General features: G+C 74.0%; 106 protein-coding genes, 1 tRNA gene and 1 riboswitch (2 of these 108 only partly in view). Of the genes, 49 read left to right on the plus strand and 58 right to left on the minus strand.

Translation table 11 applies throughout. The annotated features are described in order from the left end of the window. Nucleotides 1-745 carry the end of a glycogen debranching protein gene (locus ACLQ22_RS25630; protein ID WP_425694566.1) on the plus strand. Its footprint begins 1,625 nt before the window's first position, so the window shows 745 of its 2,370 coding nt (coding positions 1,626-2,370); its start codon lies beyond the left edge, outside the window; the stop codon is at nucleotides 743-745. Between the two features lie 180 nt (nucleotides 746-925). Next, on the plus strand, nucleotides 926-4,282 hold the full coding sequence (locus ACLQ22_RS25635; RefSeq protein ID WP_425694567.1) for an NACHT domain-containing protein: 3,357 nt from the start codon (nucleotides 926-928) through the stop codon (nucleotides 4,280-4,282). Nucleotides 4,283-4,443: 161 nt separating this feature from the next. Here ACLQ22_RS25635 and ACLQ22_RS25640 read toward each other — a convergent pair whose 3' ends face one another. Then, nucleotides 4,444-5,220 carry a DJ-1/PfpI family protein gene (locus ACLQ22_RS25640; RefSeq protein ID WP_425694568.1) on the minus strand — a complete coding sequence of 259 codons (777 nt, stop codon included), beginning with the start codon at nucleotides 5,218-5,220 and terminating at the stop codon, nucleotides 4,444-4,446. Nucleotides 5,221-5,425: 205 nt separating this feature from the next. Here ACLQ22_RS25640 and ACLQ22_RS25645 point away from each other — a divergent pair, with 205 nt between their 5' ends. Continuing rightward, a complete protein-coding gene (locus ACLQ22_RS25645; RefSeq protein WP_425694569.1) occupies nucleotides 5,426-6,076 on the plus strand; it encodes a GlxA family transcriptional regulator in 651 nt (216 codons plus the stop codon). A 64-nt stretch (nucleotides 6,077-6,140) separates the two neighbouring features. On the opposite strand, the gene ACLQ22_RS25650 is transcribed toward ACLQ22_RS25645, so the two are convergent. From ACLQ22_RS25650 to ACLQ22_RS25660, 3 genes are read right to left on the minus strand one after another with little or no spacing between them, the layout of a single operon-like run. Beyond that, entirely contained in the window at nucleotides 6,141-7,133 is a 993-nt protein-coding gene (locus ACLQ22_RS25650; RefSeq protein WP_425694570.1) for a hypothetical protein, read from the minus strand. After that, a complete protein-coding gene (locus tag ACLQ22_RS25655; protein ID WP_425694571.1) occupies nucleotides 7,130-8,515 on the minus strand; it encodes a hypothetical protein in 1,386 nt (461 codons plus the stop codon). The genes ACLQ22_RS25650 and ACLQ22_RS25655 overlap by 4 nt, the downstream gene beginning before the upstream one ends. Further along, nucleotides 8,497-8,802 (minus strand): DUF6403 family protein, encoded by a 306-nt coding sequence (locus tag ACLQ22_RS25660; protein ID WP_425694572.1) that lies wholly within the window; start codon nucleotides 8,800-8,802, stop codon nucleotides 8,497-8,499. The genes ACLQ22_RS25655 and ACLQ22_RS25660 overlap by 19 nt, the downstream gene beginning before the upstream one ends. Nucleotides 8,803-8,966: 164 nt before the next feature. On the opposite strand from ACLQ22_RS25660, the gene ACLQ22_RS25665 reads away from it, so the two are divergent. After that, nucleotides 8,967-9,761, plus strand: coding sequence for a class I SAM-dependent methyltransferase (locus ACLQ22_RS25665; protein ID WP_425694573.1), 795 nt, complete (start codon nucleotides 8,967-8,969; stop codon nucleotides 9,759-9,761). A gap of 42 nt (nucleotides 9,762-9,803) precedes the next feature. Continuing rightward, nucleotides 9,804-10,358: a Uma2 family endonuclease gene (locus tag ACLQ22_RS25670; protein ID WP_425694574.1), complete on the plus strand. Its 555-nt coding sequence runs from the start codon at nucleotides 9,804-9,806 to the stop codon at nucleotides 10,356-10,358. 42 nt (nucleotides 10,359-10,400) lie between these two features. Here the strand turns inward: ACLQ22_RS25670 and ACLQ22_RS25675 are convergent, their stop codons facing one another. Next, nucleotides 10,401-12,647, minus strand: coding sequence for a DUF4153 domain-containing protein (locus ACLQ22_RS25675; RefSeq protein ID WP_425694575.1), 2,247 nt, complete (start codon nucleotides 12,645-12,647; stop codon nucleotides 10,401-10,403). 205 nt (nucleotides 12,648-12,852) lie between these two features. Here ACLQ22_RS25675 and ACLQ22_RS25680 point away from each other — a divergent pair, with 205 nt between their 5' ends. The 6 genes from ACLQ22_RS25680 (at nucleotide 12,853) to ACLQ22_RS25705 (ending at nucleotide 20,498) form a co-directional block, all read left to right on the plus strand. Then, entirely contained in the window at nucleotides 12,853-13,938 is a 1,086-nt protein-coding gene (locus ACLQ22_RS25680; protein ID WP_425694576.1) for an endonuclease domain-containing protein, read from the plus strand. Next, nucleotides 13,935-14,630, plus strand: coding sequence for a hypothetical protein (locus ACLQ22_RS25685; protein WP_425694577.1), 696 nt, complete (start codon nucleotides 13,935-13,937; stop codon nucleotides 14,628-14,630). The genes ACLQ22_RS25680 and ACLQ22_RS25685 overlap by 4 nt, the downstream gene beginning before the upstream one ends. Then, the gene (locus ACLQ22_RS25690) at nucleotides 14,627-17,881 is read left to right on the plus strand and encodes an ATP-binding protein (protein WP_425694578.1); all 3,255 of its coding nucleotides are present in this window, start codon (nucleotides 14,627-14,629) and stop codon (nucleotides 17,879-17,881) included. Before ACLQ22_RS25685 ends, ACLQ22_RS25690 begins: the two co-directional genes overlap by 4 nt. Nucleotides 17,882-18,336: 455 nt before the next feature. Then, complete coding sequence (locus tag ACLQ22_RS25695) at nucleotides 18,337-18,606, plus strand: hypothetical protein (protein ID WP_366641807.1); 270 nt, start codon at nucleotides 18,337-18,339, stop codon at nucleotides 18,604-18,606. Further along, nucleotides 18,606-19,643: a hypothetical protein gene (locus tag ACLQ22_RS25700; RefSeq protein ID WP_425694579.1), complete on the plus strand. Its 1,038-nt coding sequence runs from the start codon at nucleotides 18,606-18,608 to the stop codon at nucleotides 19,641-19,643. The genes ACLQ22_RS25695 and ACLQ22_RS25700 overlap by 1 nt, the downstream gene beginning before the upstream one ends. Before the next feature lie 177 nt (nucleotides 19,644-19,820). Further along, on the plus strand, nucleotides 19,821-20,498 hold the full coding sequence (locus tag ACLQ22_RS25705; RefSeq protein WP_425694580.1) for a hypothetical protein: 678 nt from the start codon (nucleotides 19,821-19,823) through the stop codon (nucleotides 20,496-20,498). A gap of 76 nt (nucleotides 20,499-20,574) precedes the next feature. Here ACLQ22_RS25705 and ACLQ22_RS25710 read toward each other — a convergent pair whose 3' ends face one another. Next, nucleotides 20,575-21,744, minus strand: a complete 1,170-nt coding sequence (locus ACLQ22_RS25710; protein ID WP_425694581.1) for an acyl-CoA dehydrogenase family protein — start codon at nucleotides 21,742-21,744, stop codon at nucleotides 20,575-20,577. 174 nt (nucleotides 21,745-21,918) lie between these two features. Here ACLQ22_RS25710 and ACLQ22_RS25715 point away from each other — a divergent pair, with 174 nt between their 5' ends. Further along, nucleotides 21,919-22,848, plus strand: coding sequence for an LLM class F420-dependent oxidoreductase (locus ACLQ22_RS25715; RefSeq protein ID WP_425694582.1), 930 nt, complete (start codon nucleotides 21,919-21,921; stop codon nucleotides 22,846-22,848). 52 nt (nucleotides 22,849-22,900) lie between these two features. On the opposite strand, the gene ACLQ22_RS25720 is transcribed toward ACLQ22_RS25715, so the two are convergent. Beyond that, nucleotides 22,901-23,128 carry a hypothetical protein gene (locus ACLQ22_RS25720; protein WP_425694583.1) on the minus strand — a complete coding sequence of 76 codons (228 nt, stop codon included), beginning with the start codon at nucleotides 23,126-23,128 and terminating at the stop codon, nucleotides 22,901-22,903. A 75-nt stretch (nucleotides 23,129-23,203) separates the two neighbouring features. Between ACLQ22_RS25720 and ACLQ22_RS25725 the strand changes: the two genes are divergently transcribed. Together ACLQ22_RS25725 and ACLQ22_RS25730 are read left to right on the plus strand one after the other, a co-directional pair. Then, nucleotides 23,204-23,770, plus strand: coding sequence for a hypothetical protein (locus tag ACLQ22_RS25725; RefSeq protein WP_425694584.1), 567 nt, complete (start codon nucleotides 23,204-23,206; stop codon nucleotides 23,768-23,770). After that, nucleotides 23,767-25,026 (plus strand): FAD-binding protein, encoded by a 1,260-nt coding sequence (locus ACLQ22_RS25730; protein WP_425694585.1) that lies wholly within the window; start codon nucleotides 23,767-23,769, stop codon nucleotides 25,024-25,026. Before ACLQ22_RS25725 ends, ACLQ22_RS25730 begins: the two co-directional genes overlap by 4 nt. Before the next feature lie 103 nt (nucleotides 25,027-25,129). Here ACLQ22_RS25730 and ACLQ22_RS25735 read toward each other — a convergent pair whose 3' ends face one another. Then, nucleotides 25,130-26,272 (minus strand): site-2 protease family protein, encoded by a 1,143-nt coding sequence (locus ACLQ22_RS25735; RefSeq protein ID WP_425694586.1) that lies wholly within the window; start codon nucleotides 26,270-26,272, stop codon nucleotides 25,130-25,132. Between the two features lie 277 nt (nucleotides 26,273-26,549). Between ACLQ22_RS25735 and ACLQ22_RS25740 the strand changes: the two genes are divergently transcribed. Beyond that, entirely contained in the window at nucleotides 26,550-27,677 is a 1,128-nt protein-coding gene (locus tag ACLQ22_RS25740) for a DUF3103 family protein (RefSeq protein ID WP_425694587.1), read from the plus strand. Nucleotides 27,678-27,938: 261 nt separating this feature from the next. Continuing rightward, nucleotides 27,939-28,577, plus strand: coding sequence for an N-acetylmuramoyl-L-alanine amidase family protein (locus ACLQ22_RS25745; protein WP_425694588.1), 639 nt, complete (start codon nucleotides 27,939-27,941; stop codon nucleotides 28,575-28,577). Nucleotides 28,578-28,710: 133 nt separating this feature from the next. Here the strand turns inward: ACLQ22_RS25745 and ACLQ22_RS25750 are convergent, their stop codons facing one another. Further along, nucleotides 28,711-29,007 (minus strand): GYD domain-containing protein, encoded by a 297-nt coding sequence (locus ACLQ22_RS25750; RefSeq protein ID WP_425694589.1) that lies wholly within the window; start codon nucleotides 29,005-29,007, stop codon nucleotides 28,711-28,713. A gap of 161 nt (nucleotides 29,008-29,168) precedes the next feature. Between ACLQ22_RS25750 and ACLQ22_RS25755 the strand changes: the two genes are divergently transcribed. Beyond that, on the plus strand, nucleotides 29,169-29,450 hold the full coding sequence (locus ACLQ22_RS25755; RefSeq protein ID WP_425694590.1) for a hypothetical protein: 282 nt from the start codon (nucleotides 29,169-29,171) through the stop codon (nucleotides 29,448-29,450). Then, complete coding sequence (locus ACLQ22_RS25760; protein WP_425694591.1) at nucleotides 29,447-29,857, plus strand: type II toxin-antitoxin system VapC family toxin; 411 nt, start codon at nucleotides 29,447-29,449, stop codon at nucleotides 29,855-29,857. Before ACLQ22_RS25755 ends, ACLQ22_RS25760 begins: the two co-directional genes overlap by 4 nt. Before the next feature lie 61 nt (nucleotides 29,858-29,918). On the opposite strand, the gene ACLQ22_RS25765 is transcribed toward ACLQ22_RS25760, so the two are convergent. From ACLQ22_RS25765 to ACLQ22_RS25775, 3 genes are read right to left on the minus strand one after another with little or no spacing between them, the layout of a single operon-like run. Beyond that, the gene (locus ACLQ22_RS25765; RefSeq protein WP_425694592.1) at nucleotides 29,919-30,209 is read right to left on the minus strand and encodes a PIN domain-containing protein; all 291 of its coding nucleotides are present in this window, start codon (nucleotides 30,207-30,209) and stop codon (nucleotides 29,919-29,921) included. Then, complete coding sequence (locus ACLQ22_RS25770) at nucleotides 30,206-30,337, minus strand: hypothetical protein (RefSeq protein WP_425694593.1); 132 nt, start codon at nucleotides 30,335-30,337, stop codon at nucleotides 30,206-30,208. Before ACLQ22_RS25770 ends, ACLQ22_RS25765 begins: the two co-directional genes overlap by 4 nt. Next, a complete protein-coding gene (locus ACLQ22_RS25775) occupies nucleotides 30,334-30,543 on the minus strand; it encodes a type II toxin-antitoxin system VapB family antitoxin (protein ID WP_425694594.1) in 210 nt (69 codons plus the stop codon). The genes ACLQ22_RS25770 and ACLQ22_RS25775 overlap by 4 nt, the downstream gene beginning before the upstream one ends. Nucleotides 30,544-30,629: 86 nt before the next feature. On the opposite strand from ACLQ22_RS25775, the gene ACLQ22_RS25780 reads away from it, so the two are divergent. Further along, nucleotides 30,630-32,726, plus strand: coding sequence for a prolyl oligopeptidase family serine peptidase (locus ACLQ22_RS25780; RefSeq protein WP_425694595.1), 2,097 nt, complete (start codon nucleotides 30,630-30,632; stop codon nucleotides 32,724-32,726). Nucleotides 32,727-32,788: 62 nt separating this feature from the next. Here the strand turns inward: ACLQ22_RS25780 and ACLQ22_RS25785 are convergent, their stop codons facing one another. From ACLQ22_RS25785 to ACLQ22_RS25800, 4 genes are all read right to left on the minus strand, one after another. Next, on the minus strand, nucleotides 32,789-33,697 hold the full coding sequence (locus ACLQ22_RS25785; protein WP_425694596.1) for a L,D-transpeptidase: 909 nt from the start codon (nucleotides 33,695-33,697) through the stop codon (nucleotides 32,789-32,791). An 83-nt stretch (nucleotides 33,698-33,780) separates the two neighbouring features. Further along, nucleotides 33,781-35,229 carry an alpha-amylase gene (locus tag ACLQ22_RS25790; RefSeq protein WP_425694597.1) on the minus strand — a complete coding sequence of 483 codons (1,449 nt, stop codon included), beginning with the start codon at nucleotides 35,227-35,229 and terminating at the stop codon, nucleotides 33,781-33,783. Between the two features lie 238 nt (nucleotides 35,230-35,467). Beyond that, complete coding sequence (locus ACLQ22_RS25795) at nucleotides 35,468-36,163, minus strand: hypothetical protein (protein ID WP_425694598.1); 696 nt, start codon at nucleotides 36,161-36,163, stop codon at nucleotides 35,468-35,470. Nucleotides 36,164-36,244: 81 nt separating this feature from the next. Continuing rightward, entirely contained in the window at nucleotides 36,245-36,745 is a 501-nt protein-coding gene (locus tag ACLQ22_RS25800; protein ID WP_425694599.1) for a YcxB family protein, read from the minus strand. A gap of 120 nt (nucleotides 36,746-36,865) precedes the next feature. On the opposite strand from ACLQ22_RS25800, the gene ACLQ22_RS25805 reads away from it, so the two are divergent. The 3 genes from ACLQ22_RS25805 to ACLQ22_RS25815 all read left to right on the plus strand — a co-directional run bounded on the left by ACLQ22_RS25805 (nucleotide 36,866) and on the right by ACLQ22_RS25815 (nucleotide 40,576). Next, nucleotides 36,866-37,291 (plus strand): NUDIX domain-containing protein, encoded by a 426-nt coding sequence (locus ACLQ22_RS25805; RefSeq protein WP_425694600.1) that lies wholly within the window; start codon nucleotides 36,866-36,868, stop codon nucleotides 37,289-37,291. A 202-nt stretch (nucleotides 37,292-37,493) separates the two neighbouring features. Then, entirely contained in the window at nucleotides 37,494-39,113 is a 1,620-nt protein-coding gene (locus tag ACLQ22_RS25810; RefSeq protein WP_425694601.1) for a hypothetical protein, read from the plus strand. Next, nucleotides 39,110-40,576, plus strand: a complete 1,467-nt coding sequence (locus ACLQ22_RS25815; protein WP_425694602.1) for an NADH-ubiquinone oxidoreductase-F iron-sulfur binding region domain-containing protein — start codon at nucleotides 39,110-39,112, stop codon at nucleotides 40,574-40,576. Before ACLQ22_RS25810 ends, ACLQ22_RS25815 begins: the two co-directional genes overlap by 4 nt. A gap of 27 nt (nucleotides 40,577-40,603) precedes the next feature. Here ACLQ22_RS25815 and serS read toward each other — a convergent pair whose 3' ends face one another. The 5 genes from serS to ACLQ22_RS25840 all read right to left on the minus strand — a co-directional run bounded on the left by serS (nucleotide 40,604) and on the right by ACLQ22_RS25840 (nucleotide 46,038). Beyond that, the gene (gene serS, locus ACLQ22_RS25820) at nucleotides 40,604-41,887 is read right to left on the minus strand and encodes a serine--tRNA ligase (protein ID WP_425694603.1); all 1,284 of its coding nucleotides are present in this window, start codon (nucleotides 41,885-41,887) and stop codon (nucleotides 40,604-40,606) included. A gap of 134 nt (nucleotides 41,888-42,021) precedes the next feature. After that, complete coding sequence (locus tag ACLQ22_RS25825; protein ID WP_425694665.1) at nucleotides 42,022-43,098, minus strand: MerR family transcriptional regulator; 1,077 nt, start codon at nucleotides 43,096-43,098, stop codon at nucleotides 42,022-42,024. An 89-nt stretch (nucleotides 43,099-43,187) separates the two neighbouring features. Further along, nucleotides 43,188-44,369 (minus strand): saccharopine dehydrogenase family protein, encoded by a 1,182-nt coding sequence (locus tag ACLQ22_RS25830; protein ID WP_425694604.1) that lies wholly within the window; start codon nucleotides 44,367-44,369, stop codon nucleotides 43,188-43,190. Nucleotides 44,370-44,413: 44 nt separating this feature from the next. Then, nucleotides 44,414-45,592 carry a zinc-dependent alcohol dehydrogenase gene (locus tag ACLQ22_RS25835; RefSeq protein WP_425694605.1) on the minus strand — a complete coding sequence of 393 codons (1,179 nt, stop codon included), beginning with the start codon at nucleotides 45,590-45,592 and terminating at the stop codon, nucleotides 44,414-44,416. Beyond that, nucleotides 45,589-46,038 carry a hypothetical protein gene (locus ACLQ22_RS25840; RefSeq protein ID WP_425694606.1) on the minus strand — a complete coding sequence of 150 codons (450 nt, stop codon included), beginning with the start codon at nucleotides 46,036-46,038 and terminating at the stop codon, nucleotides 45,589-45,591. The genes ACLQ22_RS25835 and ACLQ22_RS25840 overlap by 4 nt, the downstream gene beginning before the upstream one ends. A gap of 191 nt (nucleotides 46,039-46,229) precedes the next feature. On the opposite strand from ACLQ22_RS25840, the gene ACLQ22_RS25845 reads away from it, so the two are divergent. Beyond that, nucleotides 46,230-49,415, plus strand: coding sequence for a LuxR C-terminal-related transcriptional regulator (locus ACLQ22_RS25845; protein ID WP_425694607.1), 3,186 nt, complete (start codon nucleotides 46,230-46,232; stop codon nucleotides 49,413-49,415). Between the two features lie 243 nt (nucleotides 49,416-49,658). Here the strand turns inward: ACLQ22_RS25845 and ACLQ22_RS25850 are convergent, their stop codons facing one another. Then, on the minus strand, nucleotides 49,659-50,204 hold the full coding sequence (locus ACLQ22_RS25850) for a DsbA family protein (protein WP_121400318.1): 546 nt from the start codon (nucleotides 50,202-50,204) through the stop codon (nucleotides 49,659-49,661). A gap of 85 nt (nucleotides 50,205-50,289) precedes the next feature. Next, nucleotides 50,290-50,976, minus strand: coding sequence for a BON domain-containing protein (locus ACLQ22_RS25855; protein ID WP_425694608.1), 687 nt, complete (start codon nucleotides 50,974-50,976; stop codon nucleotides 50,290-50,292). A 280-nt stretch (nucleotides 50,977-51,256) separates the two neighbouring features. On the opposite strand from ACLQ22_RS25855, the gene ACLQ22_RS25860 reads away from it, so the two are divergent. Continuing rightward, nucleotides 51,257-53,986 carry a cellulose binding domain-containing protein gene (locus ACLQ22_RS25860; RefSeq protein ID WP_425694609.1) on the plus strand — a complete coding sequence of 910 codons (2,730 nt, stop codon included), beginning with the start codon at nucleotides 51,257-51,259 and terminating at the stop codon, nucleotides 53,984-53,986. A gap of 188 nt (nucleotides 53,987-54,174) precedes the next feature. Further along, complete coding sequence (locus ACLQ22_RS25865; protein ID WP_425694610.1) at nucleotides 54,175-54,813, plus strand: maleylpyruvate isomerase N-terminal domain-containing protein; 639 nt, start codon at nucleotides 54,175-54,177, stop codon at nucleotides 54,811-54,813. Nucleotides 54,814-54,964: 151 nt separating this feature from the next. Here ACLQ22_RS25865 and ACLQ22_RS25870 read toward each other — a convergent pair whose 3' ends face one another. Together ACLQ22_RS25870 and ACLQ22_RS25875 are read right to left on the minus strand one after the other, a co-directional pair. Next, nucleotides 54,965-55,372 carry a hypothetical protein gene (locus tag ACLQ22_RS25870; RefSeq protein ID WP_425694611.1) on the minus strand — a complete coding sequence of 136 codons (408 nt, stop codon included), beginning with the start codon at nucleotides 55,370-55,372 and terminating at the stop codon, nucleotides 54,965-54,967. A gap of 163 nt (nucleotides 55,373-55,535) precedes the next feature. Beyond that, nucleotides 55,536-55,685 (minus strand): hypothetical protein, encoded by a 150-nt coding sequence (locus ACLQ22_RS25875; RefSeq protein WP_158619081.1) that lies wholly within the window; start codon nucleotides 55,683-55,685, stop codon nucleotides 55,536-55,538. A 331-nt stretch (nucleotides 55,686-56,016) separates the two neighbouring features. On the opposite strand from ACLQ22_RS25875, the gene ACLQ22_RS25880 reads away from it, so the two are divergent. Continuing rightward, nucleotides 56,017-56,379 carry an STAS domain-containing protein gene (locus tag ACLQ22_RS25880; protein WP_088998998.1) on the plus strand — a complete coding sequence of 121 codons (363 nt, stop codon included), beginning with the start codon at nucleotides 56,017-56,019 and terminating at the stop codon, nucleotides 56,377-56,379. Between the two features lie 90 nt (nucleotides 56,380-56,469). Here the strand turns inward: ACLQ22_RS25880 and surE are convergent, their stop codons facing one another. Next, nucleotides 56,470-57,294 carry a 5'/3'-nucleotidase SurE gene (gene surE / locus ACLQ22_RS25885; protein ID WP_425694612.1) on the minus strand — a complete coding sequence of 275 codons (825 nt, stop codon included), beginning with the start codon at nucleotides 57,292-57,294 and terminating at the stop codon, nucleotides 56,470-56,472. Then, a complete protein-coding gene (locus ACLQ22_RS25890; RefSeq protein ID WP_425694613.1) occupies nucleotides 57,291-58,268 on the minus strand; it encodes a 1-phosphofructokinase family hexose kinase in 978 nt (325 codons plus the stop codon). The genes surE and ACLQ22_RS25890 overlap by 4 nt, the downstream gene beginning before the upstream one ends. A gap of 177 nt (nucleotides 58,269-58,445) precedes the next feature. Here ACLQ22_RS25890 and ACLQ22_RS25895 point away from each other — a divergent pair, with 177 nt between their 5' ends. Continuing rightward, nucleotides 58,446-58,913: an SRPBCC family protein gene (locus tag ACLQ22_RS25895; protein ID WP_425694614.1), complete on the plus strand. Its 468-nt coding sequence runs from the start codon at nucleotides 58,446-58,448 to the stop codon at nucleotides 58,911-58,913. An 88-nt stretch (nucleotides 58,914-59,001) separates the two neighbouring features. Here ACLQ22_RS25895 and ACLQ22_RS25900 read toward each other — a convergent pair whose 3' ends face one another. From ACLQ22_RS25900 to ACLQ22_RS25915, 4 genes are all read right to left on the minus strand, one after another. Further along, nucleotides 59,002-60,087 carry a coiled-coil domain-containing protein gene (locus ACLQ22_RS25900; RefSeq protein ID WP_425694666.1) on the minus strand — a complete coding sequence of 362 codons (1,086 nt, stop codon included), beginning with the start codon at nucleotides 60,085-60,087 and terminating at the stop codon, nucleotides 59,002-59,004. 13 nt (nucleotides 60,088-60,100) lie between these two features. Further along, nucleotides 60,101-60,232: riboswitch (cyclic di-AMP (ydaO/yuaA leader) on the minus strand. Between the two features lie 153 nt (nucleotides 60,233-60,385). Next, nucleotides 60,386-61,303: a cation diffusion facilitator family transporter gene (locus ACLQ22_RS25905; protein WP_425694615.1), complete on the minus strand. Its 918-nt coding sequence runs from the start codon at nucleotides 61,301-61,303 to the stop codon at nucleotides 60,386-60,388. Between the two features lie 77 nt (nucleotides 61,304-61,380). Next, nucleotides 61,381-63,498 carry a HelD family protein gene (locus tag ACLQ22_RS25910; protein WP_425694616.1) on the minus strand — a complete coding sequence of 706 codons (2,118 nt, stop codon included), beginning with the start codon at nucleotides 63,496-63,498 and terminating at the stop codon, nucleotides 61,381-61,383. A 164-nt stretch (nucleotides 63,499-63,662) separates the two neighbouring features. Continuing rightward, the gene (locus tag ACLQ22_RS25915; RefSeq protein WP_425694617.1) at nucleotides 63,663-64,598 is read right to left on the minus strand and encodes an alpha/beta fold hydrolase; all 936 of its coding nucleotides are present in this window, start codon (nucleotides 64,596-64,598) and stop codon (nucleotides 63,663-63,665) included. A gap of 147 nt (nucleotides 64,599-64,745) precedes the next feature. On the opposite strand from ACLQ22_RS25915, the gene ACLQ22_RS25920 reads away from it, so the two are divergent. Further along, nucleotides 64,746-65,336: a carbonic anhydrase gene (locus ACLQ22_RS25920; RefSeq protein ID WP_425694618.1), complete on the plus strand. Its 591-nt coding sequence runs from the start codon at nucleotides 64,746-64,748 to the stop codon at nucleotides 65,334-65,336. 85 nt (nucleotides 65,337-65,421) lie between these two features. Here the strand turns inward: ACLQ22_RS25920 and ACLQ22_RS25925 are convergent, their stop codons facing one another. Beyond that, complete coding sequence (locus tag ACLQ22_RS25925) at nucleotides 65,422-65,751, minus strand: hypothetical protein (RefSeq protein WP_074313395.1); 330 nt, start codon at nucleotides 65,749-65,751, stop codon at nucleotides 65,422-65,424. A 307-nt stretch (nucleotides 65,752-66,058) separates the two neighbouring features. On the opposite strand from ACLQ22_RS25925, the gene ACLQ22_RS25930 reads away from it, so the two are divergent. Together ACLQ22_RS25930 and ACLQ22_RS25935 are read left to right on the plus strand one after the other, a co-directional pair. Further along, nucleotides 66,059-66,550, plus strand: coding sequence for a DUF3145 domain-containing protein (locus tag ACLQ22_RS25930; protein WP_121400330.1), 492 nt, complete (start codon nucleotides 66,059-66,061; stop codon nucleotides 66,548-66,550). A gap of 77 nt (nucleotides 66,551-66,627) precedes the next feature. Further along, nucleotides 66,628-68,367: a glycoside hydrolase family 3 protein gene (locus ACLQ22_RS25935; protein ID WP_425694619.1), complete on the plus strand. Its 1,740-nt coding sequence runs from the start codon at nucleotides 66,628-66,630 to the stop codon at nucleotides 68,365-68,367. 6 nt (nucleotides 68,368-68,373) lie between these two features. Here the strand turns inward: ACLQ22_RS25935 and ACLQ22_RS25940 are convergent, their stop codons facing one another. Together ACLQ22_RS25940 and ACLQ22_RS25945 are read right to left on the minus strand one after the other, a co-directional pair. Beyond that, nucleotides 68,374-69,024, minus strand: a complete 651-nt coding sequence (locus ACLQ22_RS25940) for a lipoprotein (protein WP_425694620.1) — start codon at nucleotides 69,022-69,024, stop codon at nucleotides 68,374-68,376. Nucleotides 69,025-69,098: 74 nt separating this feature from the next. Further along, the gene (locus tag ACLQ22_RS25945; RefSeq protein WP_425694621.1) at nucleotides 69,099-69,998 is read right to left on the minus strand and encodes a MerR family transcriptional regulator; all 900 of its coding nucleotides are present in this window, start codon (nucleotides 69,996-69,998) and stop codon (nucleotides 69,099-69,101) included. An 88-nt stretch (nucleotides 69,999-70,086) separates the two neighbouring features. Here ACLQ22_RS25945 and ACLQ22_RS25950 point away from each other — a divergent pair, with 88 nt between their 5' ends. Beyond that, nucleotides 70,087-70,305 carry a hypothetical protein gene (locus ACLQ22_RS25950; protein ID WP_425694622.1) on the plus strand — a complete coding sequence of 73 codons (219 nt, stop codon included), beginning with the start codon at nucleotides 70,087-70,089 and terminating at the stop codon, nucleotides 70,303-70,305. A 97-nt stretch (nucleotides 70,306-70,402) separates the two neighbouring features. On the opposite strand, the gene ACLQ22_RS25955 is transcribed toward ACLQ22_RS25950, so the two are convergent. From ACLQ22_RS25955 to ACLQ22_RS25990, 8 genes are all read right to left on the minus strand, one after another. After that, on the minus strand, nucleotides 70,403-71,842 hold the full coding sequence (locus tag ACLQ22_RS25955) for an acyl-CoA carboxylase subunit beta (RefSeq protein ID WP_425694623.1): 1,440 nt from the start codon (nucleotides 71,840-71,842) through the stop codon (nucleotides 70,403-70,405). A 10-nt stretch (nucleotides 71,843-71,852) separates the two neighbouring features. Beyond that, on the minus strand, nucleotides 71,853-73,079 hold the full coding sequence (gene fabF, locus ACLQ22_RS25960) for a beta-ketoacyl-ACP synthase II (RefSeq protein WP_121400336.1): 1,227 nt from the start codon (nucleotides 73,077-73,079) through the stop codon (nucleotides 71,853-71,855). Nucleotides 73,080-73,081: 2 nt separating this feature from the next. Beyond that, nucleotides 73,082-73,321, minus strand: a complete 240-nt coding sequence (locus tag ACLQ22_RS25965) for an acyl carrier protein (protein WP_007072348.1) — start codon at nucleotides 73,319-73,321, stop codon at nucleotides 73,082-73,084. 84 nt (nucleotides 73,322-73,405) lie between these two features. Then, nucleotides 73,406-74,350, minus strand: coding sequence for a beta-ketoacyl-ACP synthase III (locus ACLQ22_RS25970; protein WP_121400337.1), 945 nt, complete (start codon nucleotides 74,348-74,350; stop codon nucleotides 73,406-73,408). Next, a complete protein-coding gene (locus tag ACLQ22_RS25975; RefSeq protein ID WP_425694624.1) occupies nucleotides 74,347-75,516 on the minus strand; it encodes an acyltransferase domain-containing protein in 1,170 nt (389 codons plus the stop codon). Before ACLQ22_RS25975 ends, ACLQ22_RS25970 begins: the two co-directional genes overlap by 4 nt. Nucleotides 75,517-75,594: 78 nt before the next feature. Then, nucleotides 75,595-76,908 carry a PucR family transcriptional regulator gene (locus ACLQ22_RS25980; RefSeq protein ID WP_425694667.1) on the minus strand — a complete coding sequence of 438 codons (1,314 nt, stop codon included), beginning with the start codon at nucleotides 76,906-76,908 and terminating at the stop codon, nucleotides 75,595-75,597. Continuing rightward, a complete protein-coding gene (locus ACLQ22_RS25985) occupies nucleotides 76,905-77,573 on the minus strand; it encodes a response regulator (protein WP_425694625.1) in 669 nt (222 codons plus the stop codon). Before ACLQ22_RS25985 ends, ACLQ22_RS25980 begins: the two co-directional genes overlap by 4 nt. A gap of 16 nt (nucleotides 77,574-77,589) precedes the next feature. Further along, nucleotides 77,590-78,780 carry a sensor histidine kinase gene (locus ACLQ22_RS25990; protein ID WP_425694626.1) on the minus strand — a complete coding sequence of 397 codons (1,191 nt, stop codon included), beginning with the start codon at nucleotides 78,778-78,780 and terminating at the stop codon, nucleotides 77,590-77,592. A gap of 235 nt (nucleotides 78,781-79,015) precedes the next feature. Here ACLQ22_RS25990 and ACLQ22_RS25995 point away from each other — a divergent pair, with 235 nt between their 5' ends. Together ACLQ22_RS25995 and ACLQ22_RS26000 are read left to right on the plus strand one after the other, a co-directional pair. After that, a complete protein-coding gene (locus tag ACLQ22_RS25995; RefSeq protein WP_425694627.1) occupies nucleotides 79,016-79,354 on the plus strand; it encodes a hypothetical protein in 339 nt (112 codons plus the stop codon). Nucleotides 79,355-79,390: 36 nt separating this feature from the next. Then, nucleotides 79,391-80,317, plus strand: coding sequence for an NADP-dependent oxidoreductase (locus ACLQ22_RS26000; protein ID WP_425694628.1), 927 nt, complete (start codon nucleotides 79,391-79,393; stop codon nucleotides 80,315-80,317). Nucleotides 80,318-80,453: 136 nt separating this feature from the next. On the opposite strand, the gene ACLQ22_RS26005 is transcribed toward ACLQ22_RS26000, so the two are convergent. Continuing rightward, nucleotides 80,454-81,104: a hypothetical protein gene (locus ACLQ22_RS26005; RefSeq protein ID WP_425694629.1), complete on the minus strand. Its 651-nt coding sequence runs from the start codon at nucleotides 81,102-81,104 to the stop codon at nucleotides 80,454-80,456. A 243-nt stretch (nucleotides 81,105-81,347) separates the two neighbouring features. Between ACLQ22_RS26005 and ACLQ22_RS26010 the strand changes: the two genes are divergently transcribed. Then, on the plus strand, nucleotides 81,348-81,995 hold the full coding sequence (locus ACLQ22_RS26010) for a copper resistance CopC family protein (protein ID WP_425694630.1): 648 nt from the start codon (nucleotides 81,348-81,350) through the stop codon (nucleotides 81,993-81,995). Between the two features lie 220 nt (nucleotides 81,996-82,215). On the opposite strand, the gene gltX is transcribed toward ACLQ22_RS26010, so the two are convergent. From gltX to ACLQ22_RS26025, 3 genes are read right to left on the minus strand one after another with little or no spacing between them, the layout of a single operon-like run. Next, nucleotides 82,216-83,625 (minus strand): glutamate--tRNA ligase, encoded by a 1,410-nt coding sequence (gene gltX / locus ACLQ22_RS26015; protein WP_425694631.1) that lies wholly within the window; start codon nucleotides 83,623-83,625, stop codon nucleotides 82,216-82,218. A gap of 48 nt (nucleotides 83,626-83,673) precedes the next feature. Continuing rightward, complete coding sequence (locus ACLQ22_RS26020; RefSeq protein WP_425694632.1) at nucleotides 83,674-84,951, minus strand: MFS transporter; 1,278 nt, start codon at nucleotides 84,949-84,951, stop codon at nucleotides 83,674-83,676. After that, entirely contained in the window at nucleotides 84,948-86,279 is a 1,332-nt protein-coding gene (locus ACLQ22_RS26025) for a GH1 family beta-glucosidase (RefSeq protein ID WP_425694633.1), read from the minus strand. Before ACLQ22_RS26025 ends, ACLQ22_RS26020 begins: the two co-directional genes overlap by 4 nt. Nucleotides 86,280-86,465: 186 nt before the next feature. Here ACLQ22_RS26025 and ACLQ22_RS26030 point away from each other — a divergent pair, with 186 nt between their 5' ends. Then, complete coding sequence (locus ACLQ22_RS26030; RefSeq protein ID WP_121400347.1) at nucleotides 86,466-86,912, plus strand: SRPBCC family protein; 447 nt, start codon at nucleotides 86,466-86,468, stop codon at nucleotides 86,910-86,912. A 136-nt stretch (nucleotides 86,913-87,048) separates the two neighbouring features. Here the strand turns inward: ACLQ22_RS26030 and aceE are convergent, their stop codons facing one another. Continuing rightward, the gene (gene aceE, locus ACLQ22_RS26035) at nucleotides 87,049-89,793 is read right to left on the minus strand and encodes a pyruvate dehydrogenase (acetyl-transferring), homodimeric type (RefSeq protein ID WP_425694634.1); all 2,745 of its coding nucleotides are present in this window, start codon (nucleotides 89,791-89,793) and stop codon (nucleotides 87,049-87,051) included. A 270-nt stretch (nucleotides 89,794-90,063) separates the two neighbouring features. On the opposite strand from aceE, the gene ACLQ22_RS26040 reads away from it, so the two are divergent. Then, nucleotides 90,064-90,468 carry a YjbQ family protein gene (locus ACLQ22_RS26040; protein ID WP_425694635.1) on the plus strand — a complete coding sequence of 135 codons (405 nt, stop codon included), beginning with the start codon at nucleotides 90,064-90,066 and terminating at the stop codon, nucleotides 90,466-90,468. Nucleotides 90,469-90,508: 40 nt separating this feature from the next. Here ACLQ22_RS26040 and ACLQ22_RS26045 read toward each other — a convergent pair whose 3' ends face one another. From ACLQ22_RS26045 to ACLQ22_RS26055, 3 genes are read right to left on the minus strand one after another with little or no spacing between them, the layout of a single operon-like run. Continuing rightward, on the minus strand, nucleotides 90,509-91,306 hold the full coding sequence (locus ACLQ22_RS26045) for an ABC transporter permease subunit (RefSeq protein WP_425694636.1): 798 nt from the start codon (nucleotides 91,304-91,306) through the stop codon (nucleotides 90,509-90,511). After that, entirely contained in the window at nucleotides 91,293-92,204 is a 912-nt protein-coding gene (locus tag ACLQ22_RS26050; protein ID WP_425694637.1) for an ABC transporter ATP-binding protein, read from the minus strand. The genes ACLQ22_RS26045 and ACLQ22_RS26050 overlap by 14 nt, the downstream gene beginning before the upstream one ends. Then, nucleotides 92,197-92,676: a GbsR/MarR family transcriptional regulator gene (locus ACLQ22_RS26055; protein ID WP_425694638.1), complete on the minus strand. Its 480-nt coding sequence runs from the start codon at nucleotides 92,674-92,676 to the stop codon at nucleotides 92,197-92,199. Before ACLQ22_RS26055 ends, ACLQ22_RS26050 begins: the two co-directional genes overlap by 8 nt. 174 nt (nucleotides 92,677-92,850) lie before the next feature. Between ACLQ22_RS26055 and ACLQ22_RS26060 the strand changes: the two genes are divergently transcribed. Further along, a complete protein-coding gene (locus ACLQ22_RS26060) occupies nucleotides 92,851-94,275 on the plus strand; it encodes a sugar porter family MFS transporter (protein WP_425694639.1) in 1,425 nt (474 codons plus the stop codon). Nucleotides 94,276-94,396: 121 nt separating this feature from the next. Here ACLQ22_RS26060 and ACLQ22_RS26065 read toward each other — a convergent pair whose 3' ends face one another. Next, a complete protein-coding gene (locus tag ACLQ22_RS26065; RefSeq protein ID WP_425694640.1) occupies nucleotides 94,397-94,984 on the minus strand; it encodes an NADPH-dependent FMN reductase in 588 nt (195 codons plus the stop codon). A 93-nt stretch (nucleotides 94,985-95,077) separates the two neighbouring features. Here ACLQ22_RS26065 and ACLQ22_RS26070 point away from each other — a divergent pair, with 93 nt between their 5' ends. The 5 genes from ACLQ22_RS26070 (at nucleotide 95,078) to ACLQ22_RS26090 (ending at nucleotide 99,366) form a co-directional block, all read left to right on the plus strand. Beyond that, nucleotides 95,078-95,560, plus strand: a complete 483-nt coding sequence (locus ACLQ22_RS26070) for a MarR family winged helix-turn-helix transcriptional regulator (RefSeq protein ID WP_366641864.1) — start codon at nucleotides 95,078-95,080, stop codon at nucleotides 95,558-95,560. Between the two features lie 51 nt (nucleotides 95,561-95,611). Further along, nucleotides 95,612-98,110: a transketolase C-terminal domain-containing protein gene (locus ACLQ22_RS26075; protein ID WP_425694641.1), complete on the plus strand. Its 2,499-nt coding sequence runs from the start codon at nucleotides 95,612-95,614 to the stop codon at nucleotides 98,108-98,110. Between the two features lie 112 nt (nucleotides 98,111-98,222). Further along, entirely contained in the window at nucleotides 98,223-98,660 is a 438-nt protein-coding gene (locus tag ACLQ22_RS26080) for a DUF3052 domain-containing protein (RefSeq protein ID WP_007072328.1), read from the plus strand. A gap of 83 nt (nucleotides 98,661-98,743) precedes the next feature. After that, nucleotides 98,744-99,211 (plus strand): peroxiredoxin, encoded by a 468-nt coding sequence (locus ACLQ22_RS26085; RefSeq protein WP_393001823.1) that lies wholly within the window; start codon nucleotides 98,744-98,746, stop codon nucleotides 99,209-99,211. A gap of 80 nt (nucleotides 99,212-99,291) precedes the next feature. After that, nucleotides 99,292-99,366 (plus strand) — tRNA-Val (locus ACLQ22_RS26090). A 132-nt stretch (nucleotides 99,367-99,498) separates the two neighbouring features. Here the strand turns inward: ACLQ22_RS26090 and ACLQ22_RS26095 are convergent. The 5 genes from ACLQ22_RS26095 to ACLQ22_RS26115 all read right to left on the minus strand — a co-directional run bounded on the left by ACLQ22_RS26095 (nucleotide 99,499) and on the right by ACLQ22_RS26115 (nucleotide 103,849). Beyond that, complete coding sequence (locus ACLQ22_RS26095; RefSeq protein ID WP_425694642.1) at nucleotides 99,499-99,741, minus strand: hypothetical protein; 243 nt, start codon at nucleotides 99,739-99,741, stop codon at nucleotides 99,499-99,501. Nucleotides 99,742-99,835: 94 nt separating this feature from the next. Beyond that, a complete protein-coding gene (locus ACLQ22_RS26100) occupies nucleotides 99,836-100,630 on the minus strand; it encodes an ATP-grasp domain-containing protein (RefSeq protein ID WP_425694643.1) in 795 nt (264 codons plus the stop codon). A gap of 101 nt (nucleotides 100,631-100,731) precedes the next feature. Continuing rightward, entirely contained in the window at nucleotides 100,732-101,634 is a 903-nt protein-coding gene (locus ACLQ22_RS26105) for an aminoglycoside phosphotransferase family protein (protein WP_425694644.1), read from the minus strand. A gap of 431 nt (nucleotides 101,635-102,065) precedes the next feature. Beyond that, the gene (locus ACLQ22_RS26110; RefSeq protein WP_425694645.1) at nucleotides 102,066-102,728 is read right to left on the minus strand and encodes a response regulator; all 663 of its coding nucleotides are present in this window, start codon (nucleotides 102,726-102,728) and stop codon (nucleotides 102,066-102,068) included. Further along, the gene (locus tag ACLQ22_RS26115) at nucleotides 102,725-103,849 is read right to left on the minus strand and encodes a sensor histidine kinase (protein ID WP_425694646.1); all 1,125 of its coding nucleotides are present in this window, start codon (nucleotides 103,847-103,849) and stop codon (nucleotides 102,725-102,727) included. Before ACLQ22_RS26115 ends, ACLQ22_RS26110 begins: the two co-directional genes overlap by 4 nt. Nucleotides 103,850-104,077: 228 nt before the next feature. Between ACLQ22_RS26115 and ACLQ22_RS26120 the strand changes: the two genes are divergently transcribed. After that, complete coding sequence (locus ACLQ22_RS26120; protein WP_425694647.1) at nucleotides 104,078-104,530, plus strand: DUF6223 family protein; 453 nt, start codon at nucleotides 104,078-104,080, stop codon at nucleotides 104,528-104,530. Between the two features lie 188 nt (nucleotides 104,531-104,718). On the opposite strand, the gene ACLQ22_RS26125 is transcribed toward ACLQ22_RS26120, so the two are convergent. Further along, complete coding sequence (locus ACLQ22_RS26125; protein ID WP_425694648.1) at nucleotides 104,719-105,591, minus strand: hypothetical protein; 873 nt, start codon at nucleotides 105,589-105,591, stop codon at nucleotides 104,719-104,721. 139 nt (nucleotides 105,592-105,730) lie between these two features. On the opposite strand from ACLQ22_RS26125, the gene ACLQ22_RS26130 reads away from it, so the two are divergent. From ACLQ22_RS26130 to ACLQ22_RS26140, 3 genes are all read left to right on the plus strand, one after another. After that, nucleotides 105,731-107,500, plus strand: a complete 1,770-nt coding sequence (locus ACLQ22_RS26130; RefSeq protein ID WP_425694649.1) for a sigma-70 family RNA polymerase sigma factor — start codon at nucleotides 105,731-105,733, stop codon at nucleotides 107,498-107,500. Between the two features lie 157 nt (nucleotides 107,501-107,657). Further along, nucleotides 107,658-108,125 (plus strand): GNAT family N-acetyltransferase, encoded by a 468-nt coding sequence (locus ACLQ22_RS26135; protein ID WP_425694650.1) that lies wholly within the window; start codon nucleotides 107,658-107,660, stop codon nucleotides 108,123-108,125. Nucleotides 108,126-108,203: 78 nt separating this feature from the next. Continuing rightward, nucleotides 108,204-109,001 carry an alpha/beta fold hydrolase gene (locus tag ACLQ22_RS26140; protein ID WP_425694651.1) on the plus strand — a complete coding sequence of 266 codons (798 nt, stop codon included), beginning with the start codon at nucleotides 108,204-108,206 and terminating at the stop codon, nucleotides 108,999-109,001. A 17-nt stretch (nucleotides 109,002-109,018) separates the two neighbouring features. On the opposite strand, the gene ACLQ22_RS26145 is transcribed toward ACLQ22_RS26140, so the two are convergent. After that, complete coding sequence (locus ACLQ22_RS26145; RefSeq protein WP_425694652.1) at nucleotides 109,019-109,600, minus strand: dihydrofolate reductase family protein; 582 nt, start codon at nucleotides 109,598-109,600, stop codon at nucleotides 109,019-109,021. 74 nt (nucleotides 109,601-109,674) lie between these two features. Between ACLQ22_RS26145 and ACLQ22_RS26150 the strand changes: the two genes are divergently transcribed. The 3 genes from ACLQ22_RS26150 to ACLQ22_RS26160 form a co-directional block, all read left to right on the plus strand. Further along, a complete protein-coding gene (locus ACLQ22_RS26150; RefSeq protein WP_121400890.1) occupies nucleotides 109,675-110,253 on the plus strand; it encodes a TetR/AcrR family transcriptional regulator in 579 nt (192 codons plus the stop codon). Between the two features lie 20 nt (nucleotides 110,254-110,273). Next, nucleotides 110,274-110,750, plus strand: coding sequence for a GNAT family N-acetyltransferase (locus ACLQ22_RS26155; RefSeq protein WP_425694653.1), 477 nt, complete (start codon nucleotides 110,274-110,276; stop codon nucleotides 110,748-110,750). Between the two features lie 68 nt (nucleotides 110,751-110,818). Then, on the plus strand, nucleotides 110,819-111,799 hold the 5' portion of the coding sequence (locus ACLQ22_RS26160; RefSeq protein ID WP_425694654.1) for a polysaccharide pyruvyl transferase family protein. 165 nt of this gene lie beyond the right edge of the window; 981 of the gene's 1,146 nt are visible here — the first part of the coding sequence; its start codon is at nucleotides 110,819-110,821; its stop codon lies off the right edge, out of view.

Consider the following 111,799-nt stretch of genomic DNA (forward strand, 5'->3'; position numbering starts at 1 on the left):
CGTGGTCGCCCACGACGGGTTCACCCTGCGGGACCTCTACGCCTGCAACAGCAAGAACAACAACCAACCATGGCCGTACGGTCCGTCCGACGGCGGCTCCGACGACAACATCTCCTGGGACCAGGGCGGCGTGGCCGCCGACCAACGCAGGGCGGCCCGCAACGGCCACGCGTTCCTCATGCTGTCGGCGGGCACCCCGATGATGACCGGCGGCGACGAGTACCTGCGCACCATCAACTGCAACAACAACCCCTACAACCTGGACTCCAGCGCGAACTGGCTGGACTGGACCCCGGACGCCGACCAGACGACCTTTGCCGCCTTCACCAGCCGGCTGCTCGCCTTCCGCAAGGCACATCCCGCCCTGCGACCGGCGAACTTCTACACCGCCGCCGACACCAACGGCAACGGACTGGGCCAGCTCGAGTGGTTCACCCCGGCAGGCACGTCACCGGACGGCGCGTACTGGGGCAACGCGAACAACCACGCGCTGGCCTGGCGCATCGACGGCAGCGAGTTCGGCGACTCAGGTCTCTACGCCGCCTACAACGGCTGGTCCGGCAACGTGACATTCACCCTGCCCGCCCCGCCCCCGGGCAAGCAGTGGTACCGGGTCACCGACACCTCCACCTGGGCCGAAGGACCCGACCAGGTGGCCAGCCCCGGCAGCGAGGCCCTGATTGGTGGCGCCTCCACCACGTACGTGCTGGGTGGGCGGGCACTGCTGCTGCTCATCGCCCGGTAGTAGCCCGGACAGGTTGGCGATCACGCTCCAGGAGACGTAACGGAACTGGCGGATAGCCGACTTTCCGATCCTTCTTCTGCCACGAGACGGCCGACTACGGTGGGCTCTGCTTCACCCCCGGCAGGGCCCACCAACCTCGGCGCGTACGCGGCGGAAGGGATCTCGATGAGCAGTTCGTCAATGTCCTTCGACACCGCGCGTAGCATCCTCGGTGAGCCTGACTCCGAGTGGAGCAGCAAGTTGAGTGCCCTGCTCGGGTTGGCGGCCCTGGGCAGCGGGGCTGTCGGTTTCGCTGTGCCGGCGATCAGGGCCGGGTGGGGTTGGATCGACCAGAAGAACGAACTGGTCAGCCAGATCACCTCGGCCGTCGACCGCGTACGCGAAAAATGCCTGGGTGCGAGGGGCCGCGAGCGACACGAACTCATCGCGGCGGCACACACCGCCGTGGTCACCGGCGCGTTCTTCGCCGCCCTCAACGAGGTGGTGGGTAAGAAGTACGCACGGCTCGGCCTGACCGAGGCCGAGAAGCAGCAACTGGTTTCCGGCAGCGTCGACGGCGACCACGAGAGCGTGGTTTCCTACCTGCTGAACGTGCCGGTGCCGATGCCGTGGGCCGCCTGCGGATTCGAGGCGAACCTCGCGGCTTCGGTGGCTCCCTTCTACGACAACCTGACGGGGCGCTGCCTGCGCTTCTTCCGGGGGCTTGCCGCCTGGGAGCGGATCGAGGCCGGGATCAAGGACTCCGACGACGGCAGAACGCTGGCGTCGGTCGTCGTGGACAGGGCCATCATGCGCTACCGGAACGACTACCGGCGGCTGGCGGCCGAGGTGCCGGAGTTCGGCATGTGGGCACTACTGGACCAGTTCGAACACGCGACGGCGGCCCGGAAGTCGGCTCGTCGGCGGTCCGAGGAGTTCCAGCGGCGTTCCCTCTCGCTGATGGAGCAACTCCTCGCCGGCCTCACCCGGATGCGGGACCTTCCGACCGAACGTAGCCGGACGATCATGGCGCAGCGCAATCGTCAGCTCCTGTCCGAGCCGCTCGCGCAGGTAACGAAGACCGACCTGGAGTCCGGCCTCAGCATGCCGGACACCGAGACCGGCTACGTCAACCCACGCTTCCAGTGGGCGGTGATGAGCGGCAGTTCCCGCGCCTGGGACGAGGAGTGGTGGGGGCAGCAGCGGCGCGGGCACCGCCTGGACCACTTCCTGGCTGCGTACTTCACCTCCGCGCGCAGCGCCGAGCTTCCGCTGGTCATCCTGGGCCACCCGGGCGCGGGGAAGTCCCTCCTGACCAAGATCATGGCGGCTCGGTTGCCGCCCGAGCACTTCACCACGGTTCGCGTGCCGTTGCGCCAGGTGCGGAACCCCGCAGCCAAGATCTACGAACAGATCCAGGACTTCCTCGATGACGACACGCACCTCGGCGTGCGATGGCGGGACCTGTCCGAGGCCAGTCGGGAGGCCACGAGGGTGGTGATCCTCGACGGCCTGGACGAGCTGATGCAGGCCACCCGGACGACCGAATCGGGATTCCTGCACGAGGTCCGGGAATTCCAGGAGAAGGAGGCCGGCTTCGGTTCGCCGGTTTCGGTGGTGGTGACGTCGCGTACCGTCGTGGCCGACATCGCGAACATCCCGGCGGGTTCCCTGGTCGTCAAGCTCGAAGATTTCGACCGGAACCAGGTCGATCACTGGGTCGACATGTGGAACAAGGTCAACCAGGAGCCGATCGCGAACGGAACCGTGAAGCCGCTCGCGGTGGACAGCGTCTGGGCGATGGGCGAGCTCGCACGGCAGCCGCTCCTGCTCCTCATGCTGGCCGTATTCGGCGCCACGGAGGATCCGCCGACCGGCGGCGACGGTCAGGTCACGCAGGCCCAGGTGTATCAGTGGTTGCTCAACGGCTACATCGCGCGCGAGGTCGCGAAGACGCCCGGGACGGCCACGAACCTCCTTTCCGAGGACGAGGAGATCGCGGCGCGCGCGGACCACGAACTCTGGCAGCTCGCGATCGCGGCCTTCGCGATGTTCAATCGCGGCCAGCAATCCGTCACCGGCCAGGACCTCAACAGTGACCTGGCTCCGATGTTGCGTGCGGGCGCGGCGCAGGGGAGTCACCGGAAGCGGCTGGCCCAACCGCTGGATCCCGCCATCCGTACCATCGCCCGGTTCTTCTTCATCCACGCGGCCGACGTCAGCGGTGTGGTCTCCGGGAGCAGTTACGAGTTCCTGCACGCCACGTTCGGCGAATACCTGATCGCCTATCACGTGCTGGAGCAGCTGAAAGGTCTCGCCGACGCGCGTCGTCGGCTGCCGGTGGGCCAGGAGTGGACCGACGACCAGTTCTTCGCGCTGCTGTCTCACCAGCAACTGTCGGTCGGCGGCGCCATCATGCCGTTCCTGCGGGAACTCTTCGAGGCCGCACCGACGGCTCAACGACGGGCGATCGTCGCGGAGCTGAAAGCCCTCATCCGGGTCAGCCAGGAACGGGAGGGAGTGGGTCGCTTCGAGGGCTACAACCCGTCGAGCCGTTTCCTGCTCGGCCGGGTCGCCGCGTACCTCGGCAACCTGCTCACGCTGTTGACCGAGCTCTGCGACGGGCCTGTCCCGCTCGTCGAACTCGCGCCCGAGGGGGACGGCCAGCTGACCTGGTGGCGGTCCACCGTGCGCTTCCTGCACGCCGGACTCGACGACAACGGGTGGTCGATGCTGCTTTCCAGCATCGATCTGTCCGTCGCCGACGAGGCGCCGTCCATCCGCAAACGGCGGGCTCCGATAGACAGGTTGCTCATCCACCCGTACGAGGCGCGACTTGCCGGAGACTCACAGAGGGAGTTGCAGCTCCTGCTCGGCGCCACGGCCCTGCACGGGCGTCGCCTCGCCCACTGGGGTGACGAGTTCGGCGACGTGTGCATGAAGATCCTGTCGTCCCTGGTGCACAGGGATGAGCGGTCCGGCGACCACGAGGCCATCATGGAGGCGGCAGCCTCGTCAGCCTCGCCGGCGACGGGGAACCTCTTCGTGGAGTACCTGGTCCGCCACGCCGGTCGCCTCGACTACGAGGACGTACGGAGGTTGGCCCAGACCGCACTCTGGATGAACAGCACCGAGGCGGCGGTGCGCATCGCCCCGGTGGTGGCGCAACACCCGAAGCTGTTCCTCGAGTTCCCGCGGCTCTTCACCATCTACGAACGACACCTCACGGACGCCCGCGAGATCGCCGAGGTCTTCGCCGCGATGCGCGTCGGACTTGCCGTGTGGCAGGGCGATGACGCCGAGGCGTTCAAGGACATCGTCGGTCAACTCGTCGCCCGGCAACGGGGCCGCTGGAGGGAGGTCGCCATCCAGCCGATCAAGGGCCTGTCGAATCTGGCCGTCGAGGTCATGCGGCCTGCCATTCCGCCTCTCGTCGCGATCCTGGCGGACGACTACCAGCGACGTCCCCCTGTCCCGGCCTACTACTCGTCGCTGTCGAGCGGGCGGCATCGGGAGGACGGTCCGGTCCAGGATCGCCGGCCGGACCGAAGCAACTGACGGGACGTCGCGAACCGGCGCGGCGGCCACCGGCGTGCAGCGCCGTCGCCCGGCGACGACGGTGACGACCGCCGCGGATGCGAGCGGGAGGCGGTGCGTCGACCCGGGGCGGCGAGATCGACGCCCCGGGCCGACGGGTACGGGCCACGCTCGGGCTGCCGTCAGCGGGGAGTGGGCTGCCCCAGCAACTCCAGCGCCAGGCGCATCAGTTCCGGGCCGGCCTTCTCGGGGCTGCCCGTGTCGAACGGCGGATCGGGGTCGTACTCGACGACCAGTTGGAGCGCCTGCGCGATCCGTTCGCCGGCGATCCTCGCGGCGAGGTGCAGGGACATGTCGATCCCGGCGGACATGCCGGCGGCGGTCATGATCCGGCCCGCCTCGACGTAGCGGCCCGGGACGAACGTCGCGCCGTACTGGGCGAGCTGGTCCCGCAGGCTCCAGTACGTCGTCGCCCGCAGCCCGCGCAGCAGGCCGGCCGTGCCCAGGACCAGGGAGCCGGTGCAGACCGAGACGGTCCACGTCGTGTGCCGGTGGATGCGTTGGATCCAGCGGATCGTGTCGGGATCGGTCTGGACGCCATGGATGTTGCCTCCGGGCACCAGCAGCACGTCGGCGCGGCGCACCTGGCTGAGCGTGCGGTCCACCCCGAGGGTGAGCACGCCGTTGTCCGTCCGGACCGGGCCGGTCCGCTTGCCGACGGTCACCATGGAGGCGCCCGGGATCCGGGACAGCACCTCGTACGGGCCGATGGCGTCGATCGGGGCGATCCCGTCGAAGAGCAGGATCGCGATGCGGGGGCCCCGGGCGGGCCCGTCCGGGTCGGTGGGCCGCTCCGCCCGGGCCGGGTCGCCCAGGCCGGTGGCGGCCAGGCCGACGCCGGCCCCGCCGGCCACCGCCGCCCGCAACACCGTCCGCCGGTTCACGTCCGTGCTGAACATCGATCGCCTCCTGTCGGTCGAGCTGAGCTTCCGCATGTCCCGGTGGTCGGTCACGCCGCCGCCCTGGTTCCGCGGGCCGCGAGGCAGGTCCGGATGCGAGGGACCCCGGTCCGTATCGGCGGGTCCGGTGCCGCATCCCGCTCCGTACGTGCCGAAGGGGGCCGCCCGCGGGAACCAGCCGGCCGGTACGGCGGACCTACAGAGTGTGACGGCAGAGAACGGGCACGAGATCGTCCTCGTGGTGTGGGACGGCGCGGTCCTCCTGGACGTGGCGGGACCGGTCCAGGTCCTGAACGGCTCCGCCATCTGTGTCCGGGACGGCCCGGTCGCCACCTCGGCCGGGGTGACCGCGGGCATCGACCTCGCGCTCGCCCTCGTGGCTGAGGACCTCGGCGTCGACCGGGCGCGGACCGTCGCCAAGCATCTGGTCGTGTTCCTCCAGCGGCCCGGTGGCCAGGCACAGTTCGACGCCCCGGGCGCCGGGCCCGCGCCGCGTGAACCGGTCCTGCGCCGGGTGCTCGACGCGGTCGTGGCGGAACCGTCAGCCGATCACAGCCTCGCCGCGATGGCGGCCCGCGCCGCCGTCAGCGAGCGCCACCTGACCCGGCTGTTCCGTCGCGGCATCGGCACCACGCCGGCCCGGTACGTCGAACGGATGCGGGTGCACGCGGCACGCGCGCTGCTGGAGACGGGGAACGCCGGCGTCGCGTCCATCGCCCGCGCCTGCGGCTTCGGCTCGGCCGAGACGATGCGCCGCGCCTTCCTGCGGGTCGCCGGCGTCACCCCGGCCGAGCACCGCCGTCGCTTCCGCGGCCAGGAGAGACCCGGTGCCGCCGTACGGTCGGCGCCGCAGTGAACGCCCACGGTGTCAGCCGACCAGGCCGGCGGCGGTCGTCGTCGACGCGGTTCGTCGCCCCTCGTCAGTCGCCGGAGCGCGACGTGCCGGCGCCCCGGGCGGCCTTCGGATCTGCCCCGTGTCCGGCCGCCGACCCGGCGAGCGCCGACGCGCGCCCGCCCAGCGCGTCGACGCGCTCGACGAGTCGGCGTACGGCGTCCTCGTCGTCCGCGTCCACGGCCGCGACGCGCTCGATCAGCGCGGCGTAGTCCGACGTCAGCGCCAGGTACTTCCTGCCGAACGCCTCCTCGGCGCCGCTGACGTATGCCTGGCGCTGCGCTCGGGCGTACCGCTGGTCGAGGTCGATGATCTGCTGGGCCAGCACGGCCGCGGCGGCGCCGAGCGCGCCGCGGGCGTCGGCGTTCTCGTCGCGGCGGCGGCGACGGGCGTCCGCGAGCCGGCCCGCGCGGCGGCCACCCACGTAGAGCACCGTCGCCCCGGCTACGACGGCCACGACCGCGGCGCCGGCGAGCAGGAAGCGGGGCAGTGACGGGCTGATCGTCCGCGCGCCGTCGGGGACGGTGCCGGCCTTCACCAGCAGGTCGTAGTTGACGGTGACGACCTTCAGCGCCTCCAGGGGGCGGTCGGCGAAGGTGTCGACGCCCCGGCTGATGGTCATCTCCGCCACGAAGGCCCGGCCGAAGTTCCCGTCGTCGCGCCCGGGCAGCAGCGCGCAGCCGTAGGTGTCGTACTCGTCGGAGTCGCGGCTCATCACCAGCACGACGGTCCCGTCGGCGGCGCGCTCGACCTGGCGGCAGCCCTGCCTGAGGTCGGCGCCCGGCTCCAGCATCAGCACGACCAGCCGGCGGTTGCCGATGACCCGTTCGGCCGCCGCGCGGTCCAGCTCGACGCCAGGTGCGACGTACACGGACGAGGCGCGCACCTGCCGGGCGACCGGACCGTCCAGCGCCCCGCCGGTCCACAACGCCCAGCCGGCCAGCACCAGGCAGGCCAGGACGGCGATGCCGAAGGGCGTGCCGAACAGGTCACCGAGCCGACGGCGTACGGACGGGTTCACGACAGCCTGCCCCGGAGGTAGAGGGCGGGGCGGTAGCTGGCGATCCCCAGCGTCCGGGCGGCGTCGTCCAGCTCCTCGGACGCCTCGTTGAGCAACGTACGCGCGTGGCGGTCCGGCAGCTCCTCGTCCAGCGCGGCGCGGGCCGCCTGGAGCTTGACGACGCCCCGGGTCAGCGCCGGGTTGCTGCGCGCGTCGGTGAGCAGGGACATCTCGACGGCGAGCGCGGTGAGACCCGCCAACCGCGCGGGCGTGCCGCCCCGCCCCGGGTCGCCCCGCCGGACCCCGAACCCGTCCGGCCGGCGCATCGACCGGACCGAGAGGATCAGGAAGGTCCCCACGCAGCCCGCGAAGATCCACGGCAGGGCCGGCAGCGCCACCCGCAGCGGATCGATCGGCCGGTACGGCAGCGGACGGTCGAACAGCCCCGAGTAGCGCAGGTCGGTGACCCGGTTCAGGTATGCCGTCAGCACGTTGCCCTGCGGGTAGTCGTAGCGGCTCAGCCGGTCGGCGAACTGGCCGTAGAAACTCGCCCCGGCCAGCTCCGCGAAGTCGTCCGCCGCCGGGCCGTGGTACTCGATCCAGAGCCCGTACATCACGACGATCGGCGTGCCCGGGAACAGCTCGGCCAGCGCCGGCCCGTACCGGGGCACCGGCTCGCCGAACGGCTGCGCGGGCAGCGCCACGTACCGGGCGCCGTCCGGGAAGGCGTTGCGCGCGGCTCTGTCGGGGACGCCGGTCAGCGTGGCCCCGGCCCCGAGGTGCAGGCCGGTGGCCCGCAGGTCGGCGGCGACGGCGGCCAGCTCCCGGTCGGTCGGCGCGCGCCACCGCAGCTCGTCGTGCTCGGGCGGGTCGGGCGCGTCCCGCAGCGCGGCGATCAGCCCCACCAGCAGGTTCGTCACGTCGGCGGTGGCGAACTGCGCCCGCCAGTCGGGCAGCGTGTCGGCCACGGCCTGGTAGATGCCGCCGCTGACCTCGGTGCCGATCACCCGGATGGTCGCGTTCTCCACGTCCCGCACCCGGTCGCGCTCGTCCTTGTCGAGCCCGGGCGGCGCGACCAGGATCCGGACGGGGCGGTCGCCGGCGGCCTCGCGGACCCGCTGCTCGTTCCAGCGCGCCGTCGAGCCGGGGAGCCGCACCACCGGCTCGGCGGCCACCAGCGCGGTCATCTCGGCCACGGAGGGCACGCTCGCGTCGCTCAGCTCACCGGCCGAGCCCTCGTCGATCTTCGCCGTGGCGGCCGGCGACCGGCCGTAGCTGACGTCGACGCTCTGCCGCTGGGCGAGCAGGAAGACCACCAGGACCACCACGGCGACGGCGAGCAGCGACCACCGCAGCAGCTCGTACCGGTGGTGCCTGCGGGGTGTCACTGGTGCGTGCGCCACAGCCGGTCGGCCTCCCTCGCGTGTTGCGCCGCCGCGTGCGCGGCGGAAGCCCCGCCGCGCCCGGCGGCGATCGCCTCGGCGCGGGCCAGCAACCGCTCGGCCTCCGGCACCCGGGTCGTCGCCGCGTCGCGGCTGACGGCCGCGCTGTCGATGGCCGCCCGCGCGGCGGACCAGGCGGTCCGCTGCTCCCGCCCCCGCGCCCGCGACCGGGGCAGCAGGGCCGTCGCGAAGCCCGCGCCCACCAGCATGACGCCGCCGACCAACCAGACGAGGAGGGTGTGGGACATGCGCTCCAACCATCGGACGAGGGGTACGGGGGTGCGCTCGGGAGCTGTCGGGGCCGGCAGGGGTACGACCGAGTCTGGCTGATCGAGTCGAACCGCTGCGTACCGGCCCACCAGCCCTGGCCTGTACCCGGCCCGCCACGCCGCGTGCGTCGTATCGTTTGCGCATGACTCACCCGGTCTGGGCGGATGGCAAGGCCTACGAGGCGTACGTGGGCCGGTGGAGCCGCCCGGTCGCGAGGGAGTTCCTGCACTGGCTGGCCGTGCCGCCGGGCCGGCGCTGGCTGGACGTGGGCTGCGGCACGGGCGCGCTCACGTCGACCGTGCTGACGCTGGCCGACCCGACGCACGTCGCGGCCGTCGACAGCTCGCCGGGCTTCGTGGCGTACGCCCGCGCGGCGGTCCGCGACGCGCGGGCGGCCTTCCAGGTCGGCGACGCCCGGGCGCTGCCGCTGCCCGACCGCTGCGTCGACGTCGTCGTCAGCGGCCTGGCGGTCAACTTCGTGCCCGAGCCGGCGCGCGCCGTCTCCGAGTTCGCCCGGGTCACCCGGCCGGGTGGGGTGGTCGCCGCCTACGTCTGGGACTACGCCGGGGGCATGGCGCTGCTGCGTCACTTCTGGGACGCCGCCGCCCTGCTCGACCCCGCCGTGGCCGAACGGGACGAGGGCCGCCGGTTCGCGGTGTGCGACCCGGACTTCCTACGCGGGATGTGGACCGACGCGGGGCTGACGGCGGTGGCGGTCCGGCCCGTCGACGTGCCCACGGTGTTCGCGGACGTCGACGACTACTGGACCCCGTTCCTCGGCGGTCAGGGCCCCGCCCCGACGTACGTCGCGTCCCTGACGGCGCCGGACCGCGCCCGCCTGCGCGACCTGCTGTCGACCCGACTGCCCGTGGCGCCGGACGGGTCGGTCCGGCTCACCGCCCGGGCCTGGGCCGTCCAAGGCACGGCGCCGGCGTGAGCATCGGCCGGGCTCGTGCTGCTCGTCGCCTAGGATGGGGCAATGAGCGCTGAGGCCGTCGGCATGCACATGCCCGCCGTCGTGACGCTCGACGACGTCGCGGCGATGAACGCCGCCGACCCCAACGGCCATCGCTACGAGACGAGCCCCGAGGGGGTCCTGTCCGTCATGCCGCCCTCCGACTCGGAGCACGCCGTGATCGCCAGTCGCCTCTTCGCCTGGCTCATCATGGCCGGTTGGCCCGCCGAGCAGGTCCTTCAGGCCGCTGGCATCCGCATTCCCGGGCCGGATGGCGACGGCGGCCGATTCCCGGATCTGACGGTCTGGCGTAAGCCGCCGCCACGGGCGGTCTGGTCCGCTGCGGCCGACGTGGCGTTGGTGATCGAGATCGTCTCGCCGGGGTCGGAGGCCATGGACTCGGTGACGAAGGCGCGGGAGTACGCGGCCGCCGGCATCCCCCGCTACTGGGTGGTGGACCGCGACAGCGGGCAGACCGTCACCCTGCACCAGCTGGGCGGGCGGGGCGCGTACGAGGAACGGGCCAGGATGCCGCTGGCCTGGCTGCTCCAGACCACGCCGGCCGACCACCTCGACTGACCGACCCCGCCGTCCCCGGTCGACCCGGGGACGGCGGGCCCGTCACCGGCGGCGCTTGGGCAGGTCGAACTGGTCGGCCGCCCTGCAGTCGCGCGGGCCGCCGACGGCGCCCGGCCCGGCCCGGTCGAGCGCCGCGCGCGCCCGGACCCGGCCGAGGTTCCAGGCGTACCAGGGGTCCGGCTCGTCGAGGTCGTCGGCGATCCAGCTCAGCGTGCAGCGGCGCACCGGGTCGGGCAGGCCGGCCAGGGCGGGCGTCGCGTCGGCCGAGAGCGCCCGCAGGTACCAGGCGTCGATCTTCCCCGTCTGCTCGTACCGGGCGATGTTGCGGCGGGCGGCGTAGTCCTCCGGGTTGAGCACGGCCAGGCCCAGCAGCATCACCACGGCGAGCGCCACCGTCGTGCCGGGGATCCAGGCCCCGCGCCAGCGGAGCCCGGCCACCAGGATCATCAGGAACACGGTGCCGAGCAGCAGCTCGAACGCCATCACGAAGAGCCGCTCGCCGGTGAAGCTGTAGGCCTTCTGGTACGTGTACATCCGGGACAGCGCCGACACCACGATGACGAAGCTGAGCACGCTGAGCAGGCCCAGCAGGACCCGCAGCAGGTGGCGCTCAACGGGTTGGTCCCGCCGCGCCCAGCGGGCCACCCCGCCGAGCACCGCCAGCGTCAGCAGGGTGACGACGACGAGCTGCCAGAACCCGCTGCGCGCGTACTCGGCGTAGCTGAGGCCGGCGGTGCGCAGCACGTGCCGCTGCCCGCCGAACAGGACGGTGAACTGCACGGCCACGAAGCCGCCGAACAGCAGCGTCAGGGCGCTGATGACGGGAGCCCACTCCACGAGGCCGAAGCGGCGCGTACCGGGCCGGTCCACCGTCGACAGGTCGGGCGGCGCGGCCAACGTGTAGACGGCGGCGACGGCGCAGAGCCCGCCCACGGCGGCGAGGAAGATCCAGCGGAACACCGTGCCGACGTTGACCTCGGGAATCATCTCGCCGAGCACCACGGAGAAGGCGCCGTCGGCCGAGGACAGGAGCGCGCCGAAGACGATCAGCGCGGCCAGGGTGGCCGCGGCCGACCCGACGACGCGACGGACCAGACCCGGGTTCGCCGGGGCGTGCAGGTGCCCACGCACCCACGGCAGCCCTCGCAACGCCGCGAACGGCGCCGCCACCAGGCTGAACAGGATCGAGCGAACGAGCCGACCGCCCACGATCGCGAGGGTCGCGCAGGCGAGCGCGCCGAGCACGCAGAACGTCACCAGCCACCAGGCGTTGCGGAAGGCCAGGACCGACAGCAGCGCCAGGGCCGCCACCGCCCAGCCGGCGCGGATCCGCCGGTCGGCGCGCGGCAGTTCCGCGCCCGTCCGGCGGACCGCGAGGACCACCGCGACGGTCAGGGCGAGCCAGCCGAGGAACCAGCCGATGCCGGTGCGGGTGAGCGGTACGAAGAACGCCAGCCCCAGCGCTCCGGCGAGGATCGCGGCCGGTACGGCCCGGTCCCGGGCGGGCGCCGGCCCCGGCCAGCGCGTGTCGAGGAACGACGGCGGGCGCGGGATCGGCTGGTAGCCGCGGTACGGCGCCGGCGCGCCGGACGGCACCCCGATCCGGTACGGCGTCGGCAGCGGCGCGGCGGCGGGCTGCTGGACGGCTGTTCCCGGCGGGGCGGCGGATGCGCCGGTGCCCGCCGCAGTGGCCGCTGGTGCTCCCACGGGGGCCGGCGTGGCGGCCGGTGCTCCCGCGGCGGCCGGCGTGGCGGTCGCGGGCGTTCCGGTGGCGGGCGCCGCCTCGCTGGTGGGCCCGTTCGTGGTGGGCGCAGCGGGGGCGGTCGGTGCGGCGTCGGTGCCCTCCGGCGGCGGGCTGACGGCCTCAGGCGACGGCGCGGCGGCCGGTGCCGCGGCGTCCGCCGCCGCCACCCTGGCGGTCTGCGTCGGGATGCTCTTCGCCGGCTCGACGACGGCCGTCGGGATGCTCGTGGCGGTCGCCTCGGCCGGCCTGGCGGCGGGGGCGGCCGGTGCCGGGGCCGGCGGGTCGAAGGCGACCGGAGCCGCCGTGGGGGCGGCCGGCACCAGCGGGATGAACACCGCGTACCCGCGCGTCCCGGCCGGAATGCTGACGGGGATCGCCCAGGCGGGGGCGCCCTCGGCCCCGGGCCACACCATCGGCGGTGGCGCGCCCTCGGTGGACGGCATGACGAGCAGGTAGGGCGTCGCGCTCCCGGGATCGTCACCGTCGGTGCTTCCGGGCGCCTCGCCGGAACCCGGGGAGCCCGGCACCGGTGGTGGCTGGGTCACGGAACCCCTCCTCGTTAGAACGGTCGGCACACTGTACGGCCGACTCCGGGTCCGCCGCCGCCCCCGACACGGCCAGAGAGGCTCCCCGTCGGGGTGGGACCACAGCCGCAGCCGGTTGGCCGTACCCGGCCACAGCGGTGCAGGCACGGGCAAGCGGATCGGGGCGGGCGGCACGCCCGATCGATCGTCGGTAACGTGCTCGGCCGTGGCCAGTGCCGTACCTCCCGGCGCGTGGTGGGAGGCCCTTCCGCTGCGGCAGGTCAGCCACCTGCCCGGCATCGACGCCGAGTTGCTCCACGTGGGACTCGATCCGGCACCGGCCGCCGCTCCGGTCGTCGTTCGGTACCACGTACCGGCCCGCTGGGGCTTCGCCGACCTGCTCGCCGCCATCCTCGACGAGTTGGACCGGGCAGCGCTCACGCTGTTCCCCCGCTGGTTGCCCGGTGCCGAACGGCTCGACGGTTCCGGCACGCTGGGCGCCGCTGCGGTGCGGTCCCTCGCCTTGCGGGCCGCCGCACGCTCCGAGCACTTCGGCCCGTTCCTGGCCGACCTCGCCGAGCGCGCGCTGCGCGGGAAGCACCGGCAGCACCGGCCGCGCTTCCCGGCGGAGGTACGGGCTGCCGGCCTGGCCCGGGTCATGGCCTCCGCGTACGACCGTGACGGATGCGTCCTGCTGGTCGGCCTGACCGACGAGCTGACCACGGACACCGAACGCGCGTTGGTCGCCGCCGCCGAATGGCTGGTGCGGCACGGCCGTCTCACCGTCTGGCTGGCCGGGCGAGAGCTGCGGACGGTCGACCGGATCCGACCGGTGCAGGTGTCGCTGCCGTCGAGCCTGACCGAGTTGGCGGTGCAGACGGGTCGGGTTCCCGACACCCTCCGCGAGCCTTCGCCGGCACTGACGTTTCCGCCGCTGTCCGGGGTGCCGCGCGGCGACAGCGCCGCCGAGCAGGCACTGGAGCTGGCGCTGACGCCGCACGAGTGGGCCCGGGGGAGGCGCTGGAACCACACGTACGACTGGCACCTGCTCGGCGAGACCTACCGCCTGGACCTCTTCTGGCCGGCCGAGGGACTTGCGGTCGAGGTGGACGGCCCGGAACATCGGGGTCGAATCAGATTCGCCAACGACCGGCGGCGTGACGTGCGGCTGCAACTCCTCGGGCTGGACGTGCTCCGGTTCACCAACGAGCAGGTGCTGTCCGACGTCCAGGCCGTGGTCGGCATGATCCGGCAACTGCTGACCCGTCGTCGCCTGACCGGCACGCACCCCCACGAAGAAGAGGCACCATGACGAGCACGGCGGACCTTCCCCACCTGACGCCCAACCAGATCAACGCGCTTGTGGTGCTCATGGTCGAGGCCCGCGAACTGACCAACAACGAGCTGAAGGAGTTGGCCGGGTTCAGCCTCACCGGCGCCGACAACGCCAAACTCGTCAAGCTCGGCCTGGTCGAGACCGACCGCTCCCACCGGCCCTTCTCCCACGAGCTGACCGACGAGGGGTGGCGGGTGATGCGGCAGCTGCACGCCGGCGCCCCGCCCGCACGCAGTGGCTCCGCCACCCGTTCACTCTTCACCCTGCTGGCCAACCTGCACCGCTCGCTGAACCGGTTGGGGCTCAGCCACGCCGACTTCTTCACGCAGCCGTCGGCCACTTCGGGCCCGGCGGCCGGTCTGACGCCTCCTGGCGCCGCGCCGGCGCCGGCGGCCACCGAGCCGGACGCCGTGGAGGCTCTGATCCGCGCCGCCTATCACGAGCTGGCCCGGGAGCCGGGAGCCTGGGTGGGGCTCGCCGACCTGCGCGAGCGCCTCGGCAGGCAGGACCGCGCGACCGTCGACGCGACGTTGCGCGCGATGGTCCACCGGGACGGCGTCCGGATCATCCCCGTCGCCAACACCAAGTCGTTGACCGCGCGGGACCGGGCGGCCGCGGTGCGCATCGGGGACGAGGAGAACCACACCCTGGCGATCGGCTCGGCATGATCCCCGAGGACGTACGGGCCGCGCTCGAGGCGGTCAGTCTCAATCCGGCGGTCACCCCCGACGACGTGTGGCGGCCCAGCCCGCACGACGTGCCGGAGCTGCACGAAAAGGTGGTCGCGGAGATCCTGCGCGGCGTCGGCAAGGCCCGTACCGACGACACCACCGTTCCCCTCGGGGTCGCCATGCAGGGGCGGGCCGGTGCCGGCAAGACCCACCTGCTCGGGGCGGTGCGGGACCGGATCCAGCGCGAGGGCGGCTACTTCTTCCTGGTCGACATGGTCAGCGGGAAGACGTTCTGGGAGAGCGTTGCGCTGGCTCTGGTCGAAGGCATGGGCCGGGACGCGATCGGCTGGGGCACCCAGCTGCGCACGTTCCTGCGTCGGCTCACCGCCCAGCTCGGCATCCCGGCGGAAGTACGCGACGCGGTCGCCGGCACGAAGCCGGTCACCCGGGAGCACCTGGACACCTTCGCGCGGGCCCTGCGGACGCGCCATCGCGAGATCGGCCGGGACTGCCAGGACACCGCGCGGGCACTCGTCCTGCACGGCGCGCTGGACTTCGAGGCACAGGATGTCGGCTACGCCCATCTGATCTCCGAGCCAGGTGACCCGGTCGGCCGTGCGGCGTGGGGGCTGACTCCGGCGATCCGCACCCCGCAGCAGATCGTCCAGGACGTCTCCCGGCTGATGGCGTTGACGCTCGATCCCACCGTGATAGCCGTCGACCAGCTCGACACGCTCTTCGCCCAGACCAGCACGGCCATGTTCGACCAGTACGCCGGGCTGGAGGACGCCCAGGCGAGATTCATCGGGCCCATCGCCGACGGTCTGCTGAAACTGCGTGACATCACCCGCCGGACGCTGATCGTGGTGTCGTGCCTGCCGGACACCTGGGAGCTGTTGATCAGGAGCGCACCCACCCCGGTCGGCGACCGGTTCCGGCAGGCGACCCTGCCCGACCGGATTCCCACCCCCGAGATCGGTCGGGCCATCGTCGCGAAGCGGTTCACCGCAGCCTTCGCCGGGCCGCGTTTCGCACCGCCGTATCCGACCTGGCCGATCAGCCCCGAGGCGTTCGTCGACGCCCCGGCGTTGACGCCCCGGGCGCTGCTGCGCCGGGTGGATCGGCACGTCGCCTGGTGCCGGGACCGGGGCGAGGTGACCGAGCTCGACCGTCTCATCGAGGCCGGCGACCACGTCGTCGGCGGGTCCGAGCCGTCGGACGGGAGCGCCGCCGTCGGCCCGAAGCCACGCCGCGACACGGACACTGGTGACGCCATGCGCCTGCGGCAGCTCGACGCCCGCTTCGCCGAGCTGGTGGCGGGGGCGGACGTGGCGGGCGCGCTCGATCCCCGGACCGAGGACGAGCACATGCCGGCGCTCCTTGCCGCCGGTCTGGCGGCCTGGATCGCCGAGCAGTCCCCGACCGGCGCCAGCTACAGGTACGACCCGCTGCCGGGCCGCAAACCGGCGCTGCACGGGCGGCTGATCGAGGTGCTGGACGAGGCCACCGAGAACGAGGCGCACTGGTGCTTCCGCGGGATCTCCCATCCGAACGCGATCGCCGCGACCGCCAGGGTGAAGGCGGCCTGCACCATGGCGGGCCTCGACCGTGTGCTGCCGCAGCGGCGGCTGGTGCTGTTGCGCAACGGCCCGTGGCCGACCGGGAAGCGTACGGCCGAGGTGTTGGCGGCCTTCGACGCGGCCGGCGGCGTCCGCTGCGGCGTTCCGGAGGCGGACCTGCGGGTGTTCGCCGCACTTCGTGAGCTGAGCGGCGAACCGGCCTCTGTTCTTCAGGAGTGGCTGGTCGCGCGCCGACCGGCCGGCTCCACGCAGTTGTTCGCCAGGATCCTCGGCGACTCCGCCGGGGCGGCCCGTGCGCAGGCCGGGCCGGTCGCCCGGTCGGAGGGGCCGACTGCCGAGGTGGGCGGCGAGGACGACGCGCGGGTCGACGGCGGGAGGATCACCGTCGACGGAACTTCGATCCTGTTGGGGCGGACCACCGACGGGGCGCGGCCGTTCGCGGTGGACCTGGAGTCGCTACGCCGTCACACGGTGATCTTCGCCGGCTCCGGCTCCGGTAAGACCGTGCTGATCCGGCGACTGGTCGAGGAGTGCGCGCGGGAGGGCGTCTCCGCGATCGTGCTCGATCCCAACAACGACCTCGCCCGCCTGGGCGATCCCTGGCCGCAACCACCCGCCGGTTGGGGCCCCGGCGACGCCGAGCGGGCCCGCGACCACCTCGACCACACCGAGGTGGTGGTCTGGACGCCCCGGGTCAACGCCGGTCGACCGCTGAGCTTCCAGCCGTTGCCGGACTTCGCCCCTGTCCGCGACTCGCCGGACGAGTTCGACCAGGCGATCCGTTCGGCGGTGGAGGCACTCGCCCCGCGTGCCGGGGTGGACCGGCCGACGAAGGTGGCCCAGCAGGGCAAGGCCGTACTGACCGAGGCCCTCCAGGCGTACGCGAGGAGCGGGATGGTGGGCCTGCCCGGCTTCACCGAGTTCCTCGCCGAACTGCCCGACGGGGTGAGCCGGCTGAGTCGGGCGGACAAGCTGGCCGAGGACCTGGCCGAGACCCTGAAGGCCGCCATGGTCACCGATCCGTTGTTCGGGGGCATCGGCGCCCCGGCCGATCCGGGCCTGCTGCTCACCCCCTCGCCGGGCCGTCGCGCACGCATTTCGGTGATCAGCTTTGTCGGGCTCACGTCGGACCAGGAACGGCAGGGCTTCGTCAACCAGCTCCAGATGGCCCTGTTCGCCTGGATCAAGCGGCACCCGGCGGGCGAGCGGCCGCTGGGCGGGCTCTTCGTGATGGACGAGGCACAGACCCTCGCTCCGTCGACCGGGCAGACGGCCTGCACGGCCAGCTCGATCGCCCTCGCCTCCCAGGCCCGCAAGTACGGGCTCGGGCTGGTCTTCGCCACCCAGGCGCCGAAGGGGCTGCACAACCAGATCTCCGGCAACGCCACCACGCAGTTCTTCGGGCTGCTCAACGCTCCCGCGCAGATCGACGCGGCACGTCAGTTGGCGGAGGCCAAGGGCGGGCGGCTGCCCGACATCGGCCTCATGCAGAGCGGCCAGTTCTACGTGGCCGGGGAGGGCTTCGCGTTCGTCAAGGTGGACACGCCGATGTGCCTGTCCCACCACCCGAAGGCGCCGCTCAGCCCGGAGGAGGTCGTCGCCAGGGCCGCTTCGGCACAATTCCGGCCGGTGCGCAGTCACCTGCCGGACGCGCCGGCCGTCCGATAGCGGACAGGACGCCGGACGCCTTCGCGGCGCACTGTTGTAGCAGGTCAGAGGCGTGCGGATGGCGGGCCACAACCCATTCCTAGGGCCCGGCGGGGACAGCATCGTCCCCGCCGACACCGCCGTCACCGAGCCCGACCCCGCGACGGCCCCGGCGTAGCGCAGCGCAGCGCCGGCCGCCCACGCACCGCGGGGTCGCACTCCGGCAGTCACCGTCCCGGGTGCCCGGGCGGAAGCCGCCTCACCGCCACCGACACCGACGTCCCATCACGGCAGCCACCGGAGCCGCGCGGCAACCCCGAGACGAGCGCGGCCGGCGAGCCGTACCCACGACCCGTCCCGGGCCCACGCCGTCGCGTGCCCGGCGACCCGGTCGTCGCCCGACCCATCCTCCCCACCGGAACCGACCGTGGCCACGAGCCGGTCGGTCCGGTCACCGAGCACGAGAGGAGCCGGCAATGGCCGCTCCCACCGCCACCGCCTCCCTGAACGCCTCCACCTACTCACCCGGCGACCAGATGGTCCTGACGGTCACCTACGGCGACGCCGACACCAAGCCGGTGACCGTCACGATCGTGGTGACCGACGCGCAGGGCAACAGCAGCGCGCCGGTCAGGGTCACCGCCGTCATCGACCCGCTCACCCTCGCCGTCACCGACGACTCCGGCCGCACCTGGACCAAAGCGTCGGACAACGGGTCCGTCGCCGTCTACCGGGCGGTGGCGTGATGCCCCGGGTCACCGTCACGGTGCGCGACAACGGCGGGCGCACCGCCACCGCGACCGCCGACTACACGATCGCGCCGCCCGTGCTGGGTGGCTACTACCTCTCCGGGGGCGCCGACCCGACGGCCGACATGGCGGGCGGCAACTTCCGCTCGCTGACGCAGTACCGCAGCTTCGCCGACGGCTACACCTTCCCCGGCTACCAACGGCCGTGGCTCGTCACGCTCGGCAGGGCCGGGGTGCAGATGAACATGGTGCTGGAGCTGAAGCACTACGGCGCGCCCGACGCCGGGCCGCAGACCTTCACCGTGGACGGCGTGACCTACACCGTCCCGGCGCCCGCGATGACCATCCAGCAACGCCCGGGCACGACCTGGCCCCGGGCGTACGGCTACAGCCAGGTCCTGGCCGGGCACTGCGACGGGCTGTTCGCCCGCGCCCTGTCCCAGTACCGGACCCTGGGCTTCGGGGTGAACATCCAGCTCGCCTCCGAGCTGGACACCGACCACGAGTTCGGCACCACCGAGTCCGGTGTGACCTACCCGTGGGCGCAGTCGGATGCCCGCGCGGTGCAGGCGATGACGTACATCGTGAACTGGTTCAAGGCTCGCCAGCTGCCCGCCGGCACGACGTTCTCGGTCGGGGTGGGCGGCTTCGACCGGGCCTGCTTCCAGCGCACCCACCCGGAGGCGCTGATGGCCAAGCTCGACTTCCTCCAGTGGAACGCCTACGCCACCAGCCCCACCCACACGGCGCTGGCCCGGTTCCGCCGGACGAAGGACTGGGCGGTGGCCGACCTCGGCCCCGTCGCCCTCTCCCGCCCGGTGATCATCGCCGAGTGGGGCGTACGGGTGGCGGAGGTGCCGGACCAGGCGGCCTGGATCGCCACCGTGCCGGCCGCCATCGCCCAGCTCAACGCCGAGCGGGGACCACGGATCGCGCGGACCAACTACTTCAACTCGGGCTGGGGCACCCTGTCGCCGAAGTCGACGGGGCTGGCCGCGTTGAGGGCGGCGTACGCCACCCGCCCGTACGTCTGAACGGCAGCCCGGAGATCCGGGAGGACCGCAGGGGCCGGGCGGCGGACGGACAGAAGTCGATCATGAAATCCATCGATGGTGGTATAGGATCCGCCGGATCGCGCGCAGGCCCGCTCGTGCGCCACCCGGTGCGATGTCCGCCGAGTCCCGCTGCGCCAGGACAGCCATGGAGATCATGTGAACTTCAGTCGTCTCGCCCCTGCGGTGGCCGCTCTCGCGCTCGTGGTCGGCGCCGTGGTCGCGCCGGTCGGCGCCGCGCAGGCGCATCCGGCAGCGGACACGGTCAACGTCTATCCGCCGATCCAGGGCTCGTCCACCTGGGACCGGTTCGGCCTCTCCGGGCCGAGCTCACACCACATCGTCTTCGGCCACTGGGGATACCCCAACGACTGGGCCGTCGACATCTACCGCAGCCCGGGCGCCACGATCGTCTCGCCGTTCGGCACCAAGACCGCCTCCGGGCACCCGGTCGCCGTCAAGGTGGTCACCGTCCAGGCGGGCTGCGCGACCCGCAACCTCGCCGACGGCGGCTACCGCATCGGGCTCGAAGCCCGGGACACCACGACCGGGCAGATCCTCGGCCGGGCGGACGTGATGCACGTGAACAACAAGCCCGGTGGCATCGTCGTCGGCGCCTCGGTCGGTCCCTGGACCAAGCTCGGCGAGACGGGCCGCTTCCGCTGGTCCAGCTGCTACCAGGTCAACGGTGACAGCGGGGTGCACATCCACCTCGAAGTGATCAACCAGCACCGCTACTCGTGCTACGTGCACCGCGGTGCGAACACCGCCCTGACCGACCTGACCGTGGTGGGCAAGGTCGGCGTGCACCACACGGGGCAGCGGCAGCGCTGCTGAACCGTCGATCGACGGCGGACGGGTGCCCCGGCTCCGGGACACCCGTCCGCCGCCCGCGCGTTGCCTCTCCCCGCCGTCAGTAGGCCAGTTCCACCGGTCGGCCGAGCACCCGCGCGCCGTTGTTGGCGAGCCAGCCCTCGGCCGCCGCCGCGTGCTGACTGAACGTGTGGATGTCGCGGAACCGGCGCTGGAGCGGCGAGGAGTCCCGGGCCGCCCCGCCGCCGGCCGCCCGGTAGCAGGTGTCGACCGCGGCGGCGGCCCGCTCGGTCACCCAGGGCAGCGCGGCGGAGATCCGCGGGTGCAGCGCGGGGATCGCCGCCGGGTCGGTGGCGCAGGCCGCCCAGAGTTCGTCGGCCAGGTCCCGCAGCAGCGCCCGGGCCGCCCGTACGTCCAGGTCGGCGCGGCCGAACTGGAGGCGGAAGGCCGGCGAGTCGGCGAGCGACTGCCGGGCGTAGAGCCGCTGCCGACCGCCCTCGAGCAGCGTGACCATGTCGTCCAGCGCGCCCTGCGCGATGCCGACCGCCACCGCGCCGAGGTGCAGGACGAAGTGGACCAGCGGCGCCACGAAGCCCGGCCCCGGTACGCAGGGCACGCCGGTGAACAGGTCGAAGCTCTCCTCGGTGGGGCAGAAGGCGTCCGCCACCTCGATGTCGTGGCTGCCGGTGCCGCGCAGGCCGAGCACGTGCCAGGTGTCGTGCACGGTGACCCGGGAGGCCGGGAAGAGCATGGAACGCACCGCCGGCGGTGCCCCCGCCGGCCCGGGCAGCGGCTCGCCGTCCCCGGTCAGCACGCAGTTGCCGAAGATCCAGTCGGCGTGCCGGGCGCCGCTGGCGAACGCCCACCGGCCGGTGACCCGGAAGCCGCCGTCGACCGGCTCGGCGCGCCCCTGCGGGGCGAACCCGCCCCCGACGACCACGTCCGGCCCGTCGGCGTAGACCTTGTCGAACCGGTCGCGGGAGAGCATCGCCACCAGGTGCGGCGTCTCGGCGCCGATCATCACGGTCCATCCGGTGGAGCCGTCGGCCCGGGCCAGCGCCTCCAGCACCCGCAGCCCGGTGCGCAGATCCGCCTCGTACCCGCCGTGGCTGCGGGGGACGAACATCCGGAAGCAGCCGGCCGCCCGCAGCGAGTCGAGCAGATCGGCGGGCAGGCCCCGGGACGCCTCGATCTCCCCGGCCCGGCGGGACACCTCCGGGAGCAGCGCGTCCACCGCCCCCGTCAGCCCGTCCCGGTGCTGGTCCTCCATGGGTTCCTCCTCGCCTCGTCGCTCGGCCTCCACTCTGGACCGGCGGGCGACCCGGGGCCAGGGACGCCGCTATCGGATGCCCGCCACTTCGCCCGGCGGGCATCCGCCCGGCGTGGCCGTCCGGGGAAGGGCCGGATCGGCGCGCCGGCCCGGCGCGCTCCCTATGCTCGGGGCATGGAACTGCGGATCTTCACCGAACCCCAGCAGGGCGCGACGTACGACGACCTGCTCGCCGTGGCCCGTTGCGCGGAGGAAACCGGCTACGGCGCCTTCTTCCGCTCCGACCACTACCTGAAGATGGGCGCGGTGAGCGGCGACCCCGGTCCGACCGACGCGTGGACCACCCTCGCCGGCCTGGCCCGGGACACCCGGCGGATCCGGCTGGGCACGCTGATGACCGCCGCCACCTTCCGGCTGCCCGGCCCGCTGGCCATCACCGTCGCGCAGGTCGACCAGATGAGCGGCGGCCGGGTCGAGCTGGGCATCGGCGCCGGCTGGTACGCCGAGGAGCACACCGCGTACGGGATTCCCTTCCCGCCGCTGGGGGAGCGCTTCGACCGGCTGGAGGAGCAGCTCGCCGTCGTCACCGGGCTCTGGGCGACGCCGCCCGGCGGGACCTTCGACTTCGCCGGGACGTACTACCCGGTCAGCGACTCGCCGGCGCTGCCGAAGCCGGTGCAGGACCCGCGCCCGCCGATCCTGCTCGGCGGCAAGGGCACGAAGCGCACGCCCCGCCTGGCCGCCCGGTACGCCGACGAGTTCAACATGCCGTTCGTCTCGGTCGAGGACACCGCCGCCCAGTTCGCGCGGGTCCGCGCCGCGTGCGCGGAGGCCGGCCGGGACCCGGGCGAGCTGCGCTGGTCCAACGCCCTGGTGCTCTGCTGCGGGCGGGACGACGCCGAGGTGGCCCGGCGGGCCGCCGCGATCGGCCGGGACCCGGACGAACTGCGCGAGAACGGCCTCGCGGGCACGCCCGCCGAGGTGGTCGACAAGATCGGCCGGTACGCCGAGATCGGCAGCGAGCGGCTCTACCTCCAGGTGCTCGACCTGGCCGACCTCGACCACCTGGAGCTGGTCGCCGCCGAGGTGAGGCCCCAGCTCTGAGCCGGCGGGGTGTCCGCCGCCCGGCGGGGCGGCGGACCCGTCGCGCCGGAGGTCAGGCGCGGCCGCCGGCGGCGACCGCCCGGGGCGCCGGCCCCGGATGGGGCACCGGGCGCGGCGGGGGCGTGGGCGGCGGCGCCGGCTTGGGACCGGGCGTGGTGCCTGCCGGGTACGCCCCGACCGGCGGCACGCCCGACGACACCGGTCCGGTGCCGGTGGGGTCGATCTCCTCCTCGGAGGGGAACACGTCGCCCCGCGGGGCGGGATCGCGGTAGCTGCTCATCGGCGTAGGGTTCCCCGACGACGGCGCGGTAACCGTGCCCGATCGACCGGTTTCCGTCCCGCCGGTGCTCGTCGGATGATGCGTCCCGACGACCACGGTGTCGAACGGGGGTACGACATGGAACTGCACCGCAACCGGGGGGCGTTGGTGCTGCCCCTGGCCTGCGTGATCGGTGGCGGGGTGCTGCTGGCGCTGCCGGGGGAGCACGCGCTGCTGCGCCGGCTGGTCGCCGTCGGCGCCGTGCTGCTGGGCGGGGGCGTGCTGGTCGGCCTGCTGCGCCCGTTCCGGTTCGTCATCGGCGCCGACGGCCTGAGCGTCCGCCGCCCCGGGCTGCGCCGCACGATCGCGTGGGCGGAGGTCGCGGTGCTGGCGCTGGCCCGGCCGCCCGCCCGGGAGGGGCTGCCGTCGACGCCGCGACTGCTGCTGGTCCCCGCGCTCGGCGCGCTGGCCGACCTGCCGGCCGACGCCCGCAATCCGATCGACGGCCGGGCCGCGGTGGAACTGCTGGACCTGGCGCGGGTCCGGGAGAAGCCCGTCGAGGTGGCGGCGGCGCTGACCCGGCACGCCGGGGACCGTTTCGTCGACGCGCTCGGCGGGGCCCCGGCCGCCGACCGGTCCGCCGACCACCACCGCACCCAGTGACCACCGCCGGGGCCGGGCCGCGGCGCAACTGGGCGGGCAACGTCCGCTACGCCGCCCGCCGCCACCACCGCCCCTCCTCCCTCGACGAGCTGCGCCGGCTGGTGGCGGGCAGCGACCGCCTCCGGGCGGTGGGCACCGGGCACTCGTTCAACTGCCTCGGCGACACCACCGGCGACCTGGTCTCGCTGGCCGGGCTGCCCGCGACCGTCGCGCTCGACCCGGACCGCCGGGCCGTCACGGTGCCGGCCGCCATGCGGTACGGGGACCTCGCGGCCTGGCTGCACGCGCGCGGGTACGCCCTGGCCAACCTCGCCTCGCTGCCGCACATCTCGGTCGCCGGGGCGGTCGCCACCGGCACCCACGGCTCGGGGGAGACGATCGGCAACCTGGCCAGCGCGGTCGCCGGGCTGGAACTGGTCACCGCCGGCGGCGACCTGCTGACCGTGGACAGGGCGGCCGACGGGGACACCTTCGCCGGGATGGTCGTCTCGCTGGGCGCGCTGGGCGTCGTCACCCGGGTCACCCTGGACGTGGTGCCGACCTTCGAGATCCGCCAGCACGTCCGCCTCGGCCTCTCCCGCGCGGCGCTGGACGAGGCGTTCGCCTCGGCGTACAGCGTCAGCGTCTTCACCGACTGGCGGTCGCCGCACCTGCGGGAGGTCTGGGTCAAGCAGCGCGCGGACGCGGCCCCGCTGCCGGCGGACTGGCTCGGCACGACGGCGGCCGACACGCCGCGGCACCCGGTGCCGGGCATGCCCGCGCAGAACTGCACCCCGCAGCTCGGCGAGCCGGGCCCGTGGCACGAACGGCTGCCGCACTTCCGGCTGGGGTTCACCCCCAGCAGCGGGGCGGAGTTGCAGTCGGAGTACCACGTGCCGCGCGCCTCGGCGTCGGCGGCGCTGGCCGCGCTGGACCCGGTGGCGCACCTGATCGCGCCGGTGCTCCAGGTCTGCGAGCTGCGGGCGGTGGCCGCCGACGGGCTGTGGCTCAGCCCGAACCACGGGCGGGACAGCCTCGCCATCCACTTCACCTGGACCGCCGACGCGGCGGCGGTGCTGCCGGTGGTGGCGGCGGTAGAGGAGCGGCTCGCGCCGTTCGCGCCGCGCCCGCACTGGGGAAAGGTGTTCGGCCTCGCCCCGGCGGCGGTCGCCGCGGCCCTGCCCCGGTACGCCGACTTCGTCGACCTGGCGTGCCGGCTCGACCCGGCCGGCACGTTCCGCACCGACCTGCTCGACCGCTACCTGCCGCGGTCCTGACGGGCGGACGCCGGGGGAGCGGGGCACGACGCCGCCGCTGCGGCAGGCGAGGATTGGCCGCGCGGGCTGCTGACGACCCGGCCGCGGTGCGGCCGGCGGCCGGTCAGCGCCGGTCGCCGGCCATCTGCTCGCGGAGGCTGCCGCGCTGCACCGCCCGGCTGATGTCGCTCGGCGAGACGATCCCGACCAGCCGGCCGTCGGTCACCACCAGGGCGCGGCCGTCGGCGCACTCGCTGAGCCGGGGGAGCAGCTCGTTCAGCGGCTCGTCCGGCCGGGCGAGCACCAGCTCGTCGGCGCGGCAGGCCACCTCGGCCAGCGTGGTGCCGGCCCGGCGGTCCGCCGGGATGCCCCGCACCCGGTCGAGGGTGACCAGGCCGACGGGCCGGTCGTCCTCGGTCAGCGGCAGCGCGGTGTGCCGGTACGCGAAGAGGTAGTGGTCCACGAAGTCGCCCACCGTCATCTGCCCCGACGCGGTCTGCGGCTGCGGCGTCATCACGTCGGCCACCCGGACGCCCTCCAGCGCGCTGCCCATCCGGGCCTGCCGCTCCTCCATGCCGGCGGCGCCGATCAGGAACCAGCCGATCAGGGCCAGCCACAGCCCGCCGAAGCCGACGCCGGCCAGGAACTGCCACAGCCCCAGCCCGATCAGCACCGCCCCGAGCACCCAGCCGGCCCGGGCGGCGACGACCGACGCCTTCGTCCGGTCGCCGGTCGCCTTCCAGACCGCCGCGCGCAGCAGCCGCCCGCCGTCCAGCGGGGCGGCGGGCAGGGCGTTGAAGACCGCCAGCAGCACGTTGATGCCGGCCAGCCAGGCCAGCGAGCCGAGCAGCAGCCCCTCCACCCCGGCCACGGCGAGCACCACCGCGATCGCGCCGAAGAAGAGCCCGATCAGCAGGCTCACCAGCGGGCCGACGCCGGCGATGCGCAGCTCCGCGCCCGGGTCGCGCGCCTCGCCGCGCAGCTCGGCCACCCCGCCGAAGAGCCAGAGGGTGATCCCGCCGACCTCCAGCCCGTTGCGCTTGGCGACGATCGCGTGCGAGATCTCGTGGGCGAGCAGGCCGAGGAAGAAGACCACCGCCGCCGCGAGCCCCGCCAGGACGTACGCGGCGACGGGCCGGTCCGGGTAGGCCCGGGGGAACTGGTTGGCCGACAGCCCCCAGGCGATCAGCGCGAAGATGACCAGGACGCTCCAGTTGACCCCGACCGGTACGCCCGCAATCCGGCCGAGCCGGAAACTCGCCCTCATGTTCCGGGTACTACCCGCGATGGCCGCGCCCATGCCGACGCGGCGCACCGGGCGAGCTGCCCCGTTGAACGGACGTGCGGCGACCCGGGGCGGGGACCGGTGCCGGTTGACCGTTTTTGCGGCCCGGCGGCGGGAGTTGCCGGTCGCGCACGAGCCTCCGGAGAAGAGCGTCATGGGCGTTGACGACTTATCGATGGACGTATACCTATGTAGCCACAGTCGTCAATCTCTTGGTCGCCGCCACGAGCCGATGGCCGGGAGACGCAGAGGAGTCCATGTGAACCGACGTACCTTCCGACGCGCCGTCCTGTCGATCGGCATCGCGACCGCCACGCTGGTCGGGGCGGTCGCCACTCCGGCGTACGCCCGGCCCGACCACCTCGCACCGGCCCCGGCGGTCGCCAGCCCGGTGTCCGCCATCACCGACGGCGTGGCCCGTCAGGTGGCCCTCGCCGGTCGGTCCGAGCTGACCCGGTTGGGCGTCTCCGCCGTGAACGGCCCGGTCGACCTGCTCGCCGCCGGCGTCGACGCCCGGTTCGCCGGTGACCTCCGCGCCGCCAACCAGCGGTTGCTCGCCGCCAAGGGCCTGCCGGGCGGCACCGGTTCGCTGTTGCGGTTGCGGCTGGCCCACCCGGACATGCGCGCGGCGCTGGCCCGCGGCGAGGCGCCGCTGGTGGCCGCCACCCCGCCCGACGACTCGGCGCCGAGCGTGACCGCGTACGACCGCTCCGGCGCCACGGTGGTGCTGGACGCCGCGCGGGTGCCGCGGCGGCCGGTGCTCGTGGTCGACGTGGACACCGAGCGGGCGCTCACCGCGGGGCTGGCGCTGATGCGCCGGGAGCTGGGCGCGCGGGGGATCGGCGGGGCGGCTCCGGCGCGTCCGGCGACCCGCCCCTCCGGGGTGACCGCGTCGGCCGGTTACTGGGCCACCAAGGTCGACGCCGTCCGGCTGAACGACGACGAGGAGCCCTGGATCAAGGGGGACGCCGAGATCTACAACCTCGTGGCCGGGTTCGGGCTGGACGGCAAGGTCAAGGTCGACCTGGTGCAGATGCCGTACCTGGACCACGACGGCACCACCTACCAGCCGAACCAGCTGCTGGTGCACTTCTCCTCGTACAAGTACAACCTGGCCGACGTGGTCATGATGGAGGACGACGGGGACACCAACTACGCGGCCCTGGTCAAGGCCATCGCGGGTGCCCTTCTGGTGATCGTGGACGGTGGCGCGTACGCCCCGCTGGTCAACGCGATCCTCGACGCCATTCCGACCTCCTGGTACACCGACGACCCGGACTTCGTGGACGCCTGGTACACCCTGAGCACCGCCAGCAGCGGCCGGAAGCACGGCGCCGGCGCCAACGGCTGGATGGACCTCTCCCCGTACTGGGTGCAGGAACTCTGACCCGTTCCGGTGGCACTCGGGCGGGCGGCCCGGCTTCCCCGGTCGCCCGCCCGATTGCCGCTCAGCAGGCTCCCGGCCGGTAACGTGCGAAGGCTGAGCCGGAACACGGACGGCCAGGGCAGGGGAGCCGGCGCGTGCGGCCAGCCGGAAGGCGAAGATCTTCTATCCATCTATTTCCATGCATTACAGTGACGCCGTGCCAGCCCGTACGGGTATGGGCGGCCCACGGCGGCCTCCCGGCACCCCTACTTCCGTGGAGAGGTGCTCGTGATCAGTAACTCCTCAGCGCGCCGCCGCACTCTGCTGGCCGCCGCCGCTGGTCTCGTCGTGGCTCCCTGGGCGGCGGCCGGAACCGCACACGCGGCGGTCCCGAAGGTCTACCTCGACCCCGGGCATGGCGGCACCGACCCCGGCGCCGTCGGCAACGGCCTGACCGAGAAGGCCCTGACCCTCAGCATCGCGCTTCAGACCCGCGACATCCTCAAGGCCAGTTACAGCGTCGACGTACGGATGTCCCGCACCTCAGACATAACCCGCAGCCTCACCTACCGTACGAGCGACGCCAACGCGTGGGGCGCCACGATCTTCGTCAGCATCCACATCAACTCCGGCGGCGGTACGGGCTTCGAAAGCTACCGGTACCCAGGCACCGGTAGCGCCCTGCACAGTGCGGTCCACTCCCGGGTCCTGTCGAGCATGCGCACCGTCGGCTCGGTCACCGACCGCGGCCTGAAGACCGCCAACTTCCATGTGCTGCGCGAGACCGCCATGCCCGCCGTCCTGACCGAGAACCTGTTCATCGACACCGTGGCCGATGCGAACCTGCTCAAGCGCGCCGCCTTCATCACCGCCACCGCCCGAGGGCACGCCAACGGCATCGCCGCCTACCTCGGCCTCTAGGGTGCTGCGTCTCTGAGTCGCCTTCAAGCCGCGGCGGGTTCGGCGAGGACGCCCGTCCGTGGTCCTGGCCATACGTACGGGGGTGGCTGCTCGTTCAGGTCGGCAGTCACCCCATGGCCATGGCCTGATGGAGTTAGCCAGCGGCTTTGGCGACGATGCGAACTATCTCCTCTTGACCGAAAGCCCGCAGGGTCGTGGTACGGACGTTGCCCGCTCCGCCGAGCCGCAGGAGCGCCGCGGAGGCGGTTTCGTCGTCGGGCGCCTCGACGATGGCCACGAGGTCGTACGGGCCGGCGGTCCAGTAGATGTTCAGGAGATTCGCCCCGAGCTTCTGTGTCGCTGCGGCGAAGGCCTCGGCGCGCTTCGCGGTGTCCTTGAAGCCTTGGATCCCCTGATCGGTCCAGTTCAGCAACGCGACATACGTCGGCATGGTCCTTCACCTCCACGAAGAGATTTCATCGTAAGGTAAATTCTGGTCATAATGGCCGAAAATGACCAGAGGGTCGGTGCCGGTGGCGGACCGGAGCACGACCGGTGTGGCGTGACGAGCTGATTGGCATTCCGTCAGTATGCAGCGGGTATGGTCGGAGTATGACTCGCCGCATCACGATCAGCCTGCCCGACGACGTGGCCGCGTACGTCGAGCGCACGCGGGGCACCACGTCCGGTTTCATCGCCGGGATCCTTCGTCGGAAGATGCGTGCCGACAGTCTTCGTGCGAAGTGGGCGCAGCTCGGCTACGTGGTCACCGACGAGGACGTCGAGCAGACCCGCGCCCGCTTGGCGGCTCTCGCGCCCGTCAGCGACGAGCAACACGCCCGCAACGTCGAGTGGCTCAGCCAGTTCGACAACGAGGGGACCGCCGCCGCGTGAACGGTCTCGTCCTCGACACCTCCGCCCTGCTGGCGTACGCGTCGGGCACGAGCGTCGAGCCCGGTGCCATGCTGACCCTGGCCGAGGAGGATCCCGACCAGCAGGTGTGGATTCCGGCGCTCTGTCTCGGGCAGGCGCAGCTCGAACTCGCGGGCACGCCCGCCGCCAGCATGCTTGATCTGCTGCTCGTGGCTGAGCGCGACATTCAAGTGGCGGTCTACGACGCTGCGACGAGTCGGCGGGTGGCCCGCATCGCGGCCGCGTTCACCGTGTCACTGGACGTCGCGCACGCGATCGCCACGGCGATCCTCTACCGCTGTTATCTGGTGACCCGGGACCGGAAGGCCATCGAGGCTGCGGCGCCACCCGGCTTGGACGTCTTCGACATCGGCGAGACCTGGGACTGACGCGCAGCGGTGGTGGCGGCCGGACCTGCCGCAACGGCGGGCGGGGCGGCATGCCACCGCGTCAGTCGACGGTGCCGGCCGGGGCCACCCAGGTGGTGGGTTGACCGGTGATCGCGGTGATCAGGTCGAAGTTCCCGTCGTAGTGCAGGACGGTGACTCCGTGCCGCTCGGCCGTGGCGGCGATCAGCAGATCCGCCATCGACAGCGGACGGTCGTTGCCCTTGTGCAGTGCCTGCACCTGGACGTCGATCGCCCGATCCCAGATCTCGTCGGTCATCGGCAGCCACTGGAAGCCGCTCAGCATCCACCGTGCGCGCTGTGCGTCCTTGGCGGTGCGAGCGCTGTGGATCACCTCGATCTCGACGGCCCACAGGCGGCGAGCAGCCCTCGTTCGGAGAGTTCTTCGAGCACCGGGGCCACCCGGGGCTTGGGCCAGCGGGCGAGGGCCGACTTGTCCAACAGGTAGTGCTCGTGGTTCACGCCGCGTCCGGCTTGGTGGCGTAGACCGGGCCCGTCAGATCGGGTAGTCCTCCGCTCTTGAGCCAGTCGGCGAACTGCCGCCGCTTCTCCCGGCCGACGACAGCCTTGAGGGCAGCGTTGACGGTGGCCTTCTTCGTCGTGGTGCCAAGGATCTCGCTGGCTTCGGCAAGCAGCTCGTCGTCGACGTCGACGATCGTCCGACTCACGGGTGACTCCTTCGAGTGGCGGGACGTCGCCATGCCGACAGCCGGCCGGGTCCGAGTGTGTCCGCCCCGTCGGGGATAGTGGCGGGGTGGCGAGGTTGACCGTGGAGACCGACGACCCGTACCTCTGGCTGGAAGACCTTGATGGCGCGGACGCCGCGCGGTGGGTGCGGGACCGCAACGCGGAGACCGTGGCCGCCCTGACCGGCGGAGAGGGGTTCGCCGTCCTGCGGGCCGAGCTCCGCCAGGTGCTCGACGCGGACGACCGCATCCCCTACCCCGGGTGGCGTGGCGACCACCTTTACTACAACTTCTGGACCGACGCGGCGCGCCCGCGCGGGGTCTGGCGACGGACGACGCTGGAGCAGTACCGCCGGTCGGAGCCGGAGTGGGACGTGCTGCTCGACCTGGACGCGCTGGCCGCCGGGGAGGGCGAGAGCTGGGTCTGGGGCGGCGCGACGGTGCTGCGGCCCGGCTACGGGCGCGCCCTGGTGAGCCTCTCCCGGGGCGGGGGCGACGCGGTCGTGGTGCGGGAGTTCGACCTCGACCGCCGCGTCTTCGTCGAGGACGGCTTCACGCTGCCCGAGGCGAAGAGCGACGTGGGCTGGATCGACGCCGACCAGATCTACGTCGCCACCGACTTCGGGCCCGGCTCGCTCACCTCCTCGGGCTATCCCCGGGTGGTCAAGCGGTGGCGGCGGGGCACGCCGCTGGCCGAGGCCGAGGTCGTCCACGAGGGCCACGCCGACGACGTCGCCGTGTGGGCCTCGCACGACCCGACGCCCGGCTTCGAGCGCGACTTCGTGGGCCGCCGGCTGGACTTCTTCCGCTCCGAGCAGCACCTGCTGACCGCGACGGGGGAGCGGATCCCGGTGGCCGTGCCGGAGGACGCCGGGTGGGACGTGCACCGGGAGTGGCTGCTCGTCCGGCCGCGCTCGCCGTGGGCGGTCGGCGGGGCGACCCACCCCGCGGGCGCCCTGTTGGCGGCCCGGTTCGACGCGTTCCTCGCCGGGGAACGGGAGATGACGGTGCTCTTCCGCCCCGACGACCGTACGGCGCTGAGCGGCTGGTCCTGGACTCGTAACCGGCTGATCCTGGCCACCCTCGCCGACGTGAAGAGCCGGCTGGAGGTGCTGACGCCCGACGGGGAGGGCTGGCGGCGGGAGGCTCTGTCCGGGGTGCCGGAGTTCGACCACAGCGAGGTCGTGGACACCGACCCAAACAACGACGACGCCTACCTGCTCGCCTCGGAGGGGTTCCTCCAGCCGGCGACGCTGCGCCTCGGGCAGGTCGGCGGCGGGGTCGAGACGCTCAAGCGGGCACCGGCGGCCTTCGACGCGGACGGCCTGGCGGTACGCCAGTTCTTCGCCGTCTCGGCCGACGGCACGCGGGTGCCGTACTTCGTGGTGGGCGACCCGCACGCGCCCGCCGGGCCGACGCTGCTCACCGGCTACGGCGGCTACGAGATCCCGATGACACCGCGCTACAGCGGGGTCATCGGCCGGGGGTGGCTGGCCCGGGGCGGCAGCTACGTGGTGGCGAACATCCGGGGCGGCGGGGAGTACGGCCCCGGGTGGCACCGCGCCGCGCTGCGGGAGAACCGGCCCCGGGCGTACGAGGACTTCGTGGCGGTGGCGGCCGACCTGGTGACGCGCGGCATCACGACGCCGGAGCGGCTCGGTATCGAGGGCGGCAGCAACGGCGGCCTGCTGATGGGGGTGATGCTGACCCGCCACCCGGCGCTGTTCGGGGCGGTCGTCGCGCACGTGCCGGTGCTGGACATGCGGCGCTACCACCGGCTGCTGGCCGGCGCCTCGTGGATGGCCGAGTACGGCGACCCGGACGTGGCGGCCGACTGGGAGTTCCTGCGCGGCTACTCGCCGTACCACAACGTCGACGGCGACCGGGCGTACCCGCCGGTCCTGCTCGTCACCTCGACCCGCGACGACCGGGTGCACCCGGGGCACGCCCGCAAGATGGCGGCCCGGCTGCGCGAGCACGGCCACGAGGTGTCCTACTACGAGAACGTCGAGGGCGGGCACGGCGCGGCGGCGAACAACGAGCAGCGCGCCTTCGTCTGGGCGCTGACGCTGGAGTTCCTGTGGCGAAAGCTGGCCGGGCAGACGCGCCCGCCCCTGCCGCGCCGGTCCTCGCCGGCTGCCTTGGACGCGCGGGTCGCTCCCTGACCCGGGCGCGACGCGATCCGGGGACGCTGCCGGCCGGCCGTGGGTGCCGGCGAACGGAACCGTCAGGCCGTCGGGGGCGGGGCGGGTAGCTCGTCGACCACCACGACCTCGGTGCCGGGGCGCACCTCGGCCAGCAGTTCCCGTTGCCCGCTCTTCGTCAGCCGGATGCAGCCGTTGGTGGTGTTCCTGCCCAGCTCGCCGTCGTGGTACCAGCTGTGCACGCCGATGTGCGCGCCGCGCAGGCCCGGCGGCACCGAGTCGGGGTCGTCGGGCACCGAGCCGAGGGCGTAGATGTCGACGCCGCCGTACACGCTCTCCGGCGGCGGGGTGCGGCCGAGGATGAAGGTCCGGCCCAGCGGGGTCTCCTGGCCGCGCTGGCCGAGGCTGACCTCCCAGCTGCGGACGGCCCGGCCGGCGCGGTACCAGGTCAGCCGGTGGTGCTTGCGCTCCACCACGATCTGGTCGGGCAGCGCCACGGTGGTGTGGCCGCCGGGCGGCAGCCAGGCGAGCGTGCGGTTGGCCGACGGGAGCAGCACCGCCGTCCAGCCGGCCTGTCGCCGGGCGATGGGCATGGTCAGCTCGACGCCGCTGAGGGTGGGGTCGAGGAAGGCCAGCGGCCGGCCGCCGGGTGCGGTGTAGGCGGCGATCCGGCGGGTCGGGTGCAGGCCCTCGGTCAGCGGCGTGGTGTCCAGGGTGTCCGGGTCCGCCGGGAAGCCGGTGGGCGCCGGGCCGTAGTCGACCACCGGCAGGTCGTCCGGCGCGGGCGCGGCGGCGGGCACCCGCTCCGGGGCCGCGCTGGTCGGGGCCGCGCTGGTCGGCGCGGGCGGCCCGACGACGACCGGCGGCGCGGTGGGCGCGGCCGCGGGGGTCAGCACCCAGCCGGTGGCCCCGCCGGCCAGCAGGAGCAGGGGTACGCCGACGGCGGCGGCCAGGGTGCGGACGTGTCGCCGGTTCATTCGGTCAAAACGCACAAACTAACTGTAACGGGGGAACGACGGCGAAACCCCGCCCCAGCCGGAAGTCGGTCGGGACGGGGTCCGCGGCGGCGGGGGCCTCAGCTCAGCCGCGCGCCCACGTGGATGGCGATCGCGTCGTGAGCCGGCACGTTCGCGGCGAACCAGCCGCCGCCGTCCACGGTGATCACCGGCCCGCTGCACGTGCCGTTGCTGAAGGTGCCGTGGATGACGTCGCAGTAGCGGCCTGCCGGCAGCCCGGTCTGGTACGACCGGCCGGTGACCGCGGAGTCCTCGTCGTTGATCGTGACGTAGCCCTTGCCGGACCGGCCGAAGGCGATGTGGTTGTTGCCGTTGTCGTACCAGTTGACGACGCCGGCGCCCTCGGTGGCGTTGCGGAAGCCGACCATGTTGGCGATGACCGGCCAGCGGTGCTCGCACTCCCAGCCGGAGTAGCAGGTGGCGTTGAGCGTCCTGCCGGAGCTGTCCGAGGGCGGGCCCTGGTCGCGCTGGCTGAACGTGTAGCTCGACATCACCGTCGGGGAGCCGTACGGCCAGGCGAGCATGAACGCGTTGGCCAGCGCGTAGATGCCCCGGTCGCGGTAGGTCAGCACCCCGCCGACATCGCGCTGGGTGTCGTGGTTGTCCACGAAGACGCCGGCCGAGCCGCTGGGCAGGTGTCCCCACCCCTCGCCGAAGTTGCGCAGGTAGGCGAGCTTCTCGGAGCGGAAGACCCGGGCGAGATCCTTGCCGTAGCGGAACTCGTGCACGTCGCCGTTGCCGGTGTACTCGCCCGGCTGGATCGGCTCGCCGGCGCCGTAGATCACTTCCTGCACCACGTACGCCGAGCGGGACAGCTTGCCCTTGATAGCGGCGATGTCGGCGGCCGGCATGTGCTTGCTGGCGTCCATCCGGAAGCCGTCGACGCCCAGCGAGAGCAGGTCGTTGAGGTAGCCCGCGATCCTCGTCCGGACGTGGTCCGACTCGGTCCTCAGGTCGGCGAGGTTGACCAGCTCGCAGTTCTGCACCTCCCACCGGTCGTTGTAGTTGGCGATGTCGTCGCCGCCGTTGCGACCGCAGTGGTGGAAGTCCTGCGTCTGGTAGATCCCCGGGTAGTCGTAGTGCCCGTACGACGAGCCGGCCCAGCCGGTGCCGCCGTTGTCCTGCCCGGACATGTGGTTGACGACCGCGTCGACGACCACCTTGACGCCGGCGGCGTGGCAGGCGTCGACCATGGACTTGAACTGGGCGCGGGTGCCCTTGCGGGACTCGATCCGGTAGCTGACCGGCTGGTACGCCAGCCACCACTGCGAGCCCCGGACGTGCTCCTGGGGCGGCGAGACCTGCACCCAGCCGTAGCCCTTCGGGCCGAGGGTGGTGCGGCACTCGGTGGCCACCGAGGACCAGTTCCACTCGAAGAGGTTGGCGATGACCTTCTTGCCGCCCGCCGGGGCCGCGCCGGCCGGGGGTGCGGTCGCGGCGGTGGGGACGATCAGGCCGGCGATCACGCCGAGGGCGACGATCGCCGACAACCGTCGACGTCTCTGCATGGGAGGACTCCTGACGGGCGTGGGGACGGGGGGCGGTGGCGAGGCCGGGAGGCCCCGGTGGTGCCGGGATCTTGCAGTAAGCCTTGAAAATTTCCGAAAGGTTACAAGCGCATTGCAAGCACTGTCAATGCATGGGCATGCGTGGATGTATTCCGGAGGTGGCCGAGGTCGCCTCGCCATCGCGACCGACGCAGCGCGCGCCGGGCAGGACGCCGGCCCTGGAAGGGGCCAGGGGCGGTCAGGTGGCTGCCTCGAGCCAACGTCGCCAGCTCGTGCGGGTGGGAGTCCGCTCGGGATGCGTGGCCACATGGAGGACGAACTGTGCTCGCAGCTGGACCAGGGGATCGTCGGCGGACGTCAGCATCTCCACCGCATGGAGGAACAGCGAGTCGTGGAGATGACGGACCAAGCTGGCGTACAGCCAGTCCTTGCACCGGTACGGTCGCCTCAGTGCCGCGAGGATCAGCTCAGCGACCTGTGGCTTGACGGCCTCCGGGAGACCGCCCCGATCGAGTCGGCGCAGGAGCACCTCCTTCGTTCCCCAGCGGGACCACATCCACGACTCCGGCGCTCCCCACTCGTCGGGATACTCCGTCTCCCACCGCAGGTAGAGGGCGACGATCGGCGCCCACCGTGCGCGGGCGGCGCGGTCGTCGTCCGAAGCGTCCCGGAAGGCATCGAGAGGTCCGTAGATCGTCTGCTCCTGATGCCACCGGAAGTCGGCGCGCGCCTGGTCCAGCCTCGCGGCGAGCCGAGCCTGACCGGACCTCGACCGGTAGTGCGCTGCCCACAGGCCGTTCGACCGGTGCAACGCATCGCTCGCCGCGGCGAGCAGTGCCTGATGACGGGCAAGCGCATGGTGACGCCTGACCGGATCGACCGCCACCAGGTCAAACAGCCAGGAATAGTCGCCGCGCGGCTCCGCAGACACCATGGCAGCTTGCCATCCCCGCCCATCCGGGAAGTAGCGGCACCGGCAGGCGTCAAGGGAGGTGTCGGCTCCGCCTGAAAGTTCTCAGGCGGAGCCGACAAGCAGCCCGCGATCGGCCATGAAGGCTCGCAGCGTCTCCGCCTCCTCAGCGGACATCAAGCGGCGTGGGATCACGGTCGCCGGCATCCGGCCGACGTACACGATCCAGAACTCAGGGGTGTCCCTCACCCGGGCCACCCCGTCCCAGGCGATACCGCCGGACTCTGAGCCGCTGCGCATCATGATGTTGTCGTCAGTGATGTCGTAGGCGCCCTCGACCGCGTAGCGACTGGAGCGACGCCGGGCCCGCCACTGCACCCACGGCGAGTACATCATCGACAGCAGACCACCCAGGACCATCGCCATGCACAGCGACGAGACCTGGTCACCCCACGCGAACCCCCGCGAGACGGCAAACCCGATCGCCCCGACCGCCGCCAGTACCGCACCGACATAGCCGAATTTGCGCAACCGAACACTGCCGAGCGCAGCGGCCACGCGGCCCGGGTAGGCGGGATCGGCTGGGACGTCGAAACGGATGTGCACGTCAGAACGATATGCCCCTACCGTTTGTCGGCAGCGCCTGACTCGCACCGGCTGGCCGGATCGTCGGGTCCGCCCGTCGTCAGCGGTGGATCGGCTCACGACGGATGGCACAATGCGCCTGTGCCGATCTCCGGGGAAGGCTCTCCCAAGGCTCGCATCGTCACGGCGTTGCTGCGGGACGACAACCGGGTCCTGTTATGCCACCGATCTCCCCGGCGCCGTTGGTATCCCGACGTCTGGGACCTGCCCGGTGGGCACGTGGAGCCCGGGGAATCGCCCGGCGTGGCACTTGCTCGAGAGATTCGAGAGGAGCTGGGCATCGACATCGCGGCGCCGTCGGGTCCGCCCGTGCACAAAGTCGGTGCCGACACGTTCGACATGCAGATCTGGCTGATCGAAGCGTGGACGGGGTCTCCAGACAACCTCGCGCCGGACGAACACGACGCCATCGCGTGGTTCACCGAAGACGCGCTTGGCGGACTGTCCCTGGCTCATGACAGCTACCTTGCGATGTTCAGCAAAGTTCTTGGCGAGCACAGGGCCTGACCACGACTGGACACGCGCTTCTCGGCTAGAAGGGGACGCCGAGCGGCTCGCCCTCGCCGGGTGGTGCTCGTTCACGCGAGTGCCACAGAACCTCTGAAGATCACACGCGGGCCCCCGCTTCGGCGCCGGTGCGCGGAATTTCCGCGCGCCGGTGATCCGCCCGCCGCGTCGGTCCGTACTCGATGGGGAACAGGGCCGGCCGGTGGTGCGCCGCCGCGAGACGATCGAGGAGCAGATGGCCCGGGCACAACGCAACCAGAAGCCGCCCACCGTCCGGACCACCAGCACCAGCCGGGGGGCCCGCACCCGCTCCCGGTCCGCGGTGGCCCTGCTGACCCTCTCGGCGCTCGCCGCGCTGTGGGCCGCCACCATGCTGACCGGCGTCGGCTCGGCCGCGTACGCGTACGGCTTCTTCTTCACCGAGTTCTTCGCCGGGGTCGTCGCCCTCGTGGCGTTGAGCCTCACCGTCATGATGGGGCTGCTCGCCACCGACCGGCTGGTGCTGCTGATCCGGCACCGGGTGCTGCTCCAGTCCGCGCACCGGGCCACCGGCATCCTCGGCGTCGCCGGGCTGGTCTTCCACGTGCTGACGAAGATCGCCACTGGCCGGGCGGCGAGCACCGACGCGGTGGTCCCCTTCGTCGGTGGGCGGGGCCTCTACGTCGGCCTCGGCACGGTGGCCGCCCTGCTGATGGTGAGCGTGCTCTGGACCGGTGTCGTCCGGGCCCGCTTCGCCGGGGTCGGTCCGAAGTGGCTCTGGCGCACGCTGCACTCGGCCGCGTACCTCTCCTGGCCGTTCGCCATCGTGCACGGGCTCAACGCCGGGCGGCCCGCGAAGCCCTGGGTGATGCTGAGCTACCTGGCCTGCGTCCTGCTGGTCGTGCTGGCGCTGCTGGTCCGCCTCTCCGTGAGCCTCGGCCGGCGCCGCCGGGAGCAGCACCAGGCCGCCGCGATGAACCAGGCCCTGGCCGGGCGGCCGGCCGAGGACGCCCCGCGCCGGTCACTGTTGCGGGGCCTGACCCGACGCGCCGACCGGGCGGCGAAGCCGGAGGGGCGCGCGGGGACCTGGGCGGCCACCACGGTCGCAGACACCACGCTCACCGGCACCTGGTCCGCCCCCGCCGCGCGGCGTCGCGACCCGGAGCGGTTCACCGTGCCCGTGGTGCCCGAGCCCGGCACGCTCCGCGACCCGGCACGCCCCCGCCGTCGCGAGGAGACCCCCGCCCCGGCCGCCCGGCGCCGCGAGGAGGTCGCCCCGGTCGGACGGCGCCGCGAGGAGGCCCCCGTGCCGGCCGGTCGCCGGTACGCCGAGGAACCCGCGCCCACCGGCCGCCGACGCGGGGAGGAGCCCGGCCCGGCCGGTCGCCGGTACGCCGACGAGCCCGCCCGCCGCGACCGGGCCGAGCGGGACGCGGAGCGGCGCTACTCCGCGCCGCCCCTCCGCCGGGAAGAGCCCGAGGAGCCCTGGGACAGCCCCCGCCGCTGGCAGCCCAGCGACCCGGTCTCGGCGGACCCTGTCCCGGTCGGGCCGGTCTCCGTCGACCCGGTCTCCTCCGCCTCGGTCTCCGCCGCGCCGCGCAGCGGCGGCGGCCGGCACAGCGTCGAGGACGACCGGGACCTCGAACCGGACTACTGGCGGCCCCCGGTCCGGTACGTCCCCGAGGAGGTACCGCTGCCGGCCGACGACACCCCGACCCTGGTCGACCTCGCGTCCCGGCGGGCGCGCCGGGCCGCCGGCGAGAGCCGGTCGGCCCGCCGCCGGGTCAACGCCGACGCCGTCGACGGGGCGTACTGGGCCGGGCTGCGGGGTGAGGCGAAGTGACGCGGACGACCGTGCCCCCGGTGGCCTGCGTCGGCGAGCCCCGGCTCACCGCCGGCTTCGCCGAGTACGGCCGGCTCGACCTGCTCGCCCACGAGGAGGTGCACGGGCCGGTCGGGCCAATGGAACCGGCCACCCTGCTCCGGCTCGCCGAGGGTGTCCAACTCAAGGGCAAGGGCGGTGCGGGCTTCCCGTTCGCCAAGAAGCTCCGCGCGGTGCTGGAGTCCTGCGAGCGGCGGGACCTCCCGGCGGTGGTGGTGGTCAACGCCACCGAGGGGGAGCCGGCGAGCTGGAAGGACAAGGTGCTGCTCACCCGGGCCCCGCACCTGGTCCTCGACGGCGCCGCGCTGGCCGCGTACGCGCTGGACGCCGACGAGATCGTCGTCGGGGTGGCCGACGACGGGATGGGCCGCGACTCCCTGACCGACGCGCTGGAGGAACGCCGGATGCCGGCGCCGACCAGCATCGTCACCGTGCCGCACCGGTTCATCTCCGGCGAGGGCGGAGCCCTGGTCAACGGCATCAACGGCCTGCCGCACATCCCCCCGGGCACCAAGCGACGCTCCAGCGACTCCGGCGTCGGCGGCCTGCCCACCCTGCTCTCCAACGCCGAGACGTACGCTCAGCTCGCGGTCGCCGCCCGGCTCGGCCCGTACGAGTACGCGGCGCTCGGCACCGACGACGAGCCGGGCACCGTGCTGCTCACCGTCACCGGTGCGGCCGGACGCCCGGCGGTGGTGGAGTGCGCGGCCGGCACTCCGTTGCGGGAGATCCTCGACCTGTGCGAGGTGCCGGACGGGCCGGGCATCCTGACGGGCGGCTACCACGGCAGGTGGATCACCCGGGAGGCCGCCGACCGGGCGGAGATCTCCCGCAAGGGGCTGGCCGCCGTGGGCGGCACCCTCGGCGCGGGCATCCTCGTCCCGCTCGGCGCGGACACCTGCCCGCTCGGCGAGGCCGCCCAGGTGGTGCGCTACCTGGCCGGCGAGTCGGCGGGGCAGTGCGGTCCGTGCCGGATGGGCCTGCCCGACCTGGCCCGCGCCGTCGACCTGGCGGTCTCCGGCAGCGCCCCGGTGGAGGTGGTCCGCGCCGCCGCCGGCGACGTGAAGGGCCGCGGGGCGTGCAGCCACCCCGACGGTACGGCCCGGTTCGCGCTCTCCGCGATGGAGGTGTTCGCCGAGGACCTGCGGCTGCACACCACCGGCGAGGGCTGTGGCCGGCGGGTCAGGGCGGTGATGGGCCTGCCGGGCGCCCCCGACCCGAACCCACAGCGGCTCACGCTGGACTGGTCCCGCTGCGACGGGCACGGGCTGTGCGCGCACGTGGTGCCGGACTTCATCCGGCTCGACGGGAACGGCTACCCGGCCTTCCCGCCCACCCCCGTGCCGACCTGGCTGCGCGAGGGCGCGCGCAAGGCGGTCAAGGTCTGCCCCGAACTCGCGCTGCGCCTCACCCCCGCCCCCTGAGGAGGAGGCGGGGGTGAGGCCGGCGGGTCAGCGGGGGGTCAGGCGGTCGGTGCCCAGGCGGGCCTGGAGGACCTCGGGAACCAGCACCGAGCCGTCGGGCTGCTGGAACTGCTCCAGGATGGCCGGGAAGAGCCGGCTGGTGGCCAGCGCCGACCCGTTGAGGGTGTGCACGAAGCGGGTCTGCTTGCCGCCCGGCTCGCGGTAGCGGATGGCCGCCCGGCGCGCCTGGTAGTCGCCGGCCCAGGAGACCGACGACACCTCCTTGTACTTGCCGGTGCTCGGCATCCACACCTCGATGTCGAGGGTCTTCTTCATCGACGCGCTGGCGTCGCCCGCCGACAGCAGGGTGCGCTGGTAGTGCAGGCCCAGCTTCTCGACCAGGCTCTCCGCGTGCAGGAGCATCTCCTCCAGCGCGGCGTCGGCCTGCTCCGGCAGGCAGAACTGGAAGATCTCCACCTTGTTGAACTGGTGGCCCCGGACGGTGCCCCGCTCGTCCGAGTGCGAACCGGCCGCCTCGCGGCGGTAGCAGGGGGTGTACGCGAACGCCTTCAGCGGCAGCTTCGCCGTCTCCAGGATCTCGTCCTGGTACGCCCCGAGGATCGCCGTCTCCGAGGTGGGCAGCAGGAACTGGCCGCGCGGGGCGGACTCCCGGTCCAGGTGGTAGACGTCGTCGTAGAACTTCGGGAACTGCCCCGCGGCGAACCCGGCGGTGTCCAGCAGCAGGTGCGGCGGGAGCAGGAACTCGTAGCCGGCGCGGATGTGCTCGTCGACGAAGAAGTTGAGCAGCGCCCACTCCAGCCGGGCGCCCATGCCCGTGTACATCCAGAAGCCGGAGCCGCCGAGCTTGACCCCGCGCTCGTGGTCGACCAGGCCCAGCATCCGGCTCAGCTCGACGTGGTCGCGGACCTTCTCGATCGCCGGCGGCTCGCCGAAGGCCCGGACGACCCGGTTGGCCTCCTTGCCGCCCGCCACCACGTCGTCGGCGGGCAGGTTGGGCAGCTCGCTCATCACGGTGCGCAGCCGCGCCTGCACCTCGTCCAGCTCGGACTCCAGCTCGGCGAGCTGCTTGCGCCCCGCCTCCGGCGCGGAGACCTCCGGCTCGGTGCCGGCGCGCTTCGCCGCCGCGTAGGCGCGTGCCTCGGCCTTACGGCGCTGCCGCTCGCCGTCGATGCCGCTGATCAGGGCGCGGCGTTCCTGGTCGAGCCGCTGGATCTCGTCCAGGGCACGGTTGACCTCGGCGGGATCCAGTCGCTTCGCCAGCGCGGTCGCCACCGCCTCGCGATCCTTCCGGATCAACTCCATGTCGAGCATGCTGCTCCGTACGCTCCGTCCGGACGTCGGGTGGACCCACCGATGCTACCGTCGCGGCCCGTCACGCCCCGGCCCGGTCTCGACGGCCCCGCGCGGCCGGCGTCGCGCCCCCGCGACGCCGGCCGGCGCGGCGGTCAGAGCCGGATGGGCATCAGGACGGAGAACGCGTCGACGTCGTCCGGCCGGCGCACGGCCAGCGGGGTGATCGGCCCGTCCAGCTCCAGCAGCAACTGGCCCCGGCCGGCCGCGTCGAGGGCCTCGAGCAGGTAGCCGCCGTTCACCCCGACGCGGAACGCGTCGGCCTCCCCGGTCAGCTCGTCCGCCCCGAGCAGCCGAACCCCGCCCCGGCCGTCCGGGCCGAGCACGGTCACCGCGAGCGGGACGCCGTCGTGCCGCCGGATGACGACGGGGGCGTCGGCGCTGGTCAGGGCCGCCCGCAGGGCGTCGGCGTCGACCGTCAGCCGGTGCGCCGGCCCGTCGTCGGGCGTCGGGCGGAGCAGCCGGCGGTGGTCCGGGAAGTCGTACGGCAGGGCGGCGGCGTCGACCGTGCGGCCGGCGACGGAGACGGAGATCGTGCCGGCGTCGACCGTCAGCCGGGCCTCGGGGGTGCACCCCGCGCCGGTGTCGAGCAGGGCCCGCACCTCGTCGACGAAGGCGACCGGCGCGAGCACCCGCACCGCCGGCCCGTCGATCCGGGCGTCCGCCCGCGCGACGGCCAGCCGGTGCCGGTCGGTCGCCACCAGCCGTACGCCGTCCGCGTCGGACTCGAACAGCACGCCGGCCAGCACCGGCAGGTCGGGATCGGCGCCGACGGCGAAGCGGACCGCGTCCACGGCGGCGGCCAGGTCGAGGCGGGACAGGACGAGACGGGTGGTCGTGGCGGGCTCGCCGGGATCGATCAGCGTACGGATCCGGGTGAGCTCCCGGCGGGCGTCGGCGAGACCGTCCTCCAAGCGGCGCAGGTGCGCGTCGAGCAGGCGGTGGACCTGTGCCGGCTCGGCGCGCAGCGCGGCGGCGATCTCGGCGACCGGCATGCCGACCCGGCGCAGCCCGGCCACCAGCCGGGCGGGCGCCACCTGGTCGCCCGTGTACCAGCGGTAGCCGGTCACCGGGTCGACCAGAGCCGGGGCCAGCACCCCGGCCGAGTCGTAGAACCGCAGGGCGCTCACGGTCAACCCGCTGGCGCGGGCCAGCTCGCCGATGCTGCGCAGGTCGCTCTCCACGGCGCCGATCCTGTCGTCTCAACCTGGTCGAGGGTCAACCCGCGCCGGGCCGGGCGGCACGGCGGTCGGGGCACCGGTCAGCGGGGCGTGTCCAGCACCCGGAAGGTCATCCCCGCCCGCACCAGCCGGTCCAGCAGCGCGTCGCCCATCGCCGTCACCGGCGTGACCTGACCCGCCGTGGCCGGCAGTTCGTCGCCGGCCAGGCAGAGCGCCGACTCGGCGAGCATCTTCGCCGTCTCGTCGTAGCCGGGGTCGCCGCCGGCCACCTCGGTCAGCACCCGCCGCCCGCCGCCCGTGCCGACGAACCGGACCCGGAACCAGGACTTCGCCCGCTGCTGCGGCGTCGGCCCCTGCCCGGAGGCGAGCCGGCCGAGCAGCCAGCGCCGGGTCGGCGGCAGCTTCACCAGGGCCACCAGCCCGCCCAGCCCGACCCCGCCGGCCAGCACCGTGGGCAGCCGCTTCACGGCCGCGAAGTGCCGGTAGCGGAAGTCCGGCCCGTACTCCGGGCGGGCGGCAGCCGAGCGGCGGACCACCTGCGGGTCGATGGTCGGCAGCGGCACGATCCACATGCCCAGCTCCTTCGCGCGGGCGACCCGCCCGGGCACCGCGCGTACCCGCCGCCCGGTCGGCCGCGGCTCGACCTGCCGCCGCTCGCGGGCCGCCCGGGACGCCTGCGCCGTGCGGGAGAAGGCGGTGAGCGCCGAGTGGTACGTGCCGGCGGAGAACCGCCCGCCGGCCCGGACGAACCCGTCGACGGTGATCGGCACGTCGTCCGGGAGGTGCTTGAGCGTGAACCAGACGCCCAGGTCGTGCGGGATCGAGTCGAACCCGCAGGCGTGCACGAGCCGCGCCCCGGTGCGCTCCGCCTCGGCGTGGTGACGCACGTACATCAGGTCGACGAACTCGGGCTCGCCGGTGATGTCGAGGTAGTCGGTGCCGGCGCGGGCGCAGGCGGCGACCAGCGGCTCCCCGTGGTGCACGTACGGGCCGACGGTGGTGGCCACCACCCGGGCGCTCCCGGCGACCGCCCGCAGCGACTCCGCGTCGGTGACGTCGGCGGTGAGCAGGGGCAGCCCGGCCAGCGCCGGGTCGATCGCGGCCAGCCGGTACCGTACGGCGGCCAGCTTGCCGGGGTTGCGCCCCGCGAGCGCCCAGCGCAGCCCGGGCGGGGCGTTGCGGGCCAGGTACTCGGCGGTCAGCCCCCCGGTGAAGCCGGTGGCCCCGAAGAGGACGACGTCGTACGTCCGCTGCTCACGCATCCGCCGAGTCTGCCACCCGGCACGGCGGGCCGCAGGGTTCCGCCTCAGCCGGCGGCGGCCGGAGGATCGGGGCTGAGTACGGCGCGGACGCAGCCGTCGGCCCGGTCCCGGAACAGCGCGTACGCCTCCGCGCCCCGCTCCAGCGGCAGGCGGTGGGTGGCCAGGTGCTCGGTACGCAGCTCGTCGCGGGCCATCCGCTCCAGCAGCATCGGGATGTAGCGCTGCCCGTGCTGCCGCGCGCCCCGCACCGTCAGTCCCTTGTTGGTGACCGCCCCGAGCGGGAAGGTGTCGACGAAGCCCGTGAACTCGCCGAGCAGGAAGACCGAGCCGCCCTTGCGGCAGGCGTGCACGGCCTCCCGGACGGCGGCCGGTCGCTCGGCGCCGCCGGTGAACCGCTCGGCCAGCGACCGGGGGCCGTGCCCGTTCCAGGCCGCCCCGACCGCCTCGACGCACACGTCCGGGCCCCGCCCGCCGGTGCGCTCGCGCAGCTCGGCGGTGACGTCGGCGAGCCGGTGGTCGATCGTCTCCGCGCCGGCGTGCCGTTCGGCCATCCGCAGCCGCTCGTCCTCGGCGTCGACGACGATGACCCGCTCCGCGCCGAGCAGCCACGCCGCCCGGGCCGCGAGCTGCCCGACCGCGCCCGCGCCCCAGACCGCCACCACGTCGCCGGGGCGCACCTGGCCGAGGTCCGCGCCCATCCAGCCGGCCGGCGCGGCGTCGGAGGCGAACAGCGCGCGGTCGTCGCTGACCGGCTCCGGCACGGTGAACGCGCCCACGTCCGCGTACGGCACCCGGACGTACTCGGCGTGGCTGCCGGCGAAGCCGCCCATCGCCCGGGGCTGGCCGAACGCGCCGCCGGTGGGATGGCCCCAGGCCGCCTCGGTGACGGCCGGGTCGGCGCTGCCGTTGTCGCAGCAGGACGGCAGGTCGCGCCGGCAGTACCAGCAGCTGCCGCAGGCCACCGACGAGCAGACCACCACCCGGTCGCCGACCCGGTGCCGGCGTACCTCCGGCCCGACCTCGACCACCTCGCCGAGGAACTCGTGCCCGAGCACGTCGCCGACGGCGAGGAACGGCACCCGCCCGGCCAGCAGCGGCAGGTCCCCGCCGCAGGTGGCGCTCTGCCGGACCCGGACGACGACGTCGTGGCCGTTGCGCAGCTCCGGGTCGGGCACCTGCCGTACCGCCAGCTCGCCCGCGCCCACCCAGCACAGCGCCCTCATCGCGGCGGTCCCGCCGGACGGTCGGCCGGCCGGCGGTCCGCGCGGAGCACCTCGCCGGTCTCGGCGAGCTGCTTGACCTCCCGCAGCGCCCGGCGGACGAGCAGGCCGGGATCGTCGCCGACCAGGTGGGCGGCGAGCCCCGGCGGGGCCGCCGCGCCGGGCACCGGCCGGGCCGCCAGCTCCGTGCCCCGGCAGCCGGGGGCCGGCCGCAGCTCGACCTGCACGGCGCCGCCGAGCCGGCGCAGGGGCTCCGGCCAGCGGCCGCCGGGCAGCACCTCGCCGGGCGCGCGGTCGACGGTCACCACCTGCCAGCGCGCGGGGCGCGGGTCGGCGCCGGCCGCGCAGGGCCAGGCCGACCCGCGCCGCCGTACGGCCAGCGCCCGGCCCGCCGCCACGACGGCGAACGCCGCCCCGGTCGCGCCCGCCAGCCGTCCTCTCCGGTCCACCTCGGCCCCGCCTCCCGTTCCCGTTCACGCCGGACGCGCACCGGCGCGCGCGGCCGGTCGCCCGCGTACGACCAGGGTCGCCCGGGGCGGGGTGAAGCCGGGTCCCCCCGAAGGGGTGAACGGGCCCGCGCCGGGTAACCGCCGCCCGCAGGACCTGGGGGAGTGGACGCATCGGTGGAGGGCGGGGCCGGATGCCGGAGGACGTACGGGACACGGGAGTCGTCGCGGTCGCGCCCGGGCGGGCCGGCACGCCGCTGCTGGCGTCGCGGCTGTGCCCCGCCCCGCCGCCGGAGCCGCTGGTGCTGCGGCCCCGGCTGCTGCGGGCGCTGGACGAGGGGACCGCCGGGCCGGTCACCCTGGTCCGCGCCCCGGCGGGGTGGGGCAAGACGACGCTGCTCGCCTCCTGGTTCCGGGCCGCCGGCCAGGCCGGCGCGCACCGGGGCCGGGTGGGGGAGGGGCCGGTGACCGCCGCCGCCGAAGGGCCCCGGGACGACGGGCCGGCCGGTGCCCCGCCGGGCGACTTCGGCGCGGCGGCGGGCGTACCGGCGGAACCCGACCGGCCCCGGGCGGCCTGGGTCTCCGTGGAGGCCGGCGACGACGGGGACCGGCTCTGGTCCTACCTCGCGGCGGCGCTGCGCGCGGCCACGGACCCCGGCGACGACGTGGCGTCCCCGCCCGTGCCCGACCGGCCGCCCCGCCCCGACCAGTTGGAGGTGCTGGCCGCGGCCCTCGCCGCCCGGGAACGGCCGGTGCTGCTGGTCCTGGACGACCTGCACCGGATCACCGACCCGGAGGCGCTGGCCGGACTGGAGTTCCTGCTCCGCCACGCCGAGCAGCGGCTGCGGCTGGTGGTCGGCGCCCGCGCCGGCATGCCGCTGGCCGTGCACCGGCTGCGGCTGGCCGGCGAGCTGACCGAGGTCGGCCCCGACGAACTGGCCTTCAGCGGCGACGAGGTCGCCGACCTGCTGACCGCGCACGGGGTGACGCTGCCGGCGGCCGGGGTGCGCCGGCTGCGGGAACGCACCGGCGGCTGGCCGGCGGCGCTCCGCTTCGCCGCGCTGGCGTTGCGCGGGCAGCCGGACCCGGCCCGCTGGGCCGAGCAGTTCGGCGGCGACCAGCCGGACGTGGCCGGCTACCTGCGCGAAGAGGTGCTCGCCGGGCTCGACCCGGACGCGCGGGACGTGCTGCGCCGCTCCGCCGTCGCCGACGCGGTCTGCGCCGGCCTCGCCGACGCGCTGACCGGCCGGGCCGACGCCGAGCAGACGCTGGCCGGCCTGGCCGGTGACGGCGGGCTGCTGCGCCGCGACGACAGCCGCCCGCCCTGGTACCGGTGCCCCCCGCTCCTGGCCGACCTGCTGCACGCCGAGCTGGGCCGGCTGCCCGCCGACGAACTGCGCGACCTGCACCTGCGCGCGGCCGGCTGGTACGCCGACAACGGGCGGCCCGCCGAGGGACTGCGGCACGCGCTCGCCGGCGGCGACCACGACCGGGCCGCCGCGCTCTTCGTGGCCCGCTGGCCGGAGCTGGTCCCGTACGACCGGGACACGCCGGCCGGCCGTCCGCCCGCGCCCCCGCCGCCGGAGGCGGTGCGCCGCGACCCGGAGCTCGGGCTGGCCTGCGCCGCCGAGCGGGCCGGGGCCGGCGACGCCACCGCCGCCGCCGGGCACCTGCGCGGCGCCGTCGAGGCCGCCCGGACCCTGCCGGCGCCGCGCCGGGACCGGTTCCGGCGCCTGGTCACCGCGCTGGAACTCACCCTGGCCCGGCTGGCCGACGACCCCGAAGCGGTACGCGCCGCCGCGGCCCGCCTGCTCGCCACCCGCCCCGCGCCGTCCCCGGCGTCGCTCGATCCGTCCCCGGTGCCCGGCCCGTCCGCGTCCCCGGCGTCGTCGCCCGATCCGTCCGTGTCCCCGGCGTCGGCGTCGGCCGGGGGGTCCCCGTCGCCCGGACGGTCCGTGGCCCCGGCGTCGCCCGAGCCGTCTGCGTCCCCGGCGTCGGAGTCGGCGTCCGTTCCGGGCGGAGCGTCCCCGTGGCCCGGACCGTCCGGGCCCCCGGTGCCGGCCGGAGCGACCCCGTCGCCGGGGTCGTCCGCAGCGTCCCCGTCGGCGGCGACAGGTGGGCCAGCGGGGCACCCGGCGCCGCCGGGGAGCGCCGCCGACGGGCTGCTCGCCGCGCCGATGCCCGCCGAGCCGCGGGGCGCCGTCGCCGAGGACGCCGACGTGCGGGCGGTGGCCGGCACCGCGCTGGGCCTGGTCGACCTGGCGGACGGGGACCTGCCCGCCGCCGGCCTCGCCTTCGCCCGGTCGCTGTCGGCGGCCCGGCAGGCCGGGCGAGCGCGTACGGAGCTGGTCTGCGCCAGCCGGGCGGCCCTGCTGCACGCCGTCCGGGGCGAGCTGCGGGCCGCCGAGACCCTCGCCCGGGACGCCCTCGCCATGCCGCCCTGCCACGGCTGGTCCTGCCGCGAGGACTGCGCCCACGCGTACCTGGCGCTGGCCCTGGTCGCGCTGCACCGGGACCAGCCCGAGGAGGCGGAGGCGAACCTGGCGCTGGCCGCGCCAGCCAGCGGCGAGCCCGTGGTGGGGGCGGTGGCGGCGCTGTGCCGGGCGTACCTGCTGCGGGACGCCGGCGACCTGCCCGAGGGCCACCGGGTGCTGGCCGAGGCGCGGGAGCGGCTGACCGACCGCCCCCGGGCCGGCGAGCTGACGCGCTGGCTGCTGGCCGCCGAGTCGGACGTACGCGGGGCACGGGGCGACCTGGGCGCCGCCCGGGACCTGCTCGCACGGGCACCCGACGCGACCGCCCCGCCGCTGGCCGTCGCGCTCGCCCGGATTGAGTTGCGGGCCGGCGATCCGCGCGCCGCCGGGTACGCGCTGCCGGACTGGGAGTCGCCGGAGGCGTCGGGCTGGCCGCTGCCCGTACGCCTGGACGCCGCCGTGCTCGACGCGGTGCTGGCCGGGCGCGCGGGCGACGACCGACGGGCCGGCCGACTGCTGGAGCGGGCCCTCGACCTGGCCGGGCCGGAGGGGTTCCGGCGGGTGTTCACGCGCGCCGAGCCCGGCGTCCGCGACCTGCTCGCCGCGCACCTGGACGCCGGTACGGCGCACTGGCCGACGGTCAGCGACCTGGTCCGGGGCGCCGACGCGCCGGCCGAGCGGACCCCGGCGGAGCGGGGCACGGGGGCGCTGGACGAGCCGCTGACCGAGCGGGAGCTGACGATCCTGCGCTACCTGCAGAGCATCCTGTCCAACGTGGAGATCGCGGCCGAGCTGTCCCTGTCGGTCAACACGGTCAAGACCCACGTGCGCAACATCTACCGCAAGCTCGACGCCACCCGCCGCCGCGAGGCCGTCCGCCGAGCCCGCTCCCTCCACCTGATCTAACCCACCCCCGCCCTGCCTACCCGCCCACCCGCCCCACCCGCCCACCCGCCCCTCCACGGTGATCATGAGGTTTGCGTCTTGGGGATGCGCTTTCCAGTACGCAAACCTCATGATCACCGGCCCGGAGCCGGTCCGGACGCGGCCCGGAGCCGGTCCGGAGCCGGTCCGGAGGTGGGCCGGAGGCGGGTCCCGGAGGCCGGCTCGGAGGCGGTCGCCGGAGGGGAGGAGGTGGGCGGGTGGGTGTCAGGGGGTGGCGGCGTCGACCGCCGCCAGGAGGTCCGCGACGTCATAGTCCCCGTCGTGGCGGGTGCCGTTGACGAACAGGGTCGGGGTGGCGTGGACGCCGCTGCGGATGCCGCCCACGAAGTCCCGCCGCACCCGGTCGCCGTGCGCCTGCCGCTCCACCTCGGCGGCGACCTCGTCGGCGGGCAGGCCGAGCTGCTCCATGCCGAGCGACAGGTGCACCGGGTCGAGCTGGTCCTGGTGCTCGTAGAGCCAGTCGTGCATCGCCCAGAACTGCCCGCGCCGGCCGGCGGCCTCGGTCGCCTCGGCGGCCTGCTCCGCGTACGGGTGCATGTTGGTGATCGGGAAGTGCCGGTACACCAGCCGCACCGTGTCGGCCCGCTGCCGCAGCAGCTCCCGCAGGTTCGCGTACGCGGCTCCGCAGAACCGGCACTGGAAGTCGGCGTACTCGACGACGGTCACCGGCGCGTCGACCGGCCCGCGGATGTGGTCGTGCCCGGTCACCGGGGTCCGCAGGCGGGCGGTGACCTGGAGTGGAGTCGTCATCGGGTGGTCCCCTCAGTCATGCCTCCCAGCCTTCGCCGCGACGGGGTGAGGATGGCTCACCCCGCCCGGGTGGTCCGTTCCCGGCTCAGCCCAGCACCGGGGCGACCGCGATGTGGTTCTGCACCTCGCGGATGCCCGGTGCGCACCAGACGGTCCGTTCCACCTCGGCCCGCTCCGGCATCGAGTGGACCAGCCCGCCGAGCACCACGGTGTCGCCGTGCACCCGGACGGTGATCCGCTCCGCCTCGGTGGCCCCGTTGCGGGCCAGCGCGTCGACGATCCGCACCGCCAGGGCGTGCCCGTCCGGCCGGGTATCCGGGCGCACGGTGATGCCGTTGCTGACTCCGCGTACGCCGGTCAGCCGGGCCACGGCGCGTTCGGCGGCGCGGCGCTGGTACTCCCAGTCCACCCCGCCGTGCAGCGTGACCCAGCCGTGCGAGACGGTCACGTCGAGCTGCTCCAGCGGGACGAACGCGTCCCACTCGAGCGCGTGCCCGGCCGCGGCGGCGATGTCCGGGTCGGCGCGTTCCGCGCCGGTGCCGAGGCGTACCGCCAGGTCGTTGGCGACCGCCCGGACGCGCGCCACCCGGTGCGCCGCCCGCTCGGCGGCCCACTTCTTGGCGTAGCTGTCCACCCGGCCGGTCAGCGTGACCACGCCCTCGGCGACGGTCACGCCGATCTCGTGCGGCCGTACCCGGGGTTCCCAGGTCAGCTCGTCGAGGACGGCCGACTGGATGTCCTGGTCGGTACTGCTGATCGTCTCGATGGCCATCTGTCACTCCTCACGGGATAGCTGTCCGGTGCGCGCGGGGCCGCCGGGACCGATCCTGGCGCCGGCCGGGATGAGGGCTCCTCACCCGACCCGGGTGGTTCCTGGGAGCGCTTCCAGCAGGTCGGTGGAATCGGCTAGGGTAAGCCCGTTCCTCGGGTGCGGGAGCCGTCGCGCCGATGACCGGAGCCAGGGCAGCTCCGCGCGTTTCCGCACGTCCCCGTTGCCGGGCGTGGCCGTCACCGCGTCCGCTCCCGGCGTCCGAACCCGGAAGGAACCGCAGATGCGGAGAAGTTACGTCGGCGCGGTCGTGTCCGCGCTCGTCGTCGCCGCGGCCGTCGTGGCGGCACCGTTCACCGCGGCCGGCGCGCCCACCGCCGCCGCAGCCGCCGCCGAGCCGTACACCTGGAAGAACGTCCGGATCGACGGCGGCGGCTTCGTCCCCGGCATCGTCTTCAACCCCACCGAGAAGAACCTGATCTACGCCCGCACGGACATCGGCGGCATGTACCGGTGGGAGCAGGCCCGGCAGTCCTGGACGCCGCTGCTGGACTGGGTCGGCGCCGACAAGTGGGGCTGGAACGGCGTGGTCAGCGTCGCCACGGACCCGGTGCAGACCAACCGCGTCTACGCGGCCGTCGGGATGTACACCAACGACTGGGACCCGAACAACGGCGCCATCCTCCGCTCGGCCGACAAGGGCGCCACCTGGCAGGTCACCGAGCTGCCGTTCAAGAACGGCGGGAACATGCCCGGCCGGGGCATGGGCGAGCGGCTCGCCGTCGACCCCAACAAGAACAGCATCCTGTACTACGGCGCCGAGGGCGGCAACGGCCTGTGGCGCAGCACCGACTTCGGGGCGACCTGGGCCAAGGTGGCCAACTTCCCCAACGTCGGCAACTACCGGGCCGACCCGAGCGACCCGAACGGCTACAACGGCCAGAACCAGGGCCTGACCTGGGTCAGCTTCGACAAGAGCACCGGTACGGCCGGCAACGCCACGCAGACCGTCTACGTCGGCGTGGCCGACAAGGAGAACCCGGTCTACCGCAGCACGAACGGCGGCGCGAGATGGGAGCGGATCGCCGGGCAGCCGACCGGCTACCTCGCGCACAAGGGCGTCGTCGATCCGGTGGGCGGCTTCCTCTACATCGCCACCAGCGACACCGGCGGCCCGTACGACGGCGGCAAGGGCGACGTCTGGAAGTTCGACCGCGCCACCGGCGCGTGGACGCGGATCAGCCCGATCCCGTCCACCAGTACCGACGCGTACTTCGGCTACAGCGGCCTCACCATCGACCGGCAGAAGCCGAACACCCTGATGGTGGCCACCCAGATCTCGTGGTGGCCGGACGCGATCTTCTGGCGCAGCACCGACGGGGGCGCCACCTGGACCCGGATCTGGGAGTTCACCAGCTACCCGAACAGGTCCAAGCGCTACACCATGGACGTCAGCTCGGTGCCGTGGCTGACCTTCGGCAGCAACCCCGCCCCGCCGGAGGAGACCCCGAAGCTGGGCTGGATGAACGAGTCGGTCGAGATCGACCCGCACGACAGCAACCGCTTCATGTACGGCACCGGCGCGACCATCTACGGCAGCACCGACCTCACCAAGTGGGACGCCGGCAGCCAGTTCACCATCAAGCCCATGGTCAAGGGCCTGGAGGAGACCGCAGTGCTCGACCTGGTCAGCCCGCCCTCCGGGGCGCCGCTGGTCAGCGCGCTCGGCGACATCGGCGGCTTCCGGCACACCGACCTGGACGCCGTGCCGCCGATGATGTTCACCCAGCCGAACTTCACCAGCACCACCAGCCTGGACTACGCCGAGACGAAGCCGGCCGTGATGGTGCGGGCCGGCAACTTCGCCGACGCGGACCGCCCCAACGACAGCCACGTCGCGTTCTCCACCGACGGCGGGGCGAACTGGTTCCAGGGCACCGAGCCGTCCGGCGTCAACAGCGGTGGCACGGTCGCCGCGTCGGCCGACGGCAGCCGGTTCGTCTGGGCGCCGGGCGACGCCGGCCAGCGGGTGGTGCACTCGGTCGGGTTCGGCACCTCGTGGGCCGCGTCGACGGGCGTCCCGGCCAACGCGACCATCGAGTCCGACCGGGTCAACCCGAACAAGTTCTACGCCTTCGCCGGCGGCAAGCTCTACGTCAGCACCGACGGCGGGGCGAGCTTCACCGCCTCGGCCGCCGCCGGCCTGCCCACCACCGGCAACGTCAGGTTCAAGGCGCTGCCCGGCAAGGAGGGCGAGTTGTGGCTGGCCGGCGAGGGCGGGCTGTGGCGCTCGACGGACTCCGGGGCCACCTTTGCCAAGCTCGCGGCGGTGAGCACCGCCGGCAACGTCGGCTTCGGCAAGGCCGCGCCCGGCCGGACGTACCCGGCGCTGTACCTGTTCGGCACCGTCGACGGCCGACCCGGCGTGCACCGCTCGGACGACACCGGCGCGACCTGGGTGCGGATCAACGACGACCAGCACCAGCACGGCAACGCGGGCGAGGCCCTGACCGGCGACCCCCGGGTCTACGGCCGGGTCTACCTCGGCACCAACGGCCGCGGCATCCTGGTGGCGGACCGGCTCGGCGGCACGCCCGACCCGACGCCGACCACCTCCACCCCGCCCCCGACGACCCCACCGCCGACGACCCCACCCCCGACCACGCCGCCGCCGACCACGCCGCCCCCCACGACCCCGCCGCCCACCAGCGGGTGCACGGCGACGTACCGGGTGACCGGCTCCTGGCAGGGCGGCTTCCAGGGCGAGCTGGTGGTCCACAACGCCGGCAGCGCGGCGATCGCCGGCTGGACGGTGGGCTGGACCTTCCCGGACGGTCAGAAGATCACCCAGCTCTGGGGCGGCACCCACACCCAGACCGGGGCGACCGTCTCCGTCCGTGACGCCGGCTGGAACGGCGCCCTCGGTGCGGGCGCCACCGCCACCGCCGGCTTCCTGGGGAGTACGACCGGGGCGAACACCGCGCCGGCCACCGTCACCTGCACCGCCCGCTGACCGCCCGCTCCGCCGACCGCGCACCCCGTCCCCACCAGAGGCGTGACGTGCGCGGTCGTGCGGAGCGGCCGGGTGGCCCCGCCCGGTCCGTGACCGAGAGGGAGCGGCCTATCCGGCACGCACCGAGAGGGCCGGTGTCCCGCCGGGCCATAGGCTCGGGGGATCGCCCGTCGAAGGAGGGGTCCTCCGTGAGTCCGATCAGGACGACCTATCTCACCGCCGCGCGCTCGGCGGTGGAACTGCTCGCCGCCCCCGCCGTCGCGGCCCGCTGGGACGAACCGAGCGCCCTGCCTGCGTTCGGCGTGGGGGGCCTGGCCGGCCACCTCGCCAGCCAGGTGCTCGGCGTCCCCGCCGTGCTGGCCGCACCTGTCCCCGCCGGCGACCCCGTGGGGCTGCTCGACCACTACGCGCGCGGCACCTGGCTCGGCGCCCCGGTCGACGCCACGGTGAACGTCGCCATCCGCCGCGCCGGTGACGGACTCGCCGCCGACGGCCCGGCCGCCCTGGTCGACCGGTGCGCCGCCACGCTGCGCGAGCTGGCGGACGTGCTGGCGGCCGAGCCACCCGGGCGGGTGGTGCACGTGCTCCGTGGCCCGTGGTCGCTCACCCTGGACGACTACCTGACCACCCGGCTGATGGAACTCGTCGTGCACGCGGACGACCTCGCGGTCAGCGTCGGCGTGCCCACCCCGGAGCTGCCGGCCGAGGTGGTCGACCCGGTGCTGACGCTGCTGGCCCGTCTCGCCGTACGCCGGCACGGGCAGCCGTCGGTGCTGCGCGCCCTGAGCCGGGCGGAGCGGGCTCCGGCGAGGGTCGCCGCCCTCTGAGCGGGCGCGGGACGACGGGTCGCCCGCCCCGGGACGTCGCCCGGAACGGGCGCGGGCCCCGGCCGACCTCGCGGTCTTCCGGGGCCCGTTCGTCGCGACCGCGTGCGGCGGTCAGCCCGGCGTCGTCCAGGGCCCGCAGCCCCGGAGCCGGTCAGCCGTCGAGGCCGACGGGGGAGTTGGGCCGGTCGACGTCGACGAACTCGATGTCGTCCATCGCCCGGTCGCCCCGGCTGCCGGCGGCCCGCGCGGCGGTGCCGGCGGCCCAGCCGATCGCCGCGCCGACCAGCGTGGCGCCGATCAGCAGCGTCCAGGGCAGCGCGGGCCGGCGGCCGGCCAGCGCCTCGAAGGCCTGGGTGGCCCGGCGGCGGGCCTCGTCCGCCGCGGAGCCCACCAGGTCGCCGGCCTCGTCGGCGAGACCGGAGCCGCCCCGGCGGGCCGAACGGGCAGTGTCCCGGACGCTGTCGCTGGCGGAGCTGACCGCCGAGACCAGGTGCTGCCACGCCTGGTCCGTGATCCGCTCGGGCTTGCTGCGGCGGTCCAGCAGATTGCTTCCGAACATGGTGGGTACCTCCTCGGGTGCCGAAGCCGGCGGCCACTTCGGACTTCGGCGTCGCACCGGCGTGTGACGGTTCGCTCTTTTCCGCCTGTGCCCGGTGGGCCCGCTCCGCAAACCCCCGTGCGGCGGTGCGGGGGACGTCGGCGGACGGTGCGCGGGCCCGGCGTCAGCGGACGGCGACCGCCGCGGGCACGCCCCGCGCGAAGTCGTCGTCGCCGTCGTCGTCGTCATCGCCTCCGCCGCCGCCGAACCCGCAGGCCAGTACGAGGGCCAACAGCGCGCTGACGCCGGCCAGCGCGGCAAGTCTCCTGAACATCGATCGTCCTCCCGGTCGCAGTCGTGTCTCCGAGCCGATGCTAGGCAGAACGGGCAAGGCCCGGGGCCGAAGCGGAAGAGGCCACGCCGGGGGGCCGGCTGTTGGGCGTTGCCGGAGGGGGCCGGCTACCCTGGGGCGGCGCGACGCGTCAGCGGCAGCTGATCGTCGGGTAGACAAAACGTCAATAGTCCGGATAAGGGCGACTTGCTGTGCCCTGATCCGCGAATTGCTCATCCCGAGGGGTGGCGACCGAGGCCGTCAGAGGAATACTCTCGGTCGCGGCCCGCGTACTGATGAGGCGCCCGTCGGACGGGCGAGTGGAGGTGCTCGCGTGAGCCTGTCGATCGTGAAGTCGGTCCTGCCCGGTGGTGTCATCGAGATCGCCCCGCGGGGTGAGATCGACGTCGACACCGCGTACGAGGTGCGCGAGGCGATTGCCGAGGTCCTGACCAAGGGGCGTCCCGGTCGGATCGAGCTGAACATGCGGCTCGTCACCTTCATCGACTCGGTCGGCATCAGCGCGATGGTCGCCGGCTTCCAGACCGCGGAGGTGAGCGGCGTCAAGCTTGTCGTCACCGAGCCGAGCCGCTTCGTGCACCGGCAGCTCTGGGTGACCGGCCTGCTCGGCCTCTTCGGCGCCCCCGAGCCCTACTACGCCGGCGCGCCCACCCCCGAGGTCCTCCCCGGCGCCTGACGCGCCGACGTTCCCCGCCCCGCCCCGCCCGGACCCCGCCCTGCCCTGGCCCCGCCCCGGGCACCCGGCGGGAGGCGTGAGGCGGGCCGGTCAGGCGTCGCCGAGGCCCGACAGGTCGACGTCCGCCACCTCGGTGACCGCGCGGATCGCCGTCACCGAGGCGTACCCCTCGGCCAGCAGGGCGAGGTCGGTGCCGGGCTGCACGGCCTGCCCCGGCTCCTCCAGCGACGTGCGGACGAAGCCGTGCCCGGCCTCCGCCACCGTCATCTGCACCTGGCCGAAGGTGGCGAGCGTGCCCCGGCGTACCCCGCGCAGCCGGCCGTGCGGCAGGTCCGGCGCGTTCACGTTGAGCACGCTCTCGACCGGCCCGGCGGTGAGCCGGGGCAGCAGGTCCAGGGCGACCCGGGCGGCCGTCGCCCAGTGCCGCTCGGCGTCGCGTACCCGGGCGGCGGCGGCCACCGCGGCGCCCCCGCTGGCGGCCGTGCCCTCCCCGGCCGAGAGCACGTCGAGCGAGACGGCCATCGCCCGGCAGCCGTTCGCGGCGGCGGTGAAGGCCGCACCCACCGTGCCCGAGTGCAGCACCGCGCGTCCCGCGTTCGCGCCCCGGTTGATGCCGGACAGCACCACCGCCGGCGGGGGGCCGAAGGCGCCGTGCACGGCGATCAGCGCGATGAAACCGGGGGAGCCGCCGACCGCGAACGCCGGCACCCCCGGCGCCTCCGGCAGCGGGTGCTCGTGGACCACCACGTGCCCGTCGCGCTCCACGGCGGTCATCGCGGCGCTGGTGCCGCTCGCCTCCTCCAGCGGCGCGGCGACGACCACGTCCAGGCCCCGGTCCGCCGCCGCCCGCGCGAGCGCCTGGATGCCGGGTGCGGCGATCCCATCGTCGTTGGTGACCAGTACCCGCAGCGTCATCGCCCGGCCGCCCGGTCGGCCAGTTCGTCGGGGCTGGTCCGCTCCTGCGGCCGGCTGCCGGCCGGTACGAGGCGCACCCGGTCGACCAGGCCGGTGATCGAGTCGAGCCGGCCGGTGCCGAGGCCGTGCCGGGTCACGTTCAGCGCGCCGGCCGCCGCGCCGGTACGGATCGCGGTGCGCACGTCACCGCCGCGCGCCACCACGGCCGCCACCCCGGCGGTCATCGAGTCGCCCGCCCCGCGCGGGTCGGCTGCCTCCAGTCGGGGCATCTCGACCTCGAAGACCTCGCCGTCGACCAGGGCGAGGGCGGGCTTGTCGGCCCGGCTCACCACCACGTTCTCGGCGCCGCCGGCATGCAGGTCGTACAGGGCCCGGGTGAGCTGCTCCTCGTCCTCGCCGTCGGCGCGGCCGTCGGCGATCAGCTCCTCGTGGCTGACCTTGAGGAAGAAGACGCCGCTGTCCAGCACGGCGTCGAGGTGCTCGCCGCAGAGGTCTACCACCACCCGGCTGCCGTTGGCCCCGAGGTCGGCGGCGAACCGCCGGTAGAGGTCGGCCGGGACCAGCGACGGCTCGTTCGGCCCGCTCAGCACGCTGACCGTGGCGCGCAGGCCCTCGCCGAGCGCCAGGTTGTAGAGCTCGTCCAGCTCGTGCCGGCTGAGCGGCTGGCCGGGCACGTCCACGATCTCCTGCCGGGAGCCGTCGCGCCGATCGTGCACGTAGCCGCCGCTGCCGGAGTCGCGGACCACCACCTTGAGGTTCACCCCCTCGCTGACCAGCAGCGGCTCCAGCACCTGGCCGATCTCGCCGCCGAGGGCGGTGCAGAGCACCACGTCGACCCCGAGCGACATCACCATCCGGGCCTGCCAGACGCCCTGCCCGCCGGGGTGCAGGTGCAGCTCCGGCTCCTCGCTGGGCTGGTCGACGGTCACCGTCAGCCGGGGCGTGGGCGCGAAGACCATCACGTGCCCGCTCATCCGTCGTACCCGTTCATGCGCCCGCCCTCCGCCGACCGACACGTGCCGTGACCATTCACCAGCTGACCGTAGTGGGATCGGCGGCTGGGCGTCCGGACTCCGGGCGGGATCGGCGCGGCGTTGCCAGCGCGCCCGGCATGCGCGACGATCGGGCGACCACCGACGCTGGGAGACGGCGTGCTCAGGCGAAGTTCCTTCAGCTACACCGTCCAGGCGCGCTGCTCCCTCGCGCAGGCAGCGGCGCTGCTCGCCGACCCCGCCCGGCAGGTGGACCTGCACCCGCTGATCGTCCGGGTCCGTCGGGTGTCGCCCCGTCCCGGCGCGCGCGCCAGCTACGACATCACCGATCGGTTGGCCGCCGGGCCGGTGCGCCTGCCGATCACCTACCGCGCCGACGTCCTCGTCGACGATCCGGACGAGATCGTCACCGTGGCCCGCCAGTGGCCCGCCACCACCGTCCGCAACCACACCCGGCTGCGGGCGGAGCCCGACGGCGTGGTCCGCATCGAGGTCGAGATCACCCTCGCCGCGCCCGCGCCGCTCTTCGGCTACGCGTTCCGCCAGGCCCGCGCCGCCCACCTCGGGCTGGCCGCGCGCCTCGCCGCGGCCCTCGACACGAACCCGCCCGGACCGCCGGCCGGCTGACCGCGAAGCAGCCAGGCCCGGCCGGAGGCGACGGGCGCCGTGTGCGCCCCGGCGACCCCGCGACGGGCGGGGCACCGGGGCGCGGGCGTCAGTAGACCGACAGGTGCACGTGGTTGGTGTGGTCGCTGGACGGGTCGCCGTTGGCTCCGCTGTACGACTTCCACCCGCTGCTCGGCAGCCAGATCTGCCGGTACCAGATCACGTAGAGCACGGCGAGCCGGTCGGCGTTGCGCACGAAGTACGCCGACAGGTTGTTGCCGTACGTCCGGTCGCCGCCCGTGGCGTCGCCGCCGAAGCCGCCCTTCTGGGCCGCGAAGTCGCAGGCCCGGCCCTTCGGGTGCTCGCCCGAGCCGCCGGGGCGGTAGCAGGAGACGTAACGGGTGAAGCCCGCCGCCTTGGCCTGGTTGAGCGCGTGCAGGGTGCGCGGGGTGATGCAGCCGTTGGCGGGGGTGGGGTCGTTGACGCTGCACGACTCGCGCGGCCAGGAGCCGTCGGAGTTGCGTGGCGCCGCCTTCGCCGTCTTGCTCGACGTGCCGCCCGGCGAGGAGCCGCCGCCCGCGGACTGCTGCCGCTGTTGCTGCTGCTCGCGGTTGGCGACCGTCAGCGCCCGTTCGGCCTGCTCCTTGCGCTTGGCCATCACGCTGACCTGCTTGCGCTGCTCCCGGATCTCGCCGTCCAGGGCCAGCTTGGTGCGGGTGGCCTCGTCCCGGGTCTCCTGGAGCTCGCGCAGGGCCCGGTCCTCCTTGGCGGCCACCGCGTCGAGGGCGGCGGCGCGGTCCATGAAGCCGTCCGGGGAGCTGCTGTTGAGCAGGGCGGACGCCACGCTGAGCCGGCCGGTGCGGTAGGCGGCCCCGGCGATCTCGCCGACCTTGGCGGTGCGCGCGGTCAGCTCGACCTCGGTGGTCTTGAGCTGTGCGGTGAGCTGCTGCTGCCGCTTGGCCGACGTGTCCAGGGCGCGCTTGGCGTCGAGGTAGCCCTTGCTGGCGGCCTCCAGCTGGGCCCGCAGGGCGGGCGTGCCGCCCTCCTCGTCCTGGCCGGGAGCCGCGGCGAGCAGGCCGGCGCGGGTGGCGGCCGCCGCCGGGGCGGCGGTGACCGGGGCCACCGCGGCGCCGAGGGCGAGCATCGTGGCGATCAGGGCCGCCGTGCGGGCGGCACGTCGTCGTACGGGTGCCATCACTGGCATACACGTGTCCTTCCGTCAGCCGCCGACCGGGTTAGCTGACGGGTTCGGGACGGAAGATCCCTACCGCTGACGCGGATGCACCCCACGAACTTGGTTCCCCGGTTCGCCCCGTCGGGCGATTAGGCGGCGGCCACCGCCGGCACCGGTGGGTGCCGCCTGGCGGAGGCCGAAGCCGAGCCTACCGGTGCCGGTGTGACTGGTGCACCGCAGGTGACGGACGGTGCGCGTCCACTAACAGTCAAATCCGGCATAAGGCCACAATACTCTCCCAGATTTAAGGTTGTCCTCATTACCACTCGACCGCCCCACAGGCCCCGGGCGACGCTCCCGGCTCGATCTGCAACGTGGCGTGCTCGATCTGGAAGTCGTCGTGCAGCGCGGCCCGGGCGGCGCCCAGCACCGCGCCGACCTCCGCGCCGGGGGCCATGGTCAGGTGCGCCGAGGCCACCTCCATCCCGGAGGTCAGCGTCCAGACGTGCAGGTCGTGCACCTCGGCGACGCCGGGCACGGCGGCCAGCCGGTCGTGCACTGCGGTGACCTGGAGGTGTTCCGGCGCGGCCTGCACCAGGATGCGCAGCGCGGCCCGCCCGAGCCGCCAGGTGCGCGGCAGGATGAACACGCCGATTCCGACCGCCACCAGCGGGTCCGCCCACCACCAGCCGGTGGCGACGATCAGCAGCGCCGCCCCGATCACCCCGAGTGACCCCAGCAGGTCGCCGAGCACCTCCAGGTACGCGCCGTGGACGTTGATGCTCTCCTTCGCCCCGGAGCGCAGCAGCGCGAAGGCGCCGACGTTGGCGAGCAGGCCGAGCACGGCGACCACGAGCATCGGGCCGGCCAGCACCTCGGGCGGGTCGCCGAAGCGGCGCACCGCCTCGATCACGACGTAGACCGCGACCCCGGAGAGCAGCGCGGCGTTGGCCAGCGCGGCCAGCACCTCCAGCCGGTAGAGGCCGAAGGTGCGCTGCGGGTCGGCGCCCGCCCGCCGGGTCGCGGCGATCGCCGCGAGCGCCATGCCGATGCCGAGCACGTCGGTGAACATGTGCCCGGCGTCGCTCAGCAGGGCCAGTGAGCCGGTGCGGAAGGCCGCCACCGCCTCCACCACCATCAGGCCGGCGAGCAGCCCGAACGCCGCCCAGAGCCGGCCCCGGTGGCGGTGCGCGGCGTTCGCCACCGACCCGTGATGGTGGTCATGACCTGCGCCCACGCGCCCATCCTCCCTCGGGGGGTCCGGATTCGCGTTCAATTTATGCTGACATCGCTATGTATGCAAGTAACGGATCCTCAGCCGATCGGGTCGACGGTGGTCAGCCGCTGGGTGGCCCGGGACAGCGCCACGTAGAGCGTCCGTACCCCCGACCCCGGGTCGGCCCGGATCTCGCCCGGGGCGACGAGGACGACCCCGTCGTACTCCATGCCCTTGGCCTCCAGGCTGGTCACCACCTGTAGGCGCGGCGCGCCGAGCCCGCCCAGCCAGCCGGCCACCTCGTCGCGGCGGGGCACCGGCGTGATCACGCCGACCGTGCCCTCGACCTCGGCGAGCAGCGCGCCGGCCGCCGCCACCACCGCGGCCTCCAGCTCCGCCGGCGGCACCGCCAGCTCGACCGGTTCGACGCCCGTGGAGCGCACCGCCCTGGGCAGCGGGAGGTCCGGGTGCAGCCGACGGATCTCGGCCGCCGCCACCGCGAAGATCTCCGCCGAGTTGCGGTAGTTCGTGGTGAGGGTGAAGTGGTGTCGCTTGCGCCGGCCCAGCGCCTGGTCCCGGGCGCGCGTCAGCTCCTCCGGATCCCCCGTCCACGCCGTCTGCGCCGGATCGCCCACCACCGTCCACGAGGCCAGCCGACCCCGCCGGCCGATCATGCGCCACTGCATCGGCGAGACGTCCTGCGACTCGTCGACCACCACGTGCGCGTACTCCCGGTAGTCGTCGGGGCGTTCCCGGGCCGCGTCGCGGGCGGCGCGCTGCCGGTCGGCGAAGGTGCTCAGCTCGCGGACCCCGCCGGTCAGCTGGAACGGGTCCCGCTTCGCCCGGGCCGGCCGCATCGGCTTGCCGAGCAACGCGTCCAACTCGTCGAGCAGCGCGATGTCGGCGATCGTCAGCCCGGCGGCGTCGAGGCCCCGGTACGCGTCGGTCAGCAGCCGGATCTCGGCGCGGGAGAGGATCCCCCCGGCGTAGCGGTGCAGCCGGTCCGGGCGGGCCAGCCAGCCCAGCACGTGCCGGGGGTGCAGCCGGGGCCACCACGCCTTGAGGAACTCCCGGAACTCCGGCCGCTCGGCGATCTCGTCCTCGAACGCGCGCTGCTCGGGCAGCCGGCCGACGCCCAACTTGCGGGCCTGCGCCCACAGCGCGGCGAAGACCCCGTCGAAGCCGGCCCGGCGCACCTCGTTGCGCCGGGCGCCCCGGGGCATCGCCCGGTCGCGGATGTCGTCCAGCTCGCGGCGCTCCAGCCGGAGCAGCGTGCCCCGGTAGAGCAGGCGCAGCTCGGTCGGGCCGTCCGGCACCGCGTCGCGGGTCGCCCGCTCCAGCACCCGCCGCATCCGCAGCGAACCCTTGACCGCCGCCACCGCCGGCGGATCGGTGCGGGTGGCGGTCATGCCCGCGAAGAGCGTGCCCAGCGAGTGCAGGGTGGCGGTGTCCTCGCCGAGCGAGGGCAGCACCGAGGCGATGTACTCGACGAAGACCGAGGAGGGGCCCACCACCAGGATGCCGCCCCCGGCGAAGCGGCTGCGGTCGGAATAGAGCAGGTACGCGGCCCGGTGCAGGGCGACGGCCGTCTTCCCGGTGCCCGGACCGCCGGACACGATCGTCACGCCCGAGCCGGGGGAGCGGATCGCCTCGTCCTGCTCCCGCTGGATGGTGGCGACGATGTCCCGCATTCCCCGGCCGGTGGCCTTCGACAGCGTGGCCAGCAGCGCGCCGTCGCCGACCACCGCCATGTCGGCGGGCGCGGCGACCGGATCGAGCAGGTCGTCCTCGATCCGGGTGACCCGCTCGGCGGAGGACTGGATCGTGCGTCGCCGTACCACGCCCAGCGGCTGCGCGGGGGTGGCCTGGTAGAAGGCGGCGGCGGCCGGGGCCCGCCAGTCGACCACCAGGGTGGAGGCGTCGTCGTCCCGGATGCCGAGCCGCCCGACGTGCAGCACCTGCCGGTCGAGCAGGTCCAGCCGGCCGAAGACCAGGCCCTCGTGCTCGGCGTCCAGCATGTGCCGCCGCCGCGCGGCGTGGAACACCATCGCGTCCCGTTCGACCAGCGCCCCGAAGTTGCCCACCCGGGCGAGCCGGTAGCCCTCCTTCTCGGCGCTGACCGCCGACCGGCGCAGCTCGGCCAGTCGGGCGTACACCCGGTCGAGATGCCGCTGCTCGACGGCGATCTCCTGTTCCAGGGTGGTCTGGTCGCTCACCGCTCGCTCCTCCTGACGTCGGCGGCGGGCGACGCGAACCGCGCGAACCGCGCCAGGCCAACCGCAAGAGGGTACGGCCCGCGCGCAACCAGCGGCGCGACCGGTGCGGGAAAGGAACCCGCGTCACGTCCGCAGCGGCCGCGTCGCGCCCTCGCCGGCCCGGCTCAGTCCGCCCGGGCGGCGGCGGTGGCGCCGGCCCCGGGGGCGGCGAGCACACGCCGGAGCACGCCGCCGAGCGCCGCGTTGACCTCGTCGGGGCGTTCCATCATCAGCATGTGCCCGGCACCCGGGCAGACGGTCAGCTCGGTCGCCGGCAGCGCGCCGGCGATCGACTCGGCGCAGGGCGGCGGGGTGAGCCGGTCCCGGTCGCCGACCAGGGCGGCGGCCGGCAGGTGGGCCAGCTCGGCGAGGGTGTCCAGCCGGTGCTGCGCCCCGATGGAGGCGCGGAACCCGCCGATCGAGCGGAGGGTGGCCCGGGCCACCGCCGAGGTGACCAACCGGATGTCGTGCGGGTCGCAGCGGTCGCCGAAGAGCATCCAGCGGATGCTGGGACGCAGCGCGCGCAGCAGCGCCCGGGGCGGTCGCCAGGCCCCGCACCGGGCCAGCACGCCGGCCCCGGTGGTCTCGGCGAGCCGGATCAGCCGGGCGATCCGGGGCGAGAGGCCGTAGGCGGTGTGCGTGTGGCCCTCGGCGGTGGTGGAGACGAAGACCAGCCCGGCCGTCCGGGCGGCGAAGTGCTCGGGGTGGCGGTGCGCGTACTCCATGATCGTCATGCCGCCCATCGAGTGGCCGACCAGCACGACACGACCGGTCGGGGCCACCTCGTCCAGCACCGCGGCCAGGTCGTCGCCGAGCTGGGCCACGGTGGCGGTGGGCAGCGCCATGCAGCTCGACCGGCCGTGGCCGCGCGCGTCGTAGGTCACCACCCGTACCGCGTCGCCGAAGCGTCGCCGCAGGTCGGCGAGCTGCCGGTGCCAGGCCCGCCCGTCCAGCGTCCAGCCGTGCAGCAGCACGACCGTGACCTCGGCGTCGGCCGGTCCGGTCGCCTCGACGTGCAGCCGTACGTCGTCGGGAAGACGTACCTCGACGTGCTCCGGCATCGTCACCTCCCCAGGGCCGCACGGAACCGCAACACCGGGGATACCCGGTGGTAACACCGGCTACCCGTCATGAGACCACGACAACCGTGTCGGTGAGAAGATTCGCAACCCGCTCCGGGCACCCGGCGGGCCCGCCAAGCTGGGGACATGGGGTCGCCCCGGGCCGCGCTGGCCGAGCTGCTCGCCGGCAACCGCCGCTTCGTCAGCGGCCAGCCGGTGCACGGCCACGACGTCACCGCCGCCGCCGCGGCGGCCTCGGGCGACCAGCAGCCGTACGCGGTGCTGCTCGGCTGCATCGACTCGCGGGTGCCGCTGGAGGCGATCTTCGACCAGACCTTCGGCTCGATCTGCGTGATCCGCACCGGTGGGCACGTGCTCGACCGGGCGGTGCTCGGCTCCATCGAGTACGTGGTCGGTGAGCTGGGCGTGCCGCTGGTGATGGTGCTCGGGCACGAGCGGTGCGGCGCGGTGGCCTCCGCCGTGGACGCGTTGCGCGCCGGGCGGTCGCCGGGCGGCGCGCTGGCCCACCTCGTCGACCAGATCGCCCCGGCGGTGCGTGAGGTGGGCGTCGACGACCCCCGGGTGCGTCCGATGGCGGTCCGGCGGCACGTGCTCCGTACGGTCGATGCCCTGCGCGCCGACGACCGGCTCGCCGCCCCGGCCGCCGCCGGCCGGCTGGCGGTGGTCGGCGCCCTCTACGACCTGGCGACCGGCGAGGTGGCCCTGCTGGAGACGTAGGAAGGCCCATCGCCCGGGTCCGCGGACGCGCAAACGCCCGCCGGGATGATCCCGACGGGCGGTCGCGGTGTCGCGTGGGGGAGGCTCAGCCCTCGAAGACGCCGGCCTCGACGAGGCGCTTCTCGGTGGCGTCCCAGCCGTCACCCGGGTGGGTGGTGTTGAGGTTGTTGATCTCGGCGCGGATCTTCGCGGCGTGGCCGGCGGCGGCCAGCACCCGGATCTCCTCGACGAAGGCCTCGGAGTCGGTGCGCAGGTGCGCGGTCTTGCCGTTGGTCAGGTTCCGCACGTAGGCGTGCTTGCCGCCGTTGAGCGGGATGAGGTACTTGAACTCGCCCAGCACGCTGAGGGCGCCACCCTGGCCAGCCTGGCCGGCCCGGACTGACGCGCGCGCGGTCTTAGAGGTGTTGCTCGCCACGGAGGTACTCCTTGCAAGACGTACGGGAGGACGGAACGTCCGGGGGCTGTGCGGACGACACCCTGGTGGGTGGGCCCGCGGAAGATGTGCGCGGCACAGGCCGCCGATGGAACTGTACACGACCACGATCCCTGGCTGGTCATCGCGTCGTGAGGGGTCAACGGGGGCACCCGTCCGACTATTCCGACCCGCGAATTTTCCGATTCCCTGGCGCACCATCCGTCACACCAGTCATCATGTGTTCCAGCAACCACTCGGGTGGTCGAGGTCGTAGGGGAAGACGCACCTCGCTCTCCGGGAGGTCACCGTGCCAACGCGTGGCGTCGTATACGTCCACTCGACCCCGCTCGCCGTGTGCTCACACGTCGAGTGGGCGATCGCGCGCGTCCTCGCCGCGCCGGTCAACCTGCAGTGGACGGCTCAGCCCGTCGACCCCGGCGCACGCCGGGCCGAGTGCGGGTGGACCGGTCGTCCGGGGACGGGCGCCGAGCTGGCTGCTGCCCTCCGGCAGTGGCCCATGATCCGTTTCGAGGTCACCGAGGAACCGAGCCCCGGCGCCGACGGCGAGCGCTTCATGTACGTGCCCGGGCGGGGCCTGTTCCGGGCGAGCGTCGGGGCGGCCGGCGACATCCAGCTCGGCGAGGACCGCCTGCGCAGCATCATGGCGGGCGCGCGGGCGCCCGAGGCCCTCGCGCACGCCCTCGACAAGGCGCTCGGCACGGCGTGGGACGCCGAACTGGAGCCCTACCGGTACGCCGGCGACGGTGCGCCGGTGACCCTGCTCACCCGCGTCGGCTGACGCCGGGGCCCGGACCGGGGCCGACTCCTCCTGCCGGGTGAAGGTCAAGTTGCCCCGATAAGGGGTGAACTGGTGGGATGGGCCGCGTGTCGACTATCCCGCGACGTGCCGGCGTCGCGCTCGCCGCCCTGACCGCACTGCTCGTCTCCGGGTGCTCCGGGCCGGCGGACCGCCGTCCCGACCCGGCGCCGACGAGCGCCGCCGCCCCGACGGCCGCCCCGACACCCGCCGCGAGCGTCCCCGGCGCCGACCCCGCCGCCCGCGCCGCCGCCCTCGTGGCCTCGCTGGCCGACGAGGACCTCGTCGGCCAGGTGCTGATGCCGTACGCCTACGGCGACGCGGCCACCCGGGTCTCGGCCGGCTCGGCGGCCGGCAACCAGGCGCTGGCCGGGGTGGACACCCCCGCCCAGATGGTCGAGAAGTACCGGCTCGGCGGGCTGATCCTGGTCGGCTTCAGCGCCGACGACCCCACCAAGGGCAACCAGGAGACGACAAACGTCGACAACCCGAAGCAGGTCCGCGCGCTGACCGACGGCCTGCGCGCGACCGCCGGCCGGCTGCCCGCCGGGCCGGCGCCCTTCCTGATCGGCACCGACCAGGAGCACGGCGTGGTCACCCGGATCACCGACGGCGTGACCCTGCTGCCGAGCGCCCTCGCCGCCGGCGCCGCCGGACGACCGGAGCTGACCGAGGCCGCCTGGCGGGCGGCCGGCACCGAACTCGCCGCGATGGGGATCAACCTCGACTTCGCCCCCGTCGCCGACGTGCTCGCCACCCGCAGCACCGTGATCGGCTCCCGGTCGTACGGGGCGGACCCGAAGGTGACGGCGGGACAGGTCGCGGGCGCGGTCCGGGGCCTGCAGGCCGCGGGCGTCGCGGCCACCGTCAAGCACTTCCCGGGGCACGGGCACAGCGCCGCCGACTCCCACGAGGGACTGCCGGTGCTCGACCAGCCCCGCCGGACGCTGGAGACCGGGGCGTGGCCGCCCTTCTCCGCCGCCATCGACGCCGGCACGATGGCCGTGATGTCCGCCCACCTCGACGCGCGGTCGGTGGACCCGGGCACCGCGGCGACCTTCTCGCACAAGCTGCTCACCGACGTGCTCCGTGGCCAACTCGGCTTCAAGGGCGTCGTCATCACCGACGGGATGAACATGCCGCCGGCCAAGCGCTGGTCGCCGGGCGAGGCCGCGGTGCGCGCGCTGAAGGCGGGCAACGACCTGATCCTGATGCCGCCGAACGTCCGTCAGGCGTACGACGGGCTGCTCGCCGCGCTCCGCGACGGCTCGCTGCCCCGCGCCCGCCTCGTCGAGGCCGCGACCCGGGTGCTGACGATGAAGTTCAAGCTGGCCGACCGGCCCACGCCCGAGCTGTCCACGCTGGCCGGCCCGGCACACCGCAAGGCGGCGGAGGACCTGGCCGCGGCGGCGGTGACGGTGCTGCGGGGCGCCTGCGGCGGCGGCGTACGGGGCCCGGTGACCGTGACCGCCTCCGGCGGGCGGGACCACACGCGGGCGGCGCTGACCGAGGCGCTCAAGGCGGCCGGGGTCAAGGTGGTGGCCGGCGGCGGCACGGTGGTGCACCTCGTCGGGTACGGCGACGGCGCCGGCGACCTGCGCGCCGACGCCGCCGTCACGGTCGCCATGGACACCCCGTACGTGCTGGCGAAGGCCAAGTCGCCCACCCTGCTGGCGACCTACTCCTCCAGCCGGGTGTCGATGACCGCCCTCGCCGGGGTGCTGGCCGGCAAGACCCGCCCGGGTGGCCGGTCCCCGGTGCCGGTGACCGGCCTGCCCGCCACGACCTGCGGCGCCTGAGCGGCGTCAGTCGCGGTTGATCCGGGCCGACTGCTTCACCAGCTGGTACGCCGGCAGCAGCTCCGCCGGCTCCGGCGTGTCGAGGCTCAGCACGATCGGACCGTAGAGGGAGGAGATCGCGATGGCCCGGTCGTGGACCGGGCCGCCGTCCTTCCTGGGGTAGCTCGCCTCGACGGCGTCGACGGTGCCGGCCTTCACCCGCCGGTACTCCGCGTCCGCGGCCTCCGGCGAGTACGCGTCGAGGAAGTGCTTCAGGTGCTCCTGGGCGCCGCCGGCGACCCCGTCGACCCGCCACACCCGCAGGAACCCGATGTCGCCGGTCGGCCGGGCGTCGATCTCGCACAGCATGAGGGCCTTGTCGAGGCGGGGCTCGCCGAACTTCGCCGAGCCCCGCACCGCCTCGACCTTCCACCCGGCGGGCACCGAGAACGTGACCGGCAGCTCGCAGGGCGTGCCCTTGCCGCCCACCGTGGTGCCGGCGGGAGCCGCCACCACCTCGTCGTGCCAGGGCGGGCCGGGGGTCACCGGCGAGCCGGTGGGGCCCGGCGAGGCCGACGGCCGGCCGGCGCCCGACGGCGACTCCTTCCCCTCGGCACAGCCGGCGGTCAGCGCGGCGGTCAGCGCCGCGAGCACGGCGACACGAATACGACGTTCCATGGTGTCCATTCCCCGTTGACGACGAGAGCCGGCTCATCAAAGCGGCGCGGAACGGCGCCGTCAACGTGGTTGATCTAGGGCGCCGCGCGCAGGGCGGCCACCAGCCACTCCACGGCGGGCACCGCGGGCGGGAACGGGGGCCGCCGGTTGAGCACCCCGATCAGCTGCCAGTACCGCTCCACCTGCCGGTCGGTGAAGGCCGCGACGCCGTCGGCGAGCGCGAGCCGTTCGGCGCGGGACAGCCCCGGGTCCACCATCTCGTCGAGCACCGCCCGCGCCCGTCCGGAGTCCGGGGCGATCCCGGCGGCGAGCGCGGCGCGCGCCGGCTCGATGGAGGGCAGCGCCGGCGGCGGGGAGGTCGCCGCCGCCCCGGCCACCGCCATCGCCCGTACCCGCAGCCGGAAGGCGGGGTCGGCGACCAGTTCGGCCAGCTCGATCCAGGCGTCCACCTCCTCGTCGGTGGGCTCGTCGGGCAGGTCGGTGGGGAGCGTCCGCATCGCCAGGGCCAGCCCGTCGCCGCCGGGGCCGGGCTCCACGCCGCCGAAGACCTCGGCGACGAACTCGTCGATGATCCGCTGCCGCTCCTGGGCGGAGAGGCGGGCCAGGTCGTTCATCAGTCTCAACTCCTCGGTCGTGCTGCCACGTCGGGCGACCGACCGCAGCACCGCCCGGCGCAGCCGCAGCGTGCGGATCTCCGCGTCCAGGGCGCGGCTGTGCGCCTGTGCCACCTCCCGGACGCTCATCCGCCGCTGGAGGATCCGGCGCACGTCGTCCAGGCCGATCCCCAGCTCCCGCAGGCTCCGGACCAGGTCCAGCCGGGCCACGGCCGCCGCGTCGTAGAGGCGGTAGCCGCCGGTGGAGCGCGCGGTGGGCGGGAGCAGGTCGAGGTCGGACCAGAAGCGGATCGTCCGGACGGACAGGCCGGTCCGGCGGGCGAGCTGCCCGATGGTGAACAGGTCGGTGCGGTCGTCCACGTCGAGAAGCCTCCTGCCTCCAGCCGCTGGAGAGTCAAGCCGGAAACCGGGTCGCGTCCGGCCCGCCCCGCCTGGCACCCTCGCGCACATGGCAACGGCTGAGGGTTTCGCGTACGTCGAACGGTCCGACGGCACGGTGGTCATCACCCACCATGGCCGGGCGGCGGGCACCCTGCGCGGCGGCCGGGCGGCGGAGTTCCTCGCCGAGGTCAACGGCGACCCGCAGCTCGTGATGGCCCGGTGGACCGGCAACTACCGCCGGGGCAACGAGCGGACCGCCCGCCAGCACCCCCGCAACCGGGGCTGAGCGACGCGGAAGGGCCCGCGCTCGTGCTGAGCGCGGGCCCTTCCGGCGGTACGTCGGCCGGCCGTCACGCGGTGGCCGCACCGATGCCGTGGTCGGTCTAGAGGGGGATGTTGCCGTGGGCGCCTCGTGCGGCGGGGGCGGCGGCGAGGGCTTCGGCGATGCGGCGGCGGGTCTCGGCCGGGGTGATGACGTCGTCGACGACGCCGATCTCGAGCGCCCGGTTGACGCCGCCGGCGATGCGGGTCTGCTCCTCGACGAGTTGCGCGCGCAGCGCCTCGCGCTCCTCGGCGGGGACGGCGGCGAGCTTCTTGCGGTGCAGGATGTTGACGGCGGCGCCGGCGCCCATCACCGCGACCTCGGCGTTGGGCCAGGCGAACACGGCGGTGGCGCCCAGGGAGCGGGAGTTCATCGCGATGTACGCGCCGCCGTAGGCCTTGCGGGTGACCAGGGTGACCCGGGGCACGACGGCCTCGGCGAAGGCGTGCAGGAGCTTCGCGCCCCGGCGGACGACGCCGTCCCACTCCTGGCCCAGGCCGGGCAGGTAGCCGGGGACGTCGACCAGGACGATCAGCGGCACGCCGAGGGAGTCGCACATGCGCACGAACCGGGCGGCCTTCTCGGCGCTGGAGGCGTCCAGGCAGCCGCCCAGGCGCAGCGGGTTGTTCGCGATGACCCCGACGGTACGCCCGGCGAAGCGCCCCAGGGTGGTCACCACGTTCGGCGCCCACTTGGCGTGCAGCTCCACCCCGGGGGCGTCCAGCAGCGCCTTCACCACCGGCTTGACGTCGTAGGCCCGGTTCGTCTCGACCGGCATCTTCGCCGTCAGGTCGTGTGCCCCCTCGTCCTGGGCGGCCACGTCGTCGGGCGACAGCCGCCCCTGCCGGCCCAGCAGCGCGGCGAGCCTGCGCGTCTCGACCAGCGCCGTCTCGTCGTCGGCGCAGGTCACGTGGACCACCCCGGAGCGGCGGCCGTGCGGCTCGGGCCCACCGAGGCGGGCCATGTCGACCTGCTCGCCGGTGACGCTGCGTACCACCTCGGGACCGGTCACGAAGATCCGGCCCGCGCCGCTCATCACCACGATGTCGGTCAGCGCCGGCCCGTACGCGGCGCCACCGGCCGCCGGGCCCAGCACCGTGGAGATCTGCGGCACCCGCCCCGAGGCGCGCACCATCGCCGCGAACACCTGACCCACCGCGTCCAGGGCGACCACGCCCTCGGCCAACCGCGCGCCACCCGAGTGCCACAACCCGATCACCGGCACCCGCTCCCGCACCGCGGTGTCGATCGCGTCCACGACGTGCCGGCACCCCTCGGTGCCCATCGCCCCGCCCATCCGCGTCGCGTCCGTGGCGTACGCGACGACCGGCGAACCGTCGATCTCACCCCGCGCCCACAGCACACCCGAGGTGTCGCGTGGCACCGACAACCGCAACGAACCCGCGTCGAACAACGCCCGGAGCCGCACCTCCGGATCCCGGTGGTCCGCGACGGACGACGCGTCCACGCCAACGGCGGTGGTGGTCACGTGAGCCTCCATGGCTGTGGTCTCAGGCCCGCGTGAAGACGAGAGCCACGTTGTGACCGCCGAAGCCGAACGAGTTGTTCAGCGCGGCGGGGATGTCCATGTGGCGCGCCTCGTTGGCGGCCACGTCCAGGCTGAGCCCGTCGTCGGGGTCGTCCAGGTTGATCGTCGGCGGTACGACGCCGTCGCGGATCGCCAGGATGGTGGCGATCGACTCCAGTGCGCCCGCCGCGCCCAGCAGGTGACCGGACATCGACTTGGTCGAGGTCAGCACCGGGTGGTCACCCAGCGCCGCGCGCAGCGCGGTGATCTCCGCGACGTCACCGACCGGGGTCGACGTGGCGTGCGCGTTGACGTGCACGATGTCCGCCTTGGCGACGCCCGCGTCCGCGATCGCCTTCGCGATCGCCCGGATCGCGCCCTCGCCCTCCGGATGCGGCTGGACGATGTCGTAGCCGTCGGAGGTGAGGCCGGCGCCGGCCAGCCGGGCGTAGACCCGGGCGCCCCGGGCGGCGGCGTGCTCCGCCCGCTCCAGCACCAGGATGCCCGCGCCCTCCCCGAGCACGAAGCCGTCGCGGCCCTTGTCCCACGGCCGGGAGGCCCGCTCCGGCTCGTCGTTGCGGGTCGACATCGCCCGCATCGAGCTGAACCCGGCGATCGGCAGCTGGTGGATGACCGCCTCGGTGCCGCCGGCCACCACCACGTCGGCCCGGCCGGCACGGATCATGTCCATGCCGAGCGCGATCGCCTCGGCGCCGGTCGCGCAGGCGCTGGCGACCGAGTGCACCCCCGCCTTCGCGCCCAGCTCCAGCCCCACCCAGGCGGCGGGGCCGTTCGGCATCAGCATCGGGATGGTGTGCGGGGAGACCCGCCGCGGGCCGGACGCCTCCAGGATGTCGTCCTGGGCGAGCAGCGTCAGCGCGCCGCCGATACCCGAGCCGACGCTGACGCCCAGCCGCTCCGGGTCCAGCCCGGAGTCGGCCAGGCCGGAGTCCGCCCAGGCCTGCTGCGCCGCGATGATCGCGATCGCCTCGGAACGGTCGAGCCGGCGCAGCTTGACCCGGTCGATCAGGCCGGTCGGCTCGACCGCGAGCCGGGCGGCGATGCGGACGGGCAGTTGCTCGGCCCACTCCTGGGTGAGCGGACCCACCCCGGAGCGGCCGGCGAGCATGGCGTCCCAGGTCGACGCGACGTCCCCGCCCAGCGGGGTGGTCGCGCCGAGCCCGGTGACGACGACGTCGGTGTGAGCCATGATCAGGACTGCGCCTCGATGTAGCTGACGGCGTCCCCGACGGTCTTCAGGTTCTGCACCTCGTTGTCCGGGATCTTGACGCCGAACTTCTCCTCGGCCGCCACCACGACCTCCACCATGGAGAGCGAGTCGACGTCCAGGTCGTCGGTGAAGGACTTCCCCTCGGCCACGTCGTCCGGGTTCACCCCGGCAACCTCTTCGAGGATCTCGGCGAGGCCGGCGGTGATCTCGTCACGGGTCATTGCGGTTGGTTCCTCTCATCGTGGATCATTCGACGGCCGACGACGCCGGCCGTCACTCCCCGGCGCAGCGGCCGGAGGGGCTTCTCAGGGGCAGCGGACGACCTGACCGGCGTAGGTCAGGCCGCCGCCGAAGCCGAAGAGCAGCACCGGGGCGCCGGACGGCACCTCCCGCCGCTCGACCAGCTTGGACAGGGCCAGCGGCACGCTCGCCGCCGAGGTGTTGCCGGACTCGACGATGTCCTTGGCGACGATCGCGTTGGGGATGCCGAGCCGCTTGACGATGCCGTCGATGATGCGGGCGTTGGCCTGGTGCGGGACGAAGGCCGCCAGCTCCGACGGGTCCACCCCGGCGCGCTCGCACGCCTGCCGGGCCAGCGGCGCCAGCTCCGTGGTGGCCCAGCGGAAGACCGACTGACCCTCCTGCTGGATGGACGGGCGCCAGCCCTCGATGCGTACCGCGTCGCCGCGCTCCGGCACCGAGCCCCAGACCACCGGGCCGACGCCGTCGGGCTCGCCCTCGCCGACTGCCGACACCACGGCGGCGCCGGCGCCGTCGGCGAAGATGATGCAGGTGGAGCGGTCCGTCCAGTCGACGATGTCGGACAGCTTCTCCGCGCCGATGACCAGGGCGTTGCGCGAGGCGCCGGCCCGGATGGCGTGGTCCACGGTGCCCAGCGCGTACGCGAAGCCGGAGCAGGCCGTGTTGAGGTCGAACGCCCCCGGCGCGGTGATGCCGAGCTTGGCGGCGACCCGGCAGGCCACGTTCGGGCTGCGGTCGGCGGAGCTGCACGTCGCTACCACGACCAGGTCGATGTCGGCGGCGGTGAGCCCGGAGTTGGCCAGCGCCTTGCCGGCGGCGGCGGCGGCCATGTCGGCGACCGTCTCGCCGTCGGCGATCCGCCGGGTGACGATGCCGACCCGGTCCCGGATCCACTCGTCGCTGGTCTCGACCAGCTGGGCGATGTCGTCGTTGGTGACCACGCGGGAGGGCTGGTAGTGCCCCAGCGCGACGATCCGGCTGCCGGTCATGCGTGTCCTCCGATGCGGACGAGCGGTTGGCCCGGCGCGACCGGGTCATCGTGGTGGGCGAGCCACTCGGTGAGCACGCCGCTGCCGTGCGCGGTCACCTCGACCGGGCCCTGCCGGGTGGCCACGTGGCCGACGACCTGGCCGGCGCGGAGCGTGTCGCCCTCGGCGAGTTCCCGCGCCGGCTCGAAGGTACCGGCCGACGGGGCCACCACCACGCGGAATTGCATGGTCGGCTCGTGACCCGGCGCCATCCCGTGCCGGGCGATCAGGTCCCGGGCGGCGGGCAGGTCGTCCGGGGTGTTGAGGGTGACCACCTCGGGGGCGCCGGCCCCCTTCAGCTCCCGCTTCACCAGGCCCGCGAGGGTGCCGGCCGGGGGCAGCTCGATCACGCCGGTCACCCCGAGGTCGGCCAGGGTACGCATGCAGAGGTCCCAGCGCACCGGCGCGGTGACCTGGCGGACCAGGCGCTGCACCATGTCGCGCCCGTGGTTGACCGCGGCCCCGTCGAGGTTCGACAGCAGGATCCGGGCCGGGTCGGTCGGGGTGATCCCGGCGGCCACGGCGGCCAGCGCCGTCTCGGCGGGGGCCATGTACGGCGTGTGGAAGGCGCCGGCCACCTTCAGGCGGATCACCCGGGCCTTCGCGGGCGGCTCGGCGGCGAGCTTCTCCAGCCCCTCGACGGCGCCGGCGGCGACGAACTGGCCGGCGCCGTTGCGGTTGGCCGGGTGCAGCCCGTGCGCGACGATCGAGGCGAGCACCTCGTCGGGGTCCCCGCCCAGCACGGCGGCCATCCCGGTCGGCTCCAGGGCGCAGGCGGCGGCCATCTCCCGGCCGCGTACGCCCGCCAGGGTGATCGCCGCCTCCGCCGGGAGCACCCCGGCGAGCGCCGCCGCGCCCAGCTCGCCGACGCTGTGGCCGGCGGTGAGCGTGACGTCGTACATCGGCAGGTGCTCGGCGGCCAGCAGCGCGGCGGCGACGAGCAGCGGCTGGGTGCGCGCGGTGTCCCTGATCTCGTCCGCGTCGGCGGCGGTGCCGAGGTGCAGCAGGTCGACCCCGGCCAGCGCCGACCACCAGCGCAGACGTGCCTCGGCGCCGGTGAGGTCCAGCCAGGGAGTCAGGAAGCCGGGTTTCTGGGAACCCTGGCCGGGTGAGAGTACGGCGAGCACGTCTATGACTCTCCCGGATACGCGCGGGTAGCGCTGTGCCGCCTTCGACCAAACCGCACTAGAACCTTTGGAGGGTTCCTACAAAAATCGGCGGCGATCATCACCTGTGTGTGGTGTTTTGTTGACACTCGTGGTCATTGTCTGGGTTGGTACCACCGGGACCACCGGGTCGAGCCGGCCGACGGTGAGGGCCACCTGGAGCGCGAACGCGTCCCGCGCCGTCAGCGGCGAGAAGCCGGTGACGTCGGAGATCCGCCGCAGCCGGTAGCGCACCGTGTTCGGGTGCACGAACAGGGACCGCGCGGCGCTCTCCAGCGTGCCGCCGGCCGCGAAGAAGGCGTCGAGGGTCTCCAGCAGTTCCCCGCCGGCCCGCACCAGCGCGGCGTAGACGTCGTGCCGCAGCCGTCGGCGCGCCTCCGCGTCCCCGGCCAGCGCCCGCTCCGGCAGCAGGTCGTCCGCCGGCACCGGCCGGGGCGCGGTCGGCCAGGCCGGTGCGGCCCGGAAGCCGGCCAGCGCGGCGCGCGCCGATTCGGTCGCCTCGTCCAGGCTCGGTACGGCCGGACCGACCACCACCGGCCCGTCCCCGAAGGCGCCGAGCAGCTTTCCGGTGGCCGCGACCGGGTCGGCGGCGCCGCCGAGCACGATGACCAGCCGGTCGCCGTGCACCCCGCCGATCACCTCCGTGCCGATGCGCCGGGCCTGCCGGTGGACGGTGTGCAGCACGGCGGAGACCTCCCCGCCGGGGGAGCGGCCGACCGCCACCGCCACCGGCGGGGCGTCCGCCCAGCCGAGCGCCGCCGCCCGGCTCGCCAGCACGTCCGGCGAGTCGCCCCGCAGCAGCGCGTCCACCAGCAGCGCCTGCAACCGGGCGTCCCACGAGCCGCGCGACTCGGCGGCCCGGGCGTACACCCGGGCGGCGGCGAAGGCGATCTCCCGGGAGAAGCGCAGCACCGCCTCGCGCAACTGCTGTTCCTCGCCCTTCGCCGCCAGGTGCGAGACCTGCTCCTCGACGACGTCGATCATCACCTTCACCAGCGCGACGGTCTGCTGGAGGCTGATCGAGCGGGCGAGCGCCTGCGGCGCGGTGGCGAAGACCTCGTCCGAGACCTCCTGGGTGCTGTCCGCACTGCCGCCGCCGTCACGCAGCCACTGCACCAGCGACCGGGCCCCGGCCTGGGCCACCAGCATCACCCAGGAGCGGTGGTCGGGCGGCAGGTCGCGGAACCAGGGCAGCGCCTCGTCCATCCGGGCCACGCTGGCGCTGGCCAGCGCCCCCGCCGCCCGCTCGATCCGGCGCAGCGTGGCCGACAGTTCCGTCCCGCCCGGCTCGCTCACCGCCCCAGCCTGACACGCCCCGACCTGCGGCTCCGCGCCGGGCGGGGGTGAGGTCAGGCCGGCGGCGGGGCGGGCAGTCCCAGGTCCTGGGCCAGGATGGCGGCCTGCACCCGGCTGCGCAGGTCCAGCTTGGCGAGGATCCGGCTCACGTGGGTCTTGGTGGTGCTCTCGGCCATCGCCAACCGGTCGGCGACCTGCTGGTTGGACAGGCCGAGCCCGAGACAGGCCAGCACGTCGCGCTCCCGGGGCGTCAGCGCGTCCACCGCCCCCCGGGTCGCGGCGGAGGTGGCCGGGGCGGTCGCCGCGAACGCGGTGATCAGGCGGCGGGTGACCGCCGGGGCGATGAACCCCTCGCCCCGGGCGACCGTCCGTACCGCCGCCACCAGCCCCTCCGCGTCGATGTCCTTGAGGACGAAGCCCGCCGCGCCGGCCCGCAGCGCCCCGAAGACGTACTCGTCGACGTCGAAGGTGGTGAGCACGAGCACGTCGGCGAGCCGGTCGGCGGCGATCTCCCGGGTGGCCGAGATGCCGTCCAGCCGGGGCATCCGCACGTCCAGCACCGCGACGTCCGGGCGCAGCTCCCGGCACAGCCGGACCGCCTCGGCGCCGTCCCCGGCCTCGCCCACCACCTCGACGCCGGCCGCCCCGGCCAGGATCAGCGCCAGCCCGGCCCGCACCGTCGGCTGGTCGTCGGCGAGCAGCACCCGGATCACCTCGGCCATGTCGCGCCCCGTCCCCTCACGGCGCCACCTCCGTGGGCAGCTCCACCCGTACCCGCCAGCGGCCCCCCGCCGGACCGGCGGCGAACCGGCCGTTGAGCAGCACCGCCCGCTCCCGCATCCCGATCAGGCCGGCGCCCGCGCCGGTCAGGGTGCCACGGCCGGCGCCGACCGGGTTCTCCACGCCCACCACCACCCCCGCCGGCTCGTACGCGACCAGCAGGTCGGCCTCGCCGGCGCCGTGCTTGAGCGCGTTGGTCAGCGACTCCTGCACGATCCGGTACGCGGCCAGGTCCACCCCGACCGGCAGCGCGCGGGGCTCGCCGCGCCGGGTCGCCCGGACGGTCAGCCCGGCGGCGCGGACCCGGTCCACGAGAGCGTCCACCTCGCTGAGCCGCGCCCGGGTCGTCTCGTCGGTCGCGTCGACGGCCGTCCCGCCCTCCGCCGGTTCCCGCAGCAGGCCGATCATCTGCCGCATCTCGCCCAGCCCCTGCACGCTGCTCTCCCGGATCACGCGCAGCGCCGACTCGACCTGCGACCGGTCGAGCCCGGGCACGGAGAGCGCGGCCGTGGCGTGGATGGCGACCGCGCTGAGGTGGTTGGCGATCACGTCGTGCAGCTCCCGGGCCATCCGGGCCCGCTCCGCGCCGACCGCCTGCCGGCGGTCCAGCTCCACCAGCCGGGCGGTCTGCTCGGCCCGGGCCCGCTCGGCGACCGCCTGGTCCCGGTACTGCCGCACGCTGATCCCGGTGAGCACCGGCAGCACCCCGGCCAGCACCACGGGCGCCCCGAAGCCCACGCCCCGCCAGTCGCCCCTCAGCAGCACCCCCACCGCCGTGCCGAGGACGCTCAACCCGACCATGACCTGGAGCAGCCGGCGCCAGGTCCGGGCCGAGCCGAACACGCACGCGTCGTAGAGCACCTGGGTGTAGACGAGGACGGTGGCCAGCGAGCCGCCCATCGCGAGGTCGGCCAGCACCGCCACCGTGCCGAGCGCCAGGCTGGCCCGGGTGGCGACCCGGCGCAGGCCCACGGCCACGCAGACCACCGCCAGCGGCAGCAGGAACAGCGGTTCCGGCAGGCCCGGATGCCAGGACAGTTGCGGCTGCGTGCCGAGGCCGTACATGACCGCCCCGCCGACCAGGGACGCGCACGCGAGCAGAAGATCGCGCCCACCCGTCCCGGCCCCCACCCGACTCCGCGCTCCCACCCCCCGATCCCACCACACCTCCCACCCCACCCGTTCCCGCCGATCATGCGGTCGTGGTGGGGGACGAAAGCTGCACCGGCGTACGAAATTCCCACCGCAACTCCATGATCGCGAGGGGAGGGGGTGTGCGGGGTGGGGGAGTCGGGTGGCTGCGGGGGGCGTCGGTGCCGGCCAGTACGGTGACAGGGCCCGTCGGAGCGACCCCGGCGGGTGGGGCGAGCGTGAGGAGACTCCGATGGCGCACGGGGAGGCCGAGCACGGCTGCGCCCAGGGCGAGCCCTGCCGGCCGGGCCACCACGAGCAGCCGGCGGCAGCCAAGCACCGCCGACTGCCCGGCGGGTTCCCGGCCCACTCGCCGGAGCACCCGGCCCGCGCGCCCGAGCGCCCCGAGGACGACGTCACGGTGCCCCGGCAGCGCGTCGCCGAGCCGGCTGCGACCGGCGAGGCCGAGCCGGCGGAGGCCCCGGGCTGCCGCAGCGACCTGCCCGGCTGGGCCGGCGCGCACCGGCACGGCCCGGTCCGTCCCCGGCAGCGCGTCACCCGCCGCGAGCGGCCGCCACGCCGCTGGTGCTGACCACGGCGACGCCGCCCGGCCGCTAGCGTGGTCGGGGTGAAGGCGATCGCGATCGACACGTACGGCCCGGCCGACCTGCTGACCGTCCGGGACCTGCCCGACCCGCCGGTCGGCCCGGACACGGTGCTCGTACGGGTCCGGGCGGCCGGGGTGAACCCGGTCGACTGGAAGGTGCGCGAGGGGTACCTGGCCGGTGCGATCCCGGGTCACTTCCCGCTCGTACCGGGCTGGGACGCGGCCGGGGTCATCGAGGCGGTCGGGCCGGCGGTGACCGGGTTCGCCGTCGGCGACGAGGTCGTCGGCTACGTCCGACGCGACCACGTCCAGTACGGCACGTACGCCGAACTCGTCCCGGCGCCCGAGCGGACGCTGGCGGCCAAGCCGGTGCGGGCGTCCTGGGCCGAGGCGGGCGGCCTGCCCCTGGCGGGCCTCACGGCGTACCAGGCGCTCCAGTCGGCCCGCACCGGAGCCGGCGACACGGTGCTGGTGCACGGGGCGTCCGGCGGGGTGGGCCACCTGGCGGTGCAGATCGCCCGCGCGCTCGGCGCCGACCGCGTGATCGGCACGGCCGGCGCGGCCAACCACGACTTCGTCCGGTCGCTGGGCGCCGAGCCGGTCGCGTACGGCGACGGGCTGGCCGACCGGGTCCGCGCGGTCGCGCCCGACGGGGTGGACGTGGTGCTCGACCTGTTCGGCGGCGACGCGCTCGACGTGTCGGCCGAGTTGGTCACCCGTCCCGCGCGGCTGATCTCGACGGCCGACCCGGAGCACGTCACCCGGCTGGGCGGCAGCTATCTGTTCGTCAAGCCGTCGACCGTGGACCTGGGCATGCTCGCCGGGCTGGTGGACGCCGGCCGGCTGACCGTCCACGTGGAACGGACGTTCCCGCTGGCGCAGGCGGCGGACGCGCAGCGCCTGGTGGAGGCGGGACACGTCCGCGGCAAGGTGGTCCTGGAGGTCTGACCCGGCCGGAGGCCGTGCGCGCCGGCCGGGGACGTCGGCCGTGCGCGTCGGCCCGCGACCGGCTCGCGCCGACCCGGCCCCGGGCGGGGCCGGCCCGGGGCGGTGGGGCGTCGGGTGACGGTCGGGCTGGCGCGGGTCAGCGGGTGCGGCGGCGGACCAGCAGCGCGATCCCGGCGAGCCCCGACGTGATGACCAGCACCACCGCGACGTTGAGCAGCAGCAGCCGCTGCAACTCGCCGAGCGCCTCGTCGATGTCCTTCGCCGGGTTGAGGGCGTCCTCCGGGATGACCCGCTCGCCGCCGCCGACGCCCCCGCTGACGGTGTCGAACTGCCGCTCCAGCGGCACGCCCGCCGTGCGGAGGGTCTCCGACATGCTGAGCCGGCCCAGGAACCAGCCCGCGACGGTCTTGCGGGCGTCCGGCTGCTTGGCCGGGCGGTAGACGCGCGGCCCGCCGACCGCCTTCGGGTAGAGGTCGTAGGTCTGCTTCGGGACGTCACCGGCGAACACCACGACGGTGTACTTCGGACCGAGGTCGGCCGCCTTCGGGCCCTTGGGCTGCCCTGTACGGCCGAGGAAGTTGACCTGGTCGATGATCGCCACCACGTGCGCCGGTTGGGCCTCGGCGCGCAGCCGCAGTGGCTCCGCCAACCCCTGCCCGGTGATCTCCACTCCGGCCGGTGCGGGCTTCGGTGCCGCCGTCGCCGTCCCGGCCGGACCGAGCGACAGGACCGCCGCCGCGAGCCCGCCCGCCAACACCGCGACCAACCGCCGCATCGTTCGGACCATCGCCGCCTCCTCGCCCCGTTCGATGGCTGGCTTGCTGCAGGTCACGCGTTGGTTGGCTGACGGGGGTGACCGAACCCGTGCAGGGTGCCACCCTCAAGACTGCGCAGAACGTCGATCGGTTGCAGCTCGTGGAACAGTAATTGGAACTATCTGTGATCCCGGCCCGACCAATGAACGGTAGCCGTTGATCAGCGGGCGGATCGTACCTTTACGGAGGGGTTCATGGGGGGCAGGTTCCCACGAGTGGCGCGCACCTGGCCAGTGGTGCTCGGCGTGGCGCTCGGTGTGTCGTTGTTGCTGCCGGCCGCGCCGGCGGCCGCCCACAACTCGCTGACCGGCAGCGATCCGCGCAACGGCGCCCGGGTGGCCGAGGCGCCGTCCCGGATCGAGCTGCGTTTCCTGGCGAAGGTGGACCCGAATACGACGAAGATCACAGTCACCGGTCCGGACAACGTGGCCGCGCTGGGCGGCGCGCCGACCTTCTCCGGCTCGCGGGTGAGCGTGCCGTTCAAGCCGGGCCGGGCGGGGCTCTACATCGTCGACTACCGGGTGGCGTCCAGCGACGGGCACCCGGTCTCCGGTGAGGTGCGGTTCACCCTGACCACCGGCACCCCCGCCGAGTCGCCGACCGGCGCGGGCACCGCCGGCCCGACCGCCCCGGCGTCGGCCGTACCGCCCTCGGCCGGCGCCGCGCCGACCTCGGCCGCTGCCGCGCCGACCTCGGCCGCGCCCGATCCGGCGGGCGCGGGCTCGCCGGGATCCGCGGTACCCGCGGCGAAGGAGAGCGACGACGCGGCCGGGCGCGGCTGGCTGTGGGCCCTCGGCGGCGTGCTTCTCCTCGCCGCCCTCGCGGCCGGCCTGCTGCTGCGCCGCCGCTCCGCCCGTCGCTGAGCGGCATCCGCCCCGACACCAGGACGCCCGGCTCAACGCCCCGGCATCCGGGCGCCCGGCTCAACGCCCCGGCACCCGGGCGCCCGGCTCAACGCCCCGGCACCCGGACGCCCTGCTCGACGCCGCGGCGCCCGGACGGCTCGACGCCGCGGCGCCCGGACCGGACGGTCCGGGCGCCGATGGATACGTCGCGCTGGCGTGGTGTGGCCCGTGCGGCGGCTCAGACCAGGCGGACCCGGGCGGCGCGCAGCCGGCTCAGGACGCGCTCGCGGCCGAGCACCTCCAGCGACTCGAACAGCGGCAGCCCGACGGTGCGGCCGGTGACCGCGACGCGCACCGGGGCCTGGGCCTTGCCGAGCTTGAGCCCGCGCTCGGCGCCGACCGCCTCCAGCGTCGACTTCAGCGTCTCCGCGTCCCACGACTCCAGCGCCTCGAACGCCGCCGTGGCGGCGTCCAGCAGCTCCGCCGAGCCCTCCTTCATCGCCTTGGCCCAGGCGGCCTCGTCGATCAGCGGCGCGTCGAGGAAGAGGAAGTCGACGTTCGGCACGATCTCGCTGAGCAGCGCGATCCGGGTCTGCGCCAGCGGGGCGACGGCCGCGAAGGCGTCCGCGTCGAACTCCTCCGGCTGCCACGGCGGCGGGGCGATGGTGCCGGTGCCCGTCAGCCACGGCCGGCAGGCCTCGACGAACTCCTCGACCGAGAGGGCCCGGATGTACTCGCCGTTGAACGCCCGGAGCTTCTTCTCGTCGAAGAACGCCGGGGAGGGGTTGACCTCCTCCAGCCGGTACTCCTCCTCGATCACCGACCACGGGACGATCTCCCGGTCGCCCGACGGCGCCCAGCCGAGCAGCATCAGGTAGTTGCGCATCGCCTCGGCCAGGTAGCCCTCGTCCCGGAACGCCTCCAGGGCCACCTTGTCCCGGCGCTTGGAGAGCTTCTGCCGCTTCTCGTTGACCACCACCGGCACGTGCGCCCAGATCGGCGGCTTGACCCCGAGGGCGTCCCAGAGGAGCTGCTGCTTGGGGGTGTTGGGCAGGTGCTCCTCCGCCCGGATCACGTGGGTGATCCCCATGGCCATGTCGTCGACCACGTTGGCGAGCAGGAAGACCGGCGAGCCGTCGCCCCGGGCGATGACGAAGTCCTCGATCAGCTTGTTCTCGAAGGTGGGCTCGCCGCGGATCAGGTCGACCACCACGGTCTCGCCCTCGTCGGGCGTGCGGAAGCGCAGGGCGCGCCCCTCGCCGGCCGGCAGGCCCCGGTCGCGGCAGAAGCCGTCGTAGCCCTGGTACTGCGAGCCGGTGCGGGCCTGCACGGCCTCGCGGGTGCAGTCGCAGTAGTACGCGCGGCCGGACTCGTGCAGCCGCGCGGCGGCGGCCCGGTGCTCGCCGGCGTACTGGGACTGGAAGTGGGGGCCCTCGTAGCTGCCGCGCTCGATGCCGATCCAGTCCAGCGCGGAGAGGATGCCCTCGGTCCACTCCGGCTTGTTGCGGGCCGCGTCGGTGTCCTCGATGCGGAGCACGAACACCCCGCCCTGCTGCTTGGCGTAGATCCAGTTCTGCAGCGCCGAGCGGGCGCCGCCGACGTGGAACATACCGGTCGGGGAGGGGGCGAAGCGTACACGTACCGTCACGTCCCCAGCCTACGGCGGCCCGCGACCGGATTCCGCCAGGGGTGCGGCTCAGGGCACCGAGCGGATCTTCAGCACCAGGACGCTGCCCAGCACGGTGACCGCCGCGGTGACCGCGTAGAGCACCGGATAGCCGCCGAGGTGCACCACTAGCGGGGCGGAGATCGCCGGCCCGAGCACCTGCGGGGCGGAGTTGGCGATGTTGATCACGCCCAGGTCCTTGGCCCGGTCGGCCGCGGCCGGCAGCACCTGGGTGATGAGCGCGGCGTCCACCGACAGGTAGACGCCGTAGCCGGCGCCGAGCAGCAGCGCGGCGACCACGGCCACCGGCCAGACCGGCGCGACGGCCAGCAGCAGCGCGGCGACCGCCATGATCCCGCCGGCGGTGATGACGAAGACCTTGCGCCGGCCGGAGCGGTCCGACAGTCGCCCGGCCACCACGGCGGTGGCCGCCAGGCCGGCCGTGTAGAGCAGGATCAGCACCAGCAGGCCGCCCTCGGGGTCGACGTGGCGCACCTCGTCGGTGAGGAAGTAGAGCAGGTAGAGCGTGCCGAGGGCGTTGCCGAGCTGCACCAGGAACCGGGTGATCCAGGCCCAGCCGAAGTCGGGGTGGCGGCGCGGCGAGATCCACATCGACGCGAGCAGGGCACGCCACCGCAGCGCCGGGCGGTGCGCCCTGGGCAGCGGGTCGTCGGCGGTGAGCAGCGCGAACGGCAGGGCCAGCAGTAGCACCGCCGCCGCCATCGCCACGTAGCCGGCGGCGGTGCCGCTCACCACGGCGGTGACCAGCACCACCCCGAGCACCAGCCCCAGCGCCTGGGGGATGCCGACCCAGCCGGAGACGCCGCCCCGCTGGGCGACCGGCACCCGGTCCGGCACGGCGGCGGTGAGGCTGGCCAGCATCGCGTTGAAGCAGACCTGCGCGGCGACCCAGCCGAGCGCGACCCCGGCGACGGTGCGTTGCTGCGCCAGCAGCACCAGGGCCGCCGCGCCGAGCAGCGCGCCGCCGGCGGTCCAGACGTGCCGCCGGCCGAACTCCCGCCCGGCCAGCCGCAGGCAGGTCCGGTCCGACAGCGCCCCGGCGAGGGGGTTGGCGAGCACCGCGGCGAGCGCGCCGATGCCGGTGACCACGGCCAGCGCGGTCTCCTTGTCGGCCGGCGCGATCCGCCCCAGCTGCTGCGGCAGCAGCACCTGGATCGGCGTGAAGAACGCCATCCAGACCCCGAGGTTCGCCGCGAAGATCAGCGCGATCCAGCCCCGCCGCACCGGCACGGTCGGCTCGGCGAGCGCCGCCGGCAGCGACGCGGGCGTCGGATCGACGGTGGTCACGGCCGGGCGATCAGGTCACGGAACCAGGCGTACGAGGACTTGGGCGTACGCGCCCGGGTGTCGAAGTCGACGTGCACGAGGCCGAAGCGCTTGGTGAAGCCCTCCGCCCACTCCCAGTTGTCCAGCAGCGACCAGACGAAGTAGCCGGTCACGTCGACGCCCTCGGCCATCGCCGCGCGTACCGCGCGCAGGTGCCCGTCGAGGTAGGCGATCCGCTCCGGGTCGTGCACCCGGCCGTCGGCGTCGGGCATGTCGTCGTACGCGCAGCCGCTCTCGGTGACCTGGATGGGCGGCAGGTCGTCGGCGTACGTGCGGCGCAGCCAGCCGAGCAGCTCGCGCAGCCCGTCGGGGGCGACCGGCCAGTCGAAGGCGGTGCGCGGGTATCCGTCGAGCGGCACGAACTCGAACGGCAGCGGCGAGGCCTCCTGCGGGGCGCGTACGCCGGTCGGGTTGTAGTAGTTGACGCCCAGCACGTCGATCGGCGCGGCGATCACGTCGAGGTCCCCGGCGCGCACCACGCCCGTGTCGAAGCCGAGCCCGTCGGGGTAGCCCCGGCCGAGCAGCGGGTCGGTGAAGAGGCGGTTGTGCAGCGCCTCGTACGCGGCGACGGCCGCCCGGTCGGCGTCGGTGTCCCCGGCCGGCCACACGGGCGAGTAGTTGTTGGCGATGGCGATCGGGCTGGTGGTGCGTGCCCGCAGCGCGGCGACGGCGAGGCCGTGGGCGAGCAGTTGGTGGTGGGCCACCGGGAAGGCGTCGAAGAGCAGCGTCCGGCCGGGGGCGTGCTCGCCCGTGCCGTGGCCGAGGCTCATGTGGATGAACGGCTCGTTGAGGGTGATCCAGAGCTTCACCCGGTCGCCGAGGCGGGCGGCGGTCGCGTCGGCGTACTCGGCGAAGCGGTGGGCGGTGTCCCGGTTCAGCCAGCCGCCCGCGTCCTCGAGGGCCTGCGGCAGGTCCCAGTGGAAGAGCGTGGCGACCGGGTCGACGCCGTGGGCGAGCAGGTCGTCGACGAGCCGGTCGTAGAAGTCCAGCCCGCGATCGTCGACCGGGCCGTCGCCGGTGGGTCGCACCCGGGGCCAGGCGATCGAGAAGCGGTACGCCGAGACGCCCAGCCCGGCCAGCAGCGCGACGTCCTCGGCGTGCCGGTGGTAGTGGTCGCAGGCCACGTCGCCGGTGCTGCCGTCGGCGATCCGCCCGGGGGTGTGGGCGAAGGTGTCCCAGATGGACGCTCCCCGCCCGTTCTCGTCGACGCCGCCCTCGATCTGGTAGGCGGAGGTGGACACCCCCCAGCGGAAACCGGCGGGGAACTCGGGCATCGCTGCGGTCGACATGCGCCCTCCCGGCGTACGTGAATCGTGTTCGCGACTCTAGAGCGCCGTCGATCGATGCGCCATAGGTCTTCCGGCGCCGCAGCGCAATGGATTTCGGCGTGTCTTTTCCAAACCCGTCCCAGTACGTCCGAATTTGCGCATAGAGTGCCGATATCGTGGGATGTCCTCACTGGAGGAAAGACGGAAATGATCCTCGTGGAACGCAGTGCGCACGTGATGGCGCCAGTGGAAGCGGTCTGGGACGTCGTGCAGCGGGCCGAGCAGTTGCCGGCCTGGCTGGCGGGGGTCCGTGCGGCCGAGGTGCTCTCGGGAGAGGGCTTCGGGCGACGACAACTCGTCCAGGCCGGACGCGGCGCCGCGCATGAGGCCGAGGTGATCGCCTATCAGGCGCCGACCCTGATCGGCTGGCGCGAACGCGCCAAGGGCGCCGGTGCCCGGGCAGAGGCGCGCACCGAGATCTACGTCCAGCTCACCGCGGACGAGGAGGAGGGCGGGACGATCGTGCGACTCATCGTCGTACGCTGGCCGGCCGGTCCGGTCAAGGCCGCCCTGCTCCGCCTCGGCCTGCGCAGGGTCGGCGCCGACCTGGAGGACTCGCTCGCCCGGCTGACCGATCTGGCCGCCGTCGGCTGAGCCGGGCACGTCCTGGCGTCACCCGCGACGGCGGTGGCCCGGTGTCCCCGCCAGGGACTCCGGACCACCGCCGCTTCGCTCGTCGGACGACGAAGGGCCCGGCGCGGGTGCGCCGGGCCCTTCGTCGCGGTACGTCCTAGCTGTCGCCGCCGGTCTCGCCGACCGGGGCCGCGTTCACGTCCTCGATGGCGTACTTCTTGGCCGCCTCGGCCGGCACGCTCGCCGGCACCGTGCCGCGCAGGGCGAGCTGCCGCAGCGTCGCCACCACCACCGACTCGGCGTCGACGTGGAAGTGCCGGCGCAGGGCGTGCCGGGTGTCGGACATGCCGAACCCGTCGGTGCCGAGCGAGGTGTAGTCGCCGGGCACCCAGCGGGCGATCAGGTCCGGCACCGCGCGCATCCAGTCGCTGACCGCGACCTTCGGGCCCTCGGCGTCGGCCAGCTTCTGCTGGATGTACGGCACCCGCTGCTCCGCGCCCGGGTTGAGCAGGTTGTGCTCCTCGCACTGCACCGCGTCCCGGCGCAGCTCCGTCCAGGAGGTCACCGACCAGACGTCGGCGGCCACGCCCCAGTCCTGGGCCAGCAGCTGCTGCGCCTTGAGCGCCCACTGCATGCCGGTGCCCGAGGCGAGCACGTTGGCCTTCGGCGCGTCGTCGCCCACCGACGGGGCGGGGGAGTAGCGGTAGATGCCCTTGAGCAGCCCCTCGACGTCCACCCCCACCGGCTCCGCCGGCTGGAGGATCGGCTCGTTGTAGATCGTCAGGTAGTAGAAGACGTTCTCCTGCGCCTCGCCGTACATCCGGTGCAGGCCGTTCTCCAAGATGTGCGCGATCTCGAACGCGAACGCCGGGTCGTACGCGACCACCGCCGGGTTGGTGGCGGCGATCAGCAGCGAGTGGCCGTCCTCGTGCTGGAGCCCCTCGCCGTTGAGCGTGGTCCGGCCGGCGGTGGCGCCGAGCAGGAAGCCCCGGGCCATCTGGTCCGCGGCGGCCCACAGCCCATCGGCGGTGCGCTGGAACCCGAACATCGAGTAGAAGATGTACATCGGGATCATCGGCTCGTCGTGGGTGGCGTACGCCGAGCCCGCCGCCGTGAACGAGGCGACCGAGCCGGCCTCGTTGATCCCCTCGTGCAGGATCTGCCCGCCGGTGGACTCCTTGTACGACAGGAACAGCTCCCGGTCGACCGAGGTGTAGCGCTGGCCGTGCGGCGAGTAGATCTTCTGCGTCGGGAAGAGCGAGTCCATGCCGAAGGTGCGGGCCTCGTCCGGGATGATCGGCACCCAGCGCTTGCCGAACTCCTTGTCCTTCATCACGTCCTTGAGCAGACGGACGAAGGCCATCGTGGTGGCCACCTTCTGCTTGCCCGAGCCGCGCTTGACGTCGGCGAAGCGCTCCGGGCCGGGGATGGCCAGCCGCTTCTGGCCGGAGCGCCGCGACGGCAGGTAGCCGCCGAGCTGCTGGCGCCGCTCCTTGAGGTAGGCGATCTCGTCGGACTTCTCGCCCGGCGTGTAGTACGGCGGCAGGTAGGGGTTGTCCTCCAGCGCCTTGTCCGGGATGTCCAGGTAGAGCCGGTCGCGGAAGGTCTTCAGGTCCTCCAGCGTCAGCTTCTTCATCTGGTGGGTGGCGTTGCGGCCCTCGAAGTGCGAGCCCAGCGTCCAGCCCTTGATCGTCTTGGCCAGGATGACGGTCGGCTGGCCGGTGTGCTCCATCGCCGCCTTGTAGGCCGCGTAGAGCTTGCGGTAGTCGTGCCCGCCCCGCTTGAGGTTCCAGATCTCGTCGTCGCTGAGGTCCTCGACCATCTTGCGGGTCCGCTGGTCGCGGCCGAAGAAGTGCTCCCGGACGTACGCCCCGGACTCCGCCTTGTAGGTCTGGTAGTCACCGTCGGGCGTGGTGTTCATCAGGTTGACCAGCGCGCCGTCGGTGTCCGCGGCGAGCAGCGGGTCCCACTCGCGGCCCCAGACCACCTTGATGACGTTCCAGCCGGCGCCCCGGAAGAACGCCTCCAGCTCCTGCATGACCTTGCCGTTGCCGCGCACCGGCCCGTCGAGCCGCTGGAGGTTGCAGTTGATCACGAAGGTGAGGTTGTCCAGCTCCTCGCGGGCGGCCACGCCGATCGCGCCGAGCGTCTCCGGCTCGTCCATCTCGCCGTCGCCCAGGTACGCCCACACGTGCTGGTCCGAGGTGTCCTTGATGCCCCGATGGTGCAGGTAGCGGTTGAACCGCGCCTGGTAGATCGCGTTCAGCCCGCCCAGGCCCATCGAGACCGTGGGGAACTCCCAGAAGTCCGGCATGAGCCGGGGGTGCGGGTACGACGGCAGGCCGCCGCCCGGGTGCGACAGCTCCTGGCGGAACCCGTCGAGCTGGTGCTCGGTCAGCCGCCCCTCCAGGAACGCCCGCGCGTACATGCCGGGCGAGGCGTGGCCCTGGTAGAAGATGTGGTCGCCGCCGCCCGGGTGGTCCTTGCCGCGGAAGAAGTGGTTGAAGCCCACCTCGTAGAGCGAGGCCGAGCTGGCGAAGGTGGAGATGTGCCCGCCGACGCCGATCTCGGGGCGCTGCGCCCGGTGCACCAGCATGGCCGCGTTCCACCGGACGTACGCCCGGATCCGCCGTTCCACGTGCTCGTCACCCGGGAACCACGGTTCGCGCTCCGGCGGGATGGTGTTGATGTAGTCGGTGGTGGTCAGCGACGGCACCCCGACCTGGCGCTCGCGGGCCCGCTCCAGCAGGCGCAGCATGACGTAGCGGGCGCGCTTGGTCCCGCGCTCGTCGATGACACCGTCGAGCGACTCGACCCATTCGCTGGTCTCTTCAGGGTCGATGTCCGGAAGCTGGCTCGGCAGACCAGCGGTGATCACCGGGCGCTTGCGTTCCGTAGCCACAGGCGTTCCCTCGGTTCTGTGTGGGATAGGTCTCTAGCGCCATCCTGCCTCCTGGTGGCACCCGCCGTCACGCCCACCGCCCGGAGACGCGACGCGCGACACAGGTACCCGCCGGTAACTTTGCGCTACCGGTGATGCGTCCCGTCCACCATGGGCGGGACGGCCGGCCCTCGCCCGGCCTCCCTACCCTGCGCGGGACTCCGGTGGCGGCTGGTCCGGTGGCGGGGACTCCGGCGGCGGTCACTGACCCGCTCGGGCAGAATGCGTCGTATGCGCAGTGCGGTGATCACGGTCCAGACCGGCTCCCGGCCGACCGTCCGGGACATCACGGCGGAGGCCGAGCGGTTCGTTTCCGGGCAGGGTGACGGACTGCTGCACGTCTTCGTGCCGCACGCCACGGCCGGGCTGGCACTCATCGAGACCGGCTCGGGATCCGACGACGACCTGCTCACCGCGCTCGACGACCTGCTTCCCACCGACGACCGCTGGCGGCACCGGCACGGCTCGCCCGGCCACGGACGCGACCACGTGCTGCCGGCGTTCGTCCCCCCGTACGCGACGCTGCCCGTGATCGACGGGCGGTTGGCGCTGGGCACCTGGCAGTCGCTCTGCCTGGTCGACCCCAACGGCGACAACCCCACCCGTACGGTCCGCTTCTCCTTCCTCCCCGGCTGACCGCCCCCGCCCCGGGTGGGGGCGGGGCCCTGCGCGCCGCTCAGACGGCGAGATCCCGCCGGGTGAACGCGGCGGTGCCGACGGCGACGAGCAGCCCGGTGGCGCCGAGCAGCAGCAGCGCGCCGACCGGCTGCACCCCGTCGACCAGCGGCGAGCCGCCCAGGTACCAGTGGAACGGGGAGAGCTCGCGGGCCCAGACCAGCCCCTCGACCTGTGGGAAGACCGAGTTGGCCAGGTAGCCGAGCACGGCCACGCCCGCCCCGGCGCCGAGCGCGGCGGCCCGCCGGCCGGTAGCCGCCCCGACGGCGAAGGCGAGCGCGGCGAAGGCCATCCCGAACAGGGCGAGGTGCAGGGTCATCGCGGCGAATCCGCCCGCGCCGATCCCGTCGAACTCCGCGGGGCCGCTCAGCCCCACCAGGGCCAGGCCGAGCAGGACGGCGATCGCGACGATGCCGACCGCCACCGCGGCGAAGCGCAGCAGCGCGAGCCGGGCCCGGCCGACGGGGTGGGCGAGCACCAGGTCCAGCGTGCCGGCCTCCTCGTCGCCGGCCACCGCGCGGGCTCCGGCCGCGATGGCGAAGACGGCGACCAGCAGCGGCACCAGCAGCCCGTAGACGGCGCTGCCGAGGTAGCCGGCGGCGCTGGTCAGGTCGCTGTAGTTGAACGCCTCCAGCAGCCCCTCCGGATACGCCTCCAGCGCCTTCGTCATCTCGGGGGTCTGCATCGTCGGCCAGAACGAGGCGTACATCGCGCCGACGGCGACGATCGCCACGGTCCAGCCGACCAGCGATCGGCGCGCGTCGTGTAGCGCCTTGGTGAACGGGTCACGCAGCAGCACGGACGGCCCCTTCCCGGGAGTAGTAGCCGAAGAACAGTTCCTCCAGGTCGGGCTCCGCGGAGAGCAACCCGACCACGATGTGCCCGGCGGCGGCCTTGACCAGCGCGTCCGCCCGCCCGTCCAGCCGGCACCGAAGGACGGTCCCGGTGACACTGACCTCGCTGACGCCGGGCAGGGCGGCGAACTCCGCCTCGGTGACCGGGTCGGCGAAGCTGATCTCGACGTGGCGGACGGCCTGCTCGCGCAGCTCCTCGACCCGGGCCACGGTGACCAGGTGGCCCTCGCGGACGATGCCCACCCGGTCGGCGGTCTGCTGCACCTCGCTCATGACGTGCGAGGACATGAACACCGTCCGTCCGTCGGCGCGTGCCTCCCGCACCATGGCGAGGAACTCCTGCTGGAGGAACGGGTCCAGCCCGCTGGTCGGCTCGTCGAGGATCAGCAGCTCCGGGTCGTGCATGAACGCCTGCACCACGCCGACCTTCTGCCGGTTGCCCTTGCTGAGCCCCCTGATCCGCCGGCCGAGGTCCAGGTCGAGCCGGGCGGCCAGCTCGTCGATCCGGGTCCGGGGCACCCCGCCGCGCAGATTGCCCAGGTAGGTGAGCAGCTCCCGGGCGGTCTGCCGGCCGTCCACGACGAAGTCGCCGGCCAGGTAGCCGATCCGGCGGCGCAGCGTGACTCCGTGGTGGCGAGGATCCGCGCCGAGCACGCTGATCCGGCCGCTGGTCGGGCGGATCAGGTCGAGCAGCAACCGGATCGTGGTGGACTTGCCGGCCCCGTTGGGGCCGAGGAACCCGTACACCTCGCCGCGCTCGACCCGCAGGTCCAGCCCGGTCAGGCCGCGGTTGCGGCCGTACGTCTTGACCAGGGCCTCCGTCTCGATGGCAGGCTCAGTCATCGCCCTCTCCCTTCCCCGGGTACTCGGCCTCGAAGCGTTCGACGAGCTTGGGCACCTCGCGTTCGACGAACGCGTAGAAGTCGCGCATCACCCGCAGCCGCTCGCTGCCGGGCGCGTCCTCCCCGCCGATGACACTCAGGCCCTGCTCCATCAGTTCGCGGAACACCCGGAACTTGGCGGCGTCGGCGGCGATCCGGATGATCGCGTCGGGCCTGACCTCGTACGCGTGGCCCCGGTGGCCCGGCACCGGCACCCGCCGGGCCAGGCCGCTGCTCTCCAACATCCGCATGCCGGTGCTGACCGAGCCCTTGGACAGGCCGAGCCCGTTGGCGAGCTGGCTGCTCGTCTGGCCCGGCGGGTCGCAGATCAGCAGCCAGCCGAGCAGCTTGCCGTACGCCGGGGGCAGGCCGAGGCCGCTCAGTACGACGGCGGCGTCCTCGGCGTAACGGCGCTGGGTGGAGAGTTTCGTCATCAGCTCCTCGTTCCAAACGTTCAGAAGTTTCTGAATGAACAGTACGCCCGACGCCTGCAACGAGGGAAGGCCGTCCGCCTCAGAGGTGTCACCCGAGGGCGGCGCCGGTGGCCCGGCACTCCGACATCTGCGTTCGCAACGGAAGGAACGACCCGCTGAGGCAGCATGAACGCCATGGACGCCGGCGATGGCGGGGCGAAGGCGGAGCCGGGCGGGCGCCCGGAGGAGCGCCGTTCGGCCGTCCTGGTGGCCGGGGCCGCGGCGATCGGCGGCTTCCTGTTCGGCTACGACACGGCCGTGATCAACGGCGCGGTGGACGCCATCGAGGCCGAGTTCGGCCTCTCCCCGCTGGTGCTCGGGGCCGCGGTCTCCTCGGCCCTGGTCGGTGGCGCCGTGGGCGCCTGGTTCGCCGGGCCGCTGGCCGACCGGATCGGCCGGGTGGGGGTCATGCGGATCGCCGCCGTCCTCTTCGCGGTCAGCAGCGCGGGCGCGGCTCTCGCCGTGGGACCGGTCAGCCTGACCGCGTGGCGGGTCGTCGGCGGTCTGGCCGTCGGCGCGGCGAGCGTGATCGCTCCGGCCTACATCGCCGAGGTGGCGCCGGCCGAGCAGCGCGGGCGGCTCGGTTCCCTCCAGCAGCTCGCCATCGTCTCCGGCATCTTCGTCGCGTTGGTGGTCGACTACGCCCTGGCCACCCTGGCCGGCGGTGCCGGTGCGCAGGAGCCATGGGGCGGTGCGGCGTGGCGCTGGATGTTCGCCTCGGCCGCGGTTCCCGCGGTGGTCTACGGGGTGGTCGCGCTGCGGATCCCCGAGTCGCCCCGCTACCTCGTGCGCCGCAAGCGCTACGACCAGGCTCGCGCGGTGCTCAGCAAGTACGTGGGCGACGGGGTGCGGGTGGGGGAGATCGACCGGTCGCTCGCCGGAGGCGGGCGGGGGACGCGGCTGTCACAGCTACGCGGCGATCCCGCCGAGCGGCGGCTGGGACTGCTGCCGATCGTCTGGGTCGGCATGGTGCTGGGGGCGTTGCAGCAGTTGGTCGGCATCAACGTGGTCTTCTACTACTCCACCACGCTGTGGCGGGCCGTCGGCTTCGAGGAACGGGACGCGCTGGTCACGAGCGTGATCACCAGCGGCACGAACATCGTCGCCACGCTCATCGCGATCGCGCTCGTCGACCGGGTCGGCCGCAAGCCGTTGCTGGCCGTCGGCGCTGGCGGCATGGTGCTCACCCTCGCCGTCCTCGCCTGGTGCTTCAGCCGCGCCACGGGATCGGGGGAGAACGTCAGCCTGCCGCCGACCGTGGGCGTGATCGCCCTCGTCACCGCCAACCTCTACGTCGTGTCCTTCGCCGCGAGCTGGGGACCGGTGCTCTGGGTGCTGCTCGGCGAGATGTTCAACAACCGGATCCGCGCCGCCGCCATCGCCGTCGCCGGAACCGTCCAGTGGACCGCGAACTGGTTGGTGACCGTCAGCTTCCCCGCCATCGCCGAGGTCGGGCTCACGCTCGCGTACGGCGTCTACACCGCCTTCGCGGTGCTGGCCCTCGTCTTCGTGGCGCGCGCCGTACCGGAGACGAGGGGCCGCGAGTTGGAGACGATGTGAGCGTTCGACGATCGTGGGGCGGCGGCGTCGGTCGCGGCGGCGCCCGGCGGGGCGTCGCGCCGCCGACCCCACGATCGTCGGGTCGCGCCGCCGACCCCACGATCGAGCCGGCCGCTCGGGGTCAGGCGGTGGCGAGAGCGAGCCGGGCCACGCGGACCCTGGTGGTCAGGGCGTCGAGCAGGCCGCGCAGCAGCGCCCGGGTGGTCTCGTCCGTGACGGTGCCGTCCGGGGCGATCTTCTCGTGCGCGTTGGTCACGATGATCTCCGGCTTGCTGAGCACCGTGGAGTCGGTCCACAGGAACAGCTGCCGGAGCTGGAGCTGGGCCCGGACGGTGCCCATGCCGGTCGGCGCCGCGCCCATGATGGCCACCGGCTTGTGCGCCAGCGGCGACACCCAGGAGGTGACCGGGAAGCTCGGCCGGGACGCCCAGTCGAGCGCGTTCTTCAGCACCCCGGGCACCCCGTAGTTGTACTCCGGGGTGGCGATGAGCAGCGCGTCCGCCGCCGCCACCCGCCGGCGCAGGTCGACCACGGGCGCCGGCGGCGTGGCCTCGACGTCCTCGTCGAAGGGCGGGATGGCGCCCAGTCCCTCGTACCGCTCGATGGTCAGCCGCTCCGGGGCGAGGCGCTGCGCGGCCCGGATCAGCGCGGTGTTGTACGACGCGTGGCGCAGGCTGCCGGAGATGGCGAGGACCGAGAAGTCGGACATGGCGGGGTGCCTCCGTTCGGCGCTCGACGCGATTTGCGTGAGCAGCTAAACAGTAGAGCTACTAAACTATTGACCGCAAGTAGGATGTGGGGCATGGCGCAGCACACCGCCCCCTCCACCCCGCCGCATCCCGCCGACCGCGCGGCGTTGGCCGGCGACGTGGTGCGCCGGATCACGCACGTCGCCGCCGCGCTGCGCCACCACCAGGACCTGGAGATCGCCGAGCTGGGGCTGACCCCCGCGACCGCGCGAGCGCTGCACGAGCTGGACCCCGATCGGCCGCTGCCGGCCCGCGACCTCGCCGAAGGGCTGGGCTGCGACCGCTCCAACGTGACCGCCCTGGTCGACAAGCTGGAGCGGGCCGGGCTGGTCGAGCGGCACCCCGACCCCGCCGACCGGCGGCAGAAGACGCTGGTGGTGACCGGGCCGGGGCGGCAGGTGCGGGCCCGGGTGCACCAGGTCATGACGGACTCCCGGCTGCTTGCCGGGCTCACCGTCGAGGAGCTGGCGACCCTGCGCGAGCTGGTCTGGAAGGTCTCCGACGGCGGCTGCCCCGAGCGGTGCGACGACGACTGAACCACACCGCGTCATTCGTGTCCGAGTGGGCGCACGGGCCGCTCGTCGGTAATGCTGTCCGACGTGACCACCCCGCAAGATCTCGACGATTGGTTCCGGGAGACGCTGGCCGCGCTTGCCACCCCGCCGCAGCGGCGTGACCCCGCACGGCCGGTCACCGACGACACGACGCTGACCGGCGCGCGGGCGCTGGACCTCTTCGACGCGCAGGCCACCAGCCGCCAGCTCGACCTGGCCGGCCGGTGGCTGCACAGCTTCGGCGAGGGCTTCCACACGATCGGCTCCGCCGGCCACGAGGGAAACGCCGCGCTCGCCGCCGCGCTGCGCGCCACCGACCCGGCGCTGCTGCACTACCGCTCGGGTGCCTTCTACTGCGTCCGCGCCGCCCAGGCCGCCCGCTCGACGCCGGGCGAGCGGCCCGGGGCCGAGCAGGACGGGGTCGACCAGCCGGCTGCGGCCGACCGGCCCGTCGAGGCCGCGCCGGCCGACCCGGACGTTCCCGGCGACTCCTCCGCGCCGGACGCCCCGGACCCGGAGGAGCCGACCGGCGGCTCCGGGTCCGTCGTGGAGCGGCCGCTGCGCCCTGGGTACGCCGAGGCGGCCCGCGACGTGCTGCGGGGCATGGTCGCCTCCAGCCACGAGCCGCTCTCCGGCGGGCGGCACAAGGTCTTCGGCCGTGCCGACCTGGCCGTCGTCCCGACCACCCCCACCGTCGCCTCGCACCTGCCCCGCGCCGTCGGGATGGGACTGGCGGTGGAGCGGCTGCGCCGGCTGGAGACCTCCGGTCGGCGGGACGGGGTGCGGGTCGGCAGTGGTGGGGGCGCCGCGCAGGCGTCCTGGCCGTCGGACGCCATCGTGGTCTGCTCGTTCGGCGACGCCTCGGTCAACCACGCCAGCGCCACCGCCGCGTTCAACACCGCCGGCTGGTACGACCACACCGGCCTGCGCATCCCGGTGCTCTTCGTCTGCGAGGACAACGGCCTCGGCCTCAGCGTCCGCTCCCCGAAGGGGTGGGTGGAGACCACGCTGCGCTCCAAGCCGGGTGTCCGCTACTTCGCCGCCGACGGCGACGACCTGGTGCGGGCGTACGAGGTGGCGGCCGAGGCGGCGGCCTGGGTGCGCCGGCACCGCCGCCCCGCCGTGCTCCACCTGTCGACCGTACGGCTGATGGGGCACGCCGGCGCGGACGCCGAGACCGCCTACCGCAGCGCCGAGGAGATCGCCGCCGACCTCGACCGCGACCCGCTGGCCGGCACCGCGCGGCTGCTGGTCGGGGCGGGGGTCGCCACCGGCGGGGAACTGCTGGCCCGCTACGACGAGATCGGCTGGCAGGTGCGCCGGATCGCCGAGGAGGTGCTGGACGAGCCGAAGCTGACCGCACCCGCGGAGGTGCTGGCCCCGCTGGCCCCGCGCCGGCCGGTCCGCCTCGCGCGGGCGGTGGCCGACGCGGCGGCCCGTGCCGCAGGCCCCGGCGCCGCCGCCCGTACGGAGGCGTTCGGTGGCCGGCCGCCCGAGCTGACCGGCCCGCTGACGCTGGCGCAGAGCATCAACGCCGCGCTCGCCGACGGGATGCTCGACCACCCCCAGATGGCCGTGTTCGGCGAGGACGTCGGCGCCAAGGGCGGCGTCCACGGGGTGACCGAGGGGCTGCGCGACCGCTTCGGCGCGGCCAGGGTCTTCGACACGCTGCTCGACGAGACCTCGATCCTCGGGCTGGGGCTCGGCGCCGGGCTGGCCGGCATGCTGCCCGTGCCCGAGATCCAGTCCCTGGCGTACCTGCACAACGCCGAGGACCAGGTGCGTGGCGAGGCCGCCACGATGCAGTTCCTCTCGCAGGGTGCCTTCCGCAACCCGGTGGTGGTGCGGGTGGCCGGCCTGGCGTACCAGGAGGGCGGCGGGCACTTCCACAACGACAACTCGGTGGCCGTACTCCGGGACGTGCCGGGCCTGGTGATCGCGGTGCCGGCGCGGCCGGACGACGCCGCGCCCATGCTGCGCACCTGCCTGGCCAGCGCGGCGGTGGACGGCAGCGTCTGCGTCTTCCTGGAGCCGGTCGCGCTCTACCACACCCGCGACCTGTACGCCGAGGGTGACGGTGAGTGGCTGGCCCACTACGCCGAGCCCGGCGCGTGGACCGGCGGTCACGTGCCGATCGGACGGGCCCGCGTCTACGGCGTCGGCTCTGCCGAAGACGTCACGATCATCACTTTCGGTAACGGGGTGCCGATGTCGCTGCGCGCGGCGGCGACCCTCGCCGACGAGGGGATCGGCACCCGGGTGGTGGACCTGCGCTGGCTGTCCCCGCTGCCGGTGGCCGACATCATCCGGGAGGCGGCGGCGACCGGCCGGGTGCTGGTCGTGGACGAGACCCGCCGCTCCGGCGGGGTCGGCGAGGGGGTCATCGCGGCCCTGGTGGATGCCGGATATGTCGGGGCAGCGCGGCGAGTGGCCGGAGTTGACTCGTTTGTACCATTAGGTCCGGCGGCCCGTCAGGTTCTGGTCTCCGAGGAAGCAATTACCCAGGGTGCCCGCACGCTTCTGGCACGGTAAATTCCGTTCCACCCGGTGCGCCACTTGCGCGGGGAGCCACAACTGTGTGGACTTTGCCTGACGGCGTCGACGCGGCGCCGCGGGCAGGGATGAGATGAGGAGGCACGCGACAGTGAGCGCGACCGCTGGTCAGGCCGCCGACGGGGTACGCAGCCTGGCGGACCGGTTCGGGATCGAACCGGGGATGGTCGTCATGGAGATGGGGTACGACGAAGACGTCGACCAGGATCTCCGTGACGCCCTGACCGACCGCTGTGGAGAGCTGGTCGACGAGGACACCGACGAGGTGGTCGACGCGGTGCTGGTCTGGTACCGCGACGGCGACGGTGATCTCTTCGAGCTTCTCGTCGACGCCCTCGGCCCGCTGGCCGACAACGGTGTCGTGTGGCTGCTCACGCCCAAGGCGGGGCGCGAGGGGCACGTCGAGCCGAGCGAGGTCGCCGAGTCCGCGCCCACCGCCGGCCTCCAGCAGACCTCCACCGTCAACGCCGGCCGGGACTGGAGCGGCGCCCGCCTCGTCCTGCGCCGCGGCGCCAAGGGCAAGAAGTAGGCCGACGCCGGCGATCACCCGGCGGCGCTCGCTGCCGGGTGTGGCAGGCTGTTGCCCATCCGACCCCATCCTGAGGAGCTCGCATGCCGATCGAGGTTGGCGCCGAGGCGCCGGACTTCGTGCTCAAGGACCAGAACAACCAGGAGGTCCGGCTCTCGGACTTCCGTGGCAAGCGCACCGTGCTGCTGGTCTTCTACCCGCTCGCCTTCACCGGGATCTGCCAGGGTGAGCTGTGCGAGGTGCGGGACAACCTCAACGAATACGTCAACGACGACGTCCAGGTGCTGACCGTCAGCGTCGACTCGGTCTACGCCCACAAGATCTGGGCCGACAAGGAGGGCTACCAGTTCCCGCTGCTGGCCGACTTCTGGCCGCACGGCGCGGTGGCCCAGTCGTACGGCGTCTTCAACGACGTCGCCGGCATCGCCAACCGGGGCACCTTCGTGATCGACAAGGCGGGCGTGGTCCGCTTCGCCGAGATGAACATGCCGGGCGAGGCGCGCGACCAGCAGGGCTGGCGCAAGGCCCTCGCCGAGGCCGTCGCGGCCTGACCAACCGGGCACGCCGTACGATCGGGCCGGTGGAGGGCAGGGTAAGCTTGCCACCCTCCGGCCCGCCGTACGGGCGTTCCGGGCGCGTAGCTCAGTGGGAGAGCACTCGCCTTACAAGCGAGGGGTCGCAGGTTCGAAACCTGCCGCGCCCACCATCACCACCAGCACCATCACCGGTCCCGTCAAGCCAAAGCTGCCGCCGATGACTGCAACCGGGCTGGTGCGGAGATCGCGGCCGAGGTCTACCGGTCCCCGGCCCGCAACGCCCGGTTGGGCGATCTTCGGCTTCAGCCGGTGGTGGGCGTCGCGATCCAGCGGTCGGGTCTCTCTTCGCGCCAGGTCAGCTGGCCCGTGAAGTGCCAGTGCCTACGGAGGTGCGCCAGGAGGTCTTGCTGGGCGGCCTCGACAGGTGCGCCTGGTGGCGTGTCGGGTAGGTCGCCGCAGCCGATGGCTTCCGGTGTCTCCCAGACCGAGATCCGCCACCGGTCGGGCGTCCGGTAGAGCAGGACCTGTTGGACGACCCCGTTCATGAGGGAAGCTCCCTGCCTCCTGCCCGGTCGCGGCGGTTCTGATTCGCGGACCTGAATCCGCCACGTTCGCATGGGGCCTCGCATGCGGGCGCGGTCATCGCGTACCGCTCTCCGCAGTGGGCCGAGGGGCTGCTGCGGGTCGCTGCGGCTGTCGGATGAACCGTCGGTCGCGCGCGCTGACCGACGCCGTCGGGCCGGCCGCTCGCAGGACGACGTCGAGGACCAGATCCGGGTCTGCTGCGTAGGCGCCGCTGGCCCACGCGGCATTTGCCTCGATGACGGCCCAGCGGCCGTCGGTCAGTCCCACGTCCACGACGACGGCGGACGGCAGCGTGTGCCCGTATCCGGCGAGGAGGTCGGTGCCGAAGGCCAGCGCGTCGGTCGACGCAGGGCCGAGGCGTAACCGGCCGTGCTCGGCGTACTGGCTGCCCGCGTGGACGACACCGTCGAGCAGGTGCAGCCGGTACTCGGCGGTGAAGTCGACGATGTCGCTGACGAGCACCGGAGTTCGTCGGTCGACGGCATCCGGACCGGGAAGGCGGGAGCCGTCGGTGTAGATCATCGCCGGGATGTTCTTGTCGTTGGGTGACTTGATGAACGCTGGTCGACGGAGTTCGTAGGCCTCGCCGATGGCGACCAGGTCGATCTCCCGGCGGGTGAGGTCACGGGGAAGCCGAGCCAGCCAGTTGGGCGCGGCCTCCAGGAGGGCGATCCCGAGCAGCGGTGCGACGACGTCGGCGAAACTCGGGCCCGCAAGGAGGTGATCGGCGCGCGTCCCGGCGGGTACCTCGAAGGTGCGGAGCTGGATGGTGCGTAGTCCGCGTCGGTGAGCGGCGTCGCGCAGGCTTTCCGCCGAGGCGGTGAGGCGCGGCGGCAGGACCAGGGTCACGGCCGAAGACCCTGCCCCGGCCTGAACATCAGGCTTCGTCGCGTACGGCGCTGCGACTGGCGGGTCCGCTGGGCGCGGAGGCACCCGGCCGGTAGTGGCGCTCACGCCAGTTCGGCGATCACTGCGCGGACCATCCGGCGGCCGTGCTCGGCCATCCGGGGGAAGGTGTGCCGGTAGTAGTCGATGCCGGTCAGCGACGGTGCGAGGGCCCAGCCGCAGGCACGGTGCCAGGTGGCGTCGTCGTACCCGATCGCCTCCCGGTACGCGTCGCGAGCCGCGCCGGTGAAGGTCCACAGCGCCGGTGCCACGTCCGGTGCCGGGTCGCCGACACCGAGTGCCCCGAAGTCGACGACCGCGGCCAGCCGGCCGGCGTCGGTGATCAGGTTGCCCGGCTGCAGGTCGCCGTGGATCCATACGGGGTCCCGGTCCCAGTCGGGAGCGGCGAGACAGGCGTCCCAGGCGGTCGCGGCCGCCGCCACGTCGAAGCCGTCGTCGTGCTCGGCGAGGCGCGGCAGCACATGGCGGACGGCCGCGTCGACGTGGCGCAGGGCGGACCCGCGCGAACCCGGTGGCTTGACCGGACCTCCGGCGGGATCCACCCGGTGCAGGGCGTGGACGAAGGCCGCCACGTCGCGGGCCAGGATCACGTCGTCGCAGCCGAGCCGGGGCGGTGTCTCGCCCGGGGCCCACGGCACCACCGTCCACCGCCACGGGTAACCCTCGTCCGGCTCGCCGACGTGCAGCGGAACGGGGATCCGCACCGGCAGGTGGGGCGCCAGCACGGGCAGCCAGCGAGCATCGGAATCGGCCTGGTCGACCGCCGAGGCGATCTTGGGCATCCGGGCGACGAGGTCGTTGCCGATCCGGAACAGTACGTGGTCGGTGCCCTCCAACTCGTCGGCCAGGGGCGTCACGGGAAGGTCGGCCCACGGCGGGCACTGGGCCGCCACCAGGCGGCGCACCTGACCGACGGTGGCGCGGACCTCGTCATCGTGGATGGGCACGACCGGCACGGTAATGCGGTGCGGCGGCGCGATGCCAACCGATTAGTCCGGCACAGCACTTTGCCTGCGCTCGCAGCGTTGGTCGTCAGCCCCATCGCCGGCTGGCCGCTCCCGTAGCTCGTTGCGAGTCTCGTCTCAGTTCTCGTCTCATTCACTGACGTTCAGGGCGGATCGGGAACGACGTCAGGTGTCGATCCTTCCTGGTGACGGAGGCCGGCGAACCTCGGTGGACAGCGCGTCGTGGAAATTGCAAGCGAGGGATCGCAGGTTCGAAACCTGCCCCGCCCACCCATTCACCACCAGCACCGGCATCAGCCCGAAGGGCATGGCGGCCCAGGACGGGTCGACAGGAGCATCGGGACGGCGGATCGCGCGCCGTCCGCACCACCGTCGGCGGTCTGCGGGCCGAGCTGATCGGCCCGTGACCGGTGTCAGCGGTTGCGCGGGGTGACCAGGCCGGATTCGTAGGCGAGGACCACGAGTTGGGCTCGATCCCGGGCATGGAGCTTGATCATGGCCCGATTGATGTGGGTCTTCGCGGTCATCGGGCTGATGACCATGCGTTCGGCGATCTGGTCGTTGGACAGGCCCTGAGCGACCAGGGCGACGGCCTCGCGTTCGCGGGCGGTCACGCCCTCCAGTCCCCTGTCGAGACCGGCGGGGAGCGGCTGGGTGACGTACCGGTCGATCAGCCTGCGGGTGATCGACGGTGCGAGCAGCGCGTCGCCGCGCGCGGCGACGCGTACGGCGTGCAGGAAGTCCTCCGGCAGGATGTCCTTGACGAGGAATCCGGCTGCGCCGGCGCGCAGCGCGTTGAAGACGTACTCGTCCATGCCGTAGTTGGTCAGGATGACGACGTGCACCCCGGCCAGGGCCGGGTCCGCGGCGATACGCCGGGTCGCCTCGATGCCGTCGACGACCGGCATCTGGATGTCGATGAGAGCGATGTCAGGCAGGTGTTCCCTGGCCAGGGCGAGGCCCTGTTCCCCATCGGCGGCCTCGGCCACCACCTGGATGTCGTCCTCGAGGTCGAGGAGTGCGCGGAAGCCGCTGCGGATGAGCGGCTGGTCGTCCACCAACAGGACACGGATCATGAGGTCCGGTCCACGGGGAGTTCAGCCTGGACAGTGAAGCCGCCCTCGCCGCGTGGCTCCGCTCGCAGGCTGCCGCCGAGGGCGCTGACCCGTTCGCGCATCCCGAGCAGCCCGACGCCGGACACCGGGGCGGTGCCCGGCGTGGCCTTGCCGTCGTCGTCGACTCGTATGGCGAGGGTGTCCGGACGGTAGTCGATCCGTACCGACGCGGTGGCGGCGTTGGCGTGGCGGACGATGTTGGTGAGCGACTCCTGAACGATCCGGTAGCCGGTCCGGTCCACCGCGGCCGGCACGTCGTGTCGTTGTCCTTCGATCGTCAGTGTCGCGTGCAGGCCGGTGGTGCGGGCCCCTTCCACCAGTTCGAGGACGTCGTCGAGCCCTCGCGGCGGGGCCGTGTCGTCGCCGCGCAGCGCCTCCAGCGTCGCGCGTAGCTCCCGGGTGGCCTCACGTCCGGCCTGCTGGATCGCCAGCAGGGCCTCCGGCACGTGTTCGCCGCGCTTGCGGGCCACGTGGACGGCGACCTCGGCCTGCACCTTGATGATCGAGATCTGGTGGGTGAGCGAATCGTGCAGCTCCCGCGCGATGTGCAGCCGTCCCTCGTCGGCGCGGCGCCGCGCGGTCTCCTCCCGGGTGCGCTCGGCTTCCTCTGCCCGCCGTTCGGCCTGCCGCAACGCTTCACCCGCAGCCCCGGCCGCGATCAGCCAGGCCAACTCGAGGGCGCCTCGGGCCTGCGCGAACGCCTCGCCCGTGTCGTGCAGGCCCGAGGCCAGGGCCGCGAGGGGGAGAGCGGCCAGCATGATCACGCTTGCCGCCACCGTGATGCTCCGGTGCCCCGCCCGTACGGCGGTGTACACCGCGAACAGGTACGCGACGGCGGGCACGTCGAAGCCAGCTGCCTGGTAGCCCACCGCGCACAGTCCGGTGACAGCCAGGGTGGCAACTGGCGCCTGGCGGCGCGCTGCCACCGCCAGACCGCCGCCGGTCAGTAGCGCGTAGCCGAGCAGATCGAGGTTCGTGGCGGAGTTCTTGGACAGCCCGGTGACCAGCAGCGCCGCTGCCACACCGACGGCGATCGCCCAGTCTGCGACGCCAGCCCGGACCGCGGACCGCCCTGTGTTCATGCGCGCACCTTAACCGGACGCCGCCGCAGGCGGATCCCGCTCACGAACGAGCGGTCGCGTACCGCGCCCGCGGTACCTTCCCGACGCCTGCGGCGTCCGTGGCAGCCGGATGCCCCAGCGGCGGCAGCACGAAGTGCATCCGGCTGCGGGACGCCCCGCGGTACGCCCGGCGACATGATCGGGCGACACCGAGTCCCGGAACGGGACGCAGGAAAAGAGGAGAGCGACATGAGGTCATCAGGAGCCCTGTCGTCAGTCCGACGTGTGCTTGCCGTGGTCGGGGCGGCCCTGCTCGGGGTGTTCGCGTCTGCCGTACCGGCGGCCGCGGACGGCTCGGCCCAGCCGGTCGCCGCCGGCGTCACCGCCATGAGCTCAGGGCGGCTCGGAGCCACCGTGGCGGTCGTGCTGGGGCTGTCGGGTGTGGTCGTCGGTGGGCTGGCTCTGGCTCGCCCCGCCGGTCGTTTCGGTACCGGCTCCGGGCGACTCGGCGTCATCGTGGCCGTGGCGGCGGGGCTGCTCGGCATGGCCCTCGGTGGGCTGGTCGCGGCCACCTCCGACGGTGCCATCGGCACCGGCAACGGGCTGGGCGGGGCCATCGTGGCGCTGGTGGTGGGGCTGATCGCCGTGACCCTCGGTGGGCTGGCCCTGGCAAGCTCCCGCCGCCTGCGCCGCACCGGCTGACCGGTTACGGCGACGCGGTGGCCGGCCCCGAGCCTCGGACGGTGGCTTCCGCCTCGCCGATCACGGCTCCCAGCGTCGAGGCCGGGGGAGCCGCAGGCCAGGGGCGCGGCTGCCGCGACGAACCACGACCGGTGCGGGGAAGGGCCGCCGGACGACCGGCGGTCCCTCCCCGTTCCCCGATCGGTGGGTCAGCTCGCGCAGACGGCGTACGCGCGCACCTTCCAGTTGCCGCTGAAGCCGTCCTCGTCCTCGGCGGCGGAGACGGTGGCGACGGTCGAGGTGGTGGCCCGCATCTGGGTCAGGCGCACCTGCCCGTCGCCGCCGAGGATCTCGCCGCCCACCCCGTGCACCCGCGTCCCGGCCGGGCAGGTGGCCGTGATCGACCGGGTGGCGGCGGAGCTGTAGACGCTGTCGTCGATCACGCGCTGCTCGCCGGGCAGCGGGTCGGCGCAGATCGCGACCGCGTCCAGCCACCAGCTGCCGGCGAATCCGGTGCCGTCCTCGGCACCCGCCACCACGACGCTGTTCTGGTGGATGCGCAGGTCCTCCAAGACGACCTCGCTGTTCGCCGCCCCGACGACAGCGCCACCGACCCCGATGGCGTGCTTGCCGGCCGGGCAGGACTTCTCGAACCAGTTCGACGTGCCGAAGCTGGGCGCCGAACTGCCGGACACCATCACCAGGCCGGCGGGCGGCGTGGCGCAGATCGCGTTCGCCGTGACCGCCCAGTTGCCGCCGACGCCGTTCTCGTCCTCCCGGCCCGTCACCGAGTACGCGTCCCCGCCGATCAGCGGACGCATGATGTCCATGCCGACCTGGCCGAGGCCGGAACCGGTGATCGCGCCACCGCCGCCGATGACCTTGGTGCCGGCCGGGCAGGTCGTGTTCTGCGTCTTCGCGGAGCTGTTGCTGGGGCCGGTCGTCGTCCTGACGGTCAGGCCGGGCACCGCCGCCACCGGCCCGGCGAGGGCCAGCTGGCCGAGTACGAGCGCGCTCAGCGCGGCTCCCCCCACGGCGGCCGTCCGACGCGTCCACCGGGTGCGGTTCGATCCCTCTCGCATGGTGTCTCTACCTTTCTCGGGGCTGTTCGGTATTGCTGACACCGGTAGGAGCGCGGTCGGGTCGGGATGCCAACAGAAAGACCCGAAGAAAATAATCCGCGGTTCTACTGGACCCGTCGACGAGCAGCGAGGGAGACGGATGGACACGGCGGCACGGGACGACACCGCACTGGTCGAGGCGGTGCGCCGCGGTGATCGGGCCGGCCTGGAGGGCATGTACCGGCGGTACGCCGACCGGCTCTACACGTACGCCCGGACCATGCTGCGCGAGCCGGAGGCCGCCGCGGACGCCGTCCACGACGCGTTCCTCACCGCCAGCCAGCGCATCGGCCAGCTCCGCGAGCCCGACCGGCTGCGCTCCTGGCTGTACGCGATCGTGCGCAACGAGTGTCTCCGGCAGCTGCGGCAGCGGTCCCGTTCCCTGCCGCTGGAGGAGGCCGACGAACCGGCGGCCGACATCGCCGACCCAGGCACGGGCGTCAACGCCGATCAGGTACGCGACCTGGTGCACACCGCCGTCGCCGCGCTGAACCCGGGCGACCGTGAGGTGGTCCACCTGGCCATCCGCCACGACCTGTCGTCGGCCGACATCGGCGCGGCCCTCGGGGTGCCCGCGAACCACGCGCACGCCCGCCTGTCGCGCGCCCGCGCACAGCTCGAACGGGCGCTGGGGGCGCTGCTGGTGGCCCGCACCGGAGCCCGGGACTGCCCGACCCTCGCCGGCCTTATCGACGGCTGGCAGGGCCGGCTCACCCCGACCCTGCGCAAGCGGGTCTCGCGGCACATCGAGAGCTGCGCCGTGTGCGGGCTGCTCCGGCGGGAACAGCTCAGCCCGGCCGCGCTGCTGTCGGCGTACACGGCCCCGGCCTTCCTGGTCGTCGCCGACACGGTGTGGCCGCGACTGGCCGAGACCAGCGCGACCGGCGTCGGGGCCGATCCGGCGGGTGCGGTCACGGCCGATCCGGCGCCCGGCGCGGAGGCCGATCCGGCGGGTGCGGTCACGGCCGACCCGGCGCCGGCGACCGACGGGCACCCCCGGGCGGGGGACGCCGGGCCGGCGGACGAGACGGTCGACCCGCCCCCGTCGACGACCGACGTGGCCGTGGGCTCGGGCGGCGCGGCGGCGGTTTCGGGCGGTGCGGCCGTGCTCCCGGTGGGTGGGGCGGCGCCGCGCGCTGCGGCGCACGCCGTGCGGACGGCCTCCCCGGCGAGCCGCGACCGGCGCCGTCGGCGGCTGGCCGCGACCGCAGCCCTGTTGGTCCTCCTCGCCGCGCTCGGCACCTGGGCACTGGCACCCGGGCGCCCGACCGCCGCGCAGGACGGCTCCGGTCGACCGGTGTCCGAGGCGTTCGGATCACCGGCCGGTGAACCCGTGCCGCCCGCGCCCGCGCCGCCGTCCGGCACGGCCACGGACCCCGGCACCCGGGCTGCCGACCCGCCGGCGGCCGGTACCGCCGGTCCGGCGTCCGGTTCCGCCGTCGCGCCGACGCACGGCGGCGGGGCAGCCCGGACCGACGCGCCCGACGTCGCGCCGGGCGGCGTCGCACCGGCACCGACCACGGCACCGAGCAGGCCCCCGGTCGCGCCCCGGCCGACCGGCGCGCCGCAGGTCGCCGCGCCGTTCACGGTCTCCGCCACCGCCCACGTGCGGTGCGGCTCGGAGACGTACAGCCTCGTGGTGCGGGCCGCCGGCAGTGCCACGCTCGTCGCCGCCGAGGTGCGCTGGACACCCGCCGGGGGCAGGACGTCGGCGCGGGCCCTGACGGTGGACGGATCGGCGGCGCGGGGGACCGTCGGGCGGTTGCGCGCGGCGACGCTGACCTGGTCGGTGCGGGCGACCACAACGGACGGCCGTACGGCGCAGAGTCCCACCTACCCGGTCACCGACCCGTGCGTCCGGCCGGGGTAGCCGGCCGACCGTCAACGGTTCGCGGCGCAGGAGGAGGAGCCTCAACGAATGTCGCTGCCGACGGAGTCAGCACCGGGCGCAAGGCGGAAGTAGGCCCCGAGGTCCTTGTTGTCCTTCCCGGACGGTCTGGTCCGTGCGGCTGAAATACCGTGTCGGGGTGACGCTGAGACTGGAGCCGATGACCGACGAGCAGTACCTCCGGTACCGGCAGCGGGCGGAGGCCAGCTACGCGCGGAACATCGCCGAGTCCGGCGCGATGCCGGAACCGGAGGCCGAACGGAAGGCGCGGGAGGAGTACGCGAAGCTTCTGCCCGACGGCCTGGCCACGCCGGGTCACCATCTCTGGACGGCGTACGACGGTGACGACGAGGTCGGCATGCTGTGGCTGCACGTCGAGCAGAAGTCGGACGGCCTCCACGCCTTCGGCTACGACTTCGAGGTGCGACCGGAACTGCGGCGCAAGGGCCACGGGCGGGCCATGATCCAGGCCGTCGAGGAGCGGTGCCGGGAGTGGGGAGTCGTCTCGATCGGCCTGAGCGTCTTCGGCTTCAACCTCCCCGCGCGGACGCTCTACGAGCAGATGGGCTTCGAGGCGACCGCCATCCGGATGCGCAAGCGGCTGTAGCTCGCGGGAGCGGCGGCGGGGCGCGCCCGGACGGCCGATCGCCCGCGTGCGTCGTACGGCCCGGGGTTGGATGGGGCGATGAGCTACGCGGAGGTCGACGGGCTGCGCCTGTGGCACGAGGAGCACGGCGCCGGCCGCCCGCTGCTGTTGTTGCACGGCGGCTTCGGGTCGGCGGAGATGTTCGCGCCGATCCTGCCGGCGCTGGCCGAGCGTCGTCGGGTGATCGCCGTCGACCTCCAGGGCCACGGGCGCACCGCCGACGTCGACCGTCCGCTGCGCTACGAGTCGATGGCCGACGACGTCGCCGCGCTGGTCGTGCACCTCGGCCTGGCCGAGGCCGACGTGATGGGCTACTCACTCGGCGGCGGCGTGGCGCTGCGTACCGCGATCCAGCACCCGGCGCTGGTGCGCCGGCTGGTCGTCGTCTCCGCGCCGTGCCGGCGGCAGGGCTGGTACCCGGAGGTGCTGGCGGGCATGCCCGAGCCCGACGAGCGGGTGGGCGGGCGGATGCGGGGCACTCCGCCGTACGAGCTCTACACCCGCGTCGCGCCCCGACCGGGGGACTGGTCGCGGCTCTGGGCGAAGACCGGCGAGCTGCTGCGCCGCGACTACGACTGGTCGGCCGAGGTGGCCGCCCTCACCGTGCCCACCCTGCTGGTCTTCGCCGACGCCGACTCGGTCAGCGCCGCGCACATGGTGGAGTTCTTCGGGCTGCTCGGCGGGGGCCGCCGGGATGCCGGCGGGGAGGGCACCGACCGCCCGGCGTCGCGGCTCGCCGTGCTGCCGGGGCTCACCCACTACGACATCGTCGTCTCGCCGGCGCTGCCCGCCGCCGTCCTGCCGTTCCTCACCCACCCGGTGTCGCCGCCCGGCTGACGCCGGACGGGCACCGGCTACTCCGCCCCGGCGGGGCGGGCGTAGTGGAGGATCACCACTCCGCTGTCGAACGGACGCGTGTCGACCAGGTCGAAGCGGCGCGGGTCGAACCCCCGGGCGACGAGCGGGACGCCGCTGCCGATCACGCACGGGTTGAGCTTGACGACCAGCTCGTCGACGTCGGGCAGGAGTTGGCCGGCGAGCTGTCCGCCGCCGCAGAGCCAGATGTCGCGGCCGGGGCGGCGCTTCAGCTCCCGGACGAACTCCACCGGATCCGTGGAGACGATCTCCACCTCCGGCTCGGCGGCCGGCGGCAGGGTGCGGGAGAAGACGTACTGCTTCAGGTGGGCGTACGGGCTGGTGACGCCCATCCTGAGGCCCGGCTCGTAGGAGGCCCGGCCCATCAGCACCGCGTCGAAGCGGCCCTCCGGCTCCTCGATGCCGAACTGCGGGTGGGCGAACGTGGGGAGCGTCTGCGGCCAGTTCGCCGTCAGGTGGGCCGCCACGTCGGGATCCAACCGCAGGAAGTCGTACGACCCGTCGGGGCCGGCGATGAAGCCGTCGAGGGTGCTGGCGACGTAGTACACGAGCTTGCGCAAACCGATCCCCAATCACTACTGATGTCGTGGATGAAGCTACTACACCCATAGTGGTTCTTGCTAGGGTGTTCCCCGTGGCGAGAAACGTGGAACGACGGGCGGCCCTGGCCGACGCGGGGCTGCGGGTGCTGGCGGCGACCGGGGCGCGCGGCCTGACCCACCGGGCGGTCGACGCCGAGGCGGGCGTGCCGACCGGCACCGCCTCCAACTACTTCCGCTCCCGCGACGCGCTGCTCGGCGCGCTCGGCGAGCGGATCATGGAGCGGTTCGCCCCGGACGAGCGGGTCCTGGCCGAGCTGGGCGCCCGTGAGCCGTCGCTGGAGCTGTTCACGGACTACCTGCGCTACATCGTCGAGCGGACCACCCGGCAGCCCGACCTCACCCGGGCGCTGATCGAGCTGCGGCTGGAGGCGGCCCGCCGCCCCGACCTGGCCCGCATCCTCGGCGACACCCTGCGCCGGGGTTACCGCGACGACGTCGCGTTCCACCTCGCCGCCGGATTACCGGGTGGCGCGTTCGAGGTCGCTCTGCTGCACTACGCCATGGACGGGCTGCTGCTCGACCTGCTCGGCACGTCCATCGAGGCGGGATTCGACCCCGACGACGTGGTCGTGGCGTTCGCGTCCCGGCTGGTCGGCGCCGCCGACCGGTGACCGGCGACAGGGGAGACGCGGTGAAACTGAGACCCATGACGGCCGAGGAGTTCGCGCGACGGCGGGAGCCGCTCGTGCGCTCGTACGCCGAGGCGATGGTCACCGATCGCGGCCTGGCCCCGGCCGAGGCCCTGGAGCGGGCCACCACCCAGCTGCGCGAACAGCTCCCCGACGGCGTCGACAGCGCCGGCGCCCTGCTCCGCACGGCCCGGGTGGGCGACGTCGAGGTGGGCTGGATCTGGGTCGGGCTCCCCGGCGGCCCCGCCGGGGCCCACACCGCATGGCTCAACAACGTCGAGGTGCATCCCGGACATCAGAGACAGGGGTACGGGCGGCGGATGATCCAGCTCGTCGAGGCGGAACTCGCCGCCCTCGGGGTGCCCGAGCTGGGGCTGAACGTCTTCGGCTCCAACACCGGGGCCATCCACCTCTACCACAGCCTCGGCTACCGGGTGGCCGCCCAGCAGATGACGAAGCGGATCTCCCCGGGCGGCTGAGCCCGTCAGGAGTGTTCCCCGGCGCAGCGGGAACCCCCGCCCCGGACGCACCTGGGGAGGAGCGACGGATGAGGCATGGTGGCGGACTGACCATCGGTGTGCTCGGCTCGTACGGCGGTCGCAACCTCGGTGATGAGGCGATCCTGACCGGTCTGCTGGCCGACCTTCGGGAGCAGGAGCCGAACGGGCGGATCATCGTCTTCTCCCGGAACCCGGAGCACACCAGGACCGCCCATCCCGACGTGGAGGCGGTGCCCTGGGAGGGGATCAGCCGGACCGACTCGGCGCTGGTCCTGGCCCAGCTCGACGTGCTGATCCTCGGCGGCGGCGGCATCCTCTACGACCGGGAGGCCCGCCGCTACCTGCGGGTGGTCCGGGTCGCCCAGGAGCGGGGCCTGCCGCTGCTGACGTACGCGGTGGGGGTCGGGCCGCTCAGCGAGGGCGTGGACACCGGCATGGTGCGGGAGACCCTGGCCAGCGCCGCCCAGGTGACCGTACGGGACCAGGAGTCCCGGATGGTGCTGGAGGAGGCGGGGCTGCTCAACCCGATCACCGTGACCGCCGACCCCGCGTTCCTGATCGAACCCGAGGACTTCCCGGCGGAACTGCTCCGCGAGGAGGGGGTGCCGGCCGGCAAGCGGCTGGTCGGGATGAGCGTACGGGAGCCGGGCCGGGCCGCCGAACGGCTCGACGTCGACGGCTACCACCGCCTGCTCGCCCAGATCGGCGACTTCCTGGTGCACCGGATCGACGCCTACGTGCTCTTCGTCCCGATGGAGCGCGACGACATCCGGCACTCGCACGGCGTGCTGTCGCACATGGTCGCCGCCGAGCGGGGCCGGATCCTGCACGGCACCTACTCGCCCCAGCAGGTGCTCGGGCTGATGCGCCACTTCGACCTGGCCGTGGGCATGCGGCTGCACTTCCTGATCTTCGCCGCGATGGCGGGCACGCCGTTCCTGCCCCTGCCGTACGCCGGCAAGGTCTTCGACCTCGCCCAGCGGCTCGGGGTGCCGGCCCTGCGCGGCGTGGAGCGGGAGGTCGAGGGC

It is taken from the genome of Micromonospora sp. DT178 (assembly GCF_049841695.1).
Taxonomy (GTDB): domain Bacteria; phylum Actinomycetota; class Actinomycetes; order Mycobacteriales; family Micromonosporaceae; genus Micromonospora.

Coding starts and splice junctions, on each gene's coding strand:
- ACLQ22_RS25900 (WP_425694666.1), bottom strand. CDS start 60,087: ATGGCACCCGTACGACGACGTGCCGCCCGCACGGCGGCCCTGATCGCC.
- ACLQ22_RS26085 (WP_393001823.1), top strand. CDS start 98,744: ATGCCGATCGAGGTTGGCGCCGAGGCGCCGGACTTCGTGCTCAAGGAC.
- ACLQ22_RS25635 (WP_425694567.1), top strand. CDS start 926: ATGTCCTTCGACACCGCGCGTAGCATCCTCGGTGAGCCTGACTCCGAG.
- ACLQ22_RS25875 (WP_158619081.1), bottom strand. CDS start 55,685: ATGTTCAGGAGACTTGCCGCGCTGGCCGGCGTCAGCGCGCTGTTGGCC.
- ACLQ22_RS26055 (WP_425694638.1), bottom strand. CDS start 92,676: ATGACGAAACTCTCCACCCAGCGCCGTTACGCCGAGGACGCCGCCGTC.
- ACLQ22_RS26050 (WP_425694637.1), bottom strand. CDS start 92,204: ATGACTGAGCCTGCCATCGAGACGGAGGCCCTGGTCAAGACGTACGGC.
- ACLQ22_RS26025 (WP_425694633.1), bottom strand. CDS start 86,279: ATGTCGACCGCAGCGATGCCCGAGTTCCCCGCCGGTTTCCGCTGGGGG.
- ACLQ22_RS26110 (WP_425694645.1), bottom strand. CDS start 102,728: ATGATCCGTGTCCTGTTGGTGGACGACCAGCCGCTCATCCGCAGCGGC.
- ACLQ22_RS26070 (WP_366641864.1), top strand. CDS start 95,078: ATGGCGCAGCACACCGCCCCCTCCACCCCGCCGCATCCCGCCGACCGC.
- ACLQ22_RS26095 (WP_425694642.1), bottom strand. CDS start 99,741: ATGAACGGGGTCGTCCAACAGGTCCTGCTCTACCGGACGCCCGACCGG.
- ACLQ22_RS25640 (WP_425694568.1), bottom strand. CDS start 5,220: ATGTTCAGCACGGACGTGAACCGGCGGACGGTGTTGCGGGCGGCGGTG.
- ACLQ22_RS26130 (WP_425694649.1), top strand. CDS start 105,731: ATGGACACGGCGGCACGGGACGACACCGCACTGGTCGAGGCGGTGCGC.
- ACLQ22_RS25710 (WP_425694581.1), bottom strand. CDS start 21,744: ATGGAGGACCAGCACCGGGACGGGCTGACGGGGGCGGTGGACGCGCTG.
- ACLQ22_RS25935 (WP_425694619.1), top strand. CDS start 66,628: ATGGGCCGCGTGTCGACTATCCCGCGACGTGCCGGCGTCGCGCTCGCC.
- ACLQ22_RS26065 (WP_425694640.1), bottom strand. CDS start 94,984: ATGTCCGACTTCTCGGTCCTCGCCATCTCCGGCAGCCTGCGCCACGCG.
- ACLQ22_RS25665 (WP_425694573.1), top strand. CDS start 8,967: ATGACTCACCCGGTCTGGGCGGATGGCAAGGCCTACGAGGCGTACGTG.
- ACLQ22_RS26030 (WP_121400347.1), top strand. CDS start 86,466: ATGATCCTCGTGGAACGCAGTGCGCACGTGATGGCGCCAGTGGAAGCG.
- ACLQ22_RS25695 (WP_366641807.1), top strand. CDS start 18,337: ATGGCCGCTCCCACCGCCACCGCCTCCCTGAACGCCTCCACCTACTCA.
- ACLQ22_RS25955 (WP_425694623.1), bottom strand. CDS start 71,842: ATGGAGGCTCACGTGACCACCACCGCCGTTGGCGTGGACGCGTCGTCC.
- ACLQ22_RS26040 (WP_425694635.1), top strand. CDS start 90,064: ATGCGCAGTGCGGTGATCACGGTCCAGACCGGCTCCCGGCCGACCGTC.
- ACLQ22_RS25715 (WP_425694582.1), top strand. CDS start 21,919: ATGGAACTGCGGATCTTCACCGAACCCCAGCAGGGCGCGACGTACGAC.
- ACLQ22_RS25670 (WP_425694574.1), top strand. CDS start 9,804: ATGAGCGCTGAGGCCGTCGGCATGCACATGCCCGCCGTCGTGACGCTC.
- ACLQ22_RS25700 (WP_425694579.1), top strand. CDS start 18,606: ATGCCCCGGGTCACCGTCACGGTGCGCGACAACGGCGGGCGCACCGCC.
- ACLQ22_RS26115 (WP_425694646.1), bottom strand. CDS start 103,849: ATGAACACAGGGCGGTCCGCGGTCCGGGCTGGCGTCGCAGACTGGGCG.
- ACLQ22_RS25735 (WP_425694586.1), bottom strand. CDS start 26,272: ATGAGGGCGAGTTTCCGGCTCGGCCGGATTGCGGGCGTACCGGTCGGG.
- ACLQ22_RS26060 (WP_425694639.1), top strand. CDS start 92,851: ATGGACGCCGGCGATGGCGGGGCGAAGGCGGAGCCGGGCGGGCGCCCG.
- ACLQ22_RS25965 (WP_007072348.1), bottom strand. CDS start 73,321: ATGACCCGTGACGAGATCACCGCCGGCCTCGCCGAGATCCTCGAAGAG.
- ACLQ22_RS25995 (WP_425694627.1), top strand. CDS start 79,016: ATGGCGCACGGGGAGGCCGAGCACGGCTGCGCCCAGGGCGAGCCCTGC.
- ACLQ22_RS26120 (WP_425694647.1), top strand. CDS start 104,078: ATGAGGTCATCAGGAGCCCTGTCGTCAGTCCGACGTGTGCTTGCCGTG.
- ACLQ22_RS25755 (WP_425694590.1), top strand. CDS start 29,169: ATGACTCGCCGCATCACGATCAGCCTGCCCGACGACGTGGCCGCGTAC.
- ACLQ22_RS26075 (WP_425694641.1), top strand. CDS start 95,612: ATGCTGTCCGACGTGACCACCCCGCAAGATCTCGACGATTGGTTCCGG.
- ACLQ22_RS25920 (WP_425694618.1), top strand. CDS start 64,746: ATGGGGTCGCCCCGGGCCGCGCTGGCCGAGCTGCTCGCCGGCAACCGC.
- ACLQ22_RS25725 (WP_425694584.1), top strand. CDS start 23,204: ATGATGCGTCCCGACGACCACGGTGTCGAACGGGGGTACGACATGGAA.
- ACLQ22_RS25845 (WP_425694607.1), top strand. CDS start 46,230: ATGCCGGAGGACGTACGGGACACGGGAGTCGTCGCGGTCGCGCCCGGG.
- ACLQ22_RS25940 (WP_425694620.1), bottom strand. CDS start 69,024: ATGGAACGTCGTATTCGTGTCGCCGTGCTCGCGGCGCTGACCGCCGCG.
- ACLQ22_RS25795 (WP_425694598.1), bottom strand. CDS start 36,163: ATGGTGTCTGCGGAGCCGCGCGGCGACTATTCCTGGCTGTTTGACCTG.
- ACLQ22_RS25915 (WP_425694617.1), bottom strand. CDS start 64,598: ATGCCGGAGCACGTCGAGGTACGTCTTCCCGACGACGTACGGCTGCAC.
- ACLQ22_RS26005 (WP_425694629.1), bottom strand. CDS start 81,104: ATGGTCCGAACGATGCGGCGGTTGGTCGCGGTGTTGGCGGGCGGGCTC.
- ACLQ22_RS26140 (WP_425694651.1), top strand. CDS start 108,204: ATGAGCTACGCGGAGGTCGACGGGCTGCGCCTGTGGCACGAGGAGCAC.
- ACLQ22_RS25830 (WP_425694604.1), bottom strand. CDS start 44,369: ATGCGTGAGCAGCGGACGTACGACGTCGTCCTCTTCGGGGCCACCGGC.
- ACLQ22_RS25860 (WP_425694609.1), top strand. CDS start 51,257: ATGCGGAGAAGTTACGTCGGCGCGGTCGTGTCCGCGCTCGTCGTCGCC.
- ACLQ22_RS25970 (WP_121400337.1), bottom strand. CDS start 74,350: ATGACCGGCAGCCGGATCGTCGCGCTGGGGCACTACCAGCCCTCCCGC.
- ACLQ22_RS25835 (WP_425694605.1), bottom strand. CDS start 45,592: ATGAGGGCGCTGTGCTGGGTGGGCGCGGGCGAGCTGGCGGTACGGCAG.
- ACLQ22_RS25890 (WP_425694613.1), bottom strand. CDS start 58,268: ATGAGCGGGCACGTGATGGTCTTCGCGCCCACGCCCCGGCTGACGGTG.
- ACLQ22_RS25750 (WP_425694589.1), bottom strand. CDS start 29,007: ATGCCGACGTATGTCGCGTTGCTGAACTGGACCGATCAGGGGATCCAA.
- ACLQ22_RS25790 (WP_425694597.1), bottom strand. CDS start 35,229: ATGCAGAGACGTCGACGGTTGTCGGCGATCGTCGCCCTCGGCGTGATC.
- ACLQ22_RS25720 (WP_425694583.1), bottom strand. CDS start 23,128: ATGAGCAGCTACCGCGATCCCGCCCCGCGGGGCGACGTGTTCCCCTCC.
- ACLQ22_RS25985 (WP_425694625.1), bottom strand. CDS start 77,573: ATGGCCGAGGTGATCCGGGTGCTGCTCGCCGACGACCAGCCGACGGTG.
- ACLQ22_RS25685 (WP_425694577.1), top strand. CDS start 13,935: ATGACGAGCACGGCGGACCTTCCCCACCTGACGCCCAACCAGATCAAC.
- serS (WP_425694603.1), bottom strand. CDS start 41,887: ATGCTCGACATGGAGTTGATCCGGAAGGATCGCGAGGCGGTGGCGACC.
- surE (WP_425694612.1), bottom strand. CDS start 57,294: ATGACGCTGCGGGTACTGGTCACCAACGACGATGGGATCGCCGCACCC.
- ACLQ22_RS25850 (WP_121400318.1), bottom strand. CDS start 50,204: ATGACGACTCCACTCCAGGTCACCGCCCGCCTGCGGACCCCGGTGACC.
- ACLQ22_RS25855 (WP_425694608.1), bottom strand. CDS start 50,976: ATGGCCATCGAGACGATCAGCAGTACCGACCAGGACATCCAGTCGGCC.
- ACLQ22_RS25950 (WP_425694622.1), top strand. CDS start 70,087: ATGGCAACGGCTGAGGGTTTCGCGTACGTCGAACGGTCCGACGGCACG.
- ACLQ22_RS25690 (WP_425694578.1), top strand. CDS start 14,627: ATGATCCCCGAGGACGTACGGGCCGCGCTCGAGGCGGTCAGTCTCAAT.
- fabF (WP_121400336.1), bottom strand. CDS start 73,079: ATGGCTCACACCGACGTCGTCGTCACCGGGCTCGGCGCGACCACCCCG.
- ACLQ22_RS26125 (WP_425694648.1), bottom strand. CDS start 105,591: ATGCGAGAGGGATCGAACCGCACCCGGTGGACGCGTCGGACGGCCGCC.
- ACLQ22_RS25660 (WP_425694572.1), bottom strand. CDS start 8,802: ATGTCCCACACCCTCCTCGTCTGGTTGGTCGGCGGCGTCATGCTGGTG.
- ACLQ22_RS25870 (WP_425694611.1), bottom strand. CDS start 55,372: ATGTTCGGAAGCAATCTGCTGGACCGCCGCAGCAAGCCCGAGCGGATC.